The sequence below is a fragment of the Methylocella tundrae genome (assembly GCF_038024855.1).
Taxonomy (GTDB): domain Bacteria; phylum Pseudomonadota; class Alphaproteobacteria; order Rhizobiales; family Beijerinckiaceae; genus Methylocapsa; species Methylocapsa tundrae.
The window spans coordinates 2,142,501-2,257,843 of sequence record NZ_CP139089.1 but is presented as its reverse complement, the minus strand read 5'-3'; the positions used below and the strand labels follow the sequence as shown (position 1 = coordinate 2,257,843).

The 115,343-nt window shown below is 60.7% G+C and carries 93 protein-coding genes, 4 tRNA genes and 1 rRNA gene (2 of these 98 cut by a window edge); 54 read left to right on the top strand and 44 right to left on the bottom strand.

Annotated features, from left to right (window positions below; genetic code table 11):
- Positions 1-103 carry the 3' portion of an FAD-containing oxidoreductase gene (locus SIN04_RS12815; protein ID WP_341263953.1) on the top strand. Its footprint begins 1,277 nt before the window's first position, so 103 of the gene's 1,380 nt are visible here — the last part of the coding sequence; its start codon lies off the left edge, out of view; its stop codon occupies positions 101-103.
- 549 nt (positions 104-652) lie between these two features.
- On the opposite strand, the gene SIN04_RS12805 is transcribed toward SIN04_RS12815, so the two are convergent.
- From SIN04_RS12805 to tagH, 6 genes are all read right to left on the bottom strand, one after another.
- Positions 653-2,497, bottom strand: coding sequence for a serine/threonine-protein kinase (locus tag SIN04_RS12805; RefSeq protein WP_134489739.1), 1,845 nt, complete (start codon positions 2,495-2,497; stop codon positions 653-655).
- Positions 2,494-3,282 carry a PP2C family protein-serine/threonine phosphatase gene (locus tag SIN04_RS12800; protein WP_134489737.1) on the bottom strand — a complete coding sequence of 263 codons (789 nt, stop codon included), beginning with the start codon at positions 3,280-3,282 and terminating at the stop codon, positions 2,494-2,496. The genes SIN04_RS12805 and SIN04_RS12800 overlap by 4 nt, the downstream gene beginning before the upstream one ends.
- Before the next feature lie 5 nt (positions 3,283-3,287).
- Positions 3,288-3,962: a type VI secretion system-associated protein TagF gene (tagF, locus tag SIN04_RS12795; protein WP_341263952.1), complete on the bottom strand. Its 675-nt coding sequence runs from the start codon at positions 3,960-3,962 to the stop codon at positions 3,288-3,290.
- Between the two features lie 5 nt (positions 3,963-3,967).
- Positions 3,968-7,393 (bottom strand): type VI secretion system membrane subunit TssM, encoded by a 3,426-nt coding sequence (gene tssM, locus SIN04_RS12790; RefSeq protein ID WP_341263951.1) that lies wholly within the window; start codon positions 7,391-7,393, stop codon positions 3,968-3,970.
- A 90-nt stretch (positions 7,394-7,483) separates the two neighbouring features.
- Complete coding sequence (gene tssL, locus SIN04_RS12785) at positions 7,484-8,944, bottom strand: type VI secretion system protein TssL, long form (RefSeq protein ID WP_341263950.1); 1,461 nt, start codon at positions 8,942-8,944, stop codon at positions 7,484-7,486.
- 179 nt (positions 8,945-9,123) lie between these two features.
- Entirely contained in the window at positions 9,124-10,656 is a 1,533-nt protein-coding gene (gene tagH / locus SIN04_RS12780; RefSeq protein ID WP_134489729.1) for a type VI secretion system-associated FHA domain protein TagH, read from the bottom strand.
- A 288-nt stretch (positions 10,657-10,944) separates the two neighbouring features.
- Here tagH and SIN04_RS12775 point away from each other — a divergent pair, with 288 nt between their 5' ends.
- The 5 genes from SIN04_RS12775 to trmD all read left to right on the top strand — a co-directional run bounded on the left by SIN04_RS12775 (position 10,945) and on the right by trmD (position 17,381).
- Entirely contained in the window at positions 10,945-14,139 is a 3,195-nt protein-coding gene (locus SIN04_RS12775) for a caspase family protein (RefSeq protein ID WP_134489727.1), read from the top strand.
- Between the two features lie 148 nt (positions 14,140-14,287).
- Positions 14,288-14,362 (top strand) — tRNA-Val (locus tag SIN04_RS12770).
- Between the two features lie 309 nt (positions 14,363-14,671).
- Positions 14,672-16,096, top strand: coding sequence for an aspartate aminotransferase family protein (locus SIN04_RS12765; protein WP_134489725.1), 1,425 nt, complete (start codon positions 14,672-14,674; stop codon positions 16,094-16,096).
- A gap of 13 nt (positions 16,097-16,109) precedes the next feature.
- Positions 16,110-16,664: a ribosome maturation factor RimM gene (gene rimM, locus SIN04_RS12760; RefSeq protein WP_134489723.1), complete on the top strand. Its 555-nt coding sequence runs from the start codon at positions 16,110-16,112 to the stop codon at positions 16,662-16,664.
- Positions 16,665-16,685: 21 nt separating this feature from the next.
- Complete coding sequence (gene trmD, locus SIN04_RS12755; RefSeq protein WP_134489721.1) at positions 16,686-17,381, top strand: tRNA (guanosine(37)-N1)-methyltransferase TrmD; 696 nt, start codon at positions 16,686-16,688, stop codon at positions 17,379-17,381.
- Positions 17,382-17,424: 43 nt separating this feature from the next.
- Here the strand turns inward: trmD and SIN04_RS12750 are convergent, their stop codons facing one another.
- From SIN04_RS12750 to SIN04_RS12685, 14 genes are all read right to left on the bottom strand, one after another.
- Entirely contained in the window at positions 17,425-19,542 is a 2,118-nt protein-coding gene (locus SIN04_RS12750) for a glycosyltransferase (RefSeq protein ID WP_341263949.1), read from the bottom strand.
- A 797-nt stretch (positions 19,543-20,339) separates the two neighbouring features.
- Positions 20,340-21,059 (bottom strand): tRNA (guanine(46)-N(7))-methyltransferase TrmB, encoded by a 720-nt coding sequence (gene trmB / locus SIN04_RS12745; RefSeq protein WP_341264468.1) that lies wholly within the window; start codon positions 21,057-21,059, stop codon positions 20,340-20,342.
- A 115-nt stretch (positions 21,060-21,174) separates the two neighbouring features.
- A complete protein-coding gene (gene metK / locus SIN04_RS12740) occupies positions 21,175-22,371 on the bottom strand; it encodes a methionine adenosyltransferase (protein WP_134489717.1) in 1,197 nt (398 codons plus the stop codon).
- Between the two features lie 135 nt (positions 22,372-22,506).
- On the bottom strand, positions 22,507-23,001 hold the full coding sequence (locus SIN04_RS12735; protein WP_134489714.1) for a helix-turn-helix domain-containing protein: 495 nt from the start codon (positions 22,999-23,001) through the stop codon (positions 22,507-22,509).
- 157 nt (positions 23,002-23,158) lie between these two features.
- Complete coding sequence (lnt, locus tag SIN04_RS12730) at positions 23,159-24,847, bottom strand: apolipoprotein N-acyltransferase (protein WP_134489712.1); 1,689 nt, start codon at positions 24,845-24,847, stop codon at positions 23,159-23,161.
- A gap of 353 nt (positions 24,848-25,200) precedes the next feature.
- A complete protein-coding gene (locus tag SIN04_RS12725) occupies positions 25,201-26,262 on the bottom strand; it encodes a hemolysin family protein (RefSeq protein WP_134489710.1) in 1,062 nt (353 codons plus the stop codon).
- 2 nt (positions 26,263-26,264) lie between these two features.
- Positions 26,265-26,753 (bottom strand): rRNA maturation RNase YbeY, encoded by a 489-nt coding sequence (ybeY, locus tag SIN04_RS12720; RefSeq protein ID WP_134489708.1) that lies wholly within the window; start codon positions 26,751-26,753, stop codon positions 26,265-26,267.
- A complete protein-coding gene (locus SIN04_RS12715) occupies positions 26,750-27,784 on the bottom strand; it encodes a PhoH family protein (protein ID WP_244605975.1) in 1,035 nt (344 codons plus the stop codon). Before SIN04_RS12715 ends, ybeY begins: the two co-directional genes overlap by 4 nt.
- 23 nt (positions 27,785-27,807) lie before the next feature.
- A complete protein-coding gene (gene miaB, locus SIN04_RS12710; RefSeq protein ID WP_244605974.1) occupies positions 27,808-29,163 on the bottom strand; it encodes a tRNA (N6-isopentenyl adenosine(37)-C2)-methylthiotransferase MiaB in 1,356 nt (451 codons plus the stop codon).
- A gap of 262 nt (positions 29,164-29,425) precedes the next feature.
- Complete coding sequence (rimI, locus tag SIN04_RS12705; protein WP_134489702.1) at positions 29,426-29,917, bottom strand: ribosomal protein S18-alanine N-acetyltransferase; 492 nt, start codon at positions 29,915-29,917, stop codon at positions 29,426-29,428.
- 26 nt (positions 29,918-29,943) lie between these two features.
- Entirely contained in the window at positions 29,944-30,633 is a 690-nt protein-coding gene (gene tsaB / locus SIN04_RS12700) for a tRNA (adenosine(37)-N6)-threonylcarbamoyltransferase complex dimerization subunit type 1 TsaB (protein ID WP_134489700.1), read from the bottom strand.
- Positions 30,634-30,726: 93 nt separating this feature from the next.
- On the bottom strand, positions 30,727-31,299 hold the full coding sequence (locus SIN04_RS12695) for a NifU family protein (RefSeq protein WP_134489698.1): 573 nt from the start codon (positions 31,297-31,299) through the stop codon (positions 30,727-30,729).
- A 297-nt stretch (positions 31,300-31,596) separates the two neighbouring features.
- Positions 31,597-31,941 carry a hypothetical protein gene (locus tag SIN04_RS12690; RefSeq protein ID WP_134489695.1) on the bottom strand — a complete coding sequence of 115 codons (345 nt, stop codon included), beginning with the start codon at positions 31,939-31,941 and terminating at the stop codon, positions 31,597-31,599.
- A gap of 74 nt (positions 31,942-32,015) precedes the next feature.
- Positions 32,016-32,774 carry a 16S rRNA (uracil(1498)-N(3))-methyltransferase gene (locus SIN04_RS12685; RefSeq protein WP_134489693.1) on the bottom strand — a complete coding sequence of 253 codons (759 nt, stop codon included), beginning with the start codon at positions 32,772-32,774 and terminating at the stop codon, positions 32,016-32,018.
- Positions 32,775-32,880: 106 nt separating this feature from the next.
- Here SIN04_RS12685 and SIN04_RS12680 point away from each other — a divergent pair, with 106 nt between their 5' ends.
- Positions 32,881-33,327, top strand: a complete 447-nt coding sequence (locus SIN04_RS12680) for a hypothetical protein (RefSeq protein ID WP_134489691.1) — start codon at positions 32,881-32,883, stop codon at positions 33,325-33,327.
- Entirely contained in the window at positions 33,324-34,328 is a 1,005-nt protein-coding gene (ubiA, locus tag SIN04_RS12675; protein ID WP_423135978.1) for a 4-hydroxybenzoate octaprenyltransferase, read from the top strand. The genes SIN04_RS12680 and ubiA overlap by 4 nt, the downstream gene beginning before the upstream one ends.
- A gap of 121 nt (positions 34,329-34,449) precedes the next feature.
- Here the strand turns inward: ubiA and SIN04_RS12670 are convergent, their stop codons facing one another.
- The 6 genes from SIN04_RS12670 to SIN04_RS12645 form a co-directional block, all read right to left on the bottom strand.
- Positions 34,450-35,271: a hypothetical protein gene (locus SIN04_RS12670; protein WP_341263948.1), complete on the bottom strand. Its 822-nt coding sequence runs from the start codon at positions 35,269-35,271 to the stop codon at positions 34,450-34,452.
- A gap of 84 nt (positions 35,272-35,355) precedes the next feature.
- Positions 35,356-36,234, bottom strand: a complete 879-nt coding sequence (locus SIN04_RS12665) for an IS1 family transposase (RefSeq protein WP_134492491.1) — start codon at positions 36,232-36,234, stop codon at positions 35,356-35,358.
- 503 nt (positions 36,235-36,737) lie between these two features.
- Positions 36,738-37,196, bottom strand: coding sequence for a Panacea domain-containing protein (locus tag SIN04_RS12660; RefSeq protein WP_134489689.1), 459 nt, complete (start codon positions 37,194-37,196; stop codon positions 36,738-36,740).
- On the bottom strand, positions 37,193-37,411 hold the full coding sequence (locus SIN04_RS12655; RefSeq protein WP_134489687.1) for an RNA-binding protein: 219 nt from the start codon (positions 37,409-37,411) through the stop codon (positions 37,193-37,195). Before SIN04_RS12655 ends, SIN04_RS12660 begins: the two co-directional genes overlap by 4 nt.
- Before the next feature lie 217 nt (positions 37,412-37,628).
- Positions 37,629-39,047 carry a methylenetetrahydrofolate--tRNA-(uracil(54)-C(5))-methyltransferase (FADH(2)-oxidizing) TrmFO gene (gene trmFO, locus SIN04_RS12650; RefSeq protein ID WP_134489685.1) on the bottom strand — a complete coding sequence of 473 codons (1,419 nt, stop codon included), beginning with the start codon at positions 39,045-39,047 and terminating at the stop codon, positions 37,629-37,631.
- A 26-nt stretch (positions 39,048-39,073) separates the two neighbouring features.
- On the bottom strand, positions 39,074-40,450 hold the full coding sequence (locus tag SIN04_RS12645; protein ID WP_244605792.1) for a multicopper oxidase family protein: 1,377 nt from the start codon (positions 40,448-40,450) through the stop codon (positions 39,074-39,076).
- Between the two features lie 322 nt (positions 40,451-40,772).
- Here SIN04_RS12645 and SIN04_RS12640 point away from each other — a divergent pair.
- The 24 genes from SIN04_RS12640 (at position 40,773) to SIN04_RS12525 (ending at position 66,308) form a co-directional block, all read left to right on the top strand.
- Positions 40,773-40,857, top strand: a tRNA-Leu gene (locus SIN04_RS12640).
- 100 nt (positions 40,858-40,957) lie between these two features.
- Complete coding sequence (tig, locus tag SIN04_RS12635; RefSeq protein ID WP_341264467.1) at positions 40,958-42,361, top strand: trigger factor; 1,404 nt, start codon at positions 40,958-40,960, stop codon at positions 42,359-42,361.
- A gap of 163 nt (positions 42,362-42,524) precedes the next feature.
- The gene (clpP, locus tag SIN04_RS12630) at positions 42,525-43,169 is read left to right on the top strand and encodes an ATP-dependent Clp endopeptidase proteolytic subunit ClpP (RefSeq protein ID WP_341263947.1); all 645 of its coding nucleotides are present in this window, start codon (positions 42,525-42,527) and stop codon (positions 43,167-43,169) included.
- 466 nt (positions 43,170-43,635) lie between these two features.
- The gene (gene clpX, locus SIN04_RS12625) at positions 43,636-44,901 is read left to right on the top strand and encodes an ATP-dependent Clp protease ATP-binding subunit ClpX (RefSeq protein WP_134489679.1); all 1,266 of its coding nucleotides are present in this window, start codon (positions 43,636-43,638) and stop codon (positions 44,899-44,901) included.
- Positions 44,902-45,104: 203 nt separating this feature from the next.
- Positions 45,105-47,522 carry an endopeptidase La gene (gene lon / locus SIN04_RS12620; RefSeq protein ID WP_134489677.1) on the top strand — a complete coding sequence of 806 codons (2,418 nt, stop codon included), beginning with the start codon at positions 45,105-45,107 and terminating at the stop codon, positions 47,520-47,522.
- A 174-nt stretch (positions 47,523-47,696) separates the two neighbouring features.
- A tRNA-Val gene (locus SIN04_RS12615) sits at positions 47,697-47,772 on the top strand.
- A 216-nt stretch (positions 47,773-47,988) separates the two neighbouring features.
- Positions 47,989-48,065: transfer RNA gene (locus SIN04_RS12610), tRNA-Asp, on the top strand.
- A 251-nt stretch (positions 48,066-48,316) separates the two neighbouring features.
- The gene (locus SIN04_RS12605) at positions 48,317-48,682 is read left to right on the top strand and encodes an NADH-quinone oxidoreductase subunit A (protein WP_134489675.1); all 366 of its coding nucleotides are present in this window, start codon (positions 48,317-48,319) and stop codon (positions 48,680-48,682) included.
- The gene (locus tag SIN04_RS12600) at positions 48,652-49,236 is read left to right on the top strand and encodes a NuoB/complex I 20 kDa subunit family protein (protein ID WP_423135977.1); all 585 of its coding nucleotides are present in this window, start codon (positions 48,652-48,654) and stop codon (positions 49,234-49,236) included. The genes SIN04_RS12605 and SIN04_RS12600 overlap by 31 nt, the downstream gene beginning before the upstream one ends.
- Before the next feature lie 97 nt (positions 49,237-49,333).
- Positions 49,334-49,948, top strand: a complete 615-nt coding sequence (locus SIN04_RS12595) for an NADH-quinone oxidoreductase subunit C (RefSeq protein ID WP_134489671.1) — start codon at positions 49,334-49,336, stop codon at positions 49,946-49,948.
- A 32-nt stretch (positions 49,949-49,980) separates the two neighbouring features.
- Complete coding sequence (locus tag SIN04_RS12590; protein WP_134489669.1) at positions 49,981-51,165, top strand: NADH-quinone oxidoreductase subunit D; 1,185 nt, start codon at positions 49,981-49,983, stop codon at positions 51,163-51,165.
- A 90-nt stretch (positions 51,166-51,255) separates the two neighbouring features.
- Entirely contained in the window at positions 51,256-51,939 is a 684-nt protein-coding gene (gene nuoE / locus SIN04_RS12585) for an NADH-quinone oxidoreductase subunit NuoE (protein WP_134489667.1), read from the top strand.
- Positions 51,940-51,950: 11 nt separating this feature from the next.
- On the top strand, positions 51,951-53,261 hold the full coding sequence (gene nuoF / locus SIN04_RS12580; protein ID WP_174510959.1) for an NADH-quinone oxidoreductase subunit NuoF: 1,311 nt from the start codon (positions 51,951-51,953) through the stop codon (positions 53,259-53,261).
- 78 nt (positions 53,262-53,339) lie between these two features.
- A complete protein-coding gene (nuoG, locus tag SIN04_RS12575) occupies positions 53,340-55,403 on the top strand; it encodes an NADH-quinone oxidoreductase subunit NuoG (RefSeq protein ID WP_134489663.1) in 2,064 nt (687 codons plus the stop codon).
- A gap of 4 nt (positions 55,404-55,407) precedes the next feature.
- On the top strand, positions 55,408-56,436 hold the full coding sequence (gene nuoH, locus SIN04_RS12570) for an NADH-quinone oxidoreductase subunit NuoH (RefSeq protein ID WP_174510961.1): 1,029 nt from the start codon (positions 55,408-55,410) through the stop codon (positions 56,434-56,436).
- A gap of 49 nt (positions 56,437-56,485) precedes the next feature.
- Positions 56,486-56,974, top strand: coding sequence for an NADH-quinone oxidoreductase subunit NuoI (gene nuoI, locus SIN04_RS12565; protein WP_134489659.1), 489 nt, complete (start codon positions 56,486-56,488; stop codon positions 56,972-56,974).
- 133 nt (positions 56,975-57,107) lie between these two features.
- Complete coding sequence (locus tag SIN04_RS12560) at positions 57,108-57,716, top strand: NADH-quinone oxidoreductase subunit J (RefSeq protein WP_134492487.1); 609 nt, start codon at positions 57,108-57,110, stop codon at positions 57,714-57,716.
- Between the two features lie 51 nt (positions 57,717-57,767).
- Entirely contained in the window at positions 57,768-58,076 is a 309-nt protein-coding gene (gene nuoK, locus SIN04_RS12555; protein ID WP_134489657.1) for an NADH-quinone oxidoreductase subunit NuoK, read from the top strand.
- Positions 58,077-58,082: 6 nt separating this feature from the next.
- Positions 58,083-60,107: an NADH-quinone oxidoreductase subunit L gene (nuoL, locus tag SIN04_RS12550; RefSeq protein WP_134489655.1), complete on the top strand. Its 2,025-nt coding sequence runs from the start codon at positions 58,083-58,085 to the stop codon at positions 60,105-60,107.
- The gene (locus SIN04_RS12545) at positions 60,107-61,618 is read left to right on the top strand and encodes an NADH-quinone oxidoreductase subunit M (protein ID WP_134489653.1); all 1,512 of its coding nucleotides are present in this window, start codon (positions 60,107-60,109) and stop codon (positions 61,616-61,618) included. Before nuoL ends, SIN04_RS12545 begins: the two co-directional genes overlap by 1 nt.
- An 82-nt stretch (positions 61,619-61,700) precedes the next feature.
- A complete protein-coding gene (gene nuoN, locus SIN04_RS12540) occupies positions 61,701-63,134 on the top strand; it encodes an NADH-quinone oxidoreductase subunit NuoN (RefSeq protein ID WP_134489651.1) in 1,434 nt (477 codons plus the stop codon).
- Positions 63,135-63,200: 66 nt separating this feature from the next.
- Positions 63,201-63,938 (top strand): biotin--[acetyl-CoA-carboxylase] ligase, encoded by a 738-nt coding sequence (locus tag SIN04_RS12535; protein ID WP_244605791.1) that lies wholly within the window; start codon positions 63,201-63,203, stop codon positions 63,936-63,938.
- Positions 63,939-63,981: 43 nt separating this feature from the next.
- Entirely contained in the window at positions 63,982-65,652 is a 1,671-nt protein-coding gene (locus tag SIN04_RS12530; protein ID WP_134489647.1) for a ribonuclease J, read from the top strand.
- Between the two features lie 416 nt (positions 65,653-66,068).
- Positions 66,069-66,308 carry a hypothetical protein gene (locus SIN04_RS12525; RefSeq protein ID WP_134489645.1) on the top strand — a complete coding sequence of 80 codons (240 nt, stop codon included), beginning with the start codon at positions 66,069-66,071 and terminating at the stop codon, positions 66,306-66,308.
- Between the two features lie 127 nt (positions 66,309-66,435).
- Here the strand turns inward: SIN04_RS12525 and SIN04_RS12520 are convergent, their stop codons facing one another.
- The 4 genes from SIN04_RS12520 to SIN04_RS12505 form a co-directional block, all read right to left on the bottom strand.
- Positions 66,436-67,056 carry a YceI family protein gene (locus tag SIN04_RS12520; RefSeq protein ID WP_134489643.1) on the bottom strand — a complete coding sequence of 207 codons (621 nt, stop codon included), beginning with the start codon at positions 67,054-67,056 and terminating at the stop codon, positions 66,436-66,438.
- Positions 67,057-67,280: 224 nt separating this feature from the next.
- Positions 67,281-68,546, bottom strand: a complete 1,266-nt coding sequence (locus SIN04_RS12515; RefSeq protein ID WP_166795927.1) for an oligosaccharide flippase family protein — start codon at positions 68,544-68,546, stop codon at positions 67,281-67,283.
- Entirely contained in the window at positions 68,543-68,827 is a 285-nt protein-coding gene (locus tag SIN04_RS12510) for a hypothetical protein (RefSeq protein WP_166795926.1), read from the bottom strand. Before SIN04_RS12510 ends, SIN04_RS12515 begins: the two co-directional genes overlap by 4 nt.
- A gap of 271 nt (positions 68,828-69,098) precedes the next feature.
- On the bottom strand, positions 69,099-70,049 hold the full coding sequence (locus tag SIN04_RS12505) for a glycosyltransferase family 2 protein (RefSeq protein ID WP_134489639.1): 951 nt from the start codon (positions 70,047-70,049) through the stop codon (positions 69,099-69,101).
- A 599-nt stretch (positions 70,050-70,648) separates the two neighbouring features.
- Between SIN04_RS12505 and SIN04_RS12500 the strand changes: the two genes are divergently transcribed.
- Positions 70,649-71,056: a hypothetical protein gene (locus SIN04_RS12500; protein ID WP_341263946.1), complete on the top strand. Its 408-nt coding sequence runs from the start codon at positions 70,649-70,651 to the stop codon at positions 71,054-71,056.
- Positions 71,057-71,434: 378 nt separating this feature from the next.
- Positions 71,435-72,421: a class I SAM-dependent methyltransferase gene (locus tag SIN04_RS12495; protein WP_166795925.1), complete on the top strand. Its 987-nt coding sequence runs from the start codon at positions 71,435-71,437 to the stop codon at positions 72,419-72,421.
- 72 nt (positions 72,422-72,493) lie between these two features.
- Here the strand turns inward: SIN04_RS12495 and SIN04_RS12490 are convergent, their stop codons facing one another.
- Positions 72,494-73,522, bottom strand: a complete 1,029-nt coding sequence (locus tag SIN04_RS12490) for a polysaccharide deacetylase family protein (RefSeq protein WP_166795924.1) — start codon at positions 73,520-73,522, stop codon at positions 72,494-72,496.
- A gap of 952 nt (positions 73,523-74,474) precedes the next feature.
- On the opposite strand from SIN04_RS12490, the gene SIN04_RS12485 reads away from it, so the two are divergent.
- Entirely contained in the window at positions 74,475-75,185 is a 711-nt protein-coding gene (locus SIN04_RS12485; RefSeq protein WP_244605790.1) for a glycosyltransferase family 4 protein, read from the top strand.
- 164 nt (positions 75,186-75,349) lie between these two features.
- Here SIN04_RS12485 and SIN04_RS12480 read toward each other — a convergent pair whose 3' ends face one another.
- Positions 75,350-80,047, bottom strand: a complete 4,698-nt coding sequence (locus SIN04_RS12480; protein ID WP_166795923.1) for a CheR family methyltransferase — start codon at positions 80,045-80,047, stop codon at positions 75,350-75,352.
- Positions 80,048-80,470: 423 nt separating this feature from the next.
- Between SIN04_RS12480 and rfbF the strand changes: the two genes are divergently transcribed.
- The 4 genes from rfbF to SIN04_RS12460 all read left to right on the top strand — a co-directional run bounded on the left by rfbF (position 80,471) and on the right by SIN04_RS12460 (position 84,305).
- Positions 80,471-81,247, top strand: coding sequence for a glucose-1-phosphate cytidylyltransferase (gene rfbF / locus SIN04_RS12475; RefSeq protein ID WP_134489629.1), 777 nt, complete (start codon positions 80,471-80,473; stop codon positions 81,245-81,247).
- Complete coding sequence (locus SIN04_RS12470) at positions 81,244-82,290, top strand: NAD-dependent epimerase/dehydratase family protein (protein ID WP_134489627.1); 1,047 nt, start codon at positions 81,244-81,246, stop codon at positions 82,288-82,290. The genes rfbF and SIN04_RS12470 overlap by 4 nt, the downstream gene beginning before the upstream one ends.
- Before the next feature lie 23 nt (positions 82,291-82,313).
- Positions 82,314-83,561 (top strand): class I SAM-dependent methyltransferase, encoded by a 1,248-nt coding sequence (locus SIN04_RS12465; RefSeq protein WP_134489625.1) that lies wholly within the window; start codon positions 82,314-82,316, stop codon positions 83,559-83,561.
- Positions 83,562-83,657: 96 nt separating this feature from the next.
- Positions 83,658-84,305, top strand: a complete 648-nt coding sequence (locus tag SIN04_RS12460) for a sugar transferase (protein ID WP_244605789.1) — start codon at positions 83,658-83,660, stop codon at positions 84,303-84,305.
- A 90-nt stretch (positions 84,306-84,395) separates the two neighbouring features.
- On the opposite strand, the gene SIN04_RS12455 is transcribed toward SIN04_RS12460, so the two are convergent.
- Complete coding sequence (locus SIN04_RS12455) at positions 84,396-85,436, bottom strand: glycosyltransferase family 1 protein (RefSeq protein ID WP_341263945.1); 1,041 nt, start codon at positions 85,434-85,436, stop codon at positions 84,396-84,398.
- 992 nt (positions 85,437-86,428) lie between these two features.
- Here SIN04_RS12455 and SIN04_RS12450 point away from each other — a divergent pair.
- The 7 genes from SIN04_RS12450 to SIN04_RS12420 all read left to right on the top strand — a co-directional run bounded on the left by SIN04_RS12450 (position 86,429) and on the right by SIN04_RS12420 (position 98,120).
- Positions 86,429-87,322, top strand: a complete 894-nt coding sequence (locus SIN04_RS12450; RefSeq protein ID WP_134489619.1) for a glycosyltransferase family 2 protein — start codon at positions 86,429-86,431, stop codon at positions 87,320-87,322.
- Between the two features lie 326 nt (positions 87,323-87,648).
- Positions 87,649-89,244: a hypothetical protein gene (locus tag SIN04_RS12445; protein ID WP_134489616.1), complete on the top strand. Its 1,596-nt coding sequence runs from the start codon at positions 87,649-87,651 to the stop codon at positions 89,242-89,244.
- 514 nt (positions 89,245-89,758) lie between these two features.
- Positions 89,759-90,685 carry a hypothetical protein gene (locus tag SIN04_RS12440; RefSeq protein ID WP_134489614.1) on the top strand — a complete coding sequence of 309 codons (927 nt, stop codon included), beginning with the start codon at positions 89,759-89,761 and terminating at the stop codon, positions 90,683-90,685.
- 225 nt (positions 90,686-90,910) lie between these two features.
- The gene (locus SIN04_RS12435) at positions 90,911-92,110 is read left to right on the top strand and encodes a class I SAM-dependent methyltransferase (RefSeq protein ID WP_134489612.1); all 1,200 of its coding nucleotides are present in this window, start codon (positions 90,911-90,913) and stop codon (positions 92,108-92,110) included.
- Between the two features lie 142 nt (positions 92,111-92,252).
- Complete coding sequence (locus SIN04_RS12430) at positions 92,253-93,389, top strand: glycosyltransferase (RefSeq protein WP_134489609.1); 1,137 nt, start codon at positions 92,253-92,255, stop codon at positions 93,387-93,389.
- Between the two features lie 1,083 nt (positions 93,390-94,472).
- The gene (locus SIN04_RS12425; RefSeq protein WP_134489607.1) at positions 94,473-96,338 is read left to right on the top strand and encodes a hypothetical protein; all 1,866 of its coding nucleotides are present in this window, start codon (positions 94,473-94,475) and stop codon (positions 96,336-96,338) included.
- Positions 96,339-96,917: 579 nt separating this feature from the next.
- Positions 96,918-98,120, top strand: coding sequence for a glycosyltransferase family 4 protein (locus tag SIN04_RS12420; protein ID WP_197731973.1), 1,203 nt, complete (start codon positions 96,918-96,920; stop codon positions 98,118-98,120).
- Between the two features lie 213 nt (positions 98,121-98,333).
- Here the strand turns inward: SIN04_RS12420 and SIN04_RS12415 are convergent, their stop codons facing one another.
- Positions 98,334-98,789, bottom strand: a complete 456-nt coding sequence (locus SIN04_RS12415) for a hypothetical protein (RefSeq protein ID WP_134489604.1) — start codon at positions 98,787-98,789, stop codon at positions 98,334-98,336.
- Positions 98,790-99,123: 334 nt separating this feature from the next.
- On the opposite strand from SIN04_RS12415, the gene SIN04_RS12410 reads away from it, so the two are divergent.
- Entirely contained in the window at positions 99,124-99,507 is a 384-nt protein-coding gene (locus SIN04_RS12410) for a DUF427 domain-containing protein (protein WP_134489602.1), read from the top strand.
- A 13-nt stretch (positions 99,508-99,520) separates the two neighbouring features.
- Here the strand turns inward: SIN04_RS12410 and SIN04_RS12405 are convergent, their stop codons facing one another.
- The 5 genes from SIN04_RS12405 to SIN04_RS12385 all read right to left on the bottom strand — a co-directional run bounded on the left by SIN04_RS12405 (position 99,521) and on the right by SIN04_RS12385 (position 103,825).
- Positions 99,521-100,396: an HpcH/HpaI aldolase/citrate lyase family protein gene (locus SIN04_RS12405; protein WP_134489600.1), complete on the bottom strand. Its 876-nt coding sequence runs from the start codon at positions 100,394-100,396 to the stop codon at positions 99,521-99,523.
- A 21-nt stretch (positions 100,397-100,417) separates the two neighbouring features.
- Positions 100,418-101,773, bottom strand: coding sequence for an MFS transporter (locus SIN04_RS12400; protein ID WP_134489598.1), 1,356 nt, complete (start codon positions 101,771-101,773; stop codon positions 100,418-100,420).
- A gap of 13 nt (positions 101,774-101,786) precedes the next feature.
- On the bottom strand, positions 101,787-102,380 hold the full coding sequence (locus SIN04_RS12395; RefSeq protein WP_134489596.1) for an NUDIX domain-containing protein: 594 nt from the start codon (positions 102,378-102,380) through the stop codon (positions 101,787-101,789).
- A gap of 3 nt (positions 102,381-102,383) precedes the next feature.
- Positions 102,384-103,175: an NAD kinase gene (locus SIN04_RS12390; protein ID WP_134489594.1), complete on the bottom strand. Its 792-nt coding sequence runs from the start codon at positions 103,173-103,175 to the stop codon at positions 102,384-102,386.
- 95 nt (positions 103,176-103,270) lie between these two features.
- The gene (locus SIN04_RS12385; RefSeq protein ID WP_134489592.1) at positions 103,271-103,825 is read right to left on the bottom strand and encodes a phosphoglycerate mutase family protein; all 555 of its coding nucleotides are present in this window, start codon (positions 103,823-103,825) and stop codon (positions 103,271-103,273) included.
- Positions 103,826-104,097: 272 nt separating this feature from the next.
- Here SIN04_RS12385 and SIN04_RS12380 point away from each other — a divergent pair, with 272 nt between their 5' ends.
- Positions 104,098-104,283, top strand: coding sequence for a hypothetical protein (locus SIN04_RS12380; protein WP_134489590.1), 186 nt, complete (start codon positions 104,098-104,100; stop codon positions 104,281-104,283).
- A 13-nt stretch (positions 104,284-104,296) separates the two neighbouring features.
- Here the strand turns inward: SIN04_RS12380 and SIN04_RS12375 are convergent, their stop codons facing one another.
- Positions 104,297-105,343, bottom strand: coding sequence for an HAD family hydrolase (locus tag SIN04_RS12375; RefSeq protein ID WP_134489588.1), 1,047 nt, complete (start codon positions 105,341-105,343; stop codon positions 104,297-104,299).
- 302 nt (positions 105,344-105,645) lie between these two features.
- Between SIN04_RS12375 and SIN04_RS12370 the strand changes: the two genes are divergently transcribed.
- The 4 genes from SIN04_RS12370 to SIN04_RS12355 all read left to right on the top strand — a co-directional run bounded on the left by SIN04_RS12370 (position 105,646) and on the right by SIN04_RS12355 (position 108,885).
- Positions 105,646-105,855 carry a CbtB domain-containing protein gene (locus SIN04_RS12370; protein WP_134489586.1) on the top strand — a complete coding sequence of 70 codons (210 nt, stop codon included), beginning with the start codon at positions 105,646-105,648 and terminating at the stop codon, positions 105,853-105,855.
- Positions 105,856-105,970: 115 nt separating this feature from the next.
- A complete protein-coding gene (locus tag SIN04_RS12365) occupies positions 105,971-106,729 on the top strand; it encodes a CbtA family protein (protein ID WP_134489584.1) in 759 nt (252 codons plus the stop codon).
- Positions 106,730-106,818: 89 nt separating this feature from the next.
- Positions 106,819-107,916, top strand: a complete 1,098-nt coding sequence (gene nagZ, locus SIN04_RS12360; protein WP_134489582.1) for a beta-N-acetylhexosaminidase — start codon at positions 106,819-106,821, stop codon at positions 107,914-107,916.
- A 165-nt stretch (positions 107,917-108,081) separates the two neighbouring features.
- On the top strand, positions 108,082-108,885 hold the full coding sequence (locus tag SIN04_RS12355) for a molybdenum-dependent transcriptional regulator (protein WP_341263944.1): 804 nt from the start codon (positions 108,082-108,084) through the stop codon (positions 108,883-108,885).
- Between the two features lie 210 nt (positions 108,886-109,095).
- On the opposite strand, the gene cysN is transcribed toward SIN04_RS12355, so the two are convergent.
- The 4 genes from cysN to SIN04_RS12335 all read right to left on the bottom strand — a co-directional run bounded on the left by cysN (position 109,096) and on the right by SIN04_RS12335 (position 113,140).
- Positions 109,096-111,024 (bottom strand): sulfate adenylyltransferase subunit CysN, encoded by a 1,929-nt coding sequence (gene cysN / locus SIN04_RS12350; RefSeq protein WP_134489580.1) that lies wholly within the window; start codon positions 111,022-111,024, stop codon positions 109,096-109,098.
- Positions 111,024-111,875 carry a sulfate adenylyltransferase subunit CysD gene (gene cysD / locus SIN04_RS12345; protein WP_244605970.1) on the bottom strand — a complete coding sequence of 284 codons (852 nt, stop codon included), beginning with the start codon at positions 111,873-111,875 and terminating at the stop codon, positions 111,024-111,026. The genes cysN and cysD overlap by 1 nt, the downstream gene beginning before the upstream one ends.
- A gap of 207 nt (positions 111,876-112,082) precedes the next feature.
- A complete protein-coding gene (cobU, locus tag SIN04_RS12340; RefSeq protein WP_134489576.1) occupies positions 112,083-112,631 on the bottom strand; it encodes a bifunctional adenosylcobinamide kinase/adenosylcobinamide-phosphate guanylyltransferase in 549 nt (182 codons plus the stop codon).
- Between the two features lie 74 nt (positions 112,632-112,705).
- Positions 112,706-113,140, bottom strand: a complete 435-nt coding sequence (locus SIN04_RS12335) for a GlcG/HbpS family heme-binding protein (RefSeq protein WP_134489574.1) — start codon at positions 113,138-113,140, stop codon at positions 112,706-112,708.
- 276 nt (positions 113,141-113,416) lie between these two features.
- Here SIN04_RS12335 and SIN04_RS12330 point away from each other — a divergent pair, with 276 nt between their 5' ends.
- Together SIN04_RS12330 and SIN04_RS12325 are read left to right on the top strand one after the other, a co-directional pair.
- Positions 113,417-114,505 carry an extracellular solute-binding protein gene (locus SIN04_RS12330; protein ID WP_134489572.1) on the top strand — a complete coding sequence of 363 codons (1,089 nt, stop codon included), beginning with the start codon at positions 113,417-113,419 and terminating at the stop codon, positions 114,503-114,505.
- Between the two features lie 772 nt (positions 114,506-115,277).
- Positions 115,278-115,343: ribosomal RNA gene (locus SIN04_RS12325) — 16S ribosomal RNA — on the top strand (it continues 1,421 nt past the right edge of the window).

The window sequence follows — 115,343 nt, the reverse complement described above, 5'->3', positions numbered from 1 at the left end:
CGCCAAGGCGCCCTATACGGTTCTGCAACGCGCCGTGCATATTCATCCAACGGTCTCGGAACTTCTTCCAACGCTGCTCGGAGAGCTTAAGCCCCTTGTTTGAGGCGCGGCGGTTCAGGCCGCCGGAAACAGATCCACCACATTGGAGATCACAACGGGGGCCGGCCGGGCGTGGCGGGAGGAGGCCGCCGCGCAGCCGCCCTCATGGGCTTGCGCGTGAGAATGCTCGGCAAGCGTATCGTTGATGATTTTTCGCACCGTCGCAAAGCATCGTCCGCAATTGGGGCTGCAGCCCAAACATTTGTAAACGGCGCCCGGCGTCCGGGGACAAACATGGCCGTTCGACGGATCCAGGGCGGATCTTATATTGGAATCGCTCAAAACATTGCACGAGCATACGATCATCGGGAATGCCAAAATCCGAGCAACAGTGCATCAAAGTGCAGCGTAGACCACAACTAACGCATTGCGCATGAATTTGCAATGCGTAATCAAAGATTAGAGTGAGACTAGATAAACATATCGGCTACAGCGTAGTTTAAAATCATTCAAAAATACTGAGCAGTACGGTCGCCGAGCGCAGCTTCCGAAAAGTCGCCTCGCCGCGAATTTGATCGCCCTTCCGTTCAGCCTCCCGTTCGCCTCTCAGGCTTCATTTATCGACTTTGAAAGATTGCGCCGCCGCGGCGATCGTTTGACCGTTTCGCTCGGCTTCGTTCAGAATCTGCGGAAACAATTTCCCCGCCGTGCCCGCCTGGCCTGGACGCAGACCGGGCAGGATCTTCGGCGCGGCCACGGCGAGGACGAACTGCAGCTTGCCGTCGCCAAGCTCGGCGCTGGCGCGGGAGCTGAAAGTCAGAGCGTCGTCGCGGGAGCGCGTCGTCGGAATGACGCGCACCGAGCCGTCGTCGGCGACGGTGACGACGCTGACCTCGCGCCCGTCGGCGCCTGAAATCGTTCCCGTCAACGGCTGGCCGACGCGAAGGGATGAGGCGGCGAGCTCGATTTTCAAAGGCGCTGCCGGCGTGTTGCGCAATTGACCGAGGAAGGTGACCGCAGGGCATTGCGCCGCCGCCACCTGCCGCACGCCGATATCGGCCTCATATCCATTGGCTTGCTCGAAGGCTTGATCGAGGCTGCGAAACGGCGCCGTCGAAAGCCCGAATCCTTCGATCGCGGGACTTTGGTCGGCAAGCACGATTGGTCTCGCGAAGACGCAGTCTCCGCCATCAAATTGATTGATCATCTTGGTGATGGCTTGCAGGCGGGCGCGCTGCTCCGCCTCGGTTAGCGCCGCGGTTTTCAGCATCGCCGGCTGTTCGGGATCGAGTCTTGCGAGATTCATCGGCGCGAGCCCCGGCCGGGCGGGCGCCGTATCCGGGATCGCCGCGGGCGCTGGCGCGGAGCGCTGGGGGGGCGCCGGCTCGCGGACGTTCGACGCGCTTTCGCTTTGCAGCAACGGGGCCGGCGGGATGATGGATGGCGGCGGATGCAGAGCCGAATAGACGAGCGGCGCGGTCACGAGGAGGCCGACGGCGGCGGCGCCCGCCAGCGTCAAAGTCAGCCGGCTGAAGGTGACGCCGGCGCGCGCCGGCTTTGGCGCCTGCGCCTGAGAGGCGCGCCGCGCTGGCCGCTTGACCCCGCTGGCGTCCGCGCGCCATGCCGCCACCTCCGCCATGGAGGCTGGCCGGTCGTCGGGGTTTGGCTGCAGCATGTGCTCGATCAGGGGACGCAGGCGCTCGTCGATGCCGCTGAGGTCCGGCACGACGCGGCGTTTTTCGATGACGTCGACATGGTTGCCGCCCATGTCGATCGGGCCGTTGCGCAAAGCTTCGGCGAGCACGAGGCCAAGACTGTAGATATCGGATTTCGGCGTGATGTGGCCGCCGAACAAGCCGAGCTGCTCGGGCGAAACATAATTATACTTGCCGGCGAAGCCGCTGCCGATCACCGTTCCTTCGTCCTCGAGACGGGTCGAACGGGCGATGCCGAAATCGATGATTTTCGCGCGCGCCATGTCGCCCGCGGGGATGATGATGTTGTCCGGCGAGACATCGCGATGCACGATGCCGCGTTCATGCGCGGCGTCGAGTCCGGCGGCGATACGCTGCATCAGCCTTTGCACCGCGTCGAAGGCGAGCGGCCCCCCGCGCAACATCGCCGACAGCGATTGCCCGTCGACATATTCCATCGCGAGATAGGGCCGCTCCAGCACGGGATCGACCGTGAAGACATAATAGCGGACGATCGCTTCATGATAGAGGTTGTGAAGCGCGGAGGCTTCCTTCCGAAACAGCGCGAAGGCCGCCTCGGCTTCGGCGAGGTCGGAGCGGATCAGTTTGATCGCGACGATGTCGCCGGTCTGGATCGCGTGGCCCTTGTAGATTTCGCCCATGCCGCCGGCGGCGATCGGCTCGTCGATCTCATAAATGCCATTCAGCTGCGTCCCGGCCGGAATGATCGGCCGCGTCGATCCGAATGTGGCGGCCTGATTCATCGCGGCATCCAACGCGCTTGCGGCGCATGATCCTGCGCGAAGACCACCGTCGAACCACGCGGCGCGTAGTGTGTGATGACGACCGTCACATTATCAATGGCGCCGCGCTCCATGGTCAGCGCGACCAGCCTGTCGCAAGCGCCCTGGGGAGCGATGAGGCAGGCGCTTTCGAGGATTTCGGCGTCGCTGACATGGGTCGTCAATCCGTCGCTGCAGATGACGAAGACGTCGTCCTTTTCAAGCACGCCCTGGGCGACGTCGAGTTCGAGTTCATGATAGACGCCGACGGCTCGCGTGATGACGTTGCGGCGCGGCCAGGTCTGCGCCTCCTCCGCGGTCAGGACGCCCTCGGCGACGAGCTCCGCGACCTCGGTGTGATCGCGTGAAATCTGCTGGATCGCGCCCTGGCGCACCAGATAGATGCGGCTGTCGCCCGACCAGACGCAGGCGTAATAGCCCTCCCAGGCGAGAACGGCCGCGACCGTCGCGCCGATGACGATGCCGCCGCGTTCGTCGGCGATCTCGAGCAGCTGGTCATTGGCGAGGGCGAGGCGCTCCCGGCAGCGGGTCAAGAGTTCGGCGACGGAGGATGGCTCGGCGATCTTGCGCAAGGCGTCGATGACGACGGTGCTCGCCAGTTTTCCGGCTTCATGGCCGCCCATGCCGTCAGCGACCGCGAAGATGCCGCTTTCGGGGAGCACGAGGTGTGCGTCCTCGTTTTCGAGCCGCACCTTGCCGACGTCCGTGGCGGCCCCGCTTTCGAACTTGCGCGACATGTCTTTCATGGGCCTCATCCCGATTGTACGATCGCTTGCGGACGGTTCTCTTTTTCGGCGTCCTGGAGGTGACTTTGGCGCCGGCTCATCATGTCGGCAAACGTCGCTGGCGTCGGCATCGCCTCGCGCATCAGCGCCAGGGGCGGGCAGTCGGCGCCTCCGACCGTCCACCAGAATGTCGCGGTCTCGGCCGGGAGCGCCGGCTGCTCGCGCCGCATGGCGGCGAACAGCCTGGCCAGCGCGTTTTCATGCGGCTGCTCGCGCTCGGCGCCAAGCGCGGCGAGCCTTTCGACAAGGGTCTCGAAGGCGGCGTCCGGATCGAGCGCGTCAAGCAGCAGATCCTCAACCTCCGCGAACCACTGGTCGCGAGGGGCGACATCGGGCGGCTCCAGCGCATCAGTCCCCGAGGCCGCGCCGGCCAGCGTCAAGGGAAACATCCGGCCGAGCGCATCGACGGATGGCATGAAGGCGCCCGTGAAAGCCTCGCCGCACAGCGCCGGTCCGAGCCAGAAACGCCAGATCGGCGCCGAATTGAAAATCGCTGTCCAATCGCCGGTCGCGCCCTGCTCGCGTCCTTCCTTCAGGCCTGCCTCGAGCCAGGGCTCCCAGACGCGCAGGAAAGCGCGCGGCGTCGATATCGCAATGAAATCGCGCTTGCAGGGCAGTTTTCCATAGAGGCCGCAGCGCATGGCGATCAGGCTCCGCCCGGACAATGGAAATTGCGCAATTGCGTGATGTTCAAGGGCTTCAGGGCCGCGCCCGGCGTCGCTGGCGTGGCGTTGAAGCGATAGGTCAGCTCGCGGCCCGCAAGCGAGAAAGTGGCGACCGTTGCATCGCTGTTGAGGCGCGCGGCGTCGAGCATGCGGTAGATCGACCAGACGCCAGACTGCACCAGGATAGGCGCGCGGCCGCCGGCGGGGCGGAGCGCCAGCAGGGTGCGATGATTTTCGGTCGAGCCGGGCCATTGCACCGTCGTCGGGCCAGCGCCCCCATTGATGACTGTCGCGTCAATCTCCATGCGCGCGTCTTTCACCGGCGGCGGCGTGACGGTGAAGGAAAAGCGCGGACCTGCCGGATCGGAGCCAAAAAATGCGGCTTTGATGTCGGCGGCGAGCTCAAAGTCGGCCAACGCCGTCGGCGTCAGCTGACTGGCGAGGGCGCTGCCCTCGCGCCACTTCCATTGTGGTCCCGAGGTGTCGGCGGAGGCGAGAATATAGGAGCTGACGAACTGATCGATGAGGCCCTTTGGCCCGAACACGCGGGCGAAATCGTCAAGATCAACGTCGCGATCCGCGTTCTTTGCGAAGGGATAGCGCGTTCCGATTTTTTCCTGGCAGGTGAAGGTGACTTGCTCGCGCAGTTTCGAGACGGTCCGCGCGACGTTCGAATCTGTAATCTCCCGGAGGATGCCGGCGCCCGTGTCGTCCATCATGGCGGCGAAGGGCGCCGGCAGCTTGGCCGCGTCCGCTCTCAGTTTTTCAACGCCGCTCGTGATCCTGTCAGCCAGTTCGTCGGCCGGCGCGCCATTGGTCGCGAGACGGCTCAAATTGGCGCGGATCTCATTCAGCTGAGACAGAATTTGGTCGATCGGGCGCTGTCCCGGATCGCCCTCGACGAGACGGTGATAGGGCGCGAGCGCCCCGTCGATGATCTGCGCCGGTGTTTGGCCGGAGGCGCCGACGATAGGGCCGTCCTCTGGATTGACGCTGGCGGGCTCGACGGCGGCCGCGGCGGGCTGGCTTTCGGAAAGGGTGGTTTCGTCGCTGATCGATTCGAGGAGGCGGCTGAACGGCGAGGTGACGGAGGACGCCGCCGTCAACAGCGGATAGGACGGCCGCTCGACGGTGAGCGGGCGGATCTTCAGTCGCTCGATCGCCGTTCGCCAGGCGTCGATGAAAGCCTTGGCGTAGGCGTCGGCGAGATTTTCGCGCAGATGGTCATATTGGGCCGAGATCTCCGGCTGCTCGCCGGCCGCGCCAAGCACCCAGCGATCGCGCGCCATCTCCTCGATGACGCCGGGCAGGGCCTTGAGGAATCCCTCAAAGCCCGACTTCGTCAGAAAGTAGGGAACCGTGACGCCGTCGATCGAAGGGTCGAAGATCACAAGCGCCCCGGCGCCGCCGGCTTTGCTCGCGGTCCAATCGGGCCGCAAGCTCGCCTTCGCGCGCGCCGCGAGGATCTTCAACGCGCGGTCGGCGACGTTCTCGCGCGCGAGGGCCGCCTGCGCCTTCTCGACCAGCGGCCCGTTCAGTTGCACGAAGGAGCCATGTCCGGTCTCGAGATCGAGCATGGCGACGAGATGCTGTTCGAGCTCCTTGCGGCCCTCGCTGTTTCTTGGGCCCGGATAGAGATTTTCCGACCAGTCGCGCTCCATCCAGTTGATCAGCAATTGCTGGTCCACCGTCTCAAGGCCGCCGAGCATCAGATAGACCTTCAGCGCGTCGAACAGGGCGGCCGGATCGTTGGCGCTGGCGTCGAGCTGCTCCTCCAGCCGGTAGACGAGGCGGGGCCGCAGCATGCGCTCGAGGCCGACGCCGTAAGCGGTCTCCGCCGCCGAGCGCAGGCGCGCCGACTGATTGAGGCCGAGGCCGCCGGTCGCGGCTTCGGTCTGCCCGTCGCCATAGCCGCCTGGAAGAAAACGCAAGGCGTGCAGCGCCGGCAGGACCTTGCTGAGGTCGCGGTCGCTTACGACGTCGGACTGGCCGAGCCCGCGCGACATCGCGGCATATTTCTGCGCCGCCTCCTCGCTCTGGCTGATGCGGTCGAGGTTCTTGGCGTAGCTGACCCACCAGGCGCCGATGGCGAGCGGCGTTGCGATGAGCAGCGTCGCGAAAGCCGCCATCTTGAGCAGGCGATTGCCGCGCCGCGTCGAAACCCAGCCCGCTTCGCCGATGACGACCTTTTTGATGAGGTCCGTCAAAAAGAAGCTCTTGCCCTGGCCGGAATAGGCTGGCCGTCCAACCGCTTCGGCGCCAAACCCCCTGGCGAGCGCGCCGAGCAGTTGGTCGATCGGCGTTCCTTCCTGCGTGCCCGAGGTGAAGTAAAAGCCGCGCAGGGCCGCTTTGATCTTATAATGGGCGGGATCGAAGATGGCGTTGAGGAAGCCGGTCACGGGCGCCTGCAACGCCGCCATCTGGGCCGGGAAGCCGAATGCCAGAACGCGGCTCGCGGCGTCCTTTTCCGCCTCGAGCCGGTCGCGCGCCAGCTGCGGCAAAGGCTCGACGAGCGCCTGGAATTCGTCCGGCGCTTCCCCGACCGTCGATTTGCTCTTGTCCATGGTCTGGAAAGTCGCGCCCCACACCTGCCGCCGGGCCGCCTCGTCGAGATTGCCGAAGAATTCCATGAAGCCGATGACGAGATCGGCTTTGGTGAAAAGCGCGTAGACCGGAAAATCGACCTTCAGGCGCTGGTGCAATTCGACGAGCCGCGCCTTGATCGCCGCCGCATGCGCCGCGATCTCCTTTGGCGAAAGCGTCAGCAGGTCCTCGAGGCTGATCGCGACGAGAACGCCATTGATCGGCTGGCGCGGCCTGTTTCTCTTGAGCAGATCGAGGAAGGCGAGCCAGCTCTTCTGATCTGCTTTGGCGTCGGAATCCTGCGTTGTGTAGCGGCCCGCCGTGTCGATCAGCACGGCGTCCTCCGTGAACCACCAGTCGCAATAGCGCGTGCCGCCGACGCCCTTGACGGCGCCCGGCGTGACGCCGCCGGCGAGGGGAAACTGCAGCCCCGAATTGACGAGCGCGGTGGTTTTGCCAGAGCCGGGCGGCCCGATCAGCACATACCAGGGAAGATCGTAAAGATAGCTCGCGCGGCCGCCGCGGCCGCGCAGAACGGCGAGCGCCTCTTTCATGCGTTCGGCGAGAACCGGCGCGTCGCTGTCGTCGACGCTCATGCCGCGGGCGATCCGCTCGGCGCCCTTGCGCCGGCGGTAGAGGCGATAGACGCCGGCGCCGGCGATCAGCGCCAGCAGAATCGCGATCGCCGCGATGCGCGGCGCCGGCTCCTCCAGCGGATGGGCGTCGCGCACGACGACGAACGGGGCGGCGAACCAGATCAGCGACGCGACAGCGGCCGCGCCGACGAGGCTGATGAGGAGCCGGAGCCAGAACTTTCGATTCATCAAACTCGCCCGCCGAACCAGTTAAAAGACTGCATTACGCTCAAATAAATTTATATATCAATCAGTTAGATAATCCATGGCGGCGCTCCCTCAGTCCCTGCGCGGCACGACGATTTCAACCCGCCGGTTCTTGGCGCGTCCTTCGGGCGTGTCATTGGAGGCGATCGGCGCATCGGCTCCCTTGCCTTCGGTTTCGACCCGCTCCGGATGCGACAGGGATTGCTTCAGGAGAGCGCCGACGACCTTGGCGCGCTCGAGCGACAATTCGAAATTCGAAGCAAAGCGCGCGTTCGAGATCGGCGTATTGTCGGAATGGCCGACGACCTTGACCGCGCCTTTATCATCATCGAGCGCCATGGCGATATACATCATCAACGGCTTCACATCGTCGAGGATCGCCGACTTGCCGGGCTGAAACAGATCCCTGTCGACGATGCGGATGACGATCTGATTGGCGCTCGAATCGACGCTCAACGCGCCGGAGGCAATGTTCGGCGCAAGCACATTGCGGATATGTTCGAGCTGCGAGGCCTGGGCCGGCGTCGGCGGGGGCGCCGGCGGCGGCGCGACGGCGACTTTACGGCCGATCGTGACCGGCGTCAGCGGGTTCAGCGCGCCCATGCTCTGCGCCGCGGCTTCGGCCCGCTGACTAAGCGAGATGCGAAACGCGAGGAAAGCCCCGAAAAGCACGAGGCCGACAACGCCCGCGGCGGCCCAGAGCGGCACGCGCAAGCGGACCGCGTGGCTGGCGAGGGGCTGGCCTTGCCAATGGGGCGACAGACTTTGGGGCGGCGCCGGCCCGGTCTTGTGCAGCGTCTCAAAGAGGTCGGCGCGAATGGCGTCGACGGCGCCGCCCGGCGCGCTCTGACGCCCGCCCTGAAAGGCGAGGGCGAGACAAGCGTAGAATAATTCGAGCAGGAAATAATGCGCGCGGGGGTCTTTCTCGACGCGGTCGAGTTCGTCGAAGAAACGGCGCCCGCCATTGTTTTCGCCAAAGAAGCGCGTCATCAGGCCAGATCGCGCGGAGGCGCCGCGTTCATCGGCTGGAAGATGGGCCAGCACCTCGTCGGCGGTCGCGCAGAGGACGTATTTGGCGGTATTGGCCTCTTCCGGCGCGATCCCCGCGGCGGCCATCTCGCGATCGCATTTTTCGATCGCCCCTGCGATCTGCGCGGTCAGGTTCGGCCCCGGGGCGCGCAGCAGCGCGGCGCGCAGGCGGCCGAGCAGAAGCAGAAGCGGACCGGCCGCCCGCATGATCGGGTTGGGGTTGGGCGCCGCGAGATCCGCGCCCTCAATCGCGGCCTTGCGCGCGGCGGGGGCCGCGGTCCTTGACGCTGGATGCGCGGCGTGCGGATGAGGCGCCTGAGCGTCGGCGGGCGCCTGCGGGCGGCGGCCTGCCGGGTTGGGCCGGAAGATGGTGCGCTCCTCCTCGGGCGCCGGCGCCTGGGCCGGATCGCGCGCCGGCGCCGCCGGGCGCTGGGGCGGCATCGGGCGAAAAATCGTCCTGTCGTCACGCTCTTCCGGGCCCGGGGACCGATCTTTGTCGCTCATCGCGCTATCTGGCCTCGTTGCGGGAGGTTTTTTCTGATCTTCACACAATCAGAAAAAGCCTCCTCGATTTTTTCATTTTATCGCATTGTCAGGGCAAAGATCGGTATTTGCTTCTCGAAACACGCCTGGCGCTCCGGGCCGCGATCGTGACCGCCACCGTGCCCAAGCCTGTTCTTCGCTCACTTTGGCTCCCTGGCTTCGTCGTAGCATTGGGCGAAATAGAGCATGAAAGCATCGACGAGGCCGTCTTCGTGGCGCAGGGTCTTTGCCTGCCATCGCGCAAGATAGAGGTCCCAAAGGCGGGCCTTATGCGCTCCGAACAAAGCGGCAAGGCCCTTATCCTCTCCGGCGGCGTCTTCGATGACTTTGGGATCGAGGTCCTCAACAAGCATGCGCACGGCCTGCTGCATCGCGGCGAAAGTATTGATCTGATGCGTCTTGAGATCGGTGAAGGCGCCCTCGAAGGCGCGTTTGGCGTCAAGATATCCGCTCGTGCGCGGTCCGAACATGATTTTCAGGGCGTCGTCCGCGGTTGGCGCGAATTTCAACGGATTATTGTCGAGCGCCTGGATCATTGTCTGGCTCGAGGTGCGCGCAAAACGCTTCGCCTTGAAGCGCGCGCTGAGCAGCTGGGTGAGATCGGAGACCGCCATGCGCATCAGGGCGCCAAGATCCTCGGCGACCTTGAGACCGTCCTGACGCGCGAAAATATGCTCCGGGATGCCGGCGCCCTTGGCGAAGCTGCGTAGAAAATCATCGAGGCCTGGCGCCGGCGCCGATGAGGCTTTCGCCGCGCCGGCATTGACGTCAGCCGCCGGACTCTCGGCGCAGGCGCCGGCCGGTTCGTCCAAAATCTTTGTTTGCGCGATCCGCTCCGGCGTTTTCCAAGCCCGCGCCTCCGCTTCCTGGGCGTCAAGGAGCGGCGCATCGGCCGTTTCGGCCTCAGGCGATCGGGCGCGGCTGGTCGTGGCGGCGTCTGGCGGAGGAGATGCGACGAGCGAGGCGCCCTCGGCCTCTTGCGATGGCGCGGTGAAGGATCGGGCCTCCGGCGGACGTTCGGCGCTCTCGCGAAACGGCGCCGGGGGCGAAGGAAAGCCGCGCGCCCTGATCATGGTGAAAGGCGGCGGCGCGGGAGCGCCGGCGCGATTGACGGGAGGAAGCTCAAAGTCGCTCGCGGAGCCGCTCGTCCGGCTCGTCGCCTCGACCTGTGGTTCCGGCTGCGTTTGCAGCGGCGGGGCGGCGTCGGACGCGGTTTCGATCGCGATCGCCTGCGCGATCTCGGCGTCGAGCGCGGCTGCGTCCTTCGGCTGGATCGGCGCCAGCGCGGCGACGCCTTCGGCCGCCGCCGCATCGGCCTCCGCGCCGTCGACAATGTCGCTTTCCGGCTCGCCGTCGGTTTCGATGGCCACCGCGATGACATAGGCGCCGATGGCGAGCCTGTCGCCGTGACGCAGCTTGTGGGGCGCCTGGATGCGCCTTGCGCTGTCGTTCAAGAATGTGCCGTTGGTGGAGAGATCGTTCAGCCAGTAGCCGTCGTCGCGATAGCGCACTTCGCAGTGCCTGCCTGAAATGAAACGCGTCGGATCCGGCAGAGACCAATCGATGCTGGCGGAGCGGCCGATGTCGATGCCGCGCCCGTCGGTCAGCCTGACGCTCACCGGAGCCCCATTCGGCAGGCTCTGTTCATTCTCGATCGTCAGGATCAGCGTCATTTCAGCCCCTCCATAACTTGACAAAGAGACGCCTGTTTTTTCGCTCGCGCCCGAGCGGCCTTAATCCGGCCTGTCTGGCATAGCCCAAACGAGCGATGCACGCCACAGCATCGCCATTATCCGGCCGTCCTCAGTGTGCGGGCGCACGCGCCGCGCCGCGCTCCGGCGCGCTGTCATTGTTTAAATTCTAAACCGAACCTATGTTATCGTCGATATTTTACGCACGCGCGATGTGCGCGGCAGCTCGAAGCAGGCGTGCGTCTATTGGTCGAAAGCCGCAGTTGGAATATGCAAAGTCCGCTCCGCGCCGCCGCCCTGCTGCTTGTCGCTATTTTCGCAATGGCGGCGATGGCGGTCGCGATGACGGGCGATTGCGCCGCCGCGGAGCGTCGCGTCGCGCTTGTGATCGGCAATTCGGCCTACAAGAATCCGGCGCTCGCCATTCCCAACGCCCGCAACGACGCCGAAGACGTCGCCGCCGCGCTGACGGCGCTCGGCTTCGACGTTCTTTTGCAAACCGACGTCGACCTAGCGGCTGCGAGCAAGGCGATCCAGCAGTTCGCGCGCATGTCAGTCGGCGCGGATGCGACGCTGTTCTATTTCGCGGGCCACGCCGTCCAGTATCAGGGGCACAACTATCTTTTGCCGATCGACGCGGAGGTCAAGGACGAGATCAGCCTCCCGTTCGAGACGATCGCCGTCGACAATATCCGCGCCGTCCTCGACCGCTCGAACGGCGTCAAGATCATGGTGCTCGACGCCTGCCGCAGCAACCCCATCTCCGAACGGCTGGCCAAGCTCGCCAGCTCCTCCGCCCCGGTCGAGCCGGGCGAGCGCACGCGGGGACTGGAGCGCATCGACAGGTCGGAGGGCATCATTGTCGCTTATGCGACCTCGCCCGGAGACGTCGCGCTCGACGGTCAGGAGCGCAACAGTCCGTTCACGAAAGCCTTCCTGCGGCGCCTGAACGAGCCTGGCCTCGAGATCGAAATGATGTTTCGCCGCATCGCGAATGACGTCCGCGCCGCGACGAGCGGGCGCCAAAGACCTGAAACCTATGTCTCTCTCGTCAATGAATATTATATCAACCAGAACGACAGAATCGCCTGGGACAAGATCAAGGGAACGGACGATCCGGCCGTCCTCAATGATTTTCTGGAGCGCTTTCCCTCCTCGTTCTACGCGATCGAGGCGCACTACCGCCTGCAGACCCTGGAGCGGGCGATCGCCGAGGCCAAGGAGCGGGCGCTGCGCGAGGCCGAGATCGCCCGGCGGGAAAAAGAGCTCGCCGCCGAACAGGCGGCCCAGCGCCTGAAGGCGGAACAGGCCTGCGCCAGCGATCGCGCCGCCCTTTCCGCCGTCGCGCCGCGCGACGCTGACGGTCTGCGCGGGCTCGCCGCCAATGCGTGCGATGAAGTAAAGACAGCGGCGCAAAAGCGTCTCAGCGATCTCGAAGCTACGCTTGCGGCGGAGGCGGCGGCCTGCCGTCGCGATGGCGACGCGCTCGCCTCTCTGGGGGCGCGTGATCTCGATGGGCTGCGCGCTCTGGCCCAATCAACCCCTTGCGCCAGCGTCAAGACGGCCGCGGAGGCGAAGGCCGCCGCCGCCGAGACGGTTCTCGCCAAGGAGACGGAAACCTGCCAGCGCGAAGCTGGCGAGCTCAAGGGACTGATCGAACGCGGCGACGCCGCCAATCTCGAGGCGCTGCGCGGCAGCGCGCAGTGTCCGGCGACGCTGGCCGCGATCCCCGCGGGCCTGCGCGCGATCGCCGCCGCCGCCAAAGCGGTTTGCGACCGCGACGGCGCGGCGCTCGCCGCCATTCCGGCGCGGGACGCCGCCGCGCTGCGTGACCTTGTGGCGAAAACTGAGTGCGCGCCGGTCAAAGCAACGGCTTCGACCCGTCTCACGGATCTGGAGGCGCTTCTCGCGCGGGAGGCCGCTCAATGCGCGAGCGAGGACGCCGAACTGAAAGGATTGGCCGATCGCAACGACGCGGCCAGGATCGAGGCGCTGCGCGGACGCGCGCAATGCCCGGCGAGCGTCGCCGCGGCTGATCGCAGCCTGCGCGATATCGCCGCCGCGGCGGACGCCGCCTGCGCCCGGGACAACGCCGCGCTGAACGCCATTGCTCCGCGCGACGCCGATGCGTTGCGCAATTTGACGAACAGCACGCCCTGCGCGCCCGTCAAGACGGCCGCCGCCCAGCGGCTTAAAGACGTCGAGGCGGCGCTCGCTCACGAGGCGGAGCTTTGCCAGCGTGACGAGGCGCAATGGAAAGAACTCTCGCCGTCAGGGAGCCGCGCCGACGTCGAGGCGTTTCGCGCCCGTGCCGAATGCGCGCCGATCGCGGCCGCCGCCGACCGCAGACTGGCGGAGCTTAAAACAATATGCCGCGACGACGCAGCGGCTCTCGCCGCCATAGCGCCGCGCGACGCAGAGGGATTGCGCGGATTCATCGGCAAATCGGGCTGCGATGAGGTCAAGACCGCCGCGCAGGACCGCCTTGCCGCGCTGGAGGCGTCCCTCGCGCATGAAGCCGAACTCTGCCAGCGCGATGAGGCGCAGTGGAAAGATATTTCGGCCGGAGCCGACGGCGCGGCGCTGACGGTTTTACGCCAGCGCGTCGAATGTCCCGGCGTCATCGCTGCGATTGATCACGCTCTGGCCGATTTGAAAACCGCCTGCGCGCGCGAACAGGGCGCGCTTGCCGCGATCGGCCCGAACGATCGTGAGGCGATGAAGGCGTTTCTCGCCGGCGCCGTCTGCGCCGACGTCAAGACGGCCGCCGAGGCGAAGGTCGCCAAGCTTGAGGCGGAGGAAGCGCGCCAGGAGGAAGCATGCCGCCGCGAGGATGTCGAATTGACCGCGCTCAAGACGCAAGGCGCGGAGGCGCGGGACAAGCTCGTCGAGATGAGGCGGCGCATGAGCTGCGCGCGGCTGCGCCCCGATCTCGAGGCGGCTCTGGAGCAGCTTCCACCGCCGCCGGTTTTCAATAGCAGAAGTCAGGTCCGCTCGGCGCAGGCGCAGTTGCAGCGTTTGGGATGTCTCGCGGCGACCGACAGCGGCAAGCTCGACGCCAGGACACAAGAAGGCATCGCTCGCTATTTTGAAGCCAAGGGCGACGCCGCGCCCGCCGCCGAGGTCAAGGTGACGGACGAATTCATCAGCAGGCTTGAGGCGGAAAGCCCGAGTCTTTGCACGCCGGCGGCGCTCGCCGCGCCAGAACCCTCGGTTGACAGGCTGCTGCGGCGCCCGAAGGGAAATGTCGCGCGTCTGCCGCCGAAAGAGGAGCCGCGTCAAAAGGCCCTCGAGCCGAGGCCGGCGAAGGAAAAGGCGGCAAGGCCCGCGCCTGATGAAAAGCCCGCCCGGATCGCCAGGCCACGCCAGCCGGAACGGCCGCAGGCGCCCGCGCCGGCGCAGGCGACGGCCAACAGGGCGCCCGCGCATCCGGCCTCCTCGGCCCCGCTCGGCGTCGGGTTTTAGCGAGGCGCCCGGCTTGGGCGTCGCCATTTGAGGGCGGGTGACGAGTTGGTCGATTTCAGGCCGAAAATAGCAGGTTTTTGCGACTTGCGCCTGCTTCTGCAAGCCGATATACCCTGTCGCCGAAGCTGTTCCCTTGATCGAGGGAGTGGGGCGCGTAGCTCAGCGGGAGAGCACTACGTTGACATCGTAGGGGTCACAGGTTCGATCCCTGTCGCGCCCACCATCAGCTGCGGGAACGAGAACAGCGCGACGTAACGGAGCGTTTGCAATTGTCCGAGGTTCGGCGGCTCGTGGCAGGCTGCGTCTATCCGCGGCGCCGGGGTTTCTCCCGCAAAACCGATTCCGCCGCAATGCCGCCTTGCTCGCGGCATGGAACGGTCTTAAAGCTCGACCGTTGTCAGTGGCGAGGGCGACGGTCCTCAATCTGACTCGATTTTCCGATGGCCTGACGTCATCAGGCGCCGCCGCGACCGTGAAGGACTCAGCTACAGTTGCGACGCTCGAAAGCAGCAAAGTGTGACGAATGAAAGCCATGCCTTTTCCTGAACTGCAATCCGAGCGCGGCCGTCAGCCTTTCGACATTCGCAGACTGATCGCCGAGCGCGAGCCGGAGCGTTACGCCCTGCATGCGCAGCACATGAACGAGATGATGGTGCGCGTGTTTCAGACGATCGGCACCGATGTCGGCTTTCAAAAGGGGCACGGGCAATATCTTTATGACCGGCGCGGGGGTCGTTATCTCGACCTGCTGAGCGGCTGGGGCGTTTTTGGCGTCGGCCGCAACCATCCGCTGGTGCGCGAAACGCTGGAAAGCGTGCTTGCCGCCGATCTGCCCAATCTCGTGCAAATGGACGTCTCGGTTCTCGCGGGCCTGCTCGCCGAGCGTCTGCTCGCCTTCACCCCCTATCTCGATAAGGTCTTCTTCACAAATTCAGGCACGGAAGCCGTCGAGGCCGCAATCAAATTCGCCCGCCGCACGACAGGCCGGTCCGGCGTCATCCATTGCAGCCATGCCTTTCACGGCCTCTCTTATGGGTCCTTGTCCCTCAACGGCGACGCGATTTTCAGGGAGGGTTTTGGACCCTTGCTGCCGGGCTGCGTCGAGGTTCCCTTCAACGATCTCGCCGCTCTGGAGAAGGCGCTGTCGGCCGGGGACGTCGCCGCGTTCATCGTCGAACCGATCCAGGGCAAGGGCGTCAATATGCCCGATGACTGGTATTTGCGCGACGCGGCGGCGCTCTGCCGCAAATATGGCGCGCTCTTCATCGCCGATGAAATCCAGACCGGGATCGGCCGCACGGGGCGTTTTCTTGCCGTCGAACATTGGGGCGTTGAACCCGATATGGTGCTGATCGCCAAAGCCTTGTCGGGCGGCCACGTGCCCGTCGGGGCGGTTTTGACCCGTAAACATGTGTTCGACAGGGTGTTCAACCGCATGGATCGCGCCGTCGTGCACGGATCGACCTTCGCCAAGAATGACCTCGCCATGGCGGCGGGGCTGGCGACGCTCGAGGTGATTGAATCCGAGGGTCTCATCGCCAACGCGGCGCGCACCGGCGAGCGGCTGCTCAAAAGCTTCGGGAAAATGGAGGAGCGCTATGAGCTCGTCAAATCGGCGCGCGGCAAAGGTTTGATGATCGGCGTTGAATTCGGAAATCCCCAGTCACTGAAATTGAAGGCGGCCTGGAACGTCGTCGAGGCGGTCAATCCCGGCCTTTTTTGTCAGCTCATCACCTTGCCTCTTTTCAAGGATCACAAAATTCTCGTTCAGGTCGCCGGCCACGGCAATCATACGATCAAGCTGCTGCCGGCGCTGGTCATCAATGACGCCGATTGCGACTGGATCGAAAGTTCGTTCGACAGCGTCATCGCCGACAGCCACCGCGTGCCGGGGGCCGTCTGGTCGCTTGGCAAGACTCTCGCCGACCACGCGCTCAAAGCCCGGGCCGCCAAATAGAGTTCAAAACGGCATGAGCGATCGGCGTGTGCTCGTCGGCCGGTTTGGCGCTCCGCATGGCGTCAGGGGAGAGGTGCGGCTGCAAAGCTTCACGGAGGACCCGGCCGCGATAGGCAACTATCGGCCGTTGAGCGACGCCAGCGGACAGCGGCAGTTTGCGATCAAGTCTCTGCGCCATGTCAAAGACAATGTTTTCGTCGCGAGAATCGCCGGCGTCGATAACCGCACGAGCGCCGAAAGCCTGACCAATATCGAGCTGTTTTTGCCGCGCGCGCATCTGCCCGCGGCCGCCGAAGACGAATTCTATTTCGCCGATCTGATAGGATTGACGGCTTTGAGCATGACCCGCGCCCCGATCGGGCGCGTCAAGGACATCCTCGACTTCGGCGCCGGCCCCATTCTCGAAATTGCGCCGGCCGAGGGCGGCGAGACGCTGCTCTTGCCCTTCGCAAAAGCCGTTGTTCCCGAAATCGATGTGGCGGGGGGCTGGATACTGGTCGTTCCGCCGGTCGAGATCGAAGCGCGGGACGAAACCGAGGCCGCGCCGCGCGAAGAGAATCCGAGCTAAAACGTGAAACGGGCTTGATCCATGTGGCGGGCGACGATTTTTACCCTTTTTCCGAGCATGTTCCCCGGCCCGCTTGGCGTCTCGCTCGCAGGCGATGCGCTTGTGCGCAATATTTTTGAGATCAATACATATGACATTCGCGCGCAGGGGCTCGGCCGCCATCGCGCGGTCGACGATACGCCCGCGGGCGGCGGCCCCGGCATGGTGATCCGCGCCGATGTCCTCGCCGCCGCCCTCGACGCGGGGCTCGCCGCCGCCGATCGCCGGCCACGCCTCATGCTTAGTCCGCGCGGACCCGCCTTGACGCAGGCGCGGGCGCGCGCGCTCGCAGCGGGCGAGGGCGTCGTCCTGATCTGCGGACGTTTTGAAGGGGTCGATGAGCGGGTGATCGAGGCGCGCAACCTCGAAGAAATCTCCATCGGTGATTATGTGCTGTCGGGCGGCGAAATCGCGGCGATGGTCGTGCTTGACGCCTGCGTGCGCCTGCTGCCCGGGGTGATGGGCAAGGAGGCCTCCGGTTTCGAGGAAAGTTTCGAAAGCGGGCTGCTGGAATATCCGCAATTTACGCGCCCCCGCGAGTGGGAAGGGCGCGAAATTCCGCCCGTGCTCCTGTCTGGCGATCACGCCAGGATCAAAGCCTGGCGCGAGGCGGAGGCGCTGCGCGTCACGCGCGAGCGCCGGCCGGATTTGATCGCGGACGTCGGCAAGCCGCGCTGACGTTTTCGCATGCTTTCAAGTGACGCGGATTCTCGGGACGCCTTCAGGCCTGCTCGCGAAAAAGGCTCAAGGTCGAGACGCGTTTCCAGACGGTCGCGAAACCGGCCTTCAACTCTGCCTTCAGTCTGGTCTCGATCCGCGACCTGGCCGGCGCTCCGATCGACCGGGATCCCGTCTTCCCCTTCACTTTGGCGGCGCTCCCGGCGAGCGCCAGGGCGCTCCGGCGTGAACTGCGCGCGAGGCCATGCTCGGTCTTGTGCCAATGAAACGGACGCAATATGAGGTCGTAGAGCGCCGCCCAGGCCGCGACCGACATCAGGAGATGATAGGGCAGCAGCAGGGGCACAAACAGCCATGATCCGAGCAGTTTTCGCCGCTTCATGCCGATCAGCGTGAGCCAGATCACCGCCCCCGCGCCAAACGCCACGACAGAGAGCCAAAGCGTCGTCTCAACCACGGACAGCACCGAATCCGGCCGGGGAAAACCGGCGGTCGCGAGCTGAACCAGCATGGCGCTGGTCAAAAGCGGCCAGAGCAGGGGCGCAAAGACCATATTGATCATGATGAGAGAGAAAATGGCGGCGCCGGCCCAGCCGATCTCCCTGACGAGTCGAGCCGGGTCGCGGCTCAGCGTGACAAAGGTCTGCGTCCAGCCTTTCGACCAGCGGCGCCTTTGCGTGAGCCAGGCCTTGAGGCGGGCTGGCGCTTCTTCCTGTGTCGTCGACGCGAATGTCGCCGAACGATAGCCGAGCCGCGCTAGCCGCAGACCGAGATCGGCGTCTTCTGTTACGTTCCAGGGGTCCCAAGCGTAAACTTCGCGCAAAACATCGGTGCGAAAGTGATTGGACGAGCCGCCGAGAGCAAGCGGAAGGCCAAGATCCGCCATGCCATGATGCAAGACGTCGAAGAGGACGGCGTATTCGATGGAAAAAAGCCGGGTGAGCCAGGAATCTTCGACGTTGTCGATTGAAAGCTGCGCCTGAAGGCAGGCAAGGCTGCGCGGCTCGCGCAAAAAGCGTGCTGCGGCGTCGCGCAACTGCTGCGGCGCTGGAATGTCCTCGGCGTCGAAGACCGCGACCAAGTCTCCGCGCACGAGAGAAAGCGCGATATTGAGAGCGCGCGGCTTGGTTCGCGGCCAGCCGTCTGGCGCGACGATGATTTCATAGGCCGGCGGCAGGTCGAGGGCTTGCAGCGCCTGACGCGTCGCCACATCGTCGGCCTCGATGACGAGCTTGATGTCGAGTTTGCCACGCGGATAGTCGATCGCCTCGAGGGACGCGGCGAGCTCGCGGACGACGCTCGCCTCGCGATGCAGCGCCACGATGATCGAATAGGTCGGCAGCAGCCGGTCGTCGATGCGGCGGCCGCGTCCGGCGTAAGGATCCTGATTGCTCGCAGCGCCGGCGAACAACCGCAAACAGATCGCCGCGAGAAAGAGAGAACTGCTCGCGATCGTCAACGCCGCCAGTCCGAAGGCCGGTTCGAGCGCGCAGATCAGTCCCGCCATAGCGGTCGCGGCGATCACGGCGCAGCACTGCGCCTCGGTCGCCCCCGCTTTGGCGGATAGATGCGGGTCGCGGCCGGCGAGGGCGAAACTCGCCTCATGGACAATGGCGGTCGCCGCGGCGGCGCGCACGAGACGAGACATATGCGCCGGGGTTGTGATGGCGAGGCTCTCTCGCATCTCCTCGCCGCGTTCCTTGCGCCGCAGCAAGCTCGTCACCGTTGCTCCCCGTGGGGCGGCAAGCCAGCGTGGCCCCTCGCCGGCAAGCGGAGCGACTCCGACGTGGATCGAATGTGGATAGCGCGCGCCCTCGGCAAGGGCGACATCGCGCTCGATGAACGTTACTCCAAGATGCCGGGCAAGCGACTGATAATAGAAGCCTTCTGTGATGGCGCTGGTGGCCAGGATGGCGGCTTCGGGCGTAATCGCCTGCGCACGCGCCAGTGCGGCGGCTTTTAGGAGAAGCGCCGGGGATGCGCCATAGGCGGAAAGAAAGGAGAGCTCGCACGGGAGTTCTTCAAGCCGCCGCCCCCCGCGCTGGCTCCCTTCGAGGCGCCGGTCCCGGTCAGTGCGGGCTGCCCGTGAAGGATCGGCGGCGATTGACGAAATCGGAAGCGTCCGGCGCGCGCCGGACGTGTGGTTGGCTTCGACATTCATTCGGAGAGCGCGCCGGGGAAGAGTTGTGCTGAAGCTTACGCTAACAAAATATTTTAAATCATCAATCGACTTTCGATAGATGGAACCTAAATAACGTGCGATAGTTGTTCTTCAGGTTCGAGCCCCGCGCTTTTGGGGGCCGAAGGGCCGGAATTTGATAGAAGGCCGCGGTGGAACACCGGATGCCGCCGCCAATCGCTTTTAAAATATAAAATTATAAAAACAAAGAAATCATAGGGAAGGAGTCAAGGACATGTATATGAGCGCTGCGGCGTGTTTAATATGTGCCATAATACTTTCTCGAAATTTTAAATTTTATATTCTCATACCGGCATCATTCCTCGTCGTTGTGGCCGTTTGTCTCAAGGGTGGATATTTTGGTCACAATTTATCGAGGGTCGCGCTCGAGGCCATTATCCTGCTGACGTCGCTTCAGGTTGGCTATGTGTTCGGGCTGCTCCTTCCGCTCATTCCCGCTATTTTGGGAGCAGCGCTTAAAGCCCCTTTCGGAGGCGTCCCCGCGCCATCGCTTTCCTTTCACGCTGCCTGGCTGCAGCGCCGGCGAACGGGGACTCCTCCGCGCTCGGCCAGACTCGGCGACCTTCCGCCGGATGCGGCGCGGGCGCATGAGAGGGGGCGGCCGGCCGCCTAGAGCAGAATGCGATTCCGCCTAGAGCATATATATTCTTGTCGATCAGATCGGTTCGATCTGATCGACAAGAATATGCTCAAGCTTTTGAATCTGGAGCGATTTCTGATCGATCGAATGACTCCATTCGATCGGAAAGCGTTCTGCGCTAGGCTGCAGGGGGTCCATTCGGGCCTTGCGCCACTGGCGCCTGATTGCGTCTGAAAGTGAAATAAGCCGGCTTGCGCCCCTCACGCAGCGCCTTTGCCTCATATCGCGTTCCGGGCCACCCGCGCCACGGATCTTGCCAGTCGCTGGCGCTTTCGGGCGCCCAGATGAAATGTGGGGAGCGCAGGAGACGCGCAAGCGTCCAGCCGGCGTTGTCATCGATGTCCGTAGCGAAGCGAAGTTCGGCTCCGGGCCGCATGATGCGGGCGAGACGGCTCAGCATGGCGTCGGACAAGAAGCGCCGCTTGCGCTGGCGCCTTTTCGGCCAAGGGTCGGGATAGAGCAGATAGACGCCTTGAAGAGCCGCGTCGGGCAGCGCTTCGATGATCGCGCGCGCGTCGCCCTCGTAAAGGCGGACATTGCGCAATTTCTCCGCCTCGATCGACGCGAGGGCTTTGGCGACGCCGTTTCGAAAGGGCTCGCAGCCGATGTAGCCGACATGCGGATGCGCTTTCGCCAGCGCGGCAAGATGCTCTCCGCCGCCAAAGCCGATTTCGAGCCAAAGCTCGCAGACGCCCTGCGGAAACAGCGCCGCAGGCGCAATTGGCCGCGACGCGTCGAGCGCAACTCCGGGCAGCGCAGTTTGCATCAGTCCGTCGTGGCGCGCAGTCAGCCGCTTGCCTCTGCGGCGGCCAAACAGCGTCGCTTGCGGCCGGACCAGCGCCTCACCTTCGCTGCGAGCATCCGCCCGCGCGGCGCGCTGCTGGGCCAGTGACGCATCGCCGGATCGCTGCTCCGCCGGAACGCGCGCTATTTCCGCGGCAGAGGGGGCGCTATCAGGCAAGATAGGCTTTGATCTTGTCCCCAAGGTCGGTTTTCTCCCAGGAGAAGCCGCCTTCCTCGTCGGGCGCCCGGCCGAAATGGCCGTAAGCCGAAGTTCGCGCATAGATCGGCCGATTGAGCTGCAGGTGTTCGCGAATGCCGCGCGGCGACAGGCGCATGCTCTGGCCGAGGATCGCCTCCAGCTTCTCTTCGGCGACTTGGCCGGTGCCGTGCGTGTCGACATAGATCGAAAGCGGTTCGGCGACGCCGATGGCGTAGGAGAGCTGGATGGTGCAGCGGTCGGCCAGACCGGCCGCCACAACATTTTTGGCAAGGTAGCGGGCGGCGTAGGCGGCGGAGCGATCGACCTTCGTCGGGTCTTTGCCCGAAAAAGCGCCGCCGCCGTGCGGAGCCGCTCCGCCATAGGTGTCGACGATAATTTTGCGCCCGGTTAAACCGCAGTCGCCGTCGGGGCCGCCGATGACGAATTTTCCGGTCGGATTGACGTGCCAGACAGTATCCTGGCCGATCCAGCCCTCCGGCAAAGTGGCGCGAATATAAGGTTCGACGATGGCGCGCACATCCTGAGAACTCAGATTTTCATCAAGATGTTGAGTGGAGAGAACGATCTGGGTGACGCCGACGGGCTTGCCTTTGACGTAGCGCACCGTCACCTGGCTTTTGGCGTCCGGGCCGAGCTTGGCGGCGTCGCCTTTGCCGGACTTGCGCTCGCGCGCCAGAACTTCAAGAATTTTGTGGGAATAATAGATCGGCGCCGGCATCAGCTCCGGCGTTTCGCGGCAGGCATAGCCGAACATGATGCCCTGATCGCCGGCGCCTTCGTCCTTGTTGCCGCCGGCGTCTACGCCCTGGGCGATGTCGGCCGATTGGGCGTGCAGCAGTATCTCGACATTGGCGGTGCGCCAATGAAAGCCAGCCTGTTCGTAACCGATGCTCTTGATTGCGCCGCGGGCAGCCGCCTCGATCGCCGCCGGCTCAACCGCCGGGCCGCGCACCTCCCCGGCGATGATGACGCGGTTGGTTGTCGCCAAGGTCTCGCAGGCGACGCGGATCTGATAAGGATCGACGCCGGCGCGCGCGCCCTCCCGGAAAAAAAGATCGACAATCTCGTCTGAAATGCGGTCACAAACCTTGTCGGGGTGTCCCTCCGCGACAGATTCGCTCGTAAAAAGAAAATTCTCGCGAGCCACAGCGGCCTCCGTTAAACATTTTGGGAGGCCCGCAGCCGATAGCGAAGGGCCCATGAAATGAGCCCCAAAAATTTCAATATCCCGTTCGTTTTGTCAAGCGAATTGGGCTGTCCTGTTCGTTAGACCGAACGCGCGCTAGTCGCGCAGGCCTCCGTCCCTCGGGGTCGGGGGCGCCAGATCGGCGCTCGCCTCGTCGCCGGCGAGGGCGGAGACAAGATCGATGATTCGCTTGCGCACCTTGGGGTCGTGAATGCGAGAGAAGGCCATGTTGAGATGCAATCCTTCCGCAGTCGAGAGGAAGTCTGCGACATAACTTGGATTTGCGTCCTCGGCGACGCCAAGCCTTTGTTCAGGAGCGGGGGGGCTCTCGAAAGAAGGCGCGCCTTCGAAGAAGAACGCCGGCGGCACGTCGAGCGTGCGCGAAATCTGCTGCAACCGGCTCGCGCCGATGCGATTCGCGCCTTTCTCGTATTTCTGAACTTGCTGAAAAGTCAGACCCAGAGCTTCGCCCAATTTTTCCTGGCTCATGCCAAGAATGACACGCCTCATGCGCACGCGGCTGCCAACATGACGGTCGATCGGGTTGGGAACTTTCTTGACCTTATCCATGGAGATATTTTGATCGCTCATAGCCCTACCGTGCTTTTATAGTAGAACGTTTCTTGTAAGGTTCGATACTGGGGTTTCATGCGTTCATATCGATACAGCTTCCTCGGGCGACAGCTGTCGGGCTGGTGACCTTTTGATAAAGGATGAAAATAATTACATGACACTTAATCCGCTATTGTCAAACACGCTTTCGCGAAAACACCGCGACGGCAATGGCGAGAACGGCAATCCAGCATAAAAACGGCGTTAAAAATGGGTGACGGGCGAAAACCGGCGCGGGAATCGCCGCCGGCAAGGAGCCTTTGAGAAGGCCTTCGACGCCCAGAGGCAATTGCTCCTTGACGCGCCCATAGGGATCGACAATGGCCGATACGCCCGTGTTGGCGGCCCGGATGAGCGGCAATCCCTCTTCGATGGCGCGCAGCCGAGCCTGGGCGAAATGCTGGTAAGGGCCGGCCGTCAAACCGAACCAGCCGTCATTCGTCACATTCAGCAAAAGCCCGGGCCGCGGCGCTCCTGGTTCTTGCGGCAAAACTTCTCCGGGGAAAATCGCCTCATAGCAGATCAGCGGCGCGACCGGCGGCAATCCCGGCACATTCAGCGTCTTGCGTCCGGGGCCGGGCTCGAATCCGCCCGGAATGTGGACGAAATGGTGCAGACCGATATGGGTCAGCAGCGATTCGAAGGGCAGATATTCGCCAAAAGGCACAAGATGGGCCTTATCGTAGGAGTCGATCAGGACGCCGCCGCTTCCGATGACCTGAATGGTGTTGAAAAAGACCGGGTTGGCCAGTTTCGAGATCGGAAGGCCAAGGCCCGCGGCGATGGTTCTTGGATCTTCCTGAGCCCTCGCGGCGCCAGTGACGAGAATGGAGCCAAGCGGCAGCGCCGCCCCGATTTCGGCCATCGCCTCCGGGTCGCGCGACAGAATGAACGGAAAGGCGGACTCCGGCCAGATCACCACCGTCACGTCGAGCGAATCGGCGTCGGCTGCGAGCGCTGACAGTTTGAGGTAATGATCTAAGATCTCGTCGCGGTATTGGGGCCGAAATTTATCATCCTCCGCGAGATTCGGCTGCATGATCCTGAGTGCGACGCCGGCGACGGAGTTCTGCGGCGCCTGCGCCAGACGCCACGCGCCGAAACCGAATATGGCGGCGAGGGCGACCAGGGCCGCCCCCGTCGGCGCGAGAGGCCGCCGGGAAAAAGGCTGCGCCGCGAGGGTCGCCGGCGCGGAAAAAAGGACGATCGTAACGATGGTGAGCCCATAAAGGCCGATGACCGACGCGAGCTGTGCGCCAGCAAGGTTGCCGCCGAGCGCCATGCCGAAGCCGTTCCAGGGAAAGCCCGTAAAAAGGCGCCCGCGCAGCCATTCGGTAAAGGTCAACGCCGCGGCGAATGCGAAAATTCGGCTCGGCCCTTGCGTCCATATGAGGCGCGCGAGCATGAAGCCCAAAGCCGGATAAATCGCCATGGCGGCGGGAAGTCCGATGACGCCAAGCGGCATCGCGAAGACGTATTGATCGTTGTCGGCGAGAAACGCCGCCCCGAGCCACCAAAGGCCGGCGAGGAAATAGCCAAATCCCCACCACCAGCCCGCCCAGAAGGCTCGTCGCGCCGCGAGCGGCAGCTTGCGCCAGACCCGCCATTCGCGCCCGGATGAGGTGGCGAGGGGGATGACGGGTTTCTTTTCGGGCAAAGCGGTCGAGCCGTCGATCAGCCAGACCGCGACCGTCATCGGGACCGCCATCGCCGCGAAAAAGTTGAAGGGCGCCATGGCGAGTGCGCCGACCGCGCCGCAGGAGAGCGCGATCAGACGGCGGCGCCATCCTGCAGCCTTTGTGATCGATGCGGCGAGGGCGAACATGTTAAAGATCCCGAACGGGAGCTTTAAGCGAAGGCGCCGCCGGTTCGCATGACGAAGGCGTGACGAAACAAAGGGCGGGGCGGATGTTCTTGTGCCGCGAAATCAAGGAGCTCTCCGGCCTGATGATGAGCGCCGGGACGGCCGGCCGCTAAGGCCCCGCTGCCGGCGGTCTATCCCGTTTGACGAAAGGAGGATGTAAATCCGATTCTTGTCTTTAACGCGGAGACGGCCCCTTTCGCGTTGCGGCCGCCATCGCCAGGTAAGCCGCCATCGCCCTGTAAAATGCCGGAGATTTGCTCCGACGGCGCGTCATTCTTCTGTGAACTGAAACGCCTCCTTTTTTAGCTGCCCGGTCAAGGCGCCGCCGGGGAAGAATCGCCTGCTGTTGAACCGCCCTGCGGCTCCAGGCTCTTGGCGGCGGCTCTTTTCGGGCCAAGGTGAATCCTGACCCGTTTCACGCGGCGCGGATCAGCGTCCAGAATTTCGAATTCGAGGCCGCCTTCGACGATGATTTCGCCGCGCACCGGCACATGGCCAGCCAGCGTCGTGATAAGCCCGCCGATCGTGTCGACCTCCTCGGCGTCGCTGATCGCAGTGAGATCTGCGTCGATCGCCAAAGAGACGTCTTCAAGGCTCGCGCGCGCATCGACGATGAAGCTGCCGTCGGGGGCGGCGTCGATCTTCGGGCTTTCGTCAAGGTCGTGCTCGTCCTCGATGTCGCCGACGATCATTTCGACGATGTCTTCGATCGTGGCGAGCCCGTCGGTCCCGCCATATTCATCGATCACCAGCGCCATATGCGTGCGCGTCGCCTGCATTTTGACGAGCAGATCGAGCGCCGGCATGGAAGGCGGCACAAACAGCACCGGACGCAGAACGTTGGCCTCCGCCAATGGAATGTCGAAATCCGCGAATGTCTTGAGTTTGAAGCTGTCGGCGGCCTCCGTCTCAGACACGCTTGCCGGCGTCTGACGATCGCCCTCATCCTCGACCGGCTCCGGAATGCCGGCGGCGAAATAGGCGACGAGATCGCGGATATGGATCATGCCGCGGGGATCGTCGAGCGTCTCGCCATGCACGGGCAAGCGCGAGTGGCCGGCCGTGCGGAAGACTGCGAGCACCTCGATAAGGCTGCTGTCGAGCGAGACCGCAACAATGTCGGCGCGCGGAACCATGACGTCCTCGACCTGAACTTCATGCAGGGCGAGGACATTCCTCAGCATGGTGCGCTCTTGCGGCGACACATCGACCTCGATCGATGAATCGGCAAGCGCATCCTGGATATCGTCGCGGATCGAGGCGCCGCCGAGGCCGAATATGGCGCGCAGGCGATCAAACAGGTTCGGCTTGGCGGGCGCCCTCTCCGTTCCGGCTTCGCCCGCTGCCGGACTTTCGCGTTCGCTCATCGTCGTCATCGTTACGGTTTGGCCCGAACCAAAGGCTCCTGATAAGGATCCTCGATCCCGAGCCGGGCGAGCACAGAGCGCTCGAGAGCCTCCATCGCCTCGGCGTCGGCGTCGGCGATGTGATCATAGCCGATCAAATGCAAAAAGCCGTGCGCGAGAAGATGCGCGACGTGGTCGCGCAACGGCTTTGCGGCTTCTTCGGCTTCTCTGGCGGCGGTTTCGAAGGCGATCACGATATCGCCCAGAACGGGGCTCGAAGCGATCGCGCCGCCGCTCGGAAAGGAGAGCACATTGGTCGGCTTGTCGATGGATCGCCATTTGCGATTGAGATCGGCAATGAAAGCGTCGTCACAAAGGACGATGCTGATTTCCGCGCCCTCGGCCAGCCTGACGCCGCTCTGGCTGATCGTCTGGCCGATCACCGTCTCGGCAAGGCCCGCGGGATCTTCGAATCCATCCCACGCCTCGGCCTCGATCGCAATGTCGATGAGGGGTTTCATCGTCGGGCTTTCTCGTCCAGGGCCACCGCCTGATGGGCGTATTCATATGCGCCGACGATGCGGCGCACCAGATCGTGACGAACGACGTCGCCTTCCTTGAAGATGACATGGCCGACGCCTTCAAGACCGGACAGCAGCTTGATGGCTTCGCTAAGGCCCGATCTCTGGCCGGCCGGTAGGTCCGTCTGCGTCGGATCGCCGGTGACGATCATGCGCGAGCCCTCGCCTAACCGGGTCAGGAACATTTTCATCTGCACCGACGTGGCGTTCTGCGCCTCGTCGAGCAGAATGCAGGCGTTGCTGAGGGTTCGTCCGCGCATGAAGGCGAGCGGCGCGACCTCGATCATGCCGGTTTGCATGCCGCGCTCGAGCATGCGCGGGTCCATGAAGTCGGCGAGAGCATCGAAGATCGGGCGCAGATAAGGATCCACCTTGTCCCGCATGTCGCCCGGCAGGAAGCCAAGGCGCTCGCCCGCCTCGACGGCGGGGCGCGACAGAATCAGACGCTCGACCGCGCCCTGCTCAAGCAGAAGCACGGCGTAGCCGACGGCGAGCCAGGTTTTGCCGGTGCCGGCCGGTCCTTCGGCGAACACCAGTTCATGACGTTTCAGCATGCGCAGATAAATGTCCTGGGCGGCGTTGCGGGCGCGCACAGGGCCGCGGCGGCGCGTTCCGATCTGCTCGAAAGCAATGCGCCCCGCATCCGTCTCTTTGGGAAAAAGCGAGCCCTGCAGCGCGCCTTCCTGGATCGCGCCGTCGACGTCCCCGAGGGTCACGGGCTGGCCGGTCTTGACGCGTCCGTAAAGGTTCTCCAGCACGAGGCGGGCGTGCTCGCAGGCGTCCGGCGTTCCCTTGATGGTGACGAGATTGCCATTGGCGTTGGCGATGACGCCGAGCCTTCGCTCCAGCTTGGCGAGATTTTGGTCGTAATGGCCAAAAACCAGCGAGGCGTAGCGATTGTCGTCAAAGGCGAGGTTGATCTCGACGGCTTCGAGGTCGCTCGGCGGACGCTTGATCTCCGGCCGAGGCAGCGCGGGGGAACGATCGGATGGTTTCAAACGGACCCTCGCACACTCTCTTGGATCGCGGCGGGCGGCCGCGATCCTGGCTCGGACGCCAGCCGCCCGAACAAGGAATTGGAGCCTGTCGCGACGATTTCGACCGTGACGATGGCGCCGATGAGATTTTCAGCCCCGTCCAGCTGGACCGGCTGCAGATAGCTTGTCTTGCCGGCGATCTGGCCGGGATGGCGGCCGCGCTTCTCGATCAAGACGTCGAGCTTGCGCCCGACCATGCTCCGATTAAAGGCTTGCCGCTGGCTTTCGAGGAGCGCCTGCAGCCGCGCGAGGCGCTCGACTTTGACGCCTTCCTCGATCTGATCGGAGCGGTCGGCGCCGGGGGTGCCAGGTCGCGGCGAATATTTGAATGAGAACGCGCTGGCGAAGCTGACGGTCTCGATGAGGCGCAGCGTCGCCGCGAAATCCGCATCCGTTTCGCCGGGAAATCCAACGATGAAATCGGATGAGAGCGCGATATCGGGCCGCGCCTCTCTGATCCTCTCGCAGAGCGAAATGTAATCGGCGCTTGTATGTTTGCGGTTCATCGCGGCGAGCACCGCGTCGGAGCCAGATTGCACCGGCAGATGCAGGAAGGGCATCAGCTTCGGCTCGCTGCGATGCGCTTCGATCAGTCCGGCGTCCATGTCGTTCGGGTGGCTCGTCGTGTAGCGAATGCGCGCGATGCCTGGCAGGCCGGCGATGTCCCGGCAGAGCTGCGCGAGCGAGGCCGCGCCTTGGCGCGCCTCGCCGTGGTAGGCGTTGACGTTCTGGCCGAGCAGCGTCACCTCGCGCACGCCGGCGGCGGCCAGCGCCGCCACCTCGTTCACGACGGCCTCGAGCGGGCGCGAATTCTCGGCGCCGCGCGTATAAGGCACGACGCAGAAGGTGCAGAATTTGTCGCAGCCTTCCTGCACCGTCACAAAAGCGCTGACGCCGCGCTTGCGGGTTTGCTGCGGCTCGGGAGCTGCGAGGAAATCAAACTTGTCCTCGGCCGGAAAATCGGTGTCGACGACCCGCTTTTCGGTCTCGGCGCGGCGCAGCAGTTCCGGCAGCCGATGATAGCTTTGCGGCCCGACGACGACGTCGACGGCGCTCTGGCGGCGATAGATTTCGGCGCCCTCGGCCTGCGCGACGCATCCCGCGACGACGATCCTGGTGGCGAGCCCCGCGCCGGCGCGCTCCAGTTTCAGCGCGCGCAGCCGGCCCAGTTCGGAAAAGATCTTTTCAGCGGCGCGTTCGCGAATATGGCAGGTATTGAGGATCACGAGATCGGCGTCTTCGACCTCCGCCGTCTCGGCATAGCCCTGGCGGCTCAGCAGATCGGTCATGCGCTGGGCGTCATAGACGTTCATCTGGCAGCCGAAAGACTGCACGAAGAGCTTTCGCCCGTGCGCGGGGAGCGCCGTCTCATCGGGATGTTCGCCGCTTGCGCGCGCCTCCCCCGACTCCAACTTCAAATCATCCAACTGAGACATCATCCCCGCGATCTTCGAGGCCGCAGCCTCGCATGCGTATTCTAAAGGCTAATGACGCTCGAAGAAATAGGCATCCTTACCTCCTTCAAACGCCGGGTCGAACCCTACGCTTCAACCGTTCTGCTAAAACCCGGTCTTGTCAGACTTGCCCACCCAAGTCCAGCCGCATCACGAGGGCGCTCGCCGGGCTCTCGCCCTGTTTGCGATAGTAGGCCTTGCGCTCGCCGATCTGGCGAAAGCCCGCCGCATCATAAAGCGCGCGCGCGGCGGCGTTCTGGGTGTCGACTTCGAGAAAGAGCCGCCTGACGCCAAGTTTGGTGAGGCTGGCGATATGCGTTGCGAGTAGCGTGCGGCCAACGCCGTAACGCCGCCACGCCGGGGCGACGGCTATGGTCAAGATCTCGGCTTCATCCAAGGCTGCGCGCGACAGGATGAATGCTGCGAGGGCGCGATCATCCGCCTCGATGGCGCCATTCGCGACGATCTCCTGCCCCAGCAGCAATTGTTCAAAGTCGGCTTCGGCCCAAGGATAGGCGAAACTGCCGGCGTGGATCAATGCGCACTCCGCGCTGCGCTCGGCGCCGATTGGACGATAGGCCGGCGCCGACCCTTTGACGAACAGGCTGAACATGGGTCAAAGGCCCAATTTATCGAGGCTCATGGGGCGTCAGTCGGCAAAAATACGCTCCCCGCCTGGGGCTTCGCGTCGGCGGCTTTGAGATAGAGCGGCCGCGCGGGCGCAAGAGCCGGATCGGCGAAAAGCCCAAGTCTCGCAACAAAAGCAATGTCGGGAACGAGATTTTCAGCGATAAGTTCGACATTCAGACCAAGTTTTTCCGCCTCGGCCGCGAGAAGCGGCGCGCCGGAGCCGGCAAGCCGGACATCGCCGGGGCCGAGCGAATGGGCCGCCTCCAGAGCCGACGCGATACGGGGCGCCAGCAAAGCTCGCCCGTCCGGACCGAAAGCGGCGAAGAAAATATTGCCGTGACGGGCGTCGATCGCGACCGCGACGACGCCAGGCTTCTGCGCCACGATCAAGGGCGCCGCGAGAGCTGCGAGCGTCGAAACGCCGACAACGGGGATTTCGCAGGCGATGCCGATGGCGCGGGCGGCGGCGATCCCGATGCGCAATCCCGTAAACGAGCCGGGACCGACGGTGACTGCGACGCGGCCGAGGGCTTCGAAGCCGCCATCGACTCTCGCCATCACCCGGTCGATCAGCGGCAGCAGCGCTTCGGCATGGCCGCGCTCCATCGCGATGCTTTCGATCGCTTCGACGCCGCCCTCATCGTCCAGCACGCAGGCCGAAACCGCCGGAAGCGCGGTGTCGATCGCAAGGATTTTCAAGGGCGAACTCCGCCGGTCGCTTGCTTCGGCGCATCGTCGTCAGACGAAGCGGGATCTGCTTGGCGCAAGGCGGCTTGAAACGGCGATTTCGCTTCAGATCTGTTCGACGGCGCGTACATCCGGCACATAATGTTTGAGCAAGTTCTGAATTCCATGCTTGAGGGTCGCAGTAGAGGAGGGGCAGCCCGAACACGAACCCTTCATGGCGAGATAGACGGTTCCGTCGCGAAAACCGCGAAATTTGATGTCGCCGCCGTCATTGGCGACGGCGGGCCGCACATGGGTTTCGATGAGTTGTTTGATCGTCGCGACGGTCTCGGAGTCGTCCGCCGCAAAAAATTCGTCCTCGCCTTGCAGTCCGTCGCCATGCTGCGCCGCCGCCTCCGCGTTGAGCAGCGGGGCGCCCGAGACGAAGTGCTCCATGATGGCGCCGAGAACGGTCGGCTTCAGTTCCTGCCAGTCGGCGCCTGAATTGGTGACCGAGATGAAGTCGGACCCGAAAAAGACGCCGGAGACGCCGTCGAGCGCGAACAGCGCTTCCGCGAGCGGCGATTGCTGCGCGCCGGCGGCTTCGCGGATATCGAGCGTGCCGGCGCCCATGACGGTGCGGCCCGGCAGGAATTTCAATGTCGAAGGATTCGGCGTCGTTTCAGTCTGGATGAACATGGCTCTCTCCCAAACGTCCGGTTCAAGGCCGGAGCTGGATGCGGCGAATGAAGGCGACGGCGCGCTGCTGCGGCCGCCGTCTCACAAATAAATAAGCGTTCCGGATCAATATGGCGAGCGTGATATTTCGTCGAGCCCAAGCTTGCTGCGCGGCTTGCCTGCGGCGTCCTTTTGATGAGGATCCGCCGAGGGCGCAAGCGGCGTGGGCCGCGCCCGGCCGTTCCGTGTGACTTTCAGGGCATTTCGGCGCAGCAAGGGGCGGCTTCGTCGAAAATTCTTTGATCGCGGCTGAAGGGCTCAGCGCGCGATCGTTCCCACGGCATCGCCGTCGCGCAGACGAAGATGGCCGGTCATCGCGCGCGCGCCATCGCTCGCATTGTCGTCCGCGTTGACGCGCATTGCGCCTCCATTGGCAGAGCCCGCGTCCGGCGACACGCCGCTTCGGCCGAAGCCGACGCGCAAATGGCCGCCGACCCATACGCAGCTTTCGCCGTTTTCGCTCGCGGTGAATCCCGGGCCATAGGCGGCGTCGCATTTGACCTGCGGGGAGGGTAAATCATTCGCCCGCGCGCCCGCGCCAAGGGCCAGGAGACCGGTGCCGACGCTTGAAAGAAACCAGACGGCCTTGGCGCGTAAGATCATGAAGAATCCCGAATCTTCGCTTCCCGACGAATCGCCATTGGAGTGACTTTATAATGGGGCGATTTAATGGTCGATTAACGAAAGCTGCGCCAATCTCCAAGACCGGCCTGGATCAGCGCCAGCGCCGCGACAGCCGCCGTATCGGCGCGCAGGATTCGGGGGCCGAGCGAAAGGCGTAGCGCCTGCGGCATGGCAAGGAGTAATTGCCGCTCGTCCTCATCGAAGCCGCCTTCCGGGCCGATCAGAACGGCGAGCGGCCGAGGCCCGGCGCCGGGGACGGCGCGCAGCGCGTCGATGGGGTCCTGCACTGGCGCGTCTTCATCGCAGAAGATCAGCAGGCGCTCCGGGCTCCAGCCTTCGAGCAAAGCGCCGAGCCGGGCCGGCGGAAAAATCTCGGCGATCGACAGGATGCCGCATTGTTCCGCGGCCTCGATCGCGTTCGCGCGCATGCGCTCGACATTGATTCGCTCGGCCTGCGTGCGCCGGGTAAGGACGGGGCGAAGCTGTCCCGCCCCCATTTCGACCGCTTTTTGCACCATATAGTCGAGCCGGGCATGTTTCAGCGGGGCGAACAGATAGTGCAGATCGAAGGGCGGATGCTGGGCGCGCGTCTGTTCATGCGCAATAAGCGCCGGCGATTTGCGGTTCGCCGCGTCGAGGCGGGCGCGCCATTCACCGTCGCGTCCATTGAAGACAAGAATTTCGGCGCCATCGTTCAGCCGCAGGACATTGCGCAGATAGTTCGCCTGTGCGGGATCGAGAGTGACGCGCGCCTTCGGCGTCAGCGGCGCGTCGACGTAAAGGCGATGGGAGGTGAAATCAATGCGGGGCATTTCGTGCTCGACAAACGCAGGACGGGCGGCGCGCTTGCTTGATCGGGCGCGTTTTTGCTATGGAAACCGCTTAACGAACGGCAAACGCCGTTGAAAGGCTCGGACCATGATGGCGAATAGTCTTATCCTTGGCGTGCGTAAAGCCGCGGCGTTTGGCGCGCTGGCGATTTGCTTTGGTTTCGGCGGCGTCGCGCATGCCCTTGACTGCAACGAAGACATCGCATCGCTGACAAAGAAGCGCCAGGTCGTTATCGATGACTTGAATCGTCTCGCCAAGGGTTCAAAGAACCAGCTCGATCCTGTCGCCTCATGTCCTAAACTCAAGGCGCTGGTCGGCGCCGAGCGTGAGCTTCTCGCCTATCTCACCAAAAATAAGGAATGGTGCTCGGTTCCGGACAATGCGCTGGAAAACATCACCCTCAGCGCACAAAAGTCCGGCTCGGTCGCGGCGCAGGCCTGCAAGATCGCCGCGCAAGTGACGCAGATGAAAAAAGCGCAGGAGCAGGGCGGCGGCCTGCCGCAAGGCCAGAAGCTCCCGGCCGGCCCCCTGTGACGAAGACGGCGTCCGCGGCCCCTCGCTCAGGCGGCACGGCGCGTGAGGCGCCAGCGGACCCGTTGCGTCTGCCCGACGCTGACCAAAGGTCTTTGCTCTTCCGCCTGGCGCCGAAATCATGGGCGCCTTTTCTCCAGCTCGCCCGGATCGACCGCCCGATCGGCTGGTGGCTGCTGGTCTTGCCGTGCTGGCAATCGAGCGCGCTTGCGAGCGTTCATCAGGGCGTCCTGCCGCACGGCCGCGATCTCCTCCTTTTTCTGATAGGGTCCATCGCCATGCGCGGCGCGGGCTCGACCTATAACGACATTGTCGACCGCGGCATCGACGCGAAAGTCGAGCGCACGAGAGGCCGGCCGCTTCCCTCCGGCCGCGTCGGCGCGCCCGCCGCCGTCGTCTTTCTCGCGGTCCAGTGTCTCATCGGCCTCGCCGTTCTCTTGAGCTTCAATCGCTTCGCCATCCTGCTTGGCTTTTCGTCGCTCGGCTTCGTCGGCATTTACCCCTTCATGAAGCGGATCACGTCCTGGCCGCAGGCCGTTCTCGGGGCCGCCTTCGCCTGGGGCGGACTGATGGGCTGGGCGGCGGCGCTCGGATCGCTGGAAGCCGCGCCCGTGCTTCTTTATGCGGGCGCGATATTCTGGACCATCGGCTATGACACGATCTATGCGATGATGGACGTCAAGGATGACGCTATCGTCGGCATAGGCTCGACCGCGCGGTTTTTCGGGCGCCGCGTGCGCGTCGGCGTGGCGTGCCTCTATGCCGTCTCGATCGCCTGCGTCGCAGCCGCCATATTCGCCGCAGGGGCGGGCGGCCTGGCGCTGGCGGGACTCGCTGGCTTTGCCGCCCATCTTGCCTGGCAGGTCGCTCATCTTCCCGCGCCCGCCGAAAGCCTGGACGAAGATGCGACCCCCGCCCTGCGTCTGTTCCGTTCGAACCGTGACGCGGGGCTTATTCTCTGCGCGGGTCTTTGCGGCGAGGCGGTTCGGCTGGCTCTGGGCTAGAGCGCTTTCCGATCGAATGGAGTCATTCGATCGATCAGAAATCGCTCCAGATTCAAAAGCTTGAGCATATTCAATCAGATCGAACCCGATCTGATCGGAATATGCTCTAGGGCGTCATGCCCTAAAAAAAGCTCTCGAGGGAAATTGGCGCGTAGCCGGCGCGCTCCATTTCGATCACGAATGCGACGCTGCGGGCGATCAGGCGATCGCGCTTGCTGATGCCGGCGACCTCCGCGCCGGGGGATGGGACGATCTCCGCGACGTCAGCGCCTTTTGCGACCGCCACGCCATCGCGCGCCAGCCCGCGCAAGCGGCCAGAGACCGGCGCGAGGATGGCGGTTTCGCCGATGGAGCCGACGATGTCGCTTTTGGCGATCCGCTCGCCGAGCCGTTTTGCGCCGTGAAAGAGCCCATGATGGGGAGCGGCGATCATTCTGCCGTCGGCAAAGCGCTCTTCGTCGCGAGAGTCCTGGCGCGTGATTGATCCGTTCCGCAGCACCGCGCCAGGATCGCGCGCTCCAATGTCGATCACAATGTCGCAATGCTCGCCAGCGACGAAGCCGCGGCCGAGTCCGACAGTGAACTCACTGAGATGACGCAGTTTCTCAGGCGCGGCGCCGGTCCCGGCGCGCGCATCGACGATGACGTCCCAGGGCCAGCGCGTCGCCACATCCTCGAACGGATGCCAGAGCACTGGAATCGACGCGCCGCTTTTGAGCGAATCGAGAAAATCCCGGGTCTTGTCAGCGCGGCGGGCTTCGACTCCTTCAAAACTGAAGGCGCCATCGGTCCAGGCGTCGACGAAAGCCATGCGTCGCCGGATGGTTCGAGGCGGCGTCGGCTGATGGATGGCGACGGCATAGCCGGAAAGATGAAGCTTGCGGGCGATCGCGGACGCCAGTTCGTCCATGCCGAGCACAAGAATGGAGGTTTCATCGCTCATCGCGCCGATCTCATCAAAGAAAAGCGCGGCGACTGTGTCAGCTTGGCGTCAAAAAGACAAGATGTCTCGAATATGGGTAGTGTCTCAGTTTGAAATTTGTTTTTTGTATAGGCCGCGCTTTTTGGATTCGTCGGCTGCATCCATGATCTCGGTAATATCTTCCCAATCCATGAGCTTTCCGGTCAGGCCAGCCGCCATCGCTGGCGTTACGCGAAGTGTCTTGTGAATACGCAGCCAGTTATACCAAACGGTATAAAGCGCGACCATGTGAACGTGGTTCTCGACCTTCTTGGAAAACCCATTGGTCAGGCGCGTGAACCGGCGCATGGACATGCGCATGGTGAGGTTCTGGCGCTCTACGAATGACGTGCTGATATGCTTCGGATCGGGTTTCCCCTCGACCGGAATTTTCTTGATCCCCGTGCATTCGGCCGGGCTATAGCGGCCCTTGAAGCTATCCGCCGATGCGCCATAGAGCTTCACAAGCTGCGCATAGTCTACGTCCGCCCCGAAGGCTCTTTCGACGGCTTCCAGATATGCCTTATGCCCGTTGCTGGTAAGCTGGACGCGGGTCGCGAGCCGAGCGGCTACGTCATCCATGAACCATTTGGCGCAATCACCGTCACGGCCTCCGACAAAGAACGAAACAATAAGCTTAGTATCGCCTTCAAGCGCGGTCCAAGTCCAAGTATCGCCAGGGCCATCTGGGGCGTCCTTCGCGCTCGCAACGTTCTTGGCCTTCGCATAGGTGAAAGACCAGATTTCATCGACCTGAACGCGCTTGGCCTTCACGCCACGCACATGCTCATCATGGAAGGTCACACAAACCTCGCCAGCGTCTTCCAAGAGCTTCGTCACGGTGTTGATCGACACGCCAGTAATGCGCGAGATCGACCGCATAGACGATCCCTCGCAGAGCATGGAGAGGATTTGGACGCGTGTGGCGATAGGGAGCTTGTTCATAAAATGAACTTTATGCTTGTTATAGCGAGTTAGCAAGCAAAAAAGTCAGTTACGATCCATGGTCGTATAAATCGAACCTAGAATCTATGAAAAGGACATAAAATCGGTCTCTATCCTTAATCCCCGCAATTCTCCCGGCAGTTCGGCTGGCAACTGCTCCACCACCGCCAAAACGGAACACGAGGACCGCCTCCGCCTTGGAAAAAGGCTCAGGGATTTTTGCGCTTGCATTGAGCGATTTCACCGGGATTGCCTCATAGCCACGGCCGTTACTAGGCAATCCGTCTATTACGCCCCATTCTAGATCGCTGAGCATTCTTAGCGCGTCAGAGTAAGCTTTAAATTGCTCAATACTGCATTTTTTAACACAAAATTCCTTGTTGCAAATGTGTCTAAAAGAAAACAGAGGCCTCCCTGTCTTATTAGACGAAACGCCAATATGCTGCTCTCCCGCATCTGACGATGGTAATTGGATTGTTTTAGGTAATAATCGCTTGCTGCTTTTAGCTTTTCGTTTTTTTGACATATTGTTTAAAGTATTTATGCAGGTCAACTAGCGGGATTTCAATATCCGGAACATTTGGTTCGTAATTATTAAGCCACGGCGGTTCACGATGAGTCATGTCCCTCAACGTCCACGCTGAATACCTGCCGAACACCCTGTATATGTCGTCCAAGAACTCCCTAGTTTCGACTGGTAAATTTGGACGCGATTCCACAGGAAGGGCACCGGAACCGTACGCCGAGTAGCTATTATATACTTCTCTTACAACAGGGCCGTGTTTCCACGCATAAATCTTTTCTCTGAAAAGCGGCGAATTAACCCCACCCATGCCAATGGCATACCCTTGGGCGTAATATAATAGCTTTTGAATTTTCAGATTAGACACAAGCTCCCCCGACTCCTCGTCGGGAAGAGACAGAAAATATTTTGCGATTGTTAGTGCGCTGTGCGCCATCATCCCCAACGCCGTGCCGCTGCTTTTTTTGCAATGGCCGTGCGTTCCCCCTGTGAGAGCTTTTCCGCGCGCGCTTTAGATCCGGCTTTCCCCGAGCGAACCTTGCCAGACGGATCTTTCAATTCTTCGATGATTTCGCCCGTGGCAATGCGCATAACATGAACCGCGCAGCCGATGGCGTCAGCAGGTCGTTTTTGCCCTTGTGGGCCTTTAGGCATGATTCGTTCCCGTTTTTGAGCAGCAAGTCTTTGATTTGTGCGGATAGCGATGATTTTCGTTGCTATTCAAATAGCACGCACTTGACAAAATGTCACTTATTGATCTAGCGGCAAAAATGTGCAGGCGAGCGATTCGCACATTGGCGCAGCTTTAGCTATGGCCTAAAATTTCAAACTGAGACACTGCCCGAATATGCCTGAAGACCTTCGAATTGGGTCAACCCACTGCGCGAATGTCGTTCGCCGCCATCCAGGCGTCAAGATCGCGAGACCCGCGTGCGCTGATCGCCGCCTTTTTCAGCGCGGCCTTCTCGGCGCCGCGCAGGCGCCTGCCTTCCGGCGCGGCGAGCTTTTCCGTCAGGGGCGGAAACAGCCCGAAGTTGACGTTCATCGGCTGAAAAGAGGGGGGGCCTGCGTCGATCGTCTCGATATGTCCCGCCGTAATATGATTAATAAGTGAGCCGATCGCGGTCGTCGCGGGCAAAGGGGGAAACGCCTCGCCCTTTTCATCGGCCGCGGCCATGCGTCCTGCGATCAGCCCGATCGCCGCGCTTTCGACATAACCCTCGCACCCCGTGATCTGGCCGGCAAAGCGAAGTCTCGGGTCCGCCTTGAGGCGGAAGGCGCGGTCCAGCACTTTCGGGGAATTCAGGAACGTGTTGCGATGCAAGCCGCCGAGCCGCGCGAAATTCGCCTGCTCCAGCCCCGGAATGGCGCGAAACACCCCGACCTGCGCGCCATGCTTCAGCTTGGTCTGGAAGCCGACCATATTATAAAGTGTGCCGAGGGCGTTGTCCTGCCGCAGTTGCACGACGGCATAGGCCTTGACGCCGGGATTATGCGGATTGGTGAGGCCGAAGGGCTTCATCGGACCGTGGCGCAGGGTTTCGGCGCCGCGCTCGGCCATAACCTCGATCGGCAGGCAGCCGTTGAAATAGGGCGTATCCTCGAATTCCTTGAATTCGATTTTTTCCGCCCGGTTGAGCGCCTCGATGAAGGCGTAATACTGGTCTTTGTCGAGCGGACAATTGATGTAATCCGCGCCCGTGCCGCCCGGGCCCGCCTTGTCATAGCGCGACTGCATCCAGGCCTTGCTCATGTCGATCGAGTCTCGATGCACCACAGGCGCGATCGCGTCGTAGAAAGCCAGATCGCGCTCGCCGGTGAGCGCGCCGATCGCCGCCGCGAGAGCCGGCGAGGTCAGAGGGCCGGTGGCGATGATGACGTTTTGCCAGTCGGCTGGCGGCAATCCCTCGATTTCCTCGCGGAAAATTTCGATCAGGGGATGGTTCGAAATCTGCGCCGTGATGTGAGCCGAAAATCCATTCCGGTCGACGGCGAGCGCGCCGCCCGCCGGCAGCTTGTGAGCGTCGGCGGCGCTCATGATGAGCGAACCCAGCGCGCGCATTTCCCGGTGCAGCATGCCGATGGCGCTGGTTTCGGGGTCGTCCGCCCGGAATGAATTGGAGCAGACGAGTTCGGCGAGATCGCCGGAGCGATGCGCCGGCGTTTGCCGCGCGGGTCGCATTTCATGCAGCGCGACGGGAATGTTCCGGCTGGCGATCTGCCAGGCGGCTTCCGCTCCGGCGAGGCCGCCGCCGATGACGTGGATGAGGGAGGAATTCTGGTTGGGCATGAGGGGACGTTAGAGGGTCAAGCGCTTCACGTCACCAGAAACCAGGCCGAAAGACCTGTGGCCTGCCGCTCGGCGATGGCGGATTCGATGGCCCATTTGCCCGGATTGTCGGCGATGAAGGCGAGATGCTTGGTTTTTCCGGCCGGGACCAGCACGCTATCCCGCCAATAAGGCTCCCAGCCGTCGTCGAGATCATGGAGGAGCCGCATGGAATGGCCGTGAACGTGGATGTCCTGGATGAAGGCGGATCTGTTTACGATCGCAAGGGTCACGGGAGAGCCGCGCTTTACGGAGAACAACGGCTTCGCGGAAAATGCAGCCGCCGCCACGCCGTTGATCGTCCAATAGAGAGGCGGGGTCCCTTCTGTGGACGCCTGCTTTGCGGGTTCGATCACGAGTTCCGCGCGCTTTGCGTTCTGAAGCCTGATCTCGGCCGGGAGCGAAGGATTGACTGGAAGCGAGCCGATAGCGGGCAGGCTTTTGCGCGCTTCCCCTTCCGTCCTGAAGGACAAAAGCACGCGATCTGGCTCATTGTCGCCGCGCAGGATCAAACGCGCCTGCGCCGCCGCCTCTCCCGGAAGGTCGAACATCATGTCGAAACGCGCGCCGGGTCCGACGGGAATGGTCAGCCGGACGGGCTCGAAGGCGGAATCGGCCGGCTGTCCGTCGACCGCCAGGATGAGGGGCTTCAGGCCTTCAAAGGCGATCGACATGATCCGCGCGTTGACGGCGCTCAGAAGGCGCAGCCTGACGCGCGATCCCGGCGGCATTGTCTCCGCCACGGGAACAGCCGTCGAATTCAGTGTGACCAGCGAGCCGACGCGGCCACGCCCCGTCGCGTCCTCTTTGGCATCGAAATCGGCGATGATCGCGCCCTTGTCGTCGAGACGCCAGTCGGCGATGACGGCGAGCATGTCGCGGTCGGCCTTCGGCGGATCGGGCTCATTGACGATGAGCGCGCCATAGAGGCCGCGGCCAAACTGTTCGCCGGCAAAGGGCAAAACCCCCGGTCTGTACCCGAACAGGCCGCTGTCAGGCGGCGTAAAGCGATAGTCGAAGCTTTCGCCGGGGGCGACCGGCTTCTGGGTCAGGCCGCCGACGCCGTCCATGCCATTTACGATGCGAACGCCCGGCCACGACAGGCTCGTTGGCTGCTCAAGCCCGTTGACCAGCCGGATTTTGAGTTCTTCGCCTTTCTTGCAACGCAAAAGTGGGCCGGGGACCGCGCCGTTGAAGGCAAGGACCGGCGTCGGCGCGGCGGGCTCGGGCAGGAGGCGCAGGGAGCCTGGCGCCGCCTCGAGAATCAAAAACCCGTCCTGGCCCGCGACCGGCTCGCCGCGCGCGGAACAATCAAAAAGACTGATCGCGAGGCCCGATCCGAGGAGGCGCCGGCGGCTGATCATTTTTGCGGGCATCGGCTGGCAAGGTTGGAGAGGAGACGGGCGTCGGCGAGAGCAAAGAACGACGGGGCGGCGATCCGTGGTTCAGCCGGTTTAGGCGGCAAACGCCGAATTTGGCAAGTGGACGGACGGGCTGAGCGCCTTGGCTCCAGGGATTCGCCCACTCCCGGAGATCGCGGAAACGCCGGGATTTGCCATTTTGCGCGGTCAAGCCTAATTGTGCTTTTTTTTGCTGCATCGGGCGCGGGCGATTGCTATAGAGCCCCACCCGAGGCGGTGAGGCGGACGTTCCCCTATCGCTGAAGGTTGCGCGAAAGTTGGTCGCGCGGGCGTGGCGGAACTGGTAGACGCGCCGGATTTAGGTTCCGGTGGTGAAAATCGTGGGGGTTCGAGTCCCTCCGCCCGCACCAGATCTCACCATCATCAGCTCGCGGCCGCGCCTGGCCAGCCGATGCGGATCGACATTTGAAATTTAGAGCAGGCGACGAAGTCGAAAAGGTTGGTCAGACGATGCAAGTCACGGAAACCCTCTCGCAGGGCCTCAAGCGCGAATTCAAGGTGGTGCTTCCCGCGACCGATCTCGCGACCCGCCTCGATAGCCAGCTCTCCGAGATCCAGGCAAAGGCCCGCATAAACGGCTTTCGCCCGGGCAAGGTGCCGGTTGCGCATCTGAAGCGGCTCTATGGCCGCTCGATCATGGCCGAGGTGGTGCAGGAGGCCGTCAACGAAGCCCATCGCAAGATTGTCGAGGACAATGCGCTGCGGCCCGCCTCGCAGCCGAAGATCGATTTTCCCGGCGAAAAGGACGAGCTCGAGAAAGCCTTCGAGGCGAAGGCGGATTTCGCCTTCACGGTGGCGCTCGAGGTCCTGCCGAAAATCGAGGTCGGCAGCTTCGAGGGCATCGAGATCGAACGCCTCGTCGCCGAGGTCAATGACGCCGAGGTGGACGAGGTCTTGAAGCGCCTCGCCGACCAGAGTCGGACCTATTCCCCGAAAGAAGGCGAAGGCGTCGCCGCGCAAAAGGGCGACAAGGCGACAATCGATTTCATCGGCAAGATCGACGGCGAGGCTTTTGAGGGCGGCGCCGGCGAGGGGATCGATCTCGTGCTCGGCAGCGGCAGTTTCATTCCCGGCTTCGAGGAGCAGCTCGAAGGGCTCGGCGTTGGCGAAAGCCGCACGGTTTCCGTGACTTTCCCCGAGGATTATTCGGCCGAGGCGCTGGCCGGCAAGGCCGCGACCTTCGAGGTGACGCTGAAGGGGCTTGCCGCGCCCGGCGAAGTCAAGATCGACGATGAATTGGCCAAGGGCTTCGGGCTCGAGGATCTTGAGAAGCTGAAAGAGTCGATCAAGGCCAATATCGCGCGCGATTACGCCGCCGCCTCACGCCGCAAATGGAAGCGTGAACTTCTTGACGCTCTCGACAAGAAATATTCCTTCGAACTTCCCGAAGGGCTGGTGACGCAGGAGTTCGACGCGGTGTGGCGCCGGGTTGAAGCCGAGCAGAGCCAGAGCGGACGCAGTTTCGAGGATGAAGGCACGACCGAGGAGGCGGCCCGCGCCGATTACCGCACGATCGCCGAGCGGCGCGTGCGCCTCGGGCTGCTGCTGGCCGACATTGGCGACGCCGCGGGCGTCAAGGTTGCCGACGAGGAAGTGAGCCAGGCCCTGTTCGAGCGCGCGCGCTCATTCCCGGGGCAGGAAAAGCTCATCTGGGAGTATTACCAGAAAAATCCGGCCGCGCTCGCCGAGATCAGGGCGCCGCTTTACGAGGAAAAAGTCATCGACCATATCCTCGGCCTGATCAAGGTGAACGACAAGACCGTCTCGAAGGAAGATCTCCTGGCGATCGAGGATGATGAGGACGAGATCGAGCGCAAGGACAGCGAAAAGGCGGAGGACGCGGCGCTCGCCTGAGCGCGAGGCTTTGCGGCCGGCTATTTTCAATGAGGTCGTTGCGAACTGACGCGAAGCGCTTATCTGCTTAACATGACGATTGTTTCGTTTTATCGGCCTGATTCTTGCCCCGTGACCAGCGACGAGACCCGATTCAATCGTCGATAAAGAGGAAAAGACCCCAATGCGCGACCGCGATCCGATCGAAATTTACGCCAATTATCTTATTCCGCAGGTCATTGAGAACACCAGCCGCGGCGAGCGGGGCTTCGACATCTATTCCCGCCTCCTGCGCGAGCGGATCATCTTCCTCACCGGTCCGGTGGAAGACAATATGGCGTCGGTGATCATCGCCCAGCTGCTCTTTCTGGAAGCGGAAAATCCGAAAAAAGAAATCTCGATGTACATCAATTCGCCGGGCGGCGTCGTCACGGCGGGCCTTGCGATTTACGACACCATGCAGTTCATCCGGCCGAAAGTGTCGACCCTCTGCGTCGGACAGGCGGCTTCCATGGGGTCTCTTCTCCTCGCGGCGGGAGAGGCCGGGGCGCGCTTTGCCCTGCCGAACGCGCGCATCATGGTGCACCAGCCTTCCGGCGGCTTCCAGGGACAAGCCTCGGACATCTTGCGTCACGCGGAAGACATCATGAAGGTGAAGAAGCGCCTGAATGATATTTATGTGAAGCATACGGGTCGCGATTACGACACGATCGAGCGGACGCTCGACCGCGACCATTTCATGTCGTCGGACGACGCCAAGGAATTCGGCATCGTCGACAACGTCATCGCGCAAAGGCCCGATGACGCGCCGGGGCACGAGAAGAAGTAGGCTTTTAGTTACTTTGTCAGATGCTTGACTGATTCGCTGCGTCGCCCTGATGCAGCGAACCCTGCGAGGCGCTGGCGGCGGCAGACCGCCCTGCCGGATTGCGGGGCGACTTGACAAACGCCGCACATGGCGCGGTTATTGCTTGGAAACTCCGGCTTGTTTTTCTGGCGTCGGAGAAAAAGACCGGCGCCCGCGATCATGCTGTCATTTCAGATCACGCGGCCTTTTGACGCGGCTTTGGCGGCGGCCGTCCAGACGACGCAAACCCTTGCTTCTCCGGCGCGAACATGATTGCATTTCAGTTCGGGTCGCAGTTTGAGGGAGAACGAGGCCAGGAAGAGAAGGAAACGGCTGGTTCGTGTGCGAATCCGCCGGCCAAAGTGGCGCTAGGATCGTCCGGTTGGCGGCGTCCTACTCAAGCATGACCGAGCGTCGCACATGATCTCGGTCGTTACGGAGACTATCCATGACCAAAGTTGGCGGCGGCGACGCGAAAAACACGCTCTACTGCTCGTTCTGCGGCAAGAGCCAGCATGAGGTCCGCAAACTGATTGCCGGTCCGACCGTGTTCATCTGCGATGAATGCGTCGAGCTTTGCATGGATATTATCCGCGAAGAGAACAAGTCGTCTCTCGTCAAGAGCCGCGATGGCATCCCGACGCCCAAGGAAATCTGCAAGGTCCTTGATGATTACGTGATCGGGCAGCCGCAAGCCAAGCGGGTGCTGTCGGTCGCCGTGCACAATCATTACAAGCGGCTCAATCATGCGACGAAGCACAATGACGTCGAACTGGCGAAGTCGAACATTCTGCTGATCGGACCGACCGGGTCCGGCAAGACGCTTCTCGCCCAGACGCTCGCGCGGATCCTCGACGTGCCTTTCACGATGGCCGACGCGACGACCTTGACCGAGGCCGGCTATGTCGGCGAGGACGTCGAGAACATCATCCTGAAGCTGCTTCAGGCCTCGGATTATAATGTCGAGCGGGCGCAGCGCGGCATCGTCTACATCGACGAAATCGACAAAATTTCGCGCAAATCCGACAATCCGTCGATCACCCGCGACGTCTCGGGCGAAGGCGTGCAGCAGGCGCTCCTCAAGATCATGGAAGGCACGGTCGCTTCCGTGCCGCCGCAAGGCGGACGCAAGCATCCGCAGCAAGAATTTCTGCAGGTCGATACGACCAATATTTTGTTCATTTGCGGCGGCGCCTTTGCCGGGCTCGAGAAAATCATCTCGATGCGTGGACGGGGCACGTCGATCGGGTTCAGCGCGGCCGTGCAGGCCCCCGACGATCGCCGGACCGGAGAAATCTTCCGTAAAGTGGAGCCGGAGGACTTGCTGAAGTTCGGCCTCATTCCAGAGTTCGTCGGACGCCTGCCTGTCATTGCGACGCTCGAGGATCTCGACGAAGAGGCGCTGAAGAAAATCCTGACCGAGCCGAAGAACGCGCTGGTCAAGCAATATCAGCGTCTGTTCGAAATGGAGAACACCGAGCTGACCTTCCAGGACGAGGCGTTGAACGTCGTCGCCAAAAAAGCCATCGAGCGGCGCACGGGCGCGCGCGGCTTGCGCTCCATCATGGAGGGCATTTTGCTCGACACCATGTTCGATCTGCCTGGCCTCGACAGCGTCGAGCAGGTCGTCATCGGCCCTGACGTCGTCGAGGGCAAATCGCGACCGCTCTATATCTATGCCGAGCGTAACGAAAAAAGCGGAACCAGCGCTTAAGGGGGGAGCCCTGCCGGTTGAAGGGCGGGGCTCGGCTATCATGAAATCCGATGAGCGCTTGAATCCGCGAGCGCTCATTGCCATCTGTTTTTTATAAATTCTTCACGCCAACAGGCCGAAACCGCAATGGCTCATCTGCGCGAGTGGCGCATCCCCGCCGGGGACGCAAGTGAATTGGGGCGCGTTTCGAGATAGGAAAAAAAATGACACAGAAGCGTGAGCCCGCTCGCCCCGGAGCGGTGGAGAGCTACCCCGTCCTTCCCTTGCGCGACATCGTGGTTTTTCCCCATATGATCGTGCCGCTGTTCGTTGGCCGCGAAAAATCGATCCGCGCGCTCGAGGAAGTGATGAAGGCCGATAGCCTCATCCTTCTCGCCACTCAGATGAACGCCTCGGACGACGATCCGGCGACGGAAGCGATCTTCACCACCGGCACGCTCGCCTCGGTTCTGCAATTGCTGAAGCTGCCCGACGGCACGGTCAAAGTGCTGGTCGAGGGACAGGTCCGCGCCAAAGTGCAGGGCTATACCCGCACCGATGATTTCTATGAGGCCGACGCAGAAGTGATCGCCGACGACGCGGTCGACAAGGTCGAGGTTGAGGCGCTCGCCCGGTCCGTCGTCTCCGAGTTCGAGGGCTACGTCAAGCTCAACAAGAAAATCTCGCCCGAGGTCGCGGCGGCGGTCACGCAGATCGAGGACTACGCAAAGCTTGCGGATACGATCGCGTCGCATCTGGCCGTGAAGATCGCCGACAAGCAGGCGGTGCTGGAGACCACCTCGATCACCAAGAGGCTGGAGAAGTGCCTTGCCTTGATGGAGAGCGAAATCTCGGTCCTGCAGGTCGAGAAGCGCATTCGCACCCGCGTCAAGCGCCAGATGGAGAAGACCCAGCGCGAATATTATCTGAATGAGCAGATGAAGGCCATTCAGAAGGAGCTTGGCGACGAGGATGGCAAGGACGATCTCGCCGAACTCGACGAGCGCATCAAGTCGACCAAATTGTCGAAAGAGGCGCGGGACAAGGCGACGGTCGAGCTGAAAAAACTGAGGCAGATGTCGCCGATGTCGGCCGAAGCGACGGTCGTGCGCAATTATCTCGACTGGCTGCTGTCGATTCCGTGGAACAAGCGTTCGAAGGTCAAGAAGGATCTAGGCATAGCCGAAGACGTTCTCGACGCGGAACATTTCGGCCTTGAGAAGGTCAAGGAGCGCATCCTCGAATATCTTGCCGTGCAAACGCGCGCCAACAAGCTCAGCGGTCCGATTCTGTGTCTCGTCGGCCCCCCGGGCGTCGGCAAGACCTCGCTCGGCAAGTCGATCGCAAAGGCGACCGGACGTGAATTTGTGCGCATGTCGCTTGGCGGCGTGCGCGACGAGGCCGAAATCCGCGGCCACCGGCGGACCTATATCGGCTCGATGCCGGGCAAGATCATCCAGTCGATGCGCAAGGCCAAGAGCTCAAATCCCCTGTTCCTGCTCGATGAGATCGACAAGATGGGGATGGATTTCCGCGGCGATCCGTCATCGGCTCTGCTCGAGGTCCTCGATCCCGAACAGAACCAGTCCTTCAACGATCATTACCTCGAGGTCGATTACGACCTGTCGAACGTGATGTTCGTGACGACGGCGAACACGCTGAACATTCCGGCGCCGCTGATGGATCGCATGGAGATCATTCGCATTGCGGGTTACACCGAGGACGAGAAGGTCGAGATCGCGCGCCGCCATCTCATTCCCGCAGCGCTGAAGAAACACGGTCTCGGTGAATCGGAATGGTCGATCGATGACGCCGGACTGATTCTGCTGATCCGCCGCTATACGCGTGAGGCGGGCGTGCGCAACCTCGAGCGCGAGGTGTCGAAGCTCGCGCGGAAGGCGGTCAAGCAGATTCTGACAAGCGACATCAAATCCGTGCAGGTCACGGCCGAAAACGTTCCCGACTTCCTCGGCGTGCCGCGCTTCCGTTATGGCGAGGCCGAGACCGAGGATCAGGTCGGGGTCGTCACGGGGCTTGCCTGGACCGAGGTTGGCGGCGAGTTGCTGACGATCGAAGGCGTCATGATGCCCGGAAAGGGGCGCATGACCGTCACCGGCAACCTGCGCGACGTGATGAAGGAGTCGATTTCTGCGGCGGCGTCCTATGTTCGCTCTCGCGCGGTTGATTTCGGCATCGAGCCGCCGCTGTTCGATCGTCGCGACATCCACGTCCATGTTCCGGAGGGAGCGACTCCCAAGGACGGACCGTCCGCCGGCGTCGCCATGGCGACGGCGATCGTGTCGATCATCACGGGCATTCCGATCCGGCGCGACATCGCCATGACAGGCGAGATCACGCTGCGGGGCAGGATTTTGCCGATCGGGGGGCTGAAGGAGAAGCTGCTCGCGGCCTTGCGCGGCGGTCTCAAGAAGGTTCTGATCCCGGAAGAGAACGCCAAGGATTTGGTGGATATTCCGAATTCGGTGAAGAACGCGCTGGAGATCGTGCCGGTCGCGCGCATGGACGAGGTTCTGGCCCACGCGCTGATTCGCCAGCCGAAACCGATCGTCTGGGAAGAAGATCTGAAGCCGGCGCGCGCGCTTGCCTCTGAGGATGACGCTTCGAGCGCCATCGCCCATTAGGCAGGCTGAATTTCGACGCAAGGGCCGCGGCGTGAGTCGCGGCCCTTTGCGTATGCGAGATCGGCGCGGGCGAGACATTTCCGCGCAGATCCGCGTCAGGCTTCGCCGCGCTCGCCGTTGACCGGCGCGAGAACCTGTGCAATCCCCTCGACTGCGATCCGCCAGCGCGCGGACGGGCGGTTAGCTCAGTTGGTAGAGCATCTCGTTTACACCGAGAGGGTCGGCGGTTCGAGCCCGTCACCGCCCACCAGATTTTCCCAAACGCCGTCGGCCCCTCCTGACGCAGCGAGCGGCGCTATGCGTGTCGTGGAGGCGGCTCCGTCAACCGCGCGACGCGGCCGCAGCTCGGTTTTCACAACATCTTGCCGCCTATCTTTGCGGCGCCGGAGCGTTCCCGCTTGACTTGCGCGCCCGCGTATCCTATCCGGCATCCTCTCCGGTGCGGTTGTCACGACGCCGTATCTGCGGGGGAGTAGCTCAGTTGGTTAGAGCGCCGGCCTGTCACGCCGGAGGTCGCGGGTTCAAGTCCCGTCTCTCTCGCCATTTCGGACGCCGGCCGTCGATGCCGGGGCGGTCCCTGCGCTGGCCGCGGCGCACTCTACGGTGCGACAAAATGGCAAAGCGGCCCAGCATTGTGACGGCTCCGAGACGGCTCAGCTTAGACTGGTTTAAAACATCATCTTGCGCTGCGGTTGGCGCTGGGCTACGGATCGCTGGACAGCCGTAGCAAGAGGGGCGCGCCCCTTTCAGCCGGCAAATGTTCCCGACCGTGTCGGTCCAGACCGAGCTTGCCAATGCCGAGCCTTCTCGACCAGTATCTGCCGCTTGTCGTTTTCATGGCGGTCGCCGGCGTCATCTCCGCCGCTTTGCTGATCGCGCCCTTCCTGGTGGCGTTCAAGGCGCCCGACTCCGAAAAATTGTCCGCCTATGAATGCGGCTTCAACGCCTTCGACGACGCGCGCATGCAATTCGACGTGCGCTTTTATCTCGTGTCCTTGCTGTTCATCATCTTCGATCTCGAAGTCGCCTTTCTGTTTCCCTGGGCCGTGGCCTTTCATCAGGTCGGCGTCTTCGGCTTCTGGTCGATGATGATCTTTCTGGCGATTTTGACGATCGGTTTCGTTTACGAATGGAAGAAGGGCGCGCTCGAATGGGATTGAACCCTTTGCCCCAGGACCGCGTCGCGATCAGCCCGGCGACGGACCGGCCGCTCGCTGCAAACGATCCTTATTTCCTTTCGATCAATGACCAGCTCGCCGATAAGGGGTTTTTGGTCACTTCCACGGACGAACTGATCAACTGGGCCCGCACCGGCTCGCTGATGTGGATGACCTTCGGCCTCGCCTGCTGCGCCGTCGAGATGATGCAGGCGTCAATGCCGCGCTATGACGTCGAGCGCTTCGGTTTCGCGCCGCGCGGCTCGCCGCGCCAGTCCGACGTCATGATCGTCGCCGGCACGCTGACCAATAAAATGGCGCCCGCGCTGCGCAAGGTCTACGATCAGATGCCCGAGCCGCGATATGTGATCTCGATGGGCTCCTGCGCCAATGGCGGCGGCTACTACCATTATTCCTATTCCGTCGTGCGAGGCTGTGACCGCATCGTCCCAGTCGACATTTATGTTCCAGGTTGCCCGCCTTCAGCCGAAGCGCTTCTTTACGGGGTGCTTCTCTTGCAGAAAAAAATCCGCCGAACGGGCACGATCGAGCGCTAGAGCTGGGCGGCGGAAGAGTCTAACCAGCACGGAACGAAGCTTGCGCGCCGCGCCTTGGGTTTCGGATCGAACGGGCTCGCGAAGTTGAAGGGTTGAGATGGACGAGGATCTGAAACACCTTGGAGACGCCATTGCCGCGTCCCTGCGCGGCTGGGTTGAATCCGCTTCCGTGGCGTTCGGCGAACTCACCTTGACCGTAAGAGCGGATTGTCTGATCGAGACAGTCGCCTATCTTCGCGACGATCCGAGCTGCCTTTTCGTCTCCTTCATTGATCTCACCGCCGTCGATTATCCGACCCGCGAAAAGCGCTTCGACGTCGTCACCCATCTGCTCTCGCCGAAGCATAATCGCCGCATCCGCGTCAAGATCGCAACCGACGAGGATACGCCGGTTCCTTCGCTGTCGGGGCTTTATCCCGCGGCGAACTGGTTTGAGCGCGAGGCTTACGATCTTTTTGGCGTCTATTTCTCCGGTCATCCGGACTTGCGCCGCCTGCTCACCGATTATGGCTTCGATGGCCACCCCCTTCGCAAAGATTTCCCGATGACGGGCTATGTCGAGGTTCGCTACGACGACGAGCAGAAGCGCGTCCTCTATGAGCCGGTTCAACTGACGCAGGAATTCCGCAACTTCGACTTCCTGTCGCCGTGGGAGGGGGCAATCGACTATGTGCTGCCCGGCGATGAGAAGGCCAAGAGCAATCCGAACTGAGCCGTTCGAACGAAACCGCGCGTGAAAAAATCATGAACGATCAGGTCCGTAATTTCACGATCAATTTTGGCCCGCAGCATCCCGCGGCGCATGGCGTTTTGCGGCTCGTCCTTGAACTCGACGGCGAAGTGGTCGAGCGCGTCGATCCGCATATCGGCCTGCTCCATCGCGGCACGGAAAAGCTGATGGAGGCGCGGACCTATCTGCAGAACGTGCCCTATTTCGACAGGCTCGATTATGTCGCGCCGATGAACCAGGAGCACGCTTTCTGCCTTGCGATCGAGAGACTGCTTGGCCTCGAGGTTCCGCGGCGCGGGCAACTGCTGCGCGTCCTTTTTTGCGAAATCGGCCGGATTTTATCGCATCTTCTGAACGTCACGACTCAGGCGATGGACGTCGGCGCTCTGACGCCGCCGCTGTGGGGTTTCGAAGAGCGCGAAAAGCTCATGGTTTTCTATGAGCGGGCGTCTGGCGCGCGGCTGCACGCCAATTACTTCCGTCCCGGCGGCGTACATATGGATGTTCCGCCACAGCTGATCGACGATATTGAGGCCTGGTGCGACCCTTTCCTTAGAACCTGCGACGACCTGCAGGCGCTGTTCATCGACAACCGTATCTTCAAGCAACGCAATGTCGATATTGGCGTCGTCAGTCTCGAGGATTGCTGGCGCTGGGGATTTTCCGGGGTCATGGTGCGCGGCTCCGGCGCGGCCTGGGATTTGCGCAAGGCGCAGCCTTACGAATGCTATGAAGAGATGGACTTCGACATCCCGGTCGGGCGGCACGGCGACAATTATGATCGTCAGGTCATTCGCATGGAAGAGATGCGGCAGTCGGTGAAGATTATGAAGCAATGCATCGCAAAGCTTCGCGAGCCGAACGGCAAGGGCCCCGTGCTGGCCAAAGGCAAGGTCGCGCCGCCATCTCGCGCCGAGATGAAGCGCTCGATGGAAGCGCTGATCCATCATTTCAAGCTGTTCACCGAAGGTTTCCACGTGCCGGCCGGCGAGGTCTACGCCGCGGTCGAGGCGCCCAAGGGGGAGTTCGGCGTCTATCTCGTCTCGGACGGGACGGACCGGCCCTATCGCTGCAAGATCCGCGCGCCGGGTTTCGCCCATCTCGCCGCGATGGATTTTCTCTGCCGCAAATCCATGCTGGCGGACGTCAGCGCGATCCTCGGCTCGATCGACATCGTCTTCGGCGAGGTCGACCGGTGAGGAAAATATTCGAGCCCTTGCTCCGGCGTCTAGCCGGACGCTTCTCCAGCTCCTCGGCCGCTACGGCCCTGATGTGTGAGTATTGTTGATATGTCCGTTCGCAGGCTCGCCGAAGTCCAGCCCGAATCCTTCGCCTTCACTCCCGAAAATGAGGCTTGGGCCGAGGGCATAATCGAGAAATACCCGGAAGGGCGGCAAGCCTCGGCTGTGATCTCGCTGCTGTGGCGCGCGCAGAAACAGAATAATTATTGGCTGCCGCGCAAGGCGATCGAGGCCGTCGCAGAAAAGCTCGGCATGCCCTTTATCCGCGTGCTCGAAATCGCGACCTTCTACACGATGTTCAACCTCTCCCCTGTTGGCGAGCACTATGTCCAGCTCTGCGGCACGACGCCCTGCCTGCTCGCCGGATCGGACGGGATCAAGGCGGTGCTCAAGGAGCGGGTCGGCGAGCCGGGCGTCGTGACGCCGGACGGCAAATTCTCCTGGACCGAGGTCGAATGTCTCGGCGCCTGCTGCAATGCACCGATGGTGCAGATCAACGACGATTACTTCGAGGATCTGACGCCTGAGAATTTCGCTAAATTGCTCGATGATCTGGCGGCGGGAAAACCGGTCCGCGTCGGCTCGCAGACGGGGCGCGTCACCTCCGAGCCCTTCGGCGGCCTGACGACGCTGACGTCGTTCTACGGACAAGATGGCCATAGCGGCCCCTTTTGCTCCAAAGCTGCGCGGCCCGACGCCAAGTCGGCCGGTTCTGATCCGAAGCAATCGTAAGGTTAAAGCAGATGCTTGAAGACAAGGATCGCATCTTCACCAATCTTTACGGCTTCGGCGACTGGGGCCTCAAGGGCGCCCGCGCGCGCGGCGCCTGGGACAATACGAAAGGGCTCATCGAGAAAGGCAAGGACTGGATCCTTTCCGAGATGAAGGCTTCCGGCCTGCGCGGACGGGGCGGCGCGGGTTTTCCGACCGGCCTCAAATGGTCCTTCATGCCGAAAGCGGATGAGGCGCGGCCCTCCTATCTCGTCGTCAATGCGGATGAATCGGAGCCCGGCACCTGCAAGGATCGCGAGATCATGCGCAATGATCCGCATCTTTTGATCGAGGGATGCCTCATTGCTTGCGTGGCGATGGAGGCGCACGCCTGCTATATCTATGTGCGCGGCGAATACATCCTCGAAGCGGATCGGCTCGACGCCGCGATCGCGCAGGCCTATGAGGCGAACCTCGTCGGCAAGGACAATGTTCACGGCTGGCCCTTCGACATCTATGTCCATCGCGGCGCCGGCGCCTATATCTGCGGCGAAGAAACGGCGCTTCTCGAATCGCTCGAAGGCAAGAAGGGAATGCCCCGGCTGAAGCCGCCGTTCCCCGCCAATATGGGGCTCTACGGCTGCCCCACGACGGTCAACAATGTCGAATCAATCGCGGTCGCGCCGACCATTCTGCGGCGCGGCGCGGCGTGGTTTTCAAGCTTTGGCGCGAAAAACAATTCCGGCACCAAGCTGTTCTGCATCTCCGGCCATGTCAACAAGCCGTGCAATGTCGAAGAGGCGATGTCGATTCCGTTCCGGGAGCTCATCGACAAGCATTGCGGCGGCGTGCGCGGCGGCTCCGACAACCTGCTTGCGGTGATTCCCGGCGGCTCGTCGGTTCCCTGCGTGCCGGCGCATCAGATCATCGACGCCGCGATGGATTTCGACACGCTGCGCGATCTGAAGTCGGGTCTCGGCACGGCCGCTGTCATCGTCATGGATAAATCGACGGACATTATCCGCGCCATCGCGCGGCTCAGCTATTTCTACAAGCATGAGAGCTGCGGCCAATGTACGCCCTGCCGCGAGGGCACGGGCTGGCTTTGGCGCGTCGTCTCGCGCATGGCCGAAGGGCGCGCGCAAAAGCGCGAAATTGACATGCTGCTTGAAGTGACGACGCAAATCGAGGGCCACACCATCTGCGCGCTTGGCGACGCGGCGGCCTGGCCGGTGCAGGGCCTTATTCGACATTTTCGTCCGGAGATCGAAAAGCGCATTGACCAATATGCCGCGAACCCGCATTCCGAGCCGGCGAGCGGCTATCATGTCGCGGCGGAGTAGGGCGGCGATGAGCGCTTGGGAAAAGGCCGCGATCGCGTCAGGTCGCCGCATTTCGGACCGCCGCATTGAGGACAGGGCATGAGCAAGCTGATTGTTGACGGAGTCGAAATCGACGTTCCGCCCGAATACACTCTGCTGCAGGCTTGCGAGCAGGCGGGCGCCGAGATTCCGCGCTTTTGCTTCCATGAGCGGCTGTCGATCGCCGGCAATTGCCGCATGTGCCTCGTCGAGGTCAAGGGCGGTCCGCCGAAGCCTTCGGCGTCCTGCGCCGTCGCGGTGCGCGATCTGCGTCCCGGCCCCAATGGCGAGCCGCCGGTGGTGCTCACCAATTCGCCGATGGTGAAAAAGGCGCGCGAAGGCGTCATGGAATTCCTACTGATCAACCATCCGCTCGATTGCCCGATCTGCGATCAGGGCGGCGAATGCGATCTGCAGGATCAGGCGATGGCTTTTGGCTTCGCCTCCTCCCGCTACGCCGAGAACAAGCGCGCCGTCGAAGATAAATATATCGGCCCGCTGGTGCGGACCTCGATGAACCGCTGCATTCATTGCACGCGCTGCGTCCGCTTCACCGCTGAGGTCGCCGGCACGGGCGACATGGGCGCGATCGGACGCGGCGAAGATATGGAGATCACGACCTATCTCGAGACGGCGATGAGCTCCGAGCTGCAGGGCAATGTCGCGGATCTCTGCCCTGTCGGCGCGCTGCTGCCGAAGCCCTATTCCTTCAAGGCGCGGTCCTGGGAGCTGGTCAAGACCGAATCGATCGACGTCATGGATGCGCTGGGTTCAGCCATTCGCATAGATACGCGCGGACGCGAAGTGATGCGCATCCTGCCGCGCACCAATGACCGCGTGAATGAAGAGTGGATCTCCGACAAGGCCCGGCAGATCGTCGACGGCCTGAAGACGAAGCGGCTTGATCGCCCCTATGTGCGCGACGGCGGCAAGTTGCGCCCAGCGTCCTGGCGCGAGGCCTTCGCGCTGATCGCCGCCAAGATCAAGGCGACGACTCCCGCGCGCATCGGAGCTATCGCCGGCGATCTCGCCGCCGTCGAGGAGATGTTCGCGCTGCAATCGCTGGTCGAGAGCCTCGGCTCCGTCTCGCTCGATTGCCGGCAGGATGGCGTCAAGCTCGATCCGAAATTCGGCCGCGCCAGCTATATCTTCAATCCGAGCATCGCCGCCATTGAGGAGGCCGACGGCCTCATGATCATCGGCTCCAATCCGCGCCGGGAGGCTCCCGTCCTCAACGCGCGCATCCGCAAGCGCTGGCTGAAGGGCGGCTTCAAGATCGGCGTCATCGGCGAGAAAGCCGACCTGACCTACGACTACGCCTATCTCGGCGCGGGGCCCGACACGCTCGCGAGCTTCTCCGAGCACCAGAAGGCCAAGATGGAAAAGCCGATGTTCATCATCGGACAGGGCGCGCTGGCGCGCGAGGACGGCCTCGCCGTGCTGGCGCTCGCGGCCAAAGCGGCGGGCTCGCTCGGCGTCATCAAGGATGGCTGGAACGGCTTTGCGGTTCTCCATACCGCGGCGGCCCGCGTCGGAGGACTCGACCTCGGCTTTGTGCCGCGACAGGGTGGGCTTGACGCCCTCGCCATGTCGAAGGCTGGCGCGCTTGACGTTCTCTTCAATCTCGGCGCTGACGAGATCGACATCGCGCCCGGCGCTTTCGTCGTCTATCAGGGCTCGCACGGCGATCGCGGCGCCGCCCGCGCCGATGTCATCCTGCCGGGCGCGGCCTACACGGAAAAATCCGGGATTTACGTGAACACCGAAGGGCGCGCGCAGCTGTCGGATCGCGCCAATTTCCCGCCGGGCGACGCGCGCGAGGATTGGGCCATCATTCGCGCGCTTTCGGACGTGCTTGGCCACCGCCTGCCGTTTGACTCGCTGAAAGCTTTGCGCGCGCGCCTCATCGCCGCCCATCCGCACTTCGGCGCCATCGACGAAATCGCAGCCGGCGCTTCGCTCGACGCAGGGCAGCTCATCGCCGCCGGCGGCGCCTGCGGCAATGCGCCCTTCGTCTCGCCCGTCGCCGATTTTTATCTGACAAATCCAATCGCCCGCGCGTCGGCGGTGATGGCGGAATGTTCCGCCATGCGCCTTGATCTCGCGCGGCAGGCTGCGGAGTAAGGCCATGGAAGAGACTGGCTGGTTCCTGCCCTTGCTTCTGACGCTCGTGAAGAGCGTCGTGCTGCTCGTCGTTTTGCTGATCTTCATCGCCTACATTCTCTACGCCGATCGCAAGATCTGGGCGGCGGTGCAGCTACGGCGCGGTCCGAACGTCGTCGGTCCCTGGGGGCTGTTCCAGAGCTTCGCAGACATGCTGAAGTTCGTCTTCAAGGAGCCGATCATTCCCGACGGATCGAACAAGGGGATCTTTCTCCTTGCGCCTTTCGTCATGGGCCTTTTGTCGCTCGCGGCCTGGGCGGTGATTCCGGTCGCCAAGGGCTGGGCGATCGCCGACATCAACGTCGGCATTCTCTATATTCTCGCGATCTCCTCCCTCAGCGTCTATGGCATCATCATGGGCGGCTGGGCGTCGAACTCGAAATATCCGTTCCTTTCGGCGCTCCGCTCCGCAGCGCAGATGATTTCCTATGAAGTCTCGATCGGCTTCGTCATCATCACCGTGCTGCTCTGCGTCGGCTCGCTCAACCTGACCGACATCGTGATGGCGCAGGATACGCGCTTTGGCATGCTCGGCTGGTACTGGCTGCCGCTGTTCCCGATGTTTGTCATTTTCTTCATCTCGGCGCTTGCCGAGACGAACCGTCCGCCCTTCGATCTCGTCGAAGCGGAATCAGAACTCGTCGCCGGCTTCATGGTCGAATATTCGTCAACCCCCTACATGCTGTTCATGCTCGCCGAATATGTGGCGATCATCACCATGTGCGCGCTGATGACCATTCTGTTCCTTGGCGGCTGGCTGTCGCCGATCCCCTTCGCGCCGTTCACGCTGGTTCCCGGCGTGATCTGGTTCGTTCTGAAGGTCTGCGCGGTCTTCTTCATGATCGCCATGGTGAAAGCCTTCGTGCCGCGCTATCGCTACGATCAGCTGATGCGGCTCGGCTGGAAGGTGTTTCTGCCGATCTCCCTTTTCATGGTCGTCCTTGTCGCCGTCGTGCTGCAGTTGACGGGCTGGGGCGCGGGGATGGCGCAATGACGTTATGCCAGAAAATCCTGCGGCAGATCTTGGTTCGAAAGGGCAAAGCATGAAACTCGACCAGGGCGCCAAGGCGCTGTTCCTGACAGAGTTTGTCGGCGCCTTCGTGCTGTCGATGCGTTATTTCTTCAAACCGAAGCCGACGCTGAACTACCCGCATGAGAAAAACCCGCAGTCGCCGCGCTATCGCGGCGAACATGCGCTGCGCCGCTATCCGAACGGTGAAGAGCGCTGCATCGCCTGCAAGCTCTGCGAGGCGATCTGTCCGGCGCAGGCGATCACCATCGAAGCAGGTCCGCGCCGCAACGACGGCACGCGCCGCACCACGCGCTACGACATCGATATGGTGAAGTGCATCTATTGCGGTTTCTGCCAGGAGGCGTGCCCGGTCGACGCCATCGTCGAAGGGCCGAACGCCGAATTCGCGGTGGAGACGCGCGAAGAACTCTATTACGACAAGAACCGTCTGCTTGAGAATGGCGATCGCTGGGAGCGCGAGATTGCTCGCAATCTTGCGCTCGACGCGCCCTACCGGTGAGGTCCGAGTTGACGATATCGTTGAGCTGCCCCTGCGTCATCGCGCCTGCGGGCAAGACCGAGACGGTCGGAAGATCACGTAACGCCATAAAGCAGCTTTCAGAAGCGGCGCAGATCATCGATGGGGTTTGGCAATGATTGTCCCGGCGCTGTTCTTCTACCTCTTCTCGGCGGTCTTGATCGGTTCGGCCTTCTCAGTGATCTCGTCGCGCAATCCGGTCCATTCGGTGCTCTTCCTGATCCTCGCCTTTTTCAACGCAGCGGGTCTTTTCCTTCTGCTCGGGGCTGAGTTTCTGGCGATGCTGCTCGTTGTCGTTTACGTTGGCGCGGTGGCGGTGCTGTTCCTTTTCGTCGTCATGATGCTCGACGTCGATTTCGCTGAATTCAAGCAGGGATTCCTGAAATATCTGCCGATTGGCGGAACGATCGGCGCCATCGTCCTGCTCGAGCTGATCCTCGTCGTCGGCGGCTGGAAGATCGACGCCGCCACGCTCGCCAATGTGGCGACGCCGGCGCCGCCCGGCATGAGCAACACCCTCGCGCTCGGCCGCGTGCTCTACACGCAATACGCCTATCTCTTTATCGGCGCGGGCTTTGTGCTCCTCACCGCCATGATCGGCGCGATCATTCTCACCCTGCATCATAAGGTCGGCGTCAAACGCCAGGACGTCGCCGCGCAAAACGCCCGAACGCCCGCTGAGGCGGTCGAGCTTCGCAAGAAGCCGTTCCGCCAGGGCGTATGAGGCGAAGGCTCGAATGAAACATTTGCACCTCTCCGCGGCCGGGAAAAATCCATGACGCTTTCGCTCACCCATTTTCTGGTTGTCGCGGCGATCCTTTTCACCATCGGGCTCGCCGGCATCATCCTCAATCGCAAGAACATCATCGTGGTTTTGATGTCGGTCGAACTCATCCTGCTCTCGGTCAACATCAACCTCGTCGCATTCTCGAACTTTCTCGGCGACCTGACCGGCCAGGTGTTCTCGCTTTTCATTCTGACCGTGGCCGCCGCCGAAGCCGCCATCGGCCTTGCGATCCTCGTCGCTTATTATCGCAACCGCGGCTCGATCGCGGTCGAAGACATCAACATGATGAAGGGTTGAGCCGACATGTATGCGGCAATCGTCTTCCTACCGCTCCTCGGATTTTTGATCGCGGGACTGTTCGGGCGGCTGATCGGCGCGCGCGCGTCTGAACTCGTCACGACGAGCCTCCTGTTCGTGGCCGCGGCGCTGTCCTGGGTTACGTTCATCAATGTCGCGATGGGCGATGCGCCGGCGACCGTCTCGCTTCTCGGCGAGTGGTTCTCATCGGGCGCGCTCAAGGCGGAATGGTCACTGCGGATCGACAGTCTGACCGCCGTCATGCTGATCGTCGTGACGACGGTCTCGGCGCTCGTCCACCTCTACTCGATCGGCTATATGGAAGACGACCCCTCGCAGTCGCGCTTCTTTTCCTATCTGTCCCTGTTCACCTTCGCCATGCTGGCGCTGGTGACGGCGGATAATCTCTTGCAGATGTTCTTCGGTTGGGAAGGCGTCGGCCTCGCCTCCTATCTCCTGATCGGCTTCTGGTACCAAAAGCCGTCCGCCAACGCCGCCGCGATCAAGGCCTTCGTCGTCAACCGTGTCGGCGACTTCGGCTTCCTGCTCGGCATCTTCATGGTGTTCCTGCTCACGCGGTCGATCGGCTTCGATCAGATCTTCGCCGCGGCGCCTGGTCTCGCAAACACAAGGATCCATGTGTTTGGCGCCGATTTCGACGCGATGACGATCACTTGCCTGCTGCTCTTCATGGGCGCAATGGGCAAGTCGGCGCAGTTCCTGCTCCACACCTGGCTGCCTGACGCCATGGAGGGCCCGACCCCGGTTTCCGCCCTCATCCATGCGGCGACGATGGTCACGGCCGGCGTCTTCATGGTGGCTCGCCTGTCGCCGCTGTTCGAACAGGCGCCGGTTGCTCTCTCATTTGTCATTTTCATCGGCGCGACCACGGCCTTTTTCGCCGCGACCGTTGGTCTCGTCCAGAACGACATCAAGCGCGTCATCGCCTATTCGACCTGCTCGCAGCTCGGCTATATGTTCGTCGCGCTCGGCGTCGGCGGCTATTCCATCGGCATCTTCCATCTTTTCACGCACGCCTTTTTCAAGGCGCTTCTGTTCCTGGGGGCGGGCGCCGTCATCGTCGCCATGCATCACGAGCAGGACATGCGCCGCATGGGCGGTCTGTGGCGCAAGATTCCATTCACATTCGCCATGATGACGGTCGGCACCCTGGCGCTGACGGGCTTTCCGCTGACGTCCGGCTATTTCTCCAAGGACGCCATCATCGACGCCGCCTTCGCCTCGCATCGGCCGATGGCCTTTTACGGATATCTGATGACCGTCATAGCCGCCGCATTGACCTCCTTTTATTCCTGGCGGCTGGTGTTTCTGACTTTCTTCGGCAAGGCTCAATGGGCCGCGGACGCGCATGGCGCGGCGGGCCACGGCCACGGCGTCGACGCCCACGCGGCCGGTCACGCGGATGATGATCATGACACCCATGGTCACGGCGATCATCAGCTTGATCCGCACGAGGCGCCGGTCGTCATGCTGATCCCTCTTGCCGCGCTCGCTGTCGGCGCTCTGTTCGCAGGCGCTTATTTCCGCGCCGATTTCATCGGGGAGGGCGTCGCCGAGTTCTGGAAGAACGCGCTCTACTTCGGCGCAAACAATCATATACTGGCGCAGATGGAGGAAGTTCCCTTCATCGCCTCGATCGCGCCGACCGTCATGATGGTCCTCGGATTTCTCGTCGCGCTCTACATCTACATTCTGGCGCCGGGAACGGCGGCGCGCCTCGCCGAGGCGATGCCTGCGCTCTACCGATTCCTCCTCAACAAATGGTACTTCGACGAACTCTATGACAAGATTTTCGTTCGGCCAGCGTTCTGGCTCGGCCGATTGTTCTGGAAGGGCGGCGATGGCGCCATTATCGACCGGCTGGGGCCGGACGGCGTCGCAGCGTGGGTCGTTGACGTAACGGGAAGAGTCGTGAAACTGCAGAGCGGCTACATTTATCATTATGCTTTCGCCATGCTGATCGGCCTCGCCGCCATCACAACCTGGTATCTCGTCGGGGGGCTGCGCTGATGTTTGGCTTCGGCATCCTGTCAGGCATCGTGTTTTTGCCGCTCGTCGGCGTGGCGTTTATTCTTGCGCTGCGCGGCGATGATGAAGCCACGTTGAACAATGCGCGCTGGGCGGCGCTGGCGACGACGCTGATCGTCTTCGCGCTGTCGGTTTACGCCTACGTCCAATTTGACGCCTCGTCGGCGGCTTTCCAGCTCGTCGAACAGAAAAGCTGGTTCGGCTCGGGGCTTGTCTACAAGCTCGGCGTCGACGGCATGTCGATGCCTTTCCTGCTTCTCACCGCTTTCCTGATGCCGTTCTGCATCGCCGCCTCGTGGAAATCGATCACCTATCGCGTCAAGGATTATATGATCGCCTTCCTGGTGCTCGAGACCTTGATGCTTGGCGTCTTCTCGGCGCTCGACCTCGTGCTTTTCTATCTGTTCTTCGAGGGCGGCCTCATTCCGATGTTTCTCATCATCGGCATCTGGGGCGGCAAGCGGCGCGTCTATGCGAGCTTCAAATTCTTCCTTTACACGCTCGTCGGCTCGCTCCTGATGCTGCTCGCCATCATGGCGATGTATGGGGTCGCTGGCACAACGGACATCACCGTCCTTCTCAAGACCGACTTCCCCGCCTCGATGCAGAAATGGCTGTTCCTCGCCTTCTTCGCCTCGCTCGCGGTCAAGATGCCGATGTGGCCGGTTCATACATGGCTGCCGGACGCGCACGTTGAAGCGCCGACCGCGGGCTCGGTCATTCTTGCCGGCATTTTGCTGAAGATGGGAGGGTACGGCTTCATCCGTTTCTCCTTGCCGATGTTCCCCGACGCCTCGGCCTATTTCGCCCCTCTGGTCTTCGCGCTTTCCATTATCGCGATCATCTACACATCGCTGGTCGCGCTGGTGCAGGAGGACATGAAGAAGCTGATCGCCTATTCATCCGTGGCGCATATGGGCTTCGTCACCATGGGGCTTTTCAGCATGACCGAGCAGGGCGTGCAGGGCGCAATGTTCCAGATGATCTCGCATGGACTTGTGTCCGGCGCGCTCTTCCTTTGCGTCGGCGTCGTCTATGACCGCATGCATACGCGCGATATCGCAGCCTATGGCGGCCTCGTCGCCCGCATGCCGCTCTATGCCGTGGCGTTCATGATTTTCACCATGGCGAATGTGGGCCTGCCAGGGACGTCCGGCTTCATCGGCGAATTCCTCAGCCTGCTCGGCGGATTCCGCGTGAACAGCTGGGTTGGATTCTTTGCGACGACGGGCGTCATTCTGTCCGCGGCCTATGCGCTCTATCTCTACCGCCGCGTGATATTCGGCGTTCTCGACAAGCCGAGCCTCCAGAACATCCTCGATCTCTCCGGCCGGGAGGTCGCAATCCTTGCTCCTCTCGTCGTGCTGACGATCTACTTCGGCTTTCATCCCGGCCCCGTCCTCGACAGCTCCTCGGCCTCTATCGCGGCGCTGATCAAGGATTATGATTCGGCGCTGGCGGCGACCAAAACCGCCGCGCTCGCTTTCCACTAGAGCGCGATCGGATCACGATCGCGCTCTCAAGATCGTTCCTATGCATGATCCGCTTGGATCCGCGCTTTAAAGGCTGATTTACATGGCGCCGTTGTCCTTCGCCCTCGCGCATACCCTGCCGGAATTGATTCTGGCCGTCGGCGTTCTGGTCCTCGTGCTCATCGGCGCCCTCCGCGGCAAGGATTCGGATGGCCCCGTCACCGAGATCGCCGTCGGCCTGCTCGGCGCGGCAATTCTCGTGATTCTTCTCGGGGCCAAGACGCAGGCGGTGGTCTTTGACGGCGCCGTCATTGATGATGGCTTTGGCCGCTTCATGAAGGTTCTGGCGTTGCTGGGGTCGCTCGCGACGCTGGTGATGGGTCAGGATTTTCTCGCACGTGAACGCATCGACAAGTTCGAGTTTCCGATTCTCGTCATTCTCGCGACGATCGGGATGCTGGTCCTGATTTCGGCGCAAAACCTCATCGCGCTTTATCTCGGGCTCGAATTGATGTCGCTGGCGCTCTATGTCATCGCCGCCTTCAATCGCGACAATGTGCGGGCCTCCGAGGCCGGCCTCAAATATTTCGTGCTGGGCGCGCTTTCGTCCGGGATGCTGCTTTACGGCGCCTCGCTGATCTACGGCTTTGCCGGAACCGTATCCTTCGCCGGCATCGCTGGAGCCGTGCACGGCAAAGCTTCGATCGGGATTGTGTTCGGCCTAGTCTTCCTGATGACGGGCCTTGCATTCAAGATGTCGGCGGCGCCGTTCCATATGTGGACGCCGGACGTCTATGAAGGCGCGCCGACGCCCGTCACCGCCTTCTTCGCCTCTGCCGTGAAGATGGCGGCCGTGGCGATCACGGTTCGCGTGGTGATGACGGCATTTCCCGGCGTCGCGCCGCAATGGCGGCAGATCATTGTCTTTATTTCCATTCTCTCGATGGCGCTCGGCGCTTTTGCCGCGATCGGCCAGTCAAACATCAAACGGCTGATGGCCTATTCCGCCATTGGCCATGTCGGTTTCGCCCTCGTAGGGCTCGCCGCTGGCACGGAAGCAGGCGTTTTTGGCGTCCTCGCCTATATGTCGATCTATCTCGTCATGACCCTCGGCGCTTTCGCCGTAATCCTGTCAATGAGGGTCGCAGGCCACGCCGTCGAGCAGATTTCAGATCTCGCGGGGCTTGGCAAGACCGATCCTTTCATGGCTTTCTGTTTCGCGATGCTGATGTTTTCGCTGGCGGGCATTCCGCCGCTGGCGGGTTTCTTCGCCAAATGGTACGTCTTTAACGCCGCCATTCAGGCCCATCTCTATCCGCTGGCGGTCATCGGCGTGCTTTCCAGCGCCGTGGCGGCCTATTACTATTTGCGCATCGTCAAAGTCATGTATTTTGACGAGGCGGCGCCCGCTTTCGATAAACCCGCCCCGGCTTTGCGCCTTGTGCTTGCAGTGACAAGCCTTCTTGTGCTGTTCTTGTTCGCCTATCCGGGCTTTTTCATCGACGCCACGACGGCGGCGGCGAAGTCCCTGTTCTAAGAAACTCCGAATGGTGGTTGTCCCCTGGCGCAACTTGCAGGATCGCTTCAAGCTCAAGGATTCCGGTTGGCCGAGCACGGCGAACTGGTTTCGACCAATGATACGGCTTTAGACAGCGCGCGCGCCGGCGATCCTGGCCGGCTCTGGATTACTGCCGCGAGCCAGACCGGCGGGCGGGGCCGCAACGGACGCAGTTGGACGTCTCACCCCGGCAATCTCTTCGCGAGCCTTTTGCTGATCGATCCCGCGCCGCCACGCCGTGCGCCGGAGCTCGGCTTTGTCGCCAGCATTGCGCTTGCTCAGGCCTTGCGCGAGGTTCTCGGCGACGGTCCGGCCGTCAAAATAAAATGGCCGAACGATATTCTCGGTAACGGCGCCAAGGTCGCAGGCATTCTTCTCGAGAGCGCGCCTGTGGCGCAGGGCCTTGCCTGCGTCGCCGGAATTGGCGTCAATTGCGCCTCCCACCCCGATGGACCGCTGCTTTACAAAACGAATGATCTCAGCGCGATCGCCGGGCGCGAAGTGACGCCCGGCATGGTTCTTGAGCCGCTGGCGGCGTTTATGGCGCACTGGCTCGGCGTCTGGTCGCAACCGGCGGGATTTGAGACGATCCGCGCGGAATGGCTCACGCTCGCCGCCGGTCAGGGCGAGAAAATCAGAGTGACGCGGCCAAAGGACGTTGTTGAGGGCGTTTTCAAGACCATCGACGCCACCGGCCGTCTGCTCCTCCAGCAGGACCTGAACGAAATTGCAATAGACGCGGGGGATGTGTTTTTGCTCCCCCCGGCGCAGCGCCCCAATTGATGAGAACGAACTAACCGGAAAAGAAACAGAAAGGTCCATATATATGAACGCGGCAAATGACGAGCTCGTCTTCGTGCCGCTCGGAGGCTTGGGCGAGATCGGGATGAACCTCGCCCTTTACGGTTTCGGCCCGAAAGGGCGCATGAAATGGCTGATGGTCGATTGCGGCATCGCTTTCGCCGGGCCGGAGCTCGTCGGGATTGACGTGATCATCCCCGACATCAGCTTCATCGAAAAAATGCGTCAGGATCTGGTCGGACTCGTCATCACGCATGCGCATGAGGACCATATCGGCGCCGTCGCCGATGTCTGGCCAAAACTTGGGTGCCAGCTCTACGCCACGCGTTTCGCCGCTGAGCTGTTGCTGACCAAGCGGCTTTCCGAGCCTGGAGCGCCCGAGGTGCCGATCAAGGTCGTCCCCCAGGGCGGCAAGATCGAGGCCGGTCCGTTCTCGGTCGAATTCATAGCCATGGCGCATTCCATCCCGGAGAGCTGCGCCCTCGCCATAAGGACGCCACTCGGCGTCATCGTTCATTCCGGCGACTGGAAAATCGACGCGGAGCCGGGCCTTGGCGCGCCGACAGATGAAAGGCGGCTCGCCGCGATCGGAGACGAAGGCGTTCTGGCGCTGATTTGCGATTCGACCAACATTCTGCGCGAGGGAATAAGTCCGTCGGAGGGCGAGGTCGCAAGGAATCTGCGCGACATCATCGCCGAAGCGTCGGGGCGGGTCATCGTCACGACATTCGCCTCGAACGTCGCCCGCATCCGCGCCGTCGCCGAAGCCGCCAGCGCGGCGGGGCGCAGCGTCGTGCTGGCTGGGCGCGCTATGGAGCGGGTCGTCGCCGTCGCGCGTGAATGCGGTTATCTCGACGGCATTCCAGACTTTCTGGGAGTCGATGCTTTCGCCCATTTGCCGCGCGACAGGGTTGTTCTCGTGGCGACAGGCAGTCAGGGCGAAAGCCGCGCGGCGATCGCACGCATCTCGGAAGGCGAACATCCGGCCGTGACGCTCAGCGCCGGCGACAAGGTCATTTTTTCTTCCCGCACGATTCCGGGCAATGAACGGGAAGTTGGCCGCATCATCAACAATCTCATCCGTTCGGGGATCGACGTCGTCACCGATCGGACGGCGCTCGTCCATGCCTCCGGCCATCCGCGCCGGGGGGAGGTTTCTCAACTTTACGCCTGGACGCGGCCGCAGATCGCAATCCCGGCGCATGGCGAGGACCTGCATCTCGCCGAACATGCGGCCTTTGCCAAAGCACAGGGCGTGCCGCATGTGCTCAGCGCCCGAAACGGGGATATCGTCGTCCTCGCCCCAGGCCAGCCGGGAATCGTCGGGCAGGCGCCCCATGGGCGTTTGGTGAAGGACGGAAATATCTTCTTGTCCCAAGCGGACGAAGCGCCGCGGATGCGCCAGAAGCTGGCGGTCTCAGGCATCATCACTATCGCGCTCGCGGTGACTTCAAAGGGCGATCTGGCCGGCGTTCCCGACGTGATGACGGCGGGCATTCCGGCGCGCGTCCGGGACGGCGCGGCGATGGATGCGATCGTCGATGATGCGATGTTCCAAACCTTTGACCATTTGCCGCGGCAGAAGCGCCGCGACGCCGATGTCGTATCGACCGCGATCGAAAAGGCGGTGCGTAACGCCGTCGCCGCGGCTTGGGGAAAGCGCCCCGCCGTCCATGTTCTCGTGGTTGAAGTGTGAGCCGTCAAAAAGAGATTTGATCCAAACCGGGCGAGTCGGGTCGCCATTCGCGGTAACGCCGCCTCCTTGACTGAAAATAGGCCCGCGGCGCGCAGGTGAGCGCCCGCGCCGCGGGCGGAACGCGGCTTCAGCGATCACCCTTTCCCACTGCGAGGATCGAAGCCGCCAAGCCGCTTGGCGGGCGTCGCCCATTACTTCTTCGCTTTCAAGGAAAGGGGCAACTGTCCGCCGGCTGCCCGTGGCTTGCGTTCGAATGTTCTTGCATGATCGAACATAGTGTGAACAAATGCGGATCGGTGACGGTTCCGCAGGGAAAACTTGTTCATAGGACTCCTTGCAGGTTGCGCCCGATTCAAAAATAATCCAGATTGGTTGCGCTCGTATAGGTAGAGTGATTCGCAAAGATGCACGGAATAATGAATCGCCTTTTCGCATCCATCCGCGAACGCGCCGAAAGGCGCGCCATCGCTGCGGCGGAGGCCGAGCGGCTCATTGCGACATATCGCGATCGCGCCTATTACGAGGCGCGAGATCGGGTGAGGGGCCGCTGCGTCGACGGCGCCGGCTCGGCGCGCTATTGGACGAGGGTGAAGCTCGAAATCGCGAAGCGTCAGGGAATTTCCATCGGCCTCAGCGGCGCCGACATGCGCGCATGAAAGCGCCGCACGTCCGCGTCCTCCGGCGAGGGCTCTGCGGCCTGCCGCAGGCGCAAAAGCGAGCGCAATCATCCTGGTCGATGGCCCGGCGCATTGGCGTCAATGCCAAGAATTCAATGCCAGGAATTCAATGTTCGACGGCTTCGCTTTCGACGGTGAGCGCAACCTCTCGGGAAACGGCTGGATAGCCGGCCGTCATTCCAAACGCCAGCCGATCTATGGTCGCCTTCGCAGTGAAGGCGATGCGCGCGCGCGGCTTTGCGGGCTGCGGGCGGACGGCAACCTCAACAGCCAGCGGCCTTGTGACGCCATGCATCGTCAATTCGCCCGCGACGCGGACCCGATGCTCGTCGATCTTTTCAATCCTCTTCGACACGAAGTCGATCATGGCGAAGCGCGGGGCGTCGAAGAAGGCGTCGCTGCGCAGGACGTCGCTGAGTAAGGGGGATCCAGCGTCGACCGACTGAGCCTGCACATGGAAGCTGACGCTGCTCAGCGCGGGATGCTCGAAGTCGATCGCGATGCGTCCGTCAAAAGCGCGGAACTCGCCTTCAGTGCGGGGAAAGCCGACCGCATCGACGGAAAAGGAGATGTGAGTCTGAGCCGGATCAATCAACCATTTGTTGACCCCCGCGGCGCCGGGGGCGGCGATCATGGGGACCAGCGGCAGCGCGGCGATCACCCATCGCAAATGTCCTGCCGCGAGGGCCGCTCGTTTGTTGGCGTGCATCACAAAACGAAAGAGCATGCGCGCCGATCTTGATTGTTACGCGGGGAGACGCTGACACCCAAGCTTCGCACAGCTGCACGGCGCGCGCATGTCACTTATCTGTCAGCGCCTTTCCCGGGAACGCGCGCTCGTCTCTCGGGCAATTCCGGATCTACGCCAGAGGTGAGCGGCGCTGCTGCAAAGAGGGCTCGCAACAAATGTCGAGCGCCGGCGTGGCCGCTTTGTCAATTAAACCAAAAGCGCTACCTGTGCGCTGCGGGAATGGCCTTGCTGCCCGATCTGCCGAAGAGAAGCTTTTGGATGTAGCGTTTCTTATACAGCACGATGCTGAATACGATGGCCGAAATTGCTGCCTCAATCACGCGAAAAGAGGCGACGCCGACCGCTCCCAGAGAGGAAGCCCAAATATATGTCAAAATCAAACTAGCGCATTCGCCTAAGATGACGCCCGCGAGGAAGCCGACGTCGAGCCTCAAAGGCAACATGATATAGAGTCCGAGCGCCTGGTTGATCGCCACCAACGGGAAAGTAAATGCAAGAATCTGCAAGATCTGAATGGAGGGCGTATATTGCGGGCCGGCCAATACGGCTATAAGAATATGAGCCGTAAAGTATATCGATGTCGTAATGATGATGCTGGCGATAAGAAGTATTATTGACATATAACGCGAAGCAGTAAATATGGAATCTGAACCGTCCGTAGCCGCTCGATTGAACAAATAAGGCATGACCGCTTGTGCGGCGGGATAGAACGATGCGACGATTGCTCCAGCGAACCTATCCGCGGCGTTGAAATATCCAACCTGAACCGGACCAGCCATCGCTCCGAGGATCAACACGATCGCCGCGGAATGGGCGGCCATCGCTATCTTCTTGAAGAACAAAGGGCCGCCTGATTTTACCTGCTCAATCACTTTGACCCAGTCGACCGAGAAACGCTTAAGGCTCGTGAAGATGATTCCGTGCGCGATAAGGACGAGAACGGCTTGAGAACCGAGTTGGCAAATCAGGACCAGATTGACGTCTGAGGGGGAGCGCACCAGAAAAAACGCGGGGATGAACCACATTAACGCCCCGAGTCCGTCTATGACGGCAGACACCGACGCGCGGCCAACGCCGAGAAAATACCAGCCGAGATTGAAGGCCTGCACTCCGCCCAGCAAGACGACCAAGCCGAGATCAGCGGGAAAATGGGAGATCGGAGGGAAAAAGAGCTTTAGCGCGCCGAGCGTGAGCCCCGCCACGCCCCATAACACAAGCTTTGCCGTCGTGACGCCGATGACAATTCCACCGCGATCGTCAGGTTTGGCCGCGGAAATCTCCCGCAACGCCGATACGCTGAACCCATATTCAACCCAGATCGAGACCACCATCACCATAGATGTCGCAACGGCGAGGTCTCCGAGCCCCACCGGACCCAGCTCTCGCGCCAGAAAGGGCAGCGAGAAAAATGAGGTCAGGTAACGCGCCGCATAGGCGCAATAGAGGGCGAAAAATGCTTTCTTCAATGGCGCGGACCATGTCGGCGGGCGGCGAGAAGTCTGGTCTCGAGCGATAGACGCGCCGCCGCTGATGCGGCGGCCAGTGCGTGAAGTCCCTTGTGAGGAGAAGCCGCGGCGTCGACGTCGTTGCATGTGTTAGCCTGGCGATCGAGATCATGCAGTCCGTAGACAGTCACGTGCGAGAATTTCCCCAGGCAACGAGCCGCCCGATAGCCGCATCCTCCAACAGACGACTGATAGGGCGGCAGCATATGAGCGAAAGGCTCATTGACGAACGCTATCTTCATCTTTCTCTGACTCATTATTGTTGTCTCGTGCTTGTCGCGCTGAATATTCGGCCGCGCAATGCCAGGCCGCGACAACCAAGCTCAAGCCGCGGGCGCGATTTGCGAATGTGGACCAGCAGACGCCGTCTTTCGCTTACGGGTTGGCTCGACGGTTGGTAATAAGATCAATCAATAATTTCAAAGCTTCAGCATGCAGAACGGCATTCGGCATGGGCGGCGGCGACCTTATTCGGTCCGCGAAAAACGGACGGCCTTTTGAAATGCAGCCCTATCAAAGTTGAATCTGGAGGCTGCGCAGACACTTCCATCCGGCGTCTCTCAACCGTCTCCGGACCGGAGGTGACGCAAGGCCAACGAGGTCCAGCCCGAATCTCATCAACTGCAGCGGTCTTGTTTCTGAAAGAAAAAGATAGCTCAAGGTTTGAGCCGGAGAGACTGCCCGCCTGTGTCTAAGCGCAATTTCGATCAAATGATTGAGATGGCGGATATGCTCTAAGGAATATTTTTTGCTGGCGCTCGTATCCTGCCAAGCTACGCGGGCGAGAGTGTCGCTCATATTGATGGAGCGGTCCTTATGCTCCCGATTGTATAAAGTGGCTTCCGGCACATGGACATAAGATCCGAGAAGCGCAATTTCCGCGAGGAGGGCGTGGTCAGATCCGTAGTAACCGCGTTGCAAAGTGCTGCGTTTAAGGACGTCTCTCCGAAAGAGGCCGAAGATTTCATAACATGTTCCGACTTCGGTGAGCACTTTGTAGAATCGGAGGGCGGGTCCTGCCCCGGTCATGTCAGGCGCCATGGAACCGACCAAATCGATCTGGGCGCCGTCCTCGTCGACGCTCCTCGTTGTGGCGTAAGCGACGGCGGCGTCTGGGCGCCGGTCGAGCGCCGCCACGCAGCTTTCCAGAAAATTTGGACTGAGGTAGTCGTCGCAGGCGCACCACTTGAAATATTCGCCGGTGCTCAATTCGAAGCCAAGGTTGTAGTTTGGGCCTGCGCCAAGATTGCGCGGATTGCGGACATAATTCACGCGGCTGTCAAGCTCGGCAAATTTACGACATATCCCCTCCGTTCCATCCGTTGATGCATTGTCGGTGATGGTAAGTCGAAAGTCCTCGTATCCTTGATCGAGGATTGACTCCACCGCTTTGGCGACATACCTCGCGCCATTATACACCGGGAGAGCCAGTGAAACGCGAGGCGTCGTGGATCTTGGACTCATACGGTTCTCCTTGGCTATGAAGCCCCGCTCCAGAATACCTCGCCGTCAGCTGAAGGCTCAGCCCCGCGAGTTCATCCGTCGCATCAATCACCGGGTCGGACCCGGAACAATCTACGGCGGCATCTCTTGGATGGTTGAGTCACAGAAATCTCGCAAGACTCGGCAAATACGGACAATAAACGAAGCGCGCGCCCGTCACGCTGCTCGAGCCAGGAAGCTTCTATCTTCGACCGCCGCGCCGGGACAACCCAGCCTGTGGCGTGTCAGCGATAGATCGCGTGCGCATGGATCGAAGACCAGCCAAATCGCCGCTACAGTGTAGATCCGCACAAAAGAAAGCGCCGAACTCGACCTTTGAGCCGACAGAGCGCCGGGAGCGCCGCCCGTTCGACTGGTCTTTCGGACGCTCATTCGACTGTCAACGAAACCACCACCGTCGGGCTTCGTATTTTCCGTGCCTTGCCTCGCTTCCAGCTCTAGGGCAAAACAAACTATGGTTCTGTCAAGGCAACGATTATGGAGCGCATAAAAGGCATTGTGGCGGCGGTTCAAAGTGCAACCATACCATCTTAGGATCAACAAGCCTGGAAAGATCCACAATGATCATTCTGATGGCTGCCGCAGCCCTTCTGGGAGTATTCCTCGGACGCTTTTTCAAAGCTTCATCGTTGTTTCCGACCAGTTTTCTCATCGTTGTCTTCACACTAGCTGGAACACCGCTACCCATGCTCGATTCTGCGCTGAGGGCCGTTGCGCTGATCGTTATCCTGCAACTGGCCTACGCCATCGGCTTAGCGTCCACCGATATTCCTACAATTTGTAGATTTTGGCGGGAGGTTCCAGGTAGCAACTCACGCAGGCGAATGTGTCTGCTTTATCGTCTGCGAACGCGGCCGCCGGCAGTCGTCTCCAAAGACACATCAAGCGGCCGAGACGACACCAACGAAACGTCCGTGGGGGCTTCGCCAGCCCCTATATTGCATGCCGATAAGAGGAGCTTGAATTGATGCAGCCGAGCCGTAGCGGGGCAATTGATTTTGTTGCATCAAACACCGCAATCGAAATGGCGGCGGCTTTCAATCGGCGGAAACCGTCATTTTTTTTGATCACAGCCGAGGTCTGGTGCGCTCATGAACTCTCCCACTTTCCCAACTGATTTCGAAGGGCGAAAACCCGATGAAGCGGACGCCGCCAAAGCTGTGCCATGCCCATGTTGTGGCGGCGGATCTACGACAGCTCTCTACCATGTGCCGTCAATACCGGTGCATAGCTGCGTCCTTCTGAATTCCGCCGAAGAAGCCCGCGCATTTCCTCGCCGCGATCTGCAGCTGGCTTTTTGCGATTCATGTGGATTTCTATTCAATCAGATTTTTGACGAAGGGGTGATGAGCTATTCTGGCAACTTCGAGGAGTCGCAGCATTTTTCTGATACGTTTTCCGCGTTCGCCAAGGAATTAGCTCGCGAGATCGCGCAGGCGTGCTCGGCTCATGGAAAGCATGTCCTCGAGATCGGCTGTGGCAAAGGCGAGTTTCTTCGTGAGCTTTGCCGGATCAGCAGCGCCACGGGACTTGGCATCGATCCTGGCTATCGAACAGACGCCGGACGCGACGAAGAAGACGACAGGGTTCAGTTCATAACTGACTTCTACAAGCCAAGCGGCCAATTTGATGCGGATATCATTCTCTGCCGTCATACGCTGGAGCATATCGCGTCGGTTCAGAAATTCGTCCGATCGATCCGTGAGGGCATTGGGTCTCGCACCGATCCCTGGGTTGTTTTTGAAACCCCGGATGCAAAGCGAGTGCTCGCCGAAGGCGCCTTTTGGGACATCTATTATGAGCATTGTTCCTACTTCAGTCCAGGCGCGCACGCGCGCCTGTTCCGGGCGGAAGGATTCGACGTCACAGACCTCCGTCTGCGATATGGAGATCAATATATCGTTCAATATGCGAGGCCTATATCAACGGGACTCTCGCGGCCGCACCTGGATCTTGAAGACGACCTCGCGGAAATGCAGGGTCTCGCGAAAAGCTTCCCGTCCAGAGTCAGGATCGTCCAAGACGAATGGCGTGAGCGCGTTCGTTCGGCCTCGGCCGAAGGCAAGCGCATCGTGGTCTGGGGGGGTGGATCGAAGGGCGTCTCCTTCCTTACGACGCTGGGTCTCGACACAGAGATATCAGCGGTTGTCGATGTCAACCCGTATAAGCAGGGGAAGTTTATGCCCGGCGCAGGGCACCGGGTGATAGCGCCGAGCGCTCTTGTCGCCGAGCCGCCAGACCTCGTGATCGTCATGAATCCGATTTACGTTGCGGAGATTACGAAGACGCTCAATGCGCTGGGACTGAAGCCGGAGATCTCCGCGGTAGGATGAGGCTGCGCCGGTTGATGCAGGCGGCTACAGGCTGTCTAACCGCAATAATCGCCGTCAAAGAGCGGGCGGCGATCAGGCGATAACGACGGGATCGCCAAAGCGGGTTTGAATCGCGGCGATCGCGCCATTTCGTTGGCATTCCATAAATCCGATACTCTCACACGCGCCGTTGAGACGGATCCGAGGCAGGCTTGTGTTGTGCTCAAGGTGCGCTGGAAATAACCCGCCAAGTCGCGTCGTCGTTGCGCTGCGAAAGCCCAATTCTTTGCAAAGAGCGAACTCGCGTGCGCCACAGCTTTTGACGTCGCCATACGGATAAGCAAAATGGCGCACCGCACTGTTGGTAATATCCGCAAGATAGGAAGCGTTCGCCAGGATTTCGGCGCGGGCGGCGTCAAGGCTTAGTTGTGCGAGGTGTGGGTGGCTATCCGTATGGCCGCCAATTTCAACCAGGGGCTCCGCGCTTAGCTCCTGCAACTCCGCGCTGTTTAATGCATCTGCGTCCAACACCTGCTGAGCGCTAATATTTTTATGACGCGCAAGCTGATGGATTTCTTCGACATCGATTTCGCCTTTTTCGATACATCGAAGGATGTGCCGAAACGCGACGGTTTTGTGCTTGGATGTCGAGGTGCGGAAAACCTTTCCGCCCAGCCCAAGACGGTCCTGGTCATGGCCGCGAATAATCTCTCTCAAGGCCCCCAACCAATGATCTATTCGGCGTTCCAGAAATGCGGTGGTGACGTAAATCGTCAACGGCTTATTGTATTTCCTGAATAATGGAAGCGCTACCATCAAATTATTGCGATAACCATCATCGAAAGTGAAGCAAACGAATTGTTTTGTATTTCCTGTGCTGAGGCGCTCAATCGCTGCATCCAGTGAAATTATATCAATGTCATTTTCGATGTAATATTTAATAATGCGTTCGAGAAAGCCCCTACTTATTTGAATGCCCGGATCGACCAGATCCGCTACGTCTTGGACCACGCTGTGGCCCATGATAATTGCTCCGACTCCCTTGTATTGGCGGCCGATTAACGCATCAGCGCCTATTTTATGAAGAGCCTCCGAGGCGCCTCTTAAGACGGAATAATTCACGCGATTGCTCCTCATAAGGATTTTGCGCGCCAAATTTCGGGCGCATGCGCCCGCCCTTCGCGTAAAGGGCTTTGGATCTCTAGTTGTTTTGTGCGATCATTATACGTGTCAGGGCATCCCCCCGAACGTCAAGCTAAAGCAAAGAAAATTTATCAGGGCAACTCGGCAAAGTCGAATATTAACGTGAACGTTGCATTATTTCGGGTGGCTAATTATCAGAAATTATAATCAGAAAAGGTTACTCTCATTTTGTAAGCGGATAGAAGCTTAGGCGTGACAGACCTAGATGTAATGACAAACGTAGCCGCGCCTTGTGTGCAGCGCAGACGGAATATAATCGATGGACGCCGGGTGCGTAGTCTCCGGTACTTGATTAACATTCCGCGTGGCGCCTTTCTAATCCCGAATTATAATCGGATTGCCAAGCATATTATAAAAAAATATTTATTGGGGGTAGCGGATGCGAATCGTTTTTATGTGCGATTTTATCGCCCCAAAAGGCGGCGCCGCTAGGGTTGGCGTTGATCTTGTTCAGTTGCTGGCGGCGCAAAGCATTCCCGTTAAAGTTCTTGCAGGGGAACCGTACGAAGGCGGTTTAGCGGATGACATTTCTGTCGTTTCCCTGAATCAACAAAAGCTTCTTCTCACCGATCCGAGGATAGGCGTCTTCCGCGGGTTGTTTAATACGGCGGCGCATGCCGCGGTCACCAAACTGATCGACCAAACTGACACGCCAGACACCGTTTATATTATTAACTCGTGGTCTCAAATCCTTTCACCTTCAATTTTTGCGGCGCTTCGACGAGTATCGAGACGCGTCCTCGTCTATGCTCACGACTATTTTCTCGCCTGCCCAAATGGAGGCTATTTCGATTTTGGCCATGGAGAACCCTGCGAGCGCGCGCCGCTTTCGCTGTCTTGCTTCGCAACGCAATGCGACAAAAGAAATTATATGCAAAAAATCTGGCGAACCGGCATGGGCGCGATGCGGCGGTTGAATTGGAACGTTGACCTCAACGGCTCCCGCATCATCGTCGTCCATGAAGGAATGGTCAAATATCTGGCCAGGGGGGGCATAGCTGAGCAATCCATCAGCGTTGTGCGCAACCCTTCCAAGCCGTTCACAGCGGTCCCGGTCAAAGCCGAACATAATCGCGAGATTCTCTATGTAGGAACCTTGACGACCGAGAAGGGCGTCGATGTCCTTGTAGACGCTCTTCGCGAGCGCCCATGGACTTTGAATATGTTCGGCGAGGGGGAGATCCGTTTTCCGCCGGCGCCGAACATCATCGCGCACGGGTTCCAGTCCCACGAAACAATCGGCCGGGCGGCGGAGAGATCTCGCCTGCTTATCATGCCGTCAAGGGTCCGCGAAACCTTCGGACTGTCGGCCTTGGAGGCGCTGGGCGCTGGCGTCCCTGTCGTTATAAGCAGTCAGGCTCAGGTGGCCGCCGACATCAGAACCCATCAATGCGGAGTGGTCCTGCCGGCCGTCGACAAGGCCTCTATCCTCAAGGCGGTCGACGATCTCTACGCTGACGATGGCCGGACCGGGGAGCTGAGCCGGCGGGCGTCGCGGGCCCATGCAATGATTTCTCCATCTTTCGACGAATGGACTGCGCAGATTCTGCGCATCTGTCAATCGATGCTGAAATCGCATTGAATTTTCAATGCCTCGCCTCGCCCGCGCTCCTTCGATCTCCGAGACGCATGAGCCTCTGGAGCGGTCTCAACGCCGACGATCTGCGTAGAAAATCGCGAAAGCTGCTCCGTCCAGATCTCATCAGCGCCTGCTTGTGGGCGGCCCGAGAAACGATTGCGGATGAATCAGTTCGTGTCAGGGCTCTGAGGCGCGGCAAGGGCGAAACGTATCAAATCGGCGAATGTCTTCGCCCCCAGCTTTTTCATGACAGCCGCGCGGTGACTTTCAACCGTACGCTGGCCAATCCCGAGACGATTGGCGATAACCTTGTTGGCGTGTCCGGATACGACGAGATCCATCACCGCGCGTTGCCTCTTGGACAGACGGGCGACATTCCTGGCCGCGGTGGCGCACTGCGAAATATGATCTTGAGAATTCGTAGCCGCCCGAAGAGCGCGTTCGACGCTGGCGCGCAACGCGTCGGCGTCCACGGGCTTCTCGATGAAGTCGAATGCGCCGGCTTTCATAGCTCTCACTGCTGTTTGGACGTCGCCATGACCCGTGATCATTATCGCCGGTGGATGAATGCCCCTCTTCGTGATGTTGGCAAGGACTGCAAAACCGTCCATGCTTGGCATGCGCGCGTCGAGAATGAGACATCTGCCCGAATTTGCGCCTTTGGAGTCGATAAAGAGCTGACCGCTTGCATAGGTCGCGACCCTGTGACCGTAGCTTTCTAAAAGCTGCTGAATAGAGTCGCGCACGCAGGCATCGTCATCAACGACGACAATGGTTTCAGCGGATGCGCTATCTGCCGGCGTGTCGAGCTCCGAGCCCGGCGGCGATATCGGCCGGGCAGGCGGCGTCCTTGTCTGCAATCGATGGATTGTGTCCAAGAGTTCGTCGGCTCGCACAGGTTTGGCGAGATGGATGGCGGAGCGCGTCGCGATCTTGGCGAAGGTCGCGGAAGAAATATCACCTGTCAACACCACGGCGGGGATTTGCTGACCGAGGATGGCGCGAACTTCGTCAATGACGTCGAGGCCCGACATACCGCCCGGGATGCTATAATCAACAACGATGATCTCCGGTCGAAACGTGCCGTAACTGACCAATCTCACTGCCTCCCCGCCGCTCGTGGCGGAAGCAATAAAATGTCCCTCGTCGGCAAAGAGCAGCTCCAGGCTTTCACGGACGCAGGGTTCGTCTTCAACGACGAGGATACGGACGCCGCGCTGCCTGGCGACAGCCCTATGGCCGCCGTCCAGCGCAACAGGGTCTCCATTTGATTGAGCGCCAATCGGCACGAGAACGGAGAAGCATGAGCCCTTGCCCACATGCGAGACGACCTTGATTTCATGTCCGAGGATCTCCGACAGGTTTCTCACAATGGCGAGGCCAAGACCCAATCCTTCATCAGTCCCCGGCGGAGTCGCTTCGCCCTTATGGAAAAAATCAAACATTTTCTCAATATCGGCGTCCGGAATGCCGGGCCCTGAATCCCACACTTCCAAGCTGACTTTGTCGCCGCGTCGCCGGCAGCCAACGACGAGTTTGCCGGAAGCGGTGAACTTGATTGCATTGTTGACTAAATTGCGCAGAATCTGCATGAGCAATCGTGGATCGCTTCGCAGGTTACGATTGCAACTCGCGACCCACCACCTCAGCCCTTTTGCCTGCACCAGAACGTTGAATTCAGAGTGAAGCTTATTGAGCAGCATATTCGCGGGAAAGCTCTGCATTATCGGTCGAATGGCGCCCGCTTCCAGCTGATTGATGTCGAGGATCGCATTGACGACGCCGATCATCGAGTCAATCGTCTCGCCGCATTTTGCATTTAGCTTGAGAGCTTCTTCGTCATCCAGCTTGCGCTGGAGGATCGCGGACAGCAGGCGCAGACTCTGAAGCGGTTGGCGCAGATCGTGACTCGCCGCGGCCAGAAATTGGGATTTGATCAGATTGGCTTGCTCCGATCCCTCTTTGGCGGCCATCAACCCATGTTCGACCCGTTCCTTTTCCGTGACATCTTCTAAAACGAGGAGGATCATTCCCGCAGCCGACGTGTTGCCGCCGATTCCGCGCGTCGTCATCCTGAGCGTCAGGCGACCTCTCGACGGAATGTCGATCTCGATGCGGTAATTCTCGACATGCCCATAGCCATCACGTTCGGCGTCAAGGATATTTTGCATGAGCGGCGCGAGCTGGCGCGCCGGCGTATCAGCCAAAGCGAGGCCGATGAATTGCCGAGCGTCCGCGCCAAATAGGTCGCGAAGAGCCTTGTTGACAACGCTCACGGCGAGCATTTTGTCGAGCACGATCAGTGGTTCGCGCACGGTCTCGACCACGCTTTCGGCGAAGGCGTGAGCGGCGCGGATATCGCGCTCGACGAGCTTAACTTCGGTGATGTCGGCGAAGGTGATCACGACGCCCTCCGCTCGACCTTCGTCGGTGCGGTAAGGTGTAATCTTTCGTAGATACCAGTGACCGTCCTCTGTGAGAATCTCGCGTTTGCTTGGCAGCAAATTGGCGAGCACGGATCGCGCGTTGTCAAGAAGGCGGTCGTCGGTGAAGCGGCGCGCAAGATCCGCGAGCGGCCGTCCGAGGTCGGAAGCGATCAGGCCGAAGAGCGCCTTCGCGGGAGGGGTGAAGAAGCGAATATTGAATTTGCCATCGAGGAAAAGCGTCGCGACATCGGAGCTATTCAATATGTTGCGCAGATCGATCGCGCTGTTTCTCTGCTGCTCCGCTGTGTCCTGGAGCTGCTGATTGAGGATCATCAGCTCCTCGTTGAGCGATTGCATTTCTTCCTTGGACGCCTCGAGCTCCTCGTTCATCGACTGGAGCTCCTCGTTGACGGACATCGCCTCCTGGTTTGCAATGAGCAGCTCTTCGTTCGCGAGTTCCAGATCGCGGATCGTTATCTCAAGCCTTTTGCGTGTCGAAACGAGCTCTTCTTCAAGCTGGATGTTCAGAAGGGACTGTTGCTCCTCTGCTGGCGCGAGTTGATCGCCGCATTGCTCGTCTGATTTGTCGCTGAAAGTGACGAGGAGCAATTCCTTGTCGTCTATTGGGACCGGTTGCGCCGATATAACGACCGAGACCGATCGCCCGTCCCGTTCCACTTTTGCGCCGAGAAGAGTCGAGGCGCCTCCCTGGTGGACCGCGCGCCGCAGGGCGGCCTGGACATTTGGGAGGACGCCGTCCTGCAGCACGGAGGCCAGTTCGCAGCCCGCCTCGGGATGGCGGATTTTCAAGTACCGCTCGATCGGTCCGGTATAGTCAAGGATCTCGTATCGGTGGTTGACCATAATCGAAGCCGGGGCGTAGGTCTGAAGCAATAGCTGTTGCGTCGTTTCACGAAGAACAGTTGTGGAAATCTCGCGTTCGAGTCTCGCCGGCATTATCTGAGAGCCCTCCATGGTGCGTCTAAGCGGCAACAGCAGGGGGCGCCTTTGCTGACCGCCAGTGCGCTCAAAGATCCGATGGGCGTAGGAGACGGGCTTGAAACCGCTGCCGTAGGCGCCGATCGTATCGGCAACTCCCACGAAAAAAATCCCTCGCTCCCTCAGCCCGAAATGGAACAGCGATAAAATCGTTTCCTGTATTTCCCTCCGCATGTAGATCAGCACATTGCGGCAAATAACCATGTCGAGCCGCGAGAACGGCGCGTCGGTCATCAGATCGTGAACAGTGAAGAGGATCGATTCGCGAAGCCGCGGGATCACGCGATAGCCCTCGGCTTCCTTGCTGAAGAAGCGCCTGAGGCGCGGACCCGATACCTGATGTCGTATGGAGTGAGAGTAAAAACCGGCGCGGCCGCGGGCGATAGCCTCCTCACTGGCGTCAGAAGCGAATATCTGCAATTTCAAATCCCGCTTCGTTCGCAATATCTCCTCGAAAAAAAGAATGGCGATGGAGTAAGCTTCCTCGCCCGTGCTGCAGCCGGCGACCCAGATCCGAATAGGGTCGGTTCGCGGATGCTGGCGGACAAGCTTTGGAATGACCGTTTTCGCCAGGAAGTCGTACGATATGGGATCGCGGAAGAAACTGGTGACGTGGATCAGCATGTCCTTCGCCAACAGATGCAGTTCGTCTGACGGCCCTTTAAGGGACCCGAGATAGCGGGTCAGATCCGTGATGCCGAGCGTTGTCATGCGCCGAAACACACGGCGCAATAAAATGGCGTCCTTGTAGGACTGAATATTGCGCCGGGTGGTCCCGCTCAAATGGCGGAAGATCTGCGCAAGGGGATGCGTCCCGACGGCCGAAGGGCCGAGGCCGCGGCGTTTGTTCGCCACGCTCAGCCAGAGAAGAAGGTCGGGAATTCGCTCGACTGGCAACACCAGATCCGCTGCGCACCCGGCGTCTGTGCGATGAGACGGCCCATTGTTCCCAAGGCGACAATGATCCTGGGAGACGACGAGGCAGCCTCTCTCGCTGACCGTGCTTGATCCGGCGTCTGTGTCATCGCTCATGCCGCTCAGAATGACGGCAATCGAGCGCACGCCATATTCACTGGCGAGGGCGCCAAGGAAATAGTCAAACGGCGAACCGAGCTTATGCGACGGATCGCGGGGCTCGACACGAAATGCCGCGTGGCGGAGTCCCACATAGACGTCAGCCGGAGCGACATAAATGTGATTGCTCCGAAGCAGCATATCATCTGCGATTTCAACCACCGGGGTCGAGACGCGCCGCTCGAGAAGGGCGATGATGTCGTCGCTCCTCTCGTAACGATGGATCAGCACGAAGCACATTCCGTCTATGTTCGGCGCGACGGAGAGAAGATGCAGGAGTGCGTCGAGATCGCCGACGCCCGCGCCAACGCCGACTACAATCAGGCCCTCCTCTGCCTCCGCCGGCGCCACAGAAATAAGCGGCAACGTTACATTCGTCCGTAAGGGCTCCATCTTAATCGACGCCCTCCATCTGTAACTGAAGACTTGCCATGAAAGTTATCAGTACTGATAACTTTCAATAATTATTATTTTTGCTGCTATGCAATATGCAATTTGTACACAAAATTCGTATTCACCGCTAGCCAATTATTTAGGCGGGGCGCGTTCTGCCGTCTGCCGGAAAATACGGATAATATCGGTAAGTACTAATCGGAGCGGGAGCGCCAGTATTGTCTGTATCAATACGTATCTTCCGGATGGCTCGCCGGCCTACAGAACTCAGCATATTCCGACACTTGATTAAAGCGGCGTTATCCGACGACATAAGCCATGCCAAAACATCTTGAACGTAGCATTGGCGGGTAAGCTTTTTGCCCGCGCTTTGAGCGACAACCGAGAGGTGAACGCGTGAAGGTCGCAATTCTCGCGGGCGGGGCCGGAACCCGATTAGCTGAAGAAACGGATGTTCGACCGAAACCCATGGTCGAAATCGGCGGGATGCCGATTTTGTGGCACATTATGATGCACTACTATCACTATGGCCATCGCGAGTTCGCCATCGCTCTTGGCTACAAGGGTGAGTACATCAAGCGGTGGTTCGCAGACTATTGTTCGCTGAACGGCAGCATGACCCTGCATGTTCAGACGGGCGGCGTAAAGCGGCATGACACCTCCGCGCCTCCCTGGTCAGTCGATCTCGTGGAAACGGGGCAGGCTACGCTTACCGGCGGCCGCATCAAGAGGCTGATTGCCTGGATGGGCGGCGGGCCTTTCATGCTCACCTGGGGAGACGGCCTTTCGGACGTCAACCTCCACAAGCTTCTCGCCTTCCATAAGTCTCACGGCAAGCTTGCGACAATGACCGCGGTGCGGCCCCCCGCGCGTTACGGGCATATCGAGTTCGATGGCGACCGCGTGGTGGAATTCACCGAAAAACCACAGACGGCGGAGGGTTGGATCAACGGCGCCTTCTTCGTTCTCGAACCGGGCGTCGACGATTACATTGATGGCGACGATGTCATGTTCGAGCATGCGCCGCTCCAGCGGCTCGCGGCGGATGGACAACTGATGGCGTTCCGTCACGAGTCGTTCTGGCAGTGCATGGACACGCTGAGGGAAAAACACATTTTGCAAAAGATTTGGGACAGCGGGCAGGCGCCCTGGAAAATGTGGAGTGAGCGATGAAGGTCCTGCTCTCTGGCCATCGAGGCTACATCGGAGCCGTGTTGACTCCATACCTGCTCGAGCGGGGTCACGACGTGACCGGGCTAGACAGCGATATCTATCGCGCCTGCACCTTCGCCGGCGATCTCGCGGAAATCCCCACGATCGAGAAGGATATTCGCGACGTCGGTAAAGACGATATGATCGGTTTTGACGCGATCATTCATCTCGCCGGTCTTTCCAACGATCCCCTCGGCGACTACCGTCCCGAACTGACCAATGAGATCAATTTCAAGGCGTCCGTCGATCTGGCCGCGCTCGCCAAGCAGGCTGGCGTGCCGCGTTTTCTCTACGCTTCGTCTTGCAGCACATATGGGGCTTCCGGCTCCGAGTTTTTGGACGAAAGCGCGCCGTTCAATCCGGTGACGCCCTATGGCGCGTCAAAGGTAAACGTCGAGCGCGCCGTCTCCCTCATGGCCGACGAGGCGTTCAGCCCGACCTTCTTGCGGGCGTCGACCGCTTACGGCCTGTCGCCGCGCCTGCGCTTCGATCTTGTCCTTAACAACCTGACGGCGTGGGCTTTCACCACCGGCCAAGTTTATCTGAAGAGCGACGGCACGCCGTGGCGTCCGATAGTTCATGTTGAGGATATCGCGGCGGCCTACACTGCCGCGCTCGAGGCTGACCGTTCGCTGATCCACAACAAGGCGTTCAATGTCGGCTCGACAACCGAAAACTACCAGATGGTCGAAATAGCGGATATAGTGAGCTCGGTGGTTCCCAATTGCCAGGTTGAATTTGCGCCGGGCGCGGGGCCGGACACGCGGTGCTATCGCGTCGATTGCAACCACATTGCCAGGCATTTGCATTCGTTCAAACCGCAATGGACGGCGCGGCGCGGCGTCGAACAGCTCTACGACGCCTATTGCTCGTCGGGCCTCAGCCTGGATGATTTCGAAGGAGAGCGCTTTAAACGAATCGCACATGTCAAAAAACTGATCCGCGTCGGCGAACTGGGCGAAGATCTCCGCCGCTTGCCCGCTATGTCGCGCGCGATTGCCTGAACTCATACCGAAATGGAGCGGTAATGACCGACGTGAGCCAGCGCTCGCTGACCGAGCATGCCTGCCGATCTTGCGGCGGAAATAAACTTGAGACATTTCTCGACCTCGGCGAAACGCCGCTCGCGGATCGTCTCCTTACGAAGGCGGATCAAGATCGGCCCGAGCTTTATTTCCCGCTGTCCGTGGCATTTTGCGAGGATTGCAGCCTCGTGCAAATTACCGAAACCGTCGACCCCGCAATTCTTTTCGCCGATTCCTATCCTTACTATTCTTCATTCTCGCCGGCGCTGCTGGAGCATTCTCGCCAGAACGCCGCCGATCTGATCCAAAGCCGTTCCCTCGGACCGGACAACTTCGTTCTCGAATTGGCGAGCAATGATGGCTATTTGTTGAGGAACTATGTCGAGGCGGGCATTCCGGTCCTTGGAATCGATCCCGCTGACGGCCCGGCCGCCGCCGCGGAGAAGATCGGCGTGCCTACGCGTTGCGCATTCTTCACCCGGGATCTGGCGGACGCTCTGCGGCAAGAGGGCGTGCAAGCGGATGTGATCCACGCCAATAACGTGCTTGCCCATGTCGCCGACACCAATGGCTTCGTCGCGGCGATGGCTCGGCTGCTCAAGGAAGATGGCGTCGCCGTTATCGAAGTGCCTTATGTCTGGTCGCTGACCGAGCATTGTGAGTTCGACACTATCTACCATGAGCATCTGTGTTACTTCTCCGTCACGGCGCTGGACCGGCTGTTCCGCCGCCACGGGCTTTATCTTAACGAAGTAAAGCAGCTTGCAATTCATGGCGGCTCATTGCGCCTTTACGTGGAAAAGGAGGAGCGTGTAGGGCAATCGGTGCGCGGGCAACTGACGTACGAAAAAAACCGCGGCGTCGATTCAGTCGACTATTTTCGCGGATTTTCGAACAAGGTCGACGTGTTGAAACGCGATCTTCTGGCGCTTCTGAATGATGTAAAGTCGAAGGGCGCCACGATCGCTGCGTATGGCGCCGCGGCCAAGGGCGCGACCCTGATAAATACCGTCGGCATCGGACGAAATCTCGTCGACTTCGTGGTAGACCGAAACATCCATAAACATGGAAAATATATGCCGGGGCAATGGCTGCCGATCAAGCCGGTGGAAGCCCTTACGGAACTTCGCCCCGACTACGTGTTGTTGCTCGCCTGGAACTTTGCCGACGAGATCCTCTCTCAACAGAAGGCTTATCGCTCGCTCGGGGGCAAATTCATTATCCCAATCCCCACACCGCGAATCGTGTAAGCCGTCGGCTCGAACGGTCCATTGCGACGGGCATATTCCAGACGGTAGGAAGAACGAGCTGGTGAATCGATGTCGAGCGGAACGAGTTCACGCGGATTGATCGAACTTTCCCTCACCGTCGAACAGCGCCCGGTCGGCGGAGCGGGGAAGCGTGGCCTGGATATTTTCCTGGCGACGATAGGACTTATTCTGCTGTCTCCGATATTGCTGCTGTGTGCAATCACTATACTGGCAGTGTCGCGCGACAAGATTCTCTTCCGCCATCGTCGACTGGGTCTTCATGGTGAATCATTCGATTGTCTCAAATTTCAGACGATGGTACGTGACGGAGATCGCGTGCTTCGTGACTATCTGGAAACGCATCCCGAGGCGCGCGCTGAATGGGAGTCGACGCGGAAGCTGCGTAACGACCCGCGGGTCACCGCCTTTGGAAAAGTGCTGCGAAAGACCAGTGTCGATGAATTGCCTCAACTCATCAATGTCCTGAAGGGGGAGATGAGCATTATCGGACCACGGCCGATTGTCGAACAAGAGCTCACGAAATATGGCGTCCGGCGCCAAGCCTATCTGATTTGCCGCCCGGGAATCACCGGGCTTTGGCAGATCAGCGGGAGAAGCAACACAACCTATCGGAGACGCGTGGCTTGCGATGCTTGTTATGCGAAGCATTGGTCGCTTGCGTTGGACGCACAGATACTGATACGCACCCTGCCCGTTGTTTTTGGTTCGAGCGGCGCATACTAATATCAATTGCATATCTATGATCAGCCTGCCAGCCGCCGCGCGGCGAGCGAATTGATCCGCTTGTGCTATGGCGCTTTCGAAGCGCCAGTATCAAAGGCCGGAGAATGAAGAGCCCTGTTCCCAACGTTTCGCGCTGTGCGCAAGGGCGTCGACCGCAGCGATGAGAGTGCGGGCGCTAGCCGACCAGCTATAGCGGGCGCAGCGCATCATTATGTCTCGCTTTATCGACGAGAGAGGGGGAGCGCTGTCCGAGGCGCGGGAAAAGGCTTGGGCGATAGACGCGACGTCGAGGGGATTGAAATAGATCGCCGAGTCTCCGCAGACCTCGCGAACGGCCGGAATATCGGCGGCTAGAACGGGGCATCCGTGAAACATCGCTTCGAGCGGCGGAATGCCAAAGCCTTCGTAAATGCTGGGGAAGATAAGCGCGATGGCTTCACGGTAAAGCGTTGAAAGTTCCGCGTCTGAAAGATAGCCGGCCAGTATGACCCTTGCGGGAATATCGCCCAGGCCTTCCGCAAAAACAGTTGCTTTTGACGCTCCGACTATCACCAGCAGACGACGATCGTCAGGAAGTGATGCAAAGGCCTGAATAGCGCGTGTGAGATTTTTATTTGGTGATGGCGATCCCACAAAGAGAAAATACTGTCGGGGCTGGACGCCGAGGCGGAGGAGGGCGTTGGGATCGGCCTCGACCCGGCCGAGGTGTTCGCATCCGTTGGGGATGAGAAAAATGCGGCCTTGATCGAGGCCAAGCACTTCGGCGAGTTCACGCCGCGAAAATTCCGAGACCGTCCCAATCTGTGAGCGCTTGGCGAGCATACGGTCGAGCGCCCGGTGGAATAGACGATAGGCCGGGGAAAAGTTATTTGGCGTCCGGAACACCATTGCGTCATGAAGAATGGTGAGCGATCTCCTATGAAGCACAGCGCCATTATTCGCCAAACTGACCGCGAGTCCTGAACGAGCGAACACTGGGAAAACAAGCTGATCCCAGAGATGACCATCTCCCGCCCCAACCCGGCGAAGCTCGATTGTGTGCAGCGGTAAATCATCCGCGGCCATCTTCGGAGCCAGGAGCACCCACTGACGACCGGCGTGCGTTTTGCTCAATTCGGCGTCGAGAGCCATCACCAGTTCGCGCGCGAATCTCTGCACTCCGGACATACGCTGGGTCAGGAATCGACCGTTGATGTAGACGATCTCGGATGTCTGCGTCACCTCATGCCCCGCGGTGCGCCGTCCCTGGGTATCCGACCAATATCTCGAATATGATATATGGATCTACGCCCTTCGAACGATGTCGATGATCGGCGGCGGTGTTACGCACGAGCGTGCGTTCGCTCTGGCAAGATCATCAGGAGCGGCAGACATCGTAAAAGCATTATGCGCGACTCCACGGTGATAAGGATCAAGATCTAAACCGATCAAGAAGTCCAATCGAACGATCCGAATGTCGCGAAACGCGTCGGGGGATGCAAGTGGCGGAAAACACGCATGCTGCGCCATTCTCGAGTTCGATGAGGTCAGGTGAGGACATATAGCTGCCCTTTCCATGCAATCGTGAGCTGATGGCGCGCCTTTGGCGTCTCTGCGGCGAGCTGGCGGTAGTCCCTCAAGGCGCGGATTACCGCCGGCGCGAGTGTAAACATGACTCTGGAGTCTAAGCAGCTAATGCGGCTCATCCAGGCAGGCCATCTGTTGGTGTTGTCGACTTGAAGCGTTCAGCGGGAATCTCTATGCCAAAGCTGCGCAGACGGCGCGGCTGCCCGCGAAGAAGGATGTGTCCGTACTTTCCGGCGCTTGTCTGAGTCCACGCAGGATGGCGAGATAATCGAGCCGCATGCTGGGCCTGCGCCGCGGCCAAGCCGCCGGTCCTCAATGGGCTGAAGGCGCGAAGCAACAGAACAGACGGGAAGGTGACCGGTCATGGAGTTCTCATAGTGCGGCTCGCATTGTCTTGCTGGTCTCCTCATCGCGCCAAGACGGTCTCCGGAATATGCAAGCGCCGGACATGGGAGGCCATGCCGGAGGAAAACGCATTATCGTGGCGCCGGGCGCGCTCAGGCACTGCTATTCTTGCGTAAACAAATTGTAGTTCGTTGTTCGGCATGGACATCTTTATGACGTGTTCTTTGAGGCTTGCGGTGGGAATTGCGACGGCGGGGCGCACCGCCATTTTGAATGATATGCTGCGCGGGCTCGCTCGTCAGGCGCGCCAGCCCGACAAGGTGTTCGTTTGTCCTGCCTCCGATCAGGATTTCGATATGACGCAGGCGGCCACGCTGCCTTATCCGATTCAACGCGTGCGCGGGCTGCGCGGATCGTGCGCCCAGCGAAATGCGATTATCGACGTATCGAAAGGGTTTGATGTTCTGGTCTTCTTTGACGATGACTTTTTCGCTTCTCGCGACTTCCTCGCGGAGGTTGAGCGTTGCTTCCTGAGACAGCCGACCACGGTTGCGGCGAGCGGGCGGGTGATAGCTGATGGCATTAAGGGACCAGGCCTTGACGTCGCCGCGGCGCACGCCGCGCTCGCGTCCCACGAGAGTCTACGCTCCGGCGCGGGATCCGTGGAGCAGTACAACGCTTACGGTTGCAATATGGCCGTGCGGCTTGCGGCGGTCCACGCCCTAAACTTGCGGTTTGATGAGAATTTGCCGCTGTATGGTTGGCTAGAAGACGTTGATTTCTGCCGGCGGCTGGCGTGCCGTGGCCGCATCATCAAGAATGAACATATGATCGGCGTTCATCTTGGCCATAAAGGCGGTCGCTCGACGGGGCTGCGGCTCGGATATTCTCAGATCGCGAATCCAATTTACCTTTGGCGCAAGGGGACATTCAGGCTTGATCTTGCCTTGCGCCAGATGGGAATGAATCTCGCCGCGAATTTCGGCAAGGTCCTTCGGCCGGAACCTTGGATCGACCGGCGCGGGCGAGTGCGCGGTAATGTGCTTGCCCTGATCGACCTCATGCGGGGGCGCCTCGATCCGCGTCGCGTTCTCTATCTCAGCTGAATCCAAATCGAACAGAAGGGTGGCGGCTTTGACGAACGTCGGTAGATCCTGGGGTGAGATCGCCTCGTTGTTGGATCAGACAGGCGCAATTCGGCCGCAGGCCATGGCAAATGCCTTCCCGATATATAAGATGAATGCGACCGACCAGACAAAAGCCGCGGGTATTGTTGATCCTCACTCATCGGTTGGAGCGGGCGAAATCCCCTCGCATCCTGGCGCGATAACGTTGATTGCGGCCTTCGCACGTCATGTGCCGAGGCTGGCAGGCTGGCGTCTTCGCATGGCCGCCTTAAGGTCAGCGTGCGGTCAAACTCGGCTCGTCGCGGATGAGCTTAGACCATGGAAAAGCGAAACGCCCCTTTCGCTCCAGCGAGACCGAGGCCATGGGCTATCCTAGCATAGTCATGCTCATCATTCTGCTGATTGGCTTCATCTCCAGGGGCCGACTCCTGTTTTATCTCTTTTTCGCATTGAGTGCGTTCACATCATTGTCCTTGCTGCCGCCAGATCACTTCGGCGGCTTCAACGTTCAAGCCCAGACTCTTGCCGCCCTTGGCCTATTTGCAAAGACCATCCAGAGACCCGGCGCAGTCAGACATGCGATCCGGCTTATCGATGACATGAACAGGCTCGGACTTTTATTCTTCTTCCTTGTTGTCAGTATCTTGGTGTCAATCATCTCGCCAAATCTATTTGCCAGCACAATAACAATCGTTCCGGTACGCCTTGAAGGGGACTTTCAAACCGCCTTACTGTCGCCGACGGGGACGAACCTCTCACAATGTGTTTATCTCGCGGTATCTATCTTGACCGCGCTGACCTTCGCGCTGCTAGCAATGCGCCCGAATTTTATCAATAACTTTGTCGCGTCGCTTCTTTTTGGCGGGATCGTTGTGGTCGTGTCTGGGATCGCCGACATGATTTTTGCAGACTCGGGAGCTCTTGCTCCGTTTCGCAACACCTCCTTCCCAGCGCTCGAGTCTGCCATCGAATTCGGTGGAACGAGAAGAGTGATCGGATTGACGCCCGAGGCCTCGGCATATGGCTGGATTTGCGTATATATGGCCGCCATGCTGCTCTTTTTGCGCCCGGCGGTGACGCGCTCATCCGTTCGCCTCGCGACAGTCGTCGTGACCTCGGCACTCATTATCATGGCTCTGCTCTCGACCTCATCCACCGCCTATTTATGGCTAGCGTCTCTTGCTGCGTGTTATATGATTGATCTGGCAATTCGTGGATTGAGGCCAACTCCCAACAGAACTCAGAGCGCGGCGTTTGGCGGCGAACTTTTTGCCCTGGCAATTTTGATTATCATTGGCGCCACAGTGCTCGCGTTTGGAGATGGAGTATATGATCGCGCGTATGAAATGCTCGATGCGATCATATTCAAGAAGAATGCGAGCGAGTCGTTTTATGGCCGAAGCTTTTGGAATAGCACATCGTTCGCAGCCTTTATCTCATCGTGGGGCCTTGGCGTAGGCGTCGGAGGAACCCGGACCTCCAGCACCTATATCGGTTTGCTCAGCAGCACAGGCGTCGTCGGCGCGATCCTGTTCGGGCTTTTCATGATTCAGATCTTCATGACCAAGGCGCGTGACGCGGCGACAAGTTCAATTATCACCGGCTTGAAATTAACCCTCCTATCCCTCTTCCTGCCCTGGGCGACGACAGGGGGGGTCGACTTCGGACCCAATGTCGGCGCGATTTTCGGGGTGATCATCGGTTTGACGGCTGCGAATGGGGCGCGTGCGAGACAAGGATCTGGCCAAGCGAAATCTGCACGGATGACGAGGCTCATCTATGCGTCAGCGCAAAGATCGAGTGGCGATTGCCGGGCTGTGGTTCTGGCGCCTGAGCGGACGAGCGACCTGCAAAGAAAAGCATGGGAAAAGGAATTCACTCCGCCGGAGGGCGCGGGCTAGTTGAATGACGACCGCTGCAAAGGCCAGAATCGGTTTTGCCGACGCATACCGCCTGACGCCGTTGAGCTCGGAAGACGCTCATTGAAGCCAAATAACGAGTGAGGAAAGGGCGCGCGTTAATGGTTCGCTGCGAAAGCGCTTGGCGCGTTCGGCCATCGCCACTTTTGTATCCGACCGTATTTTCCGAGTCTTGTCGCGACGCCCCCTTCGAGCGACAAAGAAGGGCCCTGTGTACAGCGCCGCCGTTGTGCTGGCGGCTTTCATTTGGGCGGTAGCCGGCGCGAGACGCGTGTTTATGGCGGGCTGTCCGTTGAGGCAATGATGTCGGCGCGCGCCGCCGCGGTCCGCTCCTGACAGAGTTTCAAGGTATTGGTGGCTCTCCATCCATACTGATAATTGGACCTATCCAGACGGGATGCTGCGCGCAAAATGAGATTACGCTCCTACCTATGAGCGCTAACAGCATCGAATGATGGATATGCGGCCCAGGCGTCGATCCGAGGAGGGCCTGATCATGACTACGGTCTACTTCGATTCCGCGGTGAACGAGACCACGCGCCGCGCGCTGCTTTACGCCGGGGATATCTTCGTCTATTCACCGCGGCCTTCTACATTGGCCCTTATCGATTTTGCGCGCGAACTCATTGATGAAGGATTTGCTCCGCACGACGCGGAAACGGCGCAATACGAGATGTCGGTGGATAAGTTCGTCGAAATCTTCGCGCCACTGAAGCCGCGGTTCATTCATCATCCAAAAACAAAGGCCCTTCTGCGCAATGTGGTTGCCGCCCTTGGCTGCGATCTTGATGAGACGCATCTCGATGTTCCACGGCTGCGCGGCGTAACGAGCGATAAATATCTGACGGCTGGCGTCGGTTACGCGTTCCCCGCGCATCGCGATACCTGGTGGGCGGCGCCGATGGCTCAGCTAAACTGGTGGCTTCCGATCACGACGCTCGCCTCGGAGTCGACGATGGCTTTTCATCCGGGATACTGGACGACGCCCATCAGCAATGGGTCGGAGGAATTCAACTACTATGAATATAATTCCAGCGGTCGTAAGGATGCGGCGAAATACATCACCGCCGACCTTCGCAAACAGCCAGGTCCTCGCCAGCCGATGGAGCTCGACCCACAAATACGCATCGTTTGTCCCATCGGCGGGGTCATTCTGTTTTCGGGCGCTCAAATGCATTCGACTGTACCAAATACATCCGGGCGTACACGATTCAGCATCGACTTTCGTACGGTAGCCCGCACTGATCTGGAAGTTGGGAGCGGCGCCCCAAACGTGGACACGTTCTCGCAAGGAACGAGTCTGCGCGATTTTGTGCGTGGGTCGGATGGAGCGCCCATGCCGGACGATATCGTCGCCCGATACGACAGCGGCGATAAGCCCGAAGGGGCAATGCTCGTATTCAAGCCGCCGGTCACCGCCTAGCGCCCGCCAGACTTGACGGTGTCCGCACAGCTAGATTGGTGATGAGGCCGGACTGGACGTTCGCGCCGACATAGTGAGACCAGGGCGCAACCATCACATTGCCGTGCCCCGGTTAATTAAAAAGTGTGCACGGAGCTGCTCATAATAAGAAACAAGCGTCAATCGGGGGCATCGGCCAAGGGGTCAACCAAGGCGTGAGCAGAAGCGCGGACAGGAGCTTATATAATGGATCAATCGAGCGCGAGTGCTACCCCCGATTATACGCTGCGCGAGGCCCGCAGCGACTGTCCTCTTTGCGGTAGCCGTGACCTGTTCGAAATGTTGTCATTCGAGACGCCTGTGATGTGCAATGTGCTGTTCTCTGAGCGGCAAACTGCGCGAGACGCAGATCGAGGGCGCTTGACGCTCGCTTACTGCCAAAGGTGCTCTCACGTGTTCAACAGCACCTTTGAAGAAGATAAGGTCTGCTATACGCCCAATTACAATTCATCGCTTGAGCATTCGGCACACTTCAGGGCTTTCGCCGCGGCGTTAGCGGAACGCCTCAATAGATCCTACAAGCTGCTAGGGAAGACCGTTGTAGAGATCGGCTGTGGCAAAGGGGAATTTCTTGATCGGCTGTGCGGCGTGGCTGACGCTCAAGGTGTGGGCTTCGACACAAGTGCGGACGACCGGCGCATGCCAAATACGTCCAACGTACGCTTCATTCGTGACTATTTTAACGAGACTTACACAGACGTGCGTCCTGATCTCCTCATCGGCAGACATGTTCTGGAACATATTGCCGAGCCCGTTCAGTTCTTGGAATCATTGCGCAGGCATCCGAGCATCAAACCGGACACGATCTTCTATTTTGAAATGCCGAACGGCCTCTACACATTTCGCGATCATGGAATCTGGGATCTCATCTACGAACACGTGTCGTATTTCACGGAAGCGTCTCTAAGCATGGCGTTCGAGCGCGCAGGATTCGAGTTGCTGGATGTCGGCACCTCATTCAGCGAGCAATACATTTACGTTGAGGCCAGACCGAGCCCCAGCAGGACCTCAGATATCGTCCGAAATCACGAAGGTATAAAGCGGCTCATGCAGTCGTTCGGCGAAATCTATCAGCAAAAAATAAAGCGCTGGGCTCAATTTGTATCTCGCCATGATGCCCGGGAGACGGTTGTCTGGGGCGCTGGGTCGAAAGGGATAACTTTCGTCAACGCGGTGCCTGGCGCCGAGCAGCTTCGCGCCTTGGTGGACCTCAATCCACGCAAGCAGGGCCGCTTCGCGCCTTTACATGGAACGCCCGTTGTTTGTCCTGATGACCTGAGCACGGAACAGCCAAAATCCATTATTATCATGAACCCTGTCTATTGTGATGAAATTTCGCGCGTTGTGGCTGCATGCGCACCCACCGCGGAACTTGTTTTAGCGTAAGGCGTAAGCAAAGGGTCGAGGACGCGCCGCGCGAGGATTGGTGACTGGACGCGCGTCCTCGACGGATAGGCGGCGCGTCGCCCCGCATCCGACGACCGCGGGCGGCGGTCTGTTGGTAAGAGAGAACAGCAACAGGCGACGAATGACGCGGAATTTGCACATCGTGCACGTGACTGAGTCTGTGCGAGGAGGCACCTCGACCTATGTCGAGGAACTTATCAAGAATAACCTCGAAAATGGATATCGAGTATCGCTTCTCGGCGACGAAAGGCTGCTGACGGCAGGGCTGAAGGACATCGGCATCGCCAAATACCACTATAACGCAACAAGACGACTACCTGGAATATTTAACGCATCGCGTAGCGTGACAAAGCTGCTATCGGCGCTCGCGCCCGATATCGTTCACCTGCACGGCACGTTTCCCGGCTTTTACGTTCGGGTACTCCGATCGTCATCCTATAAGGTCGTACATTGCGCTCACGGATGGGCATTCTGCCAGGATGTGCCGTGGATCAAGAAGGCATTATACGCCGGTGTAGAAAGACTGTTGAGCAGCAAGACCGATGTTACCGTAAATATCTCTCATTTTGAGGGGCGCGCGGCGATGAAATGGGGACTTGCCGGTGACCAAGTCGTCATTCGCAATGGCGTCGCGCCCTCACGCGCGACCGGCAAACATGTGATCGAGCCAAGGACCGATAGACTCAATCTTGGTTTCATTGGCCGGTTTGACCGGCAGAAGGGCTTGGAAATTCTATTGGATGCGACAGCGAAATGCCAGGACCCAGCCGTTCATCTCTGGGTAGCCGGGGCCTGTGATCGTGATCGGGGCGTTCAGCCGCGGGTGGCGGACAATGTGAGTTTCGTCGGCTGGCTCGGCGCGGATAGAATAGACGATTTTATTTCCGATTTGGACGCAGTCGTGATCCCCTCCCGATGGGAAGGTTTCGGCTTAGTCGGAATTGAAGCAATGCGGAACGGCAAACCTTTGATTGTCTCGGACAGAGGGGCGTTGCCTGAAATGCTGATCCATGGATTCAATGGGCTCGTGTTTAATTTGGATGACCCCTGCGGCTTGAGGCGCGCTCTACAATGCTGCGACCGTAACGAACTGCGCAAAATGGGGGCGAACGCCCTGGCTGTTTATCATGAAGCGTTTCGGCTAGAGATGATGTTAGGCCAGATCAACGCCTTATATGAGCGTCTCGCCTCTACGCTAGCCTCGACGCGCCGGGGCCCGAGGGGAGTTGAGAGCTTAGTGGAGGGGATCGACAGTTGATGGTTCCGCTAACGGCGGTGGCCAACAGACGGAATAATCAAGCGGCCTGTCGTTGAAGTCTCGGGCTTCATAGCCTTTGTTGAGCCTCTCGACTGTGGCCGGAGCCGGAAGCCGGTCATAGACCGCGCGCCCTTTGTGGTTGCCTGTAGCGTCGCCGCTCATCTGATCTTCGTGGAGCCGCAGCAAAATGCACGGCTTTCTCATCGTGCCCACGCAGATCGTCGCGCATCACGCTTCCGATTGCACCATTCAATTCGTCGACCCGAGCTGCGCTCCATGAAAGCGCGCCGATATTCCATCTCGAGTTGCTCGCTTAAAAAGCTGCAAATCAACTATCGAGCCGCCTGAAGGTTCTGAACCGCGATCGCTCGGAGGCGGCGCAGATCAGGCGCTCCGAGATTCCTATTGTGTAGAACAAACATTGTGCTAAGAGTAAATGATAAGTGATGAATAATAAATGTACACTAACAACAGTGTACTATTTCAAAGCCTAGAGAATTGATTCGGCATTGTTACGCTGTGGCTTAGCGCAGATTGTGGCGTTGATCGAGAAACAAGTGAAGCTGGTGAAATCGAGGATTAGACGTGAACGATCTGTAGAAAAATGAGCCGAGAGAATAGTGTGTGTCGGGAGCATGAAGGTGCAGTTGTGCCGCTTCATGAAGGCGAGACGCATGTCCGTGTTCTCATAACGTACAGATTGCATCGATCCAGCTCGATCAAGCGTTTCTCTTCATCCTACCAAACTGCTGTGCGGCGCGCTGATGCCTCAAACCGTGGATCGTTATTGGACGCACTCTCGCCATAAAGAGCGTGTTACTGCACAGTTCAAGCTTGCTGTCAGTCGCGTCGAACCTCGATTGCGGGAGGGCTGAAGCTTGGCCAAATGTCATCTAGCGGAGAAACTGTGTGAAATATTCGATATTCGCTTGGGGCGTAGCTCTGAGCGCAACAATTGCAGCGCCCACAGTTGGGCACGCCGCGGCGTCCGTAACATATGTAGGCGTGGCCTATGGGTCCTCGAACAACTGGTCGGGTCCCGTTCAAGTCAAGACGCCGGCGGGGACGCAGAATGGCGACCTGATGCTTGCATACATCGCAACGCAGACAACGAACGGCGCATGGTTGACGGCGCCGTCGGGCTGGACCCAGGTGACCAAGACATTCAACGCAATCCAAGGCGCTCAACTTTTCTGGCGCATTGCGCATAATGAGCCGGCCTCCTACTCGTGGAGCGGCGCCTCCTACGGCGCGGCGATCATCAAGGCTTATCGCAATGTCGACGCCACGGCGCCAATCGGCCGCACTGCGGGGTGTGGATCTGATTATGCGACATCATGTCAAATCCCGGCCTTCGCTGAAACGGCGGTAGCTGGCGAACGATATGTGGGTTTCTGGGATTTTAACCTTGTATCCGCTCCGATATCCGGGCCTGGCGATCTTGGCAATGTTTCAAGAGATCTTACGCAACGCTCAATGTTTACCGGCGATAAGCTATTGTCGGCATCCGGGAATACCAACGTGGCGGCGCAAACTGCTAAGGTGTCGGGCGCGCCGAACTATTGGGACGCAATTGGGGTGACAATCAAGCCGGCGGCAACAAACGTTGCGTCTTCGCCGCCCGTAACCCAGCCTCCGCCTCCCAGCTCGCCGCCCGCCTCCATGCCCTCCTCGGGCTCCGGTGTGGTCGCCGTGAGCGCCAATGATTTCTTGAATTCCCTTGGCATATGCATTGCCTCTCCCGCGAACGGTTCACCTAACGCCACCTATGCGCCTTTGATCAAATACATAGGGGTCCGCAACGTCAGCGGCGGGAGCCTCGAGGGCGGCGGCAGCGCGGCTAACTCGATCGAACTCGCCCAGCTGACAAACACTAAAATTCTCTGGGCGCTGGACAGTGGGTTCTCAGGGTCCAGCGTCGCCAGCAATATCAGCGCAGCCAAGGCGCTTGCGACGGCTGGCGCATTGTTGGCTGTCGCAGGCGCGAATGAACCAGACAATTGGACGCTGAATTACCAAGGCCAGGTTGGCGGCGGTTCTTATTCATGGCTTCCGGTGGCGAAACTGCAAGCGGACCTGTACGCGGCGGTCAAGGCCGACTCCGTTTTGAAAAACTACCCTGTGTTTCATATTTCGCACAACGGCGCGGAGACGGATAATGTCGGATTGCAATTTCTGACCATTCCGAATGGCTCAGGCCTTTCCATGCCGGATGGCACGAAATACGCGGATTATGCGAATATGCATAATTACGTTATCTGGGAAGGAGCACCAACTCCCGTCGATAATATTGCGTGGAACGTTGCGGCCCCAACAGGAAAGGTTGCCCCTGCTCAAAACCCACTCGTGGATGACTACGGAACAACATGGAAGCACCATTATGCTGGAAGCAATGACGCACAGCTCCAGACGCTTCCGCGTGTGACAACTGAGACTGGATGGGTCAGCAGCAACGGAGGGGAGGATAATCAAGCAAAAGTTCTCCTCAACGTGTATCTATCTCAATATAAGAGGGGTTATAAATACACATTCCTCTACCAGCTGAGAGATAATGAGGGCGGATTCAACAATACGTTCGGCATTGTACGGCCGGATTATTCCTATAAGCCGGCCGCGGTCTACATTCACAATCTTACGACCATCTTGAATGATAACAAGGCTGTAGGAATAGCGCCGGGGTCTCTTAATTACTCGATCGCATCCGAGCCCGCCACTGTGCACGATTTGTTAATGCAAAAGAGCACTGGCGCGTTCGAATTGGTCGTTTGGGATGAGCGGCCGGTAGGAGAGGCAACGGACAAAGTCAACGTAAATCTGGGAGGAACGCACGGCACAGTGAATCTGTATGATCCGACTGTGGGCGTGACGGCGACTCAGACCCTCTCCAATGTGAGTTCGGTCCCTTTGACGTTGAGCGATCATCCGATCATTATCGAAGTGGTAAATTAGCCGCTGTCCCTAGCTCGGCAGTCGCCAGCGCGGCGGAATGCGATCTGGCCATCCTCCCTCCCTCTGGTTGGTTGCTGAAGGTCCTTGATCGCCTACATCCTCGTTGACCGCGTTCGAGGGCAGGAATCGTAGAGCGGAGGCCGTGCTGTAGCGCGGCCTCCTGCGTGCCATTCGCATGATGACCGTCGCCGGTGAGAGGCACTCAGTGGATCGGCTCGCCGGACCATATCCATAATTGTTCGGCTGCCGGCACGCTCTGAGCGCCCACGGTTGCGATTCGTCGGAGGGGGATTTCAGCCGGGAATCGCTGGCGGCAGCTTCACCTTGATTCGGGTTGCGCCGTCCGTCCTGTGAAATTGTCGCCATTTCCTGCGACGAGCGCGATCATTCGTTCCTAAGGCGCTCAACGCGTCGGGAGCGATGTCGCGCCTTATCCGTGTTTTCCGAGGCTTGCCCCGGCAACCGCGTTTGGGGACAGTCGGGCGGTGATGCGCCGTTCGCGTATCGCTGGCTTGACGGCGATCGAAAGTTGATCTCGCCCGGACCAGCGTTTCCATGTGTGTGATGGGAAGCCCTGAAATGCACGCGCCCGCAGCGCCGCTCGGTTCTAGCAACGGCCGCAACGCGCCAATGATCGCCGGTGTCGAGGCAGGTCTCGAAGCGGAAGTGATGTCTCACGATCATGCGGGCGAAATCAGAGTATTTGTTCATTTGGCGCATGGTTTCGGGGCGCGGAACTGGAACGAGAAATATCGCAACGGCCAAATCATAGGAATAAACGAGCCATTTGCGTATGGGTATCATAGGGCGGCGGAAGATGGTTGTCAGGTCACCTATTCCGAAGATAAGCTAGAACGTAAAATTGAAAGGCTGTTCCGCCTGGCCGTTCGGTATTTTTTGCACTTCGACTTCGTTCATGCCTGGCGCAACCGCAAAGGGATATGTACGGCGGATGTCGTATGGACGCACACGGAATCGCAGCACCTGGCGATTTTGCTGTTGTTTTGGGCGATGCGTCCAACGCGTAGACCGAAGTTGATTGCGCAGAGTGTCTGGCTCATTGACAGATGGCCAAAGTTTTCGCGCCTCCACCGTTGGCTGTTTAAGAAATTAGTGTCTCGCGCGGACATGTTGACTCTCCACTCCCCTGAAAATCTAAAAGTCGCGCGGAGCCTGTTTCCGGGCGTCCGTTGCGAATTGGTTCTTTATGGGATCAACGCCGAGGGAATGGCGCCGCCGCAGTTTAAGAGATTTTGCGACCCGATACGGCTGATGTCGGTCGGTAACGATGAGGATAGGGACTGGACGACATTGATCCAGGCGGTCAGGAGACTACCCTGTTGCGAACTTCGCATCGCGTCTCAGAAGGTGCCCCCTAAGCTGCTCGCGGGCGCGAAAAACATTGCCGTTGTCCAGCCGAAATCAAACAATGAGCTGTTGCAGCTTTATGAATGGGCGGACGTGCTTGTTCTCGCGCTCAGGCCAAATTTGCATGCTTCGGGCATTACGGTGCTCGAGGAGGCTGCGCTTCGGGGAGTTCCGGTTATTTGCAGCGACGTCGGCGGCCTTCGGGCCTACTTTCCCGGCGACGCGGTCAAATATGTGCGGCCTCAGAATGCCGAGGCGATCAGAAGCGCGATTCTCGAAATGGCCAAGGACGATGAATCGCGATGGGGCGTCGTGAAGCGCGCCCAGGCCCGGATGGGGCCAGGGGGCATTAACTCGCAATCTTACGTCAAGAGACATGTTGAGCTTTCGAGGGATCTTCTTTTTGAATCTTGAGAGGCTCGTGCCGTCTCGGCCGGAGTTGTGGATTAAGACTGTCGACAAGGGCTAGAACGCTGAAGCCGTCGGCGCCAAAATTCAAAGCGCGTTTCCACCGGATGTCCCGGAGCACGGCGGGATAAAACCAACAGGCAATCCTCAAAGCGCCTTTGTTTGCCATAAATAAATTGAGTCATGCGAATCGAACCGCTGACAGGGCCGCTAACACGATCAATCATCGGCATCCCTGCGCCGCCGCCCCAACTCCACAATAAGCGCCATCATCGAGCCCGCGCCTTCGTCCTGCGTGAAAACGCGGACTGTCGGCGCGAGCGCGTCTTTGGTTTGATCAAAGCACTTCTGGAATTGGCGGATGCGCGCGCATAACCGGCTCGCTCCCATCTCGATCGTCTGTCCAGCGGCATCGAAGCGTCGAGGCTCTCTCGAACCTATGGGCATGCGGTTAAGCTGACCAATCTTCCTTTTGAACTCGACCGCGCCTATATAGCAATGGGTCGGGCGCCTCCGGGGCGCGTCGTCCATCCAGCGGAAAACACACTTAGGTAAGCAAGCCGGCTTCGCAATGATATTTTTGATGGTAAGTCTGCTATTTATTGGTGCATTCGTCGGCGCCCTGTTCGGTATTAGAGTATTGATTTGGATCATAATATTGTGGCTATTGCTCATATTGCTCTTGTGGTGGTTTGTATCAACAAGCGCCTTTATAAGCTGGATTGTCGCTGCGGTGATTTTCGAATGCGGCTATTTTCTAGGAATGATCGTTCGAGCAATTCTTGATGCGGCCGGGTTCAAAGCTTTTGGATTGATTCGCGACCGGCGATCTGACTAGCGATTGACGCCCGAAAAGACTAGCTCGCGAGCGTATTTGCCCTCGGCCTTGAGGGGCGGGCAGGCTTCACGTCAACCCGGTTGGCCAGCAGACCTGTTTGCGTATCGCGGCATGAATGGGTTTTTCTGACTGTGCTCTCCGGCGCTTCGCCAGATGAAGGAGTTCGAAGCCATGACAGACAGGCCGATCAAGCGTCCAGGACCCGACCATCCCATCACGATTGAGCCGAATCCAGCGCGCATTCTCGTCACCGTCGCGGGCCGCGTCGTCGCCGACACGCGCGCGGCCCTGACGCTCCGGGAGGCGTCATATCCGCCCGTGCAGTATATTCCGCGCAAGGACGTGGACATGTCGCTGTTGGAGCGGACGGATCAGAGCACCTATTGTCCCTATAAGGGCGATTGCGCGTACTATAGCCTTCCCCTTGGCGGGGACTGTTGCGTGAATGCCGTGTGGACCTATGAGGCCCCCTTTGCGCCTGTCGCCGCGATTGAGAACCATCTCGCATTCTATCCTGATCGTGTCGAGGTGGCGGAGGAGAAAGCGGTAAGGTGAAGCCGGAGGCCGTTCAGCGCCGGGACGGCAGGCGCCTCAGTAGCCGCCGCGCTTGCGCAAGATGCGCCGGGTTCAGCGTCTCGCCCTGAAAGGCGAGAACCCGCGCGTCCGGTTCAGCGGCGAAGGCTTCGATGATTGCGCGCGCCCTCGCCAGAACTTGCTCCGGCGGCGTGAAGACGGCATTGATGGCCGCGACCTGTTCCCGATCGCGCGCTATTTTGCCGTCGAACCCATCGCGCTGCGCTGCTTCGCATTCCAGCCGAAAGCAGGCGGCGTCGCGACAATTCAAGGTTGGCCCGTCGATCAGCGGCACGTCGGCCGCTCGCGCGGCAAATAAGGTCAGGTCACGGGCTAAAGCATGGGGTGATGCATAGGAGCCATCCGGCGCTCGATGGGCGCTAGCGCCGAGTGACGTCGAAAGGTCGTCGGCGCTCCAGACCAAGCCGGCAAGGCGGGGGCTAGCGTCGGCGAAAGTCCCCATATTGAAGATCGAGGCCGCCGTGCCCGCGACAGCCGCGATGATGCGGGTCGATCCGTCGGCCAACCCAAGTTCCGCCTCCATCACTGCGAGTTTGGCGCCAAGATGCTGGACCGCTTGTCCACTCTGGGCGTCCGCCAGGACGACTCCGTCCGGTCGCGCCCGGAGAATTGCGTCGAGGTCGGCTTCGATCATCTCGGTATCGAGTTCGTTGAGCCGGACGAAAATCAGCGGATGATGCGCTTTTGCCTTTGCGGCGGCGATAAAGGCGCAAGCTTGTTTCCGCGCCTCGGATTTGGACCTGGAGGCAACGGAGCCCGCGAGATCGAGCAAAACTCCGTCGGCCCCGCTCTCCAAAGCTTCGGTGAGCTTTGACCGGTTGTCAGCCGGCGCAAACAGCAGTGAGCGCATGGGATCAGCTCCGCGCCGCCGTCATAGAACCTGGCTCATTTTGGAGTGCGTTTTCATGTCGCGCATGAAGAGGTAGCAGATCAGAGAGATGAAGATGCAGCCCGCGGCATACCAGTAGAAGCCGGTCTCAAGGCCAGCATTCTTGAACGCCAGCGCGACGGAATCGATCGATCCGCCGAAAACGGCCACGGTGAGCGCGTAAGGAATGCCGACGCCCATCGCGCGAATGGCGGTCGGGAACAGCTCCGCCTTCACGATCGCCGCGATCGACGTATAGCCGCTGACGATCGCCCAGGCGGCGCAAATTAGCAAAAAGGCGCCGAACGGGCTTTGCGTATGCCGCAGAGTCGTCAGCAGCGGAATCGTTCCGAGCGTTCCAAGGACGCCGAAGGCGACGAGCATCGGCTTGCGGCCGATCTTGTCGGAGAGCGCGCCATAGAGCGGCTGAAGGATCAGCGCGAAAATGAGCGATCCGGCGGTGATCAGGGTCGTCTGCGCGTCGTTCAATCCGACCGAGAGTTTCAGGAATTTCTGCATATAGGTCGTATAGGTATAGAAAGCCGAGGTGCCGCCGATCGTAATGCCGACGACGAGCGCCATGGTCTTCCAGTCACGGGCGAGAATGCGCCACCGGTTTTCGCGCCGGATGACCGATTCGGCGGCGATGAAAAGCTCCGTCTCGGGCATGTCGCGCCGGATGACATAAGCGAAGATCGACAAAAGCGCGCCGATCACGAAAGGGATGCGCCAGCCCCATGCCTTGAGCTGTTCCGGCGTGAGAAAGGCCCGCTGCAGCGCCAGCAGCACCAATATTGCGCAGAGCTGGCCGCCGATCAGGGTCATGTACCAGACGCCGGAATAAAAGCCCCGCCGGTTCGGATGCGCGACTTCGCTGAGATAGGTCGCGCCCGAGCCATATTCGCCGCCCTGACTGAGACTTTGCAGAACCCGCGCAAGCGCAAGAATGAGCGGCGCCGCGACGCCGATGCTGGCGTAGCCCGGCGTCGCCGCGATCATCAGCGAGCCGAAGCACATCATGAGCACGGCGGCGGTCAGCGCGTTGCGGCGTCCGTGCCGGTCGGCGTAATAGCCAAACAGCGCGCTGCCGAGCGGACGCACCAGAAAAGCCGCGGCGAAGAGAGAGGCCGCCGCCAGTTGCTGCGCGACAGGATCGGTCTGCGGAAAGAAGGCGCCGGCGAAATAAAGCGAAAACGCCGAATAGGCGTAAATATCATACCATTCGATGAGATTGCCCGCCGAGCCGATCAGAACGGCCTTGGTGCGGCGGGCGACGTCGGCCGCGTCGAATCCATCGGAGATGGCCGCTGGGCCTTTCAATAACGCCGCATGGGCTTCGACATGCGGGGCCTCGCTCATCCTATGGCCTTGGTCAAGATCCGCCGTTATGTTCCATGAGGCCTTTGAGCTTGGCGTATTGCAACAGCAAAATCGACTTTGTGTCGATGATTTCGCCGCGCTCGATCATCAGCAGGGCTTCGTCGAGGCTCACTTCCAGAACTTCAATGTCCTCGCCTTCATGCTCAAGCCCGCCGCCGGGGCCGACGCGATCGGATTGGGCATATTCGGCGACGAAGAAAGTCAGCTTCTCCCCGAAACTGCCGGGGCTGGAATAGCCCTCGCATACCTTCCGCGCATGGCGCACCTTATAGCCAGTCTCCTCCTCGGCCTCGTGCACGATCCGCGTTTGCGCGTCGATCCCTTCGAGCCGGCCGGCGCAGACCTCGATCAGATTGTCGCGTCCGTCTTTGAGGTAGGCCGGCAGGCGAAACTGCCGCACCAGCACGACCGTCGAGCGCGTTGGATCGTAAAGCAGGATCGCGGCGCCGTCGCCCGTGTCATAGATCTCGCGAACCTGCTTCTGCGGGCGGCCGTCGAAGCGCTTCAGCTCGATGGTCAGCCGCTCGAGCAGCCCGTGCCCGCGCGACATCACGTCGCGGGCGAGAATGCGAACGCGCTCTTTCATGCGTCAATATCCGAATTGTTCGCGCAGGATGCGCTCGTTGAGAGAATGCCCCGGATCATGGAGCAGAACGAGATCGGTCGCGTGATCCATGGCGACGGTGACCTCGCGGACATTACGCAGCTCGAAATGGTCGGCGACGGCGGCCACAGGTCTTTTTTCGACCTCCAGAATATCGATCGTGACTTTGGCCTGATCCGGCAGCAACGCGCCGCGCCATCCGCGCGGGCGGAAAGCGGAAATCGGCGTCAGCGCCATCATGGTGGCGTCGAGCGGCAGGATGGGGCCATGTGCGGAAAGATTATAGGCGGTCGAGCCGACAGGCGTCGCAACCAGCACGCCATCGCCCGCAAGCTCGTCGAGGCGCTCCTTGCCGTCGATCGAAATGCGCATCTTGGCGGCCTGATAGGATTGCCGCAGCAGTGAGACTTCATTGATGGCGCGCGCCGTGGAGATCGCGCCTTCGCAGTCGGTCGCCTCCATCAGGAGGGGATGCACGACCGAGGCTTCGGCGACGCTCAGCCGGCCTTCGAGATTGAAGACCGAAAAATCATTCATGAGAAAGCCGACGGAGCCGCGATTCATGCCATAGATCGGCTTCCTTGTTCCCATGAAGCGATGCAGCGTCTGCAGCATGAAGCCGTCGCCGCCGAGCGCGACGACGATTTCGGCTTCTTCCGGATCGACATCGCCATAGCGCGAGACCAGCGCTTCGCGCGCCGCTCTGCCTTCCACCGTCGGGGTGCACAGGAAAGCGATTTTCTCAAAGCGAAGGGCTGTCTTCGCGCCAGCGGCCATGGCTTATCGTTCCAGCGGCAAAGCGTTGACATAGCCGGAACAGGACCCGCCCGTAAAGCCGGACGCCTCCTTCAACGCCAGAACAGCGCAAGGCCTCAAACGATCGGCTCGGCGCTGTCGCCGTCGAGGAGAAGCTGCGGAATTTGCGAAAACGCCCAATGCTCGCCCGCGCGGTCGAAGATCCAGACGAGATCATAACGCTCATAGGGCCAATGTTGAGGCGCCGTCGTTTTATCGCCAAGGATCGCATTTGCGATGGCGTGCATGCCGTCATGTTTCCAGGCGATGAGCGCCGGCCCGTCCGAAGCCAGCACTTTCTGGACGAGGGCCTGTTCCTCTCCATTAAAATGGTCCCGGTTGAATTCGATCTTGAGCAGCTCCGCCAGCGGAACAAGCGTATGCTGCGGACGAAGGCTTGGATCTTGCGCCGCCGCCTTGCAGGCGAACAAAATCCTCGGGCGCGCCAGAGCGGGGCGGACGAAGCGATCGTCAACGGGCGCGAAGAACCGTACGAGCGCCCCGGCGCGCTGCCAGCCCCGCACGCTAAGCGATTCCTTGTCTTTACGGCCGTCCAGCGAGACGCCGCGAGTGCCTTTATCCGGGTCGGGGCGTTCCGAATGGCGGATCAGCATGATTTTGTCGCAGGACATGGGAGCCTCAGTTTTCCGGTCGGGCGCGCCAGCCTCGCTTCTTGCCCGCTTCGGCGCAAGCCCGCCCGGGGACGCGGGCGCGGCCTTGCGTTAAGAAAAACATTCAACGCATGGCGCCGCAAAAGGCGTCTTGCAATGCTGAATTACGGGCTCGAGCGGGCGCCGCAGCCGGTTTTCGATCCTTGACTTCAAAACCGGCATAGGCTCGGTTTGGCCAGACAAATCATAAAGAGAGGCGGCCGGTTCGGCCGCGACAGCTTGCGGAGAGAAACGTGAACTCAGACCATCACCACCATCACGCGAGCGTTGAGAAGGCGCAGGCGCGTCGTCCCGATTGGAGGCGCATTCATCATTCGCCGCTTTTCTGGGTCGGCGCCGTGCTTTTTCTGGCGGCGATATCGATCTATGTCTGGTCGGAGGACCTTTCGTGGCGCCCGCGCCAGCAGCAGCAGCCGTGACGTCCGTCAGAGCTTACGGCTTGGGCGAGGGCTCTCCCTTCATCTCGAACGGAAAAATCACCTTCCAATCGGTCTTCATGTCGACGACGGTCCAGCTGTCCAGCTTTGCCGCCTCAAGGGCGAGATCGAGATGGCCGACGAGGGACTCCTTGTCATAGGCGTATTCGCGCACGGCGTCGGTGTGGTGCACGATGACGCCGAGGCGCCGCCCGCCTGATTCCGTCGTCCATTGCAGCATCTGCAGGTCGCCATCCGAATTGCCGAAAGCGGCGATCGGGCGCCGGCCGACGTGCTGCTCGATGCCGACCGGTTTGCCGGGGCCGTCATCGACGAAATTCACATCAGGAAAGCGGAACAGCCGCGGCAGGCCGTCGCGGCGTTCGAACTTCGTCACGATGCTCGACCCGATGACCTGATCGGTCGGCACGCCATAGGTCTGATCCGCGAAGGCGCGCACAAATTCGATGCCGCCGCCGGATACAATGAAGGCCTTGAATCCGTTGGCGCGAAAATAAGCGAGCGCTTCCAGCATCGGCTGATAGACCAGCTCCGTATAGGGCCGATGGAAGCGCGGGTGCTTGGCGGTGGCGAGCCAGTTCTTGACGATCTGCTCGAACTCCTCCGGCGTCATGCCCGCGTGGGTGACGCCGACGATCGTCTGGAGATTGCGCGAGCCCTGGCCATCCTTCAGCAGCGTCTTGAAGTCGCCGTCGAGCGCCGCCTTGAACGGCTGCTGGTCGCGCCATTCGGGATGCATCGGCAGGAGTTCGCGCAGGCGGTCGATGGCGAAGACCATCTGGACATACATCGGCTGCTCGACCCACAGCGTGCCGTCATTGTCGAATGTCGCGATGCGCTGCTCCTTGGGAACGAAATCGGGCGAACCCTCGCGCGTCACATCCTCGACAAATTTGATGATCGATTGCTTTGCCTTGCCATCGTTCCATGAGGGCAGGGGATCGACGGCTTGCGCCATCGCGGAAAAGGGAGCGAGGCAAAGGAAGGCAAAGAGGCCCAGCAGGCAGGAAACGGTCAGCTTGTGACGATCTGGACGCGGCATGGATTCGCTCGCTTTCGAATGGACCGCCGCAACGCCGATTCGCGGCGGCGCGATCATGCGACAGCCGCGCTTTCCGGACAAGGCAAGCTGAGCATTCGATCTGTTCCGGCTCCGCGTTGACACGCCTTGGGCGGAACCCTACGATCAAAAAATCCCGGATGCGAAGAAGGCGGTGCAAATCCGCCGCGGTCGCGCCACTGTCAGCGCCGCGCCTTACCCCCAAGGGAAAGGCGCGCGCGAGCCAGACCTTCCCTCCGAGGATCGCAACGAACGCGGGACGCGTGATCCCAGGGAGTTTTGACATGAGCGATATCGCCTTAACGCCAGCCGCCCGGCCGATCCCCATTCCTGTGAGCCAGATCCTGCCATGGCTCGCCTTCGCCGGCGTCCTCGGCTTTCTGCTCATCTATTTCGTCGGCGCCGAGCAGGGCGCGACATCGCTGATCTCCGGCCATTACGTGCATGAATTCGTTCATGACGGCCGCCATCTGCTTGGCTTTCCCTGTCACTAGAGGTTTTGGCTTCCTCGGATTCGCTTTGAGCGATCGAGAACGGGCTTCGCCTCGGAATGCTTTGTCTCTTCATCTTTGACGCGTGATCTGCTGCGATCGCCGTCGGGAGTCTTAGATGGTCGGACAGCTTTTATGGCGCGGGATGCTTGCCGGCATCATCGCGGGATTATTTGCGACGAGTTTCGCGTTTCTTGCCGGCGAGCCTTCCGTCGATCGCGCGATCGCTTTTGAAAGCGCGGCCGCCCGGGCCGCGGGAGAGCCCGAGGAGCCCCAGATCGTCAGTCGCGCCGTCCAGCGCAGCGCCGGTCTCGTGACAGCGGCGGTGGTTTATGGCGCGGGACTTGGCGGGCTGTTCGCTCTGGCTTTCGCCTTTGCAAATGGCCGCGTCGGCGCGCTCGAACCCCGCGCCGTCGCCGCCTTGCTGGCGGCGGCGGGCTTTATCGCGGTGGTGCTCATTCCGGCTCTGAAATATCCTCCGAACCCGCCTGCTATCGGACGCCCGGAGACGATCGGCATGCGCACGGCGCTTTTCTTTAGCATGCTATTTTTCTCCGTGCTGGCGATGATCCTCGCCTCGCTCCTTCGCGGTCGGCTCGCGCGCCGGTTCGGCGGGTGGAACGCGGGGCTCGTCAGCGCCGGCGCGTTCCTGACGGCGGTTGCCGTCGCGGCGCTCGTGCTGCCCTCGATCAATGAGGTTCCGGACAATTTCCCGGCTGACGTCTTGTGGCGGTTTCGCCTCGCGGCGCTCGGGGCCCAGGCGGTGTTATGGAGCATCATCGGCCTCGGTTTCGGCGTTCTCGCCCAATCGCTCGAAGGGGTCGACTTCGGGCGGGCGTCGAGAGCTCTGCAAGCGACGAATGCTTCGGCGCGCTAGCGCTCCGTAGGCGGCGCGCGCCGGCGTTTTCCTTCCGCCTTGATTGCGGGCTAAACTGCCGCCCGGCTGATTCGAGGCGAAAACAGAAAATGAGCGCACAATCCATCGACGCGGTAGGCGATCATTTTCTCGTCGGCCTGCGGCCATCGCCGGTCCTTGGAGAGCGCGACCGCGCGTTGCTTCAGGATCTGAAGCCGGCCGGCGTCGTTCTCTTCAAGAGTAATTTTCGTCATGATCTTGCCTATGACGGCTGGCTCGAAAGTCATCGGCGGCTGCTAGAGGACGTGCGCGCGGCCGCCGGGCGCCCCGATCTTCTCATCTCGGTCGATCATGAGGGAGGCCGCGTCACCCGCACGCCTGCGCCGATCACGCGCTTTTCCTACGCCGCGCGCTGGGCGAAGGACGCCGCCGCGGTCGGCGACGCGATGGGGCGCGAACTCGCCAGCCTTGGCATCAACCTCAACTTCGCTCCCGTGCTCGACATTCACACCAATCCGGCCAATCCGGTCATCGGCGAGCGGGCCTTCGGAGCGACGCCGGACGACGTGATCGAGGCCGCGCTTCCCTTCATGCGCGCGATGCAGGCCGCGGGCGTGATCGCTTGCGGCAAGCATTTTCCGGGTCACGGCGACACCAGCGTCGATTCTCATCTTGGGTTGCCCTCCGAGGATTCAGACATTGAGGCGTTGCGCGCCCGTGAGCTCAAGCCCTTCAGCGCGGCGATAGCGGCCGGCGTTCCGATGATCATGACCTCGCATATTCTCTTTCCGCGCATTGATCCCGATGCGCCGGTTACTCTGTCGCGCCGCTTCGTGACAGAGATCTTGCGCGGCGAGCTCGGCTTCGAGGGCGTGACGATTTCCGACGATATCGGCATGGGCGCCATGAAGGGCTTCTTTGACGCGCCGGACGCAGCGGCGAGGTTTCTCGCCGCCGGTTGCGACATGCTGATGGTCTGCGCTCACTTCACCGAGGCCGATCGCGCGAGAGGCTTTGCGGCCGGAATCATCGACGCGCTCGAGGAGGGGCGACTTGATGAAGCTCTGCTCGCGCGGTCAAAAGCCCGGATCAAGGCTCTGCTCGCACGGGCGCGCATCCACCGCGTCGAGGCTCTGCCGGAGGCGGCTTTGGCGGCGCACCGGGCCGCCGGCGCGCAGTTTTCGGCGGCGACCGTCGAAGTCGTCTGACCGTCGCGGGCGTTGCGGCTCCGGCGCCGCCTGCCGAGGCGCGTCCGGAAATTTCCCGGCACAACTCCAGCGGGCAAAGGATCCTGCGGCGCGCGGCCTGATTATTCTCATTTTGGTTGTAGACGACGTGATTTTCGGGCAAATAATATGCAAGAGGAAAAAACAATGCCTCGCGTATTGCCGGGAGAGATCGACACTTTGCTCGCTTTGCGGGCAAACGGGAAATTGTTGGTCGGCCGCGAGCGCGTCACGCTGCTCGAAGCGGTGATCCAGCACGGCAGCATCACCAAGGCGGCCGACGTCGCCGGCTTCAGCTACAAGACGGCCTGGGACGCGGTTAACGCGATCAACAATCTTCTACCGCGCCCCGCATTCATTACGCACACGGGCGGCCCTCGCGGCGGTGGCGCGGAGGTGACCGAAGAGGGGCGCCGCCTGCTCGTCACATTCCGCCGCCTCGAAGAAAAGCTCAGCCGGATCTCCTCCAGCATCGCCGTGCAAGGCATTGAGTGCGAGGAAGACCTCATTTTCTGGGGCATCGGCATGAAGCTCAGCGCCCGCAACACCTTTCACTGCACAGTGCTCGAAATCTTCGCCGCGCCTGTCAATGTCGAGGTTCGGCTGCAGGTCTCGCCGGAGGTGGTTATTTCCGCGCTCGTCACCAACGCCAGCGTCAGCGAACTTGGGCTCGTCGATCACCGCCCCGTGCTGGCTCTGGTCAACGCCAGCTCAGTCATGCTGGCGCCTTGTGACCAGATGCCGCGGATTTCCGCCCGCAACAAGATCATGGGCCGCGTGCTTGAACGCTTCGACGGCGGCTCCGACGTTGAGGTCACCGTCGGCATCGGCGCGGGCAAGACGATGACCTCGATCATGACGCAAGACAGCGCCGACGCGACCGGAATCAAGCCGGGCGCCGATGTCTGCGCGATTTTCCAGGACTGCAACGTGATCCTGGCCAGCGATTGAATCGCCAGCTTTCGTTGGAGGAGACTGGTTGATCCAGCCGCGGCCGCGTGTGGCGCGGCAGACTTTTGGCTGGAGCATATTCCGATCCGATCGGTTCGATCTGATCGACAAGGATATGCTCAAGCTTTTGAATCTGGAGGGATTTCTGATCGATCGAATGACTCCATTCGATCGGAAAGCGCTCTGGGCTCCCGGCTTCGGGAGTTTTTTTTAAATCGACCAGTCGTCGCGATCGATGAATCCGCGCTGGACCAGGGCCGCGACGATCAAAGCGGCGGCCTCCCGCGCGCTCTGGCCGTCGCGGCCGACGATCAACTCGGGATTTTTTGGCGTCTCATAGGGTTGATCGATACCCGTGAAATTCTTGATCTCGCCCGCGAGCGCTTTCTTGTAGAGCCCTTTGGGATCGCGCGCGATGCAGTCCTCGATCGGCGTGTCGACAAAGATCTCGATGAACTCATCCTCATCAAGGAGTTCGCGCACGAGTTCGCGCTCGGCCGCGAAGGGAGAGATGAACGAGCACAGGACGATCAGTCCGGCCTGCGTCATCAGCCTGGCCACTTCGCCGACGCGGCGGATATTTTCAATGCGGTCGACTTCGGTGAAGCCGAGGTCCTTGTTCAGCCCGTGGCGGATATTGTCGCCGTCGAGCAGGATCGTGCGCACGCCGTGAGCGTAAAGGCGCGACTCCACAAGATTGGCGATGGTCGATTTGCCGGAGCCGGAAAGCCCGGTGAACCAGAGGACGCCCGGCTTATGACTATTGAGACGCGCGCGGTCGGCTTTCCGGACGTTGAGGTCCTGAGTGTGAATATTGGTCGCCCGGCGCAACCCGAAAGCGATCAAGCCCGCCGCCGCCGTGGCGTTGGTGGTGCGGTCGATCAGGATGAAGGACCCGGTCGAATGATTGCTCTCATAGGGATCGAAAGCGATCGGCGCCGTGGCGCTCAGTTTGCAGAACCCGACCTCATTGAGGCTCAAGGTCCGCGCCGCCATCTCGCCGAGCGTGTTAACGTCGAGCCTATGCTTGAGTTCTCGGATGGTGACGGGCGCTGTTTTGGCTCCGCTCTTCAGGAGATAGGAGCGGCCGGGCAGCAGCTTCTCCTCGCTCATCCAGATGAGATGAGCGGCGAACTGATCCGAGACCTCCGGACGATTCTTCGGATCGGACAAGACATCGCCGCGCGCGATGTCGAGCTCGTCGGTCAAGGTGATGGTCACCGCCTCGCCCGCGCCGGCGCTCGCGCGGTCTCCGTCGGCGGTGACGATGCGCGCGACGCGCGACGATTTGCCGGAGCCGGCGACGACGACTTCATCGCCCTCGCTGACGGTCCCACTGGCGATCGTACCGGCGAAGCCGCGAAAATCGAGATGCGGACGATTGACCCATTGCACCGGAAAGCGGAACGGCTTGCCGGACTGGTCTTCCTCGACGTCCACGGCTTCGAGAAAGGCGAGAAGCGGCTGCCCCTGATACCAGGGCGTATTGGCGCTGTTTTCCGAGACATTGTCGCCTTGCCGCGCGGAGATCGGAATAGGAGTGATCGACTTGAAGCCGAGCGGTTCGGCGAAGGTTTTGAACTTGGCGACGATCGCGTTGAATCCGGCTTCATCGAAGCCGGTGAGATCAATCTTGTTGACCGCGAGCACGACATGCTTGATGCCGATCAGCGATACGATGGTGGCATGGCGGCAGGTTTGGGTCAAAAGTCCCTTGCGCGCGTCGACCAGAAGGATCGCGAGGTTGGCGCTCGACGCCGCTGTCGCCATATTCCGCGTATATTGCTCATGGCCGGGCGTGTCGGCGATAATGAAGGAGCGGCGCGGGGTCGAAACATAGCGATAGGCGACGTCGATGGTGATGCCCTGCTCGCGCTCGGCCTCGAGACCGTCGACCAGCAGGGCAAAGTCGATCTCATCGCCGGTGGTGCCGTGGCGCTTGGAATCGCGCTCGAGAGCTGCGAGCTGATCGTCGAAGATGAGGCTCTGCTCAAACAGGAGGCGGCCGATCAGCGTCGATTTGCCGTCGTCGACGGAGCCGCATGTGATCAGCCTCAGGGTCGGCGGCATGCTGGCGTCAAGCTGAGACGGCTCGGACCGGGGGCTTGCCTGAAGATTGGCGGAAACGGCCTCAAGCATCAGAAATACCCCTCGCGCTTCTTTTTTTCCATCGAGCCCGATTCATCATGGTCGATCAGGCGGCCTTCGCGCTCCGACATCGTCGAAGCGCGCATTTCCGCGATGATTTCGGGCAATGTCTCCGCCTCGGAGCGCATCGCCCCGGTCAGCGGATAGCAGCCGAGCGTGCGGAACCTTACTTTTTCCATGCGCGGCGTTTCGCCGGGCAATAAGGGCAGGCGGTCGTCATCGAGCATGATCAGAGCGCCGTTGCGCTCGACGACGGGCCGCTCCTTGGCGAGATAAAGCGGCACGATCGGAACATCTTCGGCGGCGATGTAATCCCAGATGTCGAGCTCCGTCCAATTCGACAATGGGAAAACCCGCATCGATTCGCCCGGTTTGATCCTCGTGTTGAAGAGGCTCCACAGTTCCGGGCGTTGATTGCGCGGGTCCCAGGCGTGCGCGGCGGAACGATGCGAGAAGATCCGCTCCTTGGCGCGGCTCTTCTCCTCATCGCGTCTCGCGCCGCCGAACGCCGCGTCGAACTTCCATTTGTCGAGCGCCTGGCGGAGCCCTTCCGTCTTCATCACCTGCGTATGCACGGAGGAGCCGGACGCGACCGGCGAAATGCCGCGGCGCACCCCGTCCTCATTGACGTGGACGAGCAGATCCATCCCGACCCTCGCCGCCATTTGATCGCGAAATGCGATCATTTCGCGAAACTTCCACATCGTATCGACATGGAGCAAAGGAAACGGAGGCTTTGACGGAAAGAACGCCTTCTGGGCGATGTGAAGCATCACGCCGGAGTCCTTGCCGATGGAGTAGAGCATCACCGGCCGCTCGAATTCCGCGACGACCTCGCGCATGATGAAGATCGCCTCCGCTTCAAGGCGGCGCAGGTGAGCGGAAGCTGACTGTTTCACATGTTATTCCTGTAATATAAAATATTTCACGTATCCCGCAACGTCATTTATATCTTCGTCTCGCCCTTGGCAACCACAGGGGAGGGAGCCTGGCTGATGCGCTTGGCCGAATTTTGGCGGCGGCGTCGGTTGCGCCGCGCTCAGTTGGCGTTAAAGCCGAAACTTCGGCTCTTCAGCAGGTTTCAGCTGAAGCGCAAGCCCCGCGGTGACGAGGACCACGCAGTCACAGGCCTTGGCGAGCGCCTGATTGAGCCGGCCTTGCGCGTCCCTGAAGGCGCGAGCGAGCGCATTTTCCGGCACAATGCCGGAACCAACTTCGTTAGAGACGAAAATCACGGGACCGGGGAGGCTTTGGACGCTATGCGCCAGCTCTTCGGATTCCTTCGCGAGATCGGCCTCTTGCAGGAGAAGATTGCTCAGCCAGAGAGTGGCGCAATCGACGACGACGATGCGATCCACGCCCGCCTCGCGCCGTAACGCGGAGGCGAGCTCGAGGGGTTCTTCAACGAGCATCCAGTTCGGACCCCGTTCCGCTGCGTGGCGGGCGATGCGCGCCGTCATTTCGGCGTCATGCGCCTGCGCCGTCGCGATCAGAACGGGGCGCACGGCCGAGCTTTCCGCAAGGCTTTGAGCATAGCGGCTTTTGCCCGAGCGCGCGCCTCCGAGGACAAGGAGGCTTCTGATTTGGAGCGCAGACATCGCGGCGGCTTTTATCGAGAAGCTGAACTTTTGGGCGCGAGCGCGCTCAGGGGCCGAAAGACTGAATGCAAGCTTCAGGTCCGCCAGGGGTGCTCTGGCAACTCGCTGACGCCGAGGACCGCGACGCCCGCCTGCGCCACCGCGTTGTCGTTCTCGACGGCGCTGCCGCTGACGCCGATTGCGCCGACGAGAACGCCTTCTTCATCGACGATCGGCAAGCCGCCGGGAAAAGTGATCAGCCCGTCGTTGGAGTGCTCGATGCCAAACAAAGACCCGCCCGGCTGAGAAAGCTGGCCGATCGCCCCAGTCGGCATGCCGAAGAAGAGGGCGGTCTTCGCCTTCTTGATCGAGATGTCGATGCTGCCGACCCAGGCGTCGTCCATGCGGTAGAAGGCCTTGAGGTTCGCGCCCGAATCGACGACTGCGATGCACATTTGCGTTTTCAGTTCGACGGCCTTCTTGCGCGCTGCCTCGATGGCCGCTTCGGCATGTGCGATGGTGACGTGCATGGTTTCCTCATGATCTCTGGTGCGTTTCCGTTTGCGCCGACGCGCCGGCTCGTTGCTTTTGCGCGGCCTGTCGCGCAGGCGCCGCGCGATCGGCGATTCGGCGCGCGACCCTATCACATGCCGGGGCGGCGATCATGACGAACCAAAGCCAGACGTCCGGCTCCGAATTGTTGAGCTGCGGGAATTGACCTATTCTTCGGCGCGCCGCTTCGACGGCAAGCACGCTGAGAGTTCCGGGCGACCATGAGATTTGCTGATACGAGGCGCGCGCGCGGGATGCTTCTGGCGGTTTGCTTCTGCGTCGCGGCGCTCGCGACGCATGCGCTGGCCGAACCAAGGATCGTCAATATCCTTGCATGGGGCGATTATTTTGATCCGAGGAGTCTCGAGGAGTTTACCGCCGAGACGGGCGTCAGGATCGTCTATGACGTTTATCCTTCCAGAGAGGCGCTGGAGGCGCGGCTGCGCGGCAAAACCGATTATGATGTGGTCGTCGCGCCGGGGCCGGCGCTGCAATCGCTGATCGCAGCTGGAGCTTTGCGCAAACTCGACAAGGCGAAGCTCCCGAACGCGACCGGCCTCTGGCCCGAGGTCATGGCGGTGCTCGGAGTCTTCGATCCCGGCAATCAATATGCCGTTCCGTATCTCTGGTTTACCGCAGGCCTTGCCTTTGACGTCGACAAGGCAAATGAGATCGGCGCCGCGGCGCCTTTTGAGCCCGCGTCGTGGGATCTGATCTTCAGGCCGGATCGTCTTGCCGCCTTCGCCGATTGCGGCGTCTTCGTCCCGGATAATCCCGAAGAGATGTTCGCCATCGCTCTGCGCTATCTGCGGCTCAATCCCGCCTCGAAGAGCCTGAACGATTTGCGCAGAGCGGCGGAGCTGCTTGGCGGCATGCGGCGTTATGTGAAGAAGTTTCCTTCATCCGATGATGTCGGCGCCCTCGCCAATGGCGACGTCTGCCTTGCGGTGGCCTGGAGCAGCGACGGACTGCAGGCGCGCGCGCGGGCGAAAGAGGAAGGCAACGGCGTCGACGTCGGCTACGCCATTCCGAGGGAGGGGACGGTGTTGTCGCTTGATGCGCTCGTCGTGCCGAAGGACGCGCCGCATGGCGACGCAGCCTTGTCCTTCATCAACTTTCTTCTGCGCCCGGAGATTGCCGCGCGCAACACGAACGCCACCAAACTCGCCAATGGCGTCATCGCCTCAAAACCGTGGATCGCCAAAGACATTCTCGACAACAAGGCGATCTACCCCGACCCCGAGACGATGGGTCGCCTCTTCGCCGTTCAAAACGCCGATTTGGCGACGCAGAAATTCATCGCGCGCGAATGGGTGAGGATCAAGACCGGCAAATATCCCTGACGGCTCTCTTCGAAAAAAAAAGATCGCCAGAGGCCCCCCCCCTTGCCCTGCAACGAGCGGAAGCGCTCTGGCGCCAGAAGGGGGAGGCTCAGCTATCAGCGCGGGGAGGCAGTCCGAGCGGCCCTGGGGATAATGGGGATAGTTTTTGGCAAAATCCTGAATTTAAGTGTCAATTTCTGCTTCACGGAAGCCCCGCCTGGCTTCCGCCAGCGATTTTTCGGCGGTTTTGCAAAACAGCCGTGTTGACATGGGGGGATGGTGGGTCCTATAAGGGCGTCATTGGAAGCGGCGCTGCTGTTTGCGGCGGGCGCGGATTTCGTTTCTCGGGACTTTCTCGGGTAGTCATGGATCCTGGTTTGTTTGGCCGGGTCGATGATTGTTCTCCGCGTTTTGGGCTTTGGCCTTGCTGTTTTGACGATCTGCTGTGTTGAAGCCTTGCTTTACGAAGCGATGGATTTGAAGACGCGATCTGTTGTTTGACAATTGAATCGGAAGAAAGAGAAACGTGGACGGCGGGGTCCTTGCGGGACGCTTCCTCCTCTTAGGAGGGGTTGCGTCCGATGAGATACTCTGGCGGTCACGTTTTCAAGTTCATCGTGTTTTGCGGTCCCGCGAGGGATTGCGGGCAGATGTGCTTGGGACTCGTCAAAAGAGTTGCGTCGTGAGGCGCGATCTCAAACTGGCGCATTTTGATTAATGCGCCGCGCTGTCTTTTGCTGTCTTAACGGGCGCGGAAGACGGGTGACCAGCCGGGCAAGCAAATTCTCATATTCAACTTGAGAGTTTGATCCTGGCTCAGAACGAACGCTGGCGGCAGGCCTAACACATGCAAGTCGAA

What these genes read in the sequence shown, in the direction of transcription:
- SIN04_RS12805 (WP_134489739.1), bottom strand. Translation starts at nt 2,497, where the DNA reads ATGAATCAGGCCGCCACATTCGGATCGACGCGGCCGATCATTCCGGCC.
- SIN04_RS12800 (WP_134489737.1), bottom strand. Translation starts at nt 3,282, where the DNA reads ATGAAAGACATGTCGCGCAAGTTCGAAAGCGGGGCCGCCACGGACGTC.
- tagF (WP_341263952.1), bottom strand. Translation starts at nt 3,962, where the DNA reads ATGCGCTGCGGCCTCTATGGAAAACTGCCCTGCAAGCGCGATTTCATT.
- tssM (WP_341263951.1), bottom strand. Translation starts at nt 7,393, where the DNA reads ATGAATCGAAAGTTCTGGCTCCGGCTCCTCATCAGCCTCGTCGGCGCG.
- tssL (WP_341263950.1), bottom strand. Translation starts at nt 8,944, where the DNA reads ATGAGCGACAAAGATCGGTCCCCGGGCCCGGAAGAGCGTGACGACAGG.
- tagH (WP_134489729.1), bottom strand. Translation starts at nt 10,656, where the DNA reads ATGACGCTGATCCTGACGATCGAGAATGAACAGAGCCTGCCGAATGGG.
- SIN04_RS12775 (WP_134489727.1), top strand. Translation starts at nt 10,945, where the DNA reads ATGCAAAGTCCGCTCCGCGCCGCCGCCCTGCTGCTTGTCGCTATTTTC.
- SIN04_RS12765 (WP_134489725.1), top strand. Translation starts at nt 14,672, where the DNA reads ATGCCTTTTCCTGAACTGCAATCCGAGCGCGGCCGTCAGCCTTTCGAC.
- rimM (WP_134489723.1), top strand. Translation starts at nt 16,110, where the DNA reads ATGAGCGATCGGCGTGTGCTCGTCGGCCGGTTTGGCGCTCCGCATGGC.
- trmD (WP_134489721.1), top strand. Translation starts at nt 16,686, where the DNA reads ATGTGGCGGGCGACGATTTTTACCCTTTTTCCGAGCATGTTCCCCGGC.
- SIN04_RS12750 (WP_341263949.1), bottom strand. Translation starts at nt 19,542, where the DNA reads ATGAATGTCGAAGCCAACCACACGTCCGGCGCGCGCCGGACGCTTCCG.
- SIN04_RS12735 (WP_134489714.1), bottom strand. Translation starts at nt 23,001, where the DNA reads ATGAGCGATCAAAATATCTCCATGGATAAGGTCAAGAAAGTTCCCAAC.
- lnt (WP_134489712.1), bottom strand. Translation starts at nt 24,847, where the DNA reads ATGTTCGCCCTCGCCGCATCGATCACAAAGGCTGCAGGATGGCGCCGC.
- SIN04_RS12725 (WP_134489710.1), bottom strand. Translation starts at nt 26,262, where the DNA reads ATGACGACGATGAGCGAACGCGAAAGTCCGGCAGCGGGCGAAGCCGGA.
- ybeY (WP_134489708.1), bottom strand. Translation starts at nt 26,753, where the DNA reads ATGAAACCCCTCATCGACATTGCGATCGAGGCCGAGGCGTGGGATGGA.
- miaB (WP_244605974.1), bottom strand. Translation starts at nt 29,163, where the DNA reads ATGAACGTCTATGACGCCCAGCGCATGACCGATCTGCTGAGCCGCCAG.
- rimI (WP_134489702.1), bottom strand. Translation starts at nt 29,917, where the DNA reads ATGTTCAGCCTGTTCGTCAAAGGGTCGGCGCCGGCCTATCGTCCAATC.
- SIN04_RS12695 (WP_134489698.1), bottom strand. Translation starts at nt 31,299, where the DNA reads ATGTTCATCCAGACTGAAACGACGCCGAATCCTTCGACATTGAAATTC.
- SIN04_RS12690 (WP_134489695.1), bottom strand. Translation starts at nt 31,941, where the DNA reads ATGATCTTACGCGCCAAGGCCGTCTGGTTTCTTTCAAGCGTCGGCACC.
- SIN04_RS12685 (WP_134489693.1), bottom strand. Translation starts at nt 32,774, where the DNA reads ATGCCCCGCATTGATTTCACCTCCCATCGCCTTTACGTCGACGCGCCG.
- SIN04_RS12680 (WP_134489691.1), top strand. Translation starts at nt 32,881, where the DNA reads ATGATGGCGAATAGTCTTATCCTTGGCGTGCGTAAAGCCGCGGCGTTT.
- SIN04_RS12670 (WP_341263948.1), bottom strand. Translation starts at nt 35,271, where the DNA reads ATGAGCGATGAAACCTCCATTCTTGTGCTCGGCATGGACGAACTGGCG.
- SIN04_RS12665 (WP_134492491.1), bottom strand. Translation starts at nt 36,234, where the DNA reads ATGAACAAGCTCCCTATCGCCACACGCGTCCAAATCCTCTCCATGCTC.
- SIN04_RS12660 (WP_134489689.1), bottom strand. Translation starts at nt 37,196, where the DNA reads ATGATGGCGCACAGCGCACTAACAATCGCAAAATATTTTCTGTCTCTT.
- SIN04_RS12655 (WP_134489687.1), bottom strand. Translation starts at nt 37,411, where the DNA reads ATGCCTAAAGGCCCACAAGGGCAAAAACGACCTGCTGACGCCATCGGC.
- trmFO (WP_134489685.1), bottom strand. Translation starts at nt 39,047, where the DNA reads ATGCCCAACCAGAATTCCTCCCTCATCCACGTCATCGGCGGCGGCCTC.
- SIN04_RS12645 (WP_244605792.1), bottom strand. Translation starts at nt 40,450, where the DNA reads ATGATCAGCCGCCGGCGCCTCCTCGGATCGGGCCTCGCGATCAGTCTT.
- tig (WP_341264467.1), top strand. Translation starts at nt 40,958, where the DNA reads ATGCAAGTCACGGAAACCCTCTCGCAGGGCCTCAAGCGCGAATTCAAG.
- clpP (WP_341263947.1), top strand. Translation starts at nt 42,525, where the DNA reads ATGCGCGACCGCGATCCGATCGAAATTTACGCCAATTATCTTATTCCG.
- clpX (WP_134489679.1), top strand. Translation starts at nt 43,636, where the DNA reads ATGACCAAAGTTGGCGGCGGCGACGCGAAAAACACGCTCTACTGCTCG.
- lon (WP_134489677.1), top strand. Translation starts at nt 45,105, where the DNA reads ATGACACAGAAGCGTGAGCCCGCTCGCCCCGGAGCGGTGGAGAGCTAC.
- SIN04_RS12605 (WP_134489675.1), top strand. Translation starts at nt 48,317, where the DNA reads ATGCCGAGCCTTCTCGACCAGTATCTGCCGCTTGTCGTTTTCATGGCG.
- SIN04_RS12600 (WP_423135977.1), top strand. Translation starts at nt 48,652, where the DNA reads ATGGAAGAAGGGCGCGCTCGAATGGGATTGAACCCTTTGCCCCAGGAC.
- SIN04_RS12595 (WP_134489671.1), top strand. Translation starts at nt 49,334, where the DNA reads ATGGACGAGGATCTGAAACACCTTGGAGACGCCATTGCCGCGTCCCTG.
- SIN04_RS12590 (WP_134489669.1), top strand. Translation starts at nt 49,981, where the DNA reads ATGAACGATCAGGTCCGTAATTTCACGATCAATTTTGGCCCGCAGCAT.
- nuoE (WP_134489667.1), top strand. Translation starts at nt 51,256, where the DNA reads ATGTCCGTTCGCAGGCTCGCCGAAGTCCAGCCCGAATCCTTCGCCTTC.
- nuoF (WP_174510959.1), top strand. Translation starts at nt 51,951, where the DNA reads ATGCTTGAAGACAAGGATCGCATCTTCACCAATCTTTACGGCTTCGGC.
- nuoG (WP_134489663.1), top strand. Translation starts at nt 53,340, where the DNA reads ATGAGCAAGCTGATTGTTGACGGAGTCGAAATCGACGTTCCGCCCGAA.
- nuoH (WP_174510961.1), top strand. Translation starts at nt 55,408, where the DNA reads ATGGAAGAGACTGGCTGGTTCCTGCCCTTGCTTCTGACGCTCGTGAAG.
- nuoI (WP_134489659.1), top strand. Translation starts at nt 56,486, where the DNA reads ATGAAACTCGACCAGGGCGCCAAGGCGCTGTTCCTGACAGAGTTTGTC.
- SIN04_RS12560 (WP_134492487.1), top strand. Translation starts at nt 57,108, where the DNA reads ATGATTGTCCCGGCGCTGTTCTTCTACCTCTTCTCGGCGGTCTTGATC.
- nuoK (WP_134489657.1), top strand. Translation starts at nt 57,768, where the DNA reads ATGACGCTTTCGCTCACCCATTTTCTGGTTGTCGCGGCGATCCTTTTC.
- nuoL (WP_134489655.1), top strand. Translation starts at nt 58,083, where the DNA reads ATGTATGCGGCAATCGTCTTCCTACCGCTCCTCGGATTTTTGATCGCG.
- SIN04_RS12545 (WP_134489653.1), top strand. Translation starts at nt 60,107, where the DNA reads ATGTTTGGCTTCGGCATCCTGTCAGGCATCGTGTTTTTGCCGCTCGTC.
- nuoN (WP_134489651.1), top strand. Translation starts at nt 61,701, where the DNA reads ATGGCGCCGTTGTCCTTCGCCCTCGCGCATACCCTGCCGGAATTGATT.
- SIN04_RS12530 (WP_134489647.1), top strand. Translation starts at nt 63,982, where the DNA reads ATGAACGCGGCAAATGACGAGCTCGTCTTCGTGCCGCTCGGAGGCTTG.
- SIN04_RS12525 (WP_134489645.1), top strand. Translation starts at nt 66,069, where the DNA reads ATGAATCGCCTTTTCGCATCCATCCGCGAACGCGCCGAAAGGCGCGCC.
- SIN04_RS12520 (WP_134489643.1), bottom strand. Translation starts at nt 67,056, where the DNA reads ATGCTCTTTCGTTTTGTGATGCACGCCAACAAACGAGCGGCCCTCGCG.
- SIN04_RS12510 (WP_166795926.1), bottom strand. Translation starts at nt 68,827, where the DNA reads ATGAAGATAGCGTTCGTCAATGAGCCTTTCGCTCATATGCTGCCGCCC.
- SIN04_RS12505 (WP_134489639.1), bottom strand. Translation starts at nt 70,049, where the DNA reads ATGAGTCCAAGATCCACGACGCCTCGCGTTTCACTGGCTCTCCCGGTG.
- SIN04_RS12500 (WP_341263946.1), top strand. Translation starts at nt 70,649, where the DNA reads ATGATCATTCTGATGGCTGCCGCAGCCCTTCTGGGAGTATTCCTCGGA.
- SIN04_RS12495 (WP_166795925.1), top strand. Translation starts at nt 71,435, where the DNA reads ATGAGCTATTCTGGCAACTTCGAGGAGTCGCAGCATTTTTCTGATACG.
- SIN04_RS12485 (WP_244605790.1), top strand. Translation starts at nt 74,475, where the DNA reads ATGCAAAAAATCTGGCGAACCGGCATGGGCGCGATGCGGCGGTTGAAT.
- SIN04_RS12470 (WP_134489627.1), top strand. Translation starts at nt 81,244, where the DNA reads ATGAAGGTCCTGCTCTCTGGCCATCGAGGCTACATCGGAGCCGTGTTG.
- SIN04_RS12465 (WP_134489625.1), top strand. Translation starts at nt 82,314, where the DNA reads ATGACCGACGTGAGCCAGCGCTCGCTGACCGAGCATGCCTGCCGATCT.
- SIN04_RS12455 (WP_341263945.1), bottom strand. Translation starts at nt 85,436, where the DNA reads ATGGCTCTCGACGCCGAATTGAGCAAAACGCACGCCGGTCGTCAGTGG.
- SIN04_RS12450 (WP_134489619.1), top strand. Translation starts at nt 86,429, where the DNA reads ATGACGTGTTCTTTGAGGCTTGCGGTGGGAATTGCGACGGCGGGGCGC.
- SIN04_RS12445 (WP_134489616.1), top strand. Translation starts at nt 87,649, where the DNA reads ATGAGCTTAGACCATGGAAAAGCGAAACGCCCCTTTCGCTCCAGCGAG.
- SIN04_RS12440 (WP_134489614.1), top strand. Translation starts at nt 89,759, where the DNA reads ATGACTACGGTCTACTTCGATTCCGCGGTGAACGAGACCACGCGCCGC.
- SIN04_RS12435 (WP_134489612.1), top strand. Translation starts at nt 90,911, where the DNA reads ATGGATCAATCGAGCGCGAGTGCTACCCCCGATTATACGCTGCGCGAG.
- SIN04_RS12430 (WP_134489609.1), top strand. Translation starts at nt 92,253, where the DNA reads ATGACGCGGAATTTGCACATCGTGCACGTGACTGAGTCTGTGCGAGGA.
- SIN04_RS12425 (WP_134489607.1), top strand. Translation starts at nt 94,473, where the DNA reads ATGCTTGCATACATCGCAACGCAGACAACGAACGGCGCATGGTTGACG.
- SIN04_RS12420 (WP_197731973.1), top strand. Translation starts at nt 96,918, where the DNA reads ATGCACGCGCCCGCAGCGCCGCTCGGTTCTAGCAACGGCCGCAACGCG.
- SIN04_RS12415 (WP_134489604.1), bottom strand. Translation starts at nt 98,789, where the DNA reads ATGAGCAATAGCCACAATATTATGATCCAAATCAATACTCTAATACCG.
- SIN04_RS12410 (WP_134489602.1), top strand. Translation starts at nt 99,124, where the DNA reads ATGACAGACAGGCCGATCAAGCGTCCAGGACCCGACCATCCCATCACG.
- SIN04_RS12405 (WP_134489600.1), bottom strand. Translation starts at nt 100,396, where the DNA reads ATGCGCTCACTGCTGTTTGCGCCGGCTGACAACCGGTCAAAGCTCACC.
- SIN04_RS12400 (WP_134489598.1), bottom strand. Translation starts at nt 101,773, where the DNA reads ATGAGCGAGGCCCCGCATGTCGAAGCCCATGCGGCGTTATTGAAAGGC.
- SIN04_RS12395 (WP_134489596.1), bottom strand. Translation starts at nt 102,380, where the DNA reads ATGAAAGAGCGCGTTCGCATTCTCGCCCGCGACGTGATGTCGCGCGGG.
- SIN04_RS12390 (WP_134489594.1), bottom strand. Translation starts at nt 103,175, where the DNA reads ATGGCCGCTGGCGCGAAGACAGCCCTTCGCTTTGAGAAAATCGCTTTC.
- SIN04_RS12385 (WP_134489592.1), bottom strand. Translation starts at nt 103,825, where the DNA reads ATGTCCTGCGACAAAATCATGCTGATCCGCCATTCGGAACGCCCCGAC.
- SIN04_RS12375 (WP_134489588.1), bottom strand. Translation starts at nt 105,343, where the DNA reads ATGCCGCGTCCAGATCGTCACAAGCTGACCGTTTCCTGCCTGCTGGGC.
- SIN04_RS12370 (WP_134489586.1), top strand. Translation starts at nt 105,646, where the DNA reads ATGAGCGATATCGCCTTAACGCCAGCCGCCCGGCCGATCCCCATTCCT.
- SIN04_RS12365 (WP_134489584.1), top strand. Translation starts at nt 105,971, where the DNA reads ATGGTCGGACAGCTTTTATGGCGCGGGATGCTTGCCGGCATCATCGCG.
- nagZ (WP_134489582.1), top strand. Translation starts at nt 106,819, where the DNA reads ATGAGCGCACAATCCATCGACGCGGTAGGCGATCATTTTCTCGTCGGC.
- SIN04_RS12355 (WP_341263944.1), top strand. Translation starts at nt 108,082, where the DNA reads ATGCCTCGCGTATTGCCGGGAGAGATCGACACTTTGCTCGCTTTGCGG.
- cysN (WP_134489580.1), bottom strand. Translation starts at nt 111,024, where the DNA reads ATGCTTGAGGCCGTTTCCGCCAATCTTCAGGCAAGCCCCCGGTCCGAG.
- cysD (WP_244605970.1), bottom strand. Translation starts at nt 111,875, where the DNA reads ATGCGCGAGGTCGTCGCGGAATTCGAGCGGCCGGTGATGCTCTACTCC.
- cobU (WP_134489576.1), bottom strand. Translation starts at nt 112,631, where the DNA reads ATGTCTGCGCTCCAAATCAGAAGCCTCCTTGTCCTCGGAGGCGCGCGC.
- SIN04_RS12335 (WP_134489574.1), bottom strand. Translation starts at nt 113,140, where the DNA reads ATGCACGTCACCATCGCACATGCCGAAGCGGCCATCGAGGCAGCGCGC.
- SIN04_RS12330 (WP_134489572.1), top strand. Translation starts at nt 113,417, where the DNA reads ATGCTTCTGGCGGTTTGCTTCTGCGTCGCGGCGCTCGCGACGCATGCG.